The sequence below is a fragment of the Spiroplasma endosymbiont of Tricholauxania praeusta genome, from assembly GCF_964019535.1.
GTDB classification, from domain to species: Bacteria; Bacillota_I; Bacilli_A; order Mycoplasmatales; family VBWQ01; genus Spiroplasma_E; species Spiroplasma_E ixodetis_A.
Window position 1 is genome coordinate 173,015 of the sequence record NZ_OZ026450.1, and the last position, 115,343, is coordinate 288,357.

Below are 115,343 nucleotides of genomic sequence, written 5' to 3' on the forward strand. Positions count from 1 at the left end.
AGATACATATATTAGTTTAAATGCTTATGGTATATCAAATCTTATTAGTGGATTAACTGAGTTAATACCTAATAAATTTGAAACAATAAGAAAGATTTGTAATATGGCAACTGGTGGATGTTTAATATCAAGTGGTGTTGCTATGGGTATTAATAATGATTTTAATAATGCTTATGCAGTACCTACCATAATTGCTGGTGCAAGTGAAATAATCCATAATTTACTACCAATGGAAACAACTAATCATATTGAAGAAATGCAAGAAACATCATTTAATAATGAAACTGCAAGATTAATTAATGATAATAGATTCACAATTAATAGTGAAACAACTAGTCAATATGGTAGTGATAATCTAAGCGAAGTACCATTAAATACTGATAATGCTTCATTAAATTGAGATTACAATCACATGAGTTTATAAAGGAGGTGAAAAGTATGAATAAAGAAAAATTAATTCAATATTATGATGATAAATTAAAACAACATGAAAAAGATTTAGAAGACATACGACTGAATGAACGTTTAATTGCAAATCTTTTAATGGATGCAAAATGTATGATTGAAAGAATTATTAAAGGTGAATTTGATGAATAATCAAAAATAAAAAAATAAATAGTTGAAAGGAAAATATTGAAATGAAAGAATTTTTACATGAATTAATAATTATTGGAACAAGTGTTGGAATATTAATTTGCAGAGAAATTATTGTTTTATTAAAAAGATTTATCACAACTCCAAAACATGTTAGAGCAAATAATAAAATTATAAAACATCAAAAAAAATTAGCAAAATTAAATGAAAAGATTAATAAAGAAAATAAATAAAAAAGTGGTGATGTAAATGTTAGAAAATGAAAATAATGTTCAACAAACAACTGAACCTTTAACTGAAAATAATGCTTCTTCACAAGAAATAGAAAATAAAGTTAATGAAGCAGAAAATAAGTTAAATAAACTTAATCAAGAAATTAAAGAAAAAGAAATGATTAATATATTTAAAAAATATCAAGTTAAAACGGAATTTTATGAGTTTTTAAAATTTAAAACAAGTAATATAGAAAATTCAAAAATTGAAGAAAGTATTAAAAAAATGATTAAAGAACAACCAGTATTTAAAGAAACAATTAATACAGGTGGCAAACCACAAACAATAATAACAAATCAACAAAATTCAATAAAAAGTACATTATTGGATTATAAAAAAAATAATAATTTATAACAGAAAGGAAATCAAAAAATGGCAATACAATTCAATAAAAATTTAGATAATACCGAAAAATTAGTAGAAGCACCAGAGTTTATAGAATTTTATAAACAATCAAATTCACCATGAGCAAGTTTTTTTCCTATCGAAATGGTTAATTCAACCAAAATTGAATTTATAGTTAAAAAACCAAAAAATTCAGAAATTAAAGTATTAAAATGAAATGATAAAAGTAAAGGATTAGATGTTAGTTATGCTGAAACTATTAAAATTTTAAAAGAAATTAAAGAAGAAGCAGTTGCAGGTGAAATAATTGCTAATGTTGATTTAAATGCTGAAAATGGACAAAATTTATTAAATACAATGCAATATGAAGTTGCTAATGACTTAGCAGATTATTTAGCAAATAATGATACAAATGTAATTGCAAAATATGCAACTAAAGTAGATATTACTGATAAATCACCAGTAGGATACTTAAAATCAATGTTAGATGCTTGAAATACTTTATTTCAATTAAGAAATAGTAATAATTGTCGTTTTTTTATTACTAATAATCTTTATGATAATATTGTTTATTTAGCTAATAATAAAGGTTTAATTACTGATAATCAGATTGCACAACAATTAAGATTAAATGGAAATGATTTATATATTAAAGGTGTACTATGTCAAATTGTAATGGATGATTATATGACATTTACTGATAATAATGAAACTAAAATTATGTCTTTTGTTTTAGCAACACCAAGAGCAATGAAAAGATATATGTTACAAAATACAGTTGTATATGTTCAAGATATTGCTGATGGTAAAGTTGGAAGAAGATATTTAGTTGGTGGAGAAGTAACTGGTGAATCAATACCCTATATAACAGATGAAGAAACAACTTCACGCTGAATGTTATGTGCAATTGTTAATAATGATAAAAATGATTTAAAAACTAAGATTACAAGTTTAACAACTGATATTACTGCAAATGTTAATAACAATAATAGTGAATTAAATACACAAATAAAAAGTACTAATGAACTTAAATCATTAAATCCAAATTTAACAAATCCAACTATTAAATATTTTAGTGATGCACAAGGAAAAACTAATGTAAGTAATCAAAAACAAAAAGCGGGTGACTTATATATAACTATTACTGCAAATGTTAATGATTTAAATTATAAAGGAACAACAAATCCAATTAAAATAACTCTTAAATAAAGGAAATTAATATCATGCCAATTGGTACAACTAGTACAGCAATACTTTTAAACATAAATAAACCAAAACATACTAGAACAAGTAACCAACAAGAAAATAAAAGTTTTTGATGAGAAATTTTAGAAATGATTGGTGTACAAGTTATAGCAGTAGCACTTGCTCCTTTTACTGGTGGATTAAGTGAAAGTGTAGCCCTTGGATTAGGTGCAAGTGATTTAGTTGCTAGTATTAGTGCTGTTGGTGTAGAGTTTTTAACTGATTTTACTATTAATCAAGTTTATGATTATTTAAAAGGAAATGTAACAAAATTAAATACTTTCTTTAATATACTTCCTGCATTTGCTGGACTTAATAAAATTAGTCGTGGTTATCGTACAAGTAAATTTATTAAACTAGCACAAAAAACTAAAACATTAGAACAAGTGGGAATTAAAGAAGCAAAAAATTTACAAGAAATTATTAGTCAAGTAAGTGGAAAAGAAATTTTAACAGATAAAATTATTGGTAATAAACGTTATTTAATGAATTATAGTTTTACTCCTAATCGTGAAACAGTATTACGAGATTTAGGTTATGTTGCTGAAAGACAATATAAAAATAATTTTCAAAAATTAGAAGCACAAGAGTTAAAAGATTACTTATTATTACAAAATACATTAATAAAACTAAGTCCACAATTAACTCCTAAATTTAAAATTAAAGATATTGAAAAAGCAAATAACTTTTTAAAAAAATTTAATACTGATTTAAAAAAAGTATTATCTATGAATCAGCATGATTGATTAAATTTAGTTCATACAATACATACAGAAAATAGATATGGAAAAACTTTAATTTTAGATTTACAAAAAATTCGTGCTAATTCTATTAAATTTAATTTTAAAAATAATATTATTCATCAACTTGTTTTAAAAGCAAATCAAACTTTTAAATATTTTGATATTAGATTTTATTTAAAAAAAGGTTTAAATAAATTTTGAAAAGATACACCATATTTTGAAAAAATAAGAGAAAGTATATATAAATTACAAGAAAAATTTGAAAAGTTAGAAAAACAAGCATTTGAAAAAATTAATAAATTAAAAGAAAAAGCAACTGATTTATTTACTAGTGCAGAAAAAAGAGCAATTAAACATGCACAATTAATTCCATTAAATTCACCAGTATTTATGGGTTGTAAAATTCAACCTTTGTCATTAGATAAATGTGCAATTACTATTTATCATCGTAATCCTAAATATAAACCAATTACAGTTGTTGATAGTATTCTTAAAGCAAAAACTTTTGTTACTCAAATACATCCATTTCATTGATATCGTTGATATAGTGGTTGATACATTGGTTATGGTGTTAATCGTAATAAATGATTAAAAGCAATAGCATTTGCTCCACCAGTGGTGCAACAAGTAATTAGAGATAGTTTTAAAGTATATAGAGAAATATTTAGAACTATTAGAACTTATCATAAAGTAGTGAATGTTATTAATAATCCTATTGAAAATATTAATAAATCATTTAAAAGTGTTGGTTTAAAATTTTCAGTTAATACTTTATTTGGTACTGGACTATTACATCATTTAGAAAAATTTGCATATAGTCAAATTGTAGAAAAAGGGAAAAAGAAATTACAAAAAGAAGTTATTCATATTGCACATAGAAAAACTAAAACAAAAACTAAACATTATAAAAAAGCATTTTTTAAGGAATGATAAATTATGATTAATAAACTTTGAACTGATGTCAGTTTAGAAAATTATAATAACTGATATCCATTAACTGGAAAAATTACAGAAACGCCACAGCAATACATACAAACATGACCTAATGTTAATGATTGATTTATAACTTTTGCTATTCGTGCTCAAAATGATATTAATGCTTATCTTGATTTTATTTTATCTAAATTTCCTTTTGATAGTTTTAAAGATGAATTAATTAAAGAAACATTAAGAGATATGGTTTATGTAATGGTTGAACATTGAGTATTTAATCGTACACCAATTGAATTTAATGTTGATGCTACTATTCAATTTAATAATGGTACTCAATTTAGTGCAAATAGTACTCCTACAATTAATGTTTGAGATTTAGCACCTAGTAGAATGAAAATATGAGCAAGATTAACAGAATTAAAACAAATATTTTCAAGTTATAATGATGATGAAATAGATATTGAAAAAATTGACTTAAAAGCATTTTATACTAGAAATCAAATTGATAAATTAATTAAAGAACAAAAAGAATTTACATTATCAAAACAAATGAAATTGTATGATGATTTAGTTGATGATAATGAAAATGAAATATATAGAGGTCCTGTTACAAAATTTATAAATAAAGGTTATGTTGCAACAGATTATGATAAAGAATCTGAAACAATGATTTTAGATTGACCTGATGAAATTGGTACATTACCACCCGAAGCATTACAAAATAATCCACAAATTGGTGATTATACACATGCACCAACTTGTGATTTTTCTGCTAAACAACAAAAACGAATTACTACTAATGAAAATGAAATTACAAAATTAAATACTGAATTAATTAAAGCAAACGAAAATATTAATGATGTTAAAAATAATTGATTTAATATCGAAACTAGTCCCCTATGAAAAAAAGTTGAAAATAATAATATAGAAACATTTAAATGATATTTTATTAAAATCAGTTATCAATATTCAACAGAAAATGACTTTATGAAATTTTATAAAGTAATTAAAATTTATTTAAATAATGTTTTTAATGAATTTGAATTGTTAAATGTTGATTCCATGACTTATAATGAACAAATCTCAAATAAAAATATTTTAAATATTGGAACTATTTACTATGACAATAGAAATAAAAAATTTAGGGGTGGAGGTAATTCTTATCCTGAACGTGGAAAAATTAATTTAATTGGTGATATAAAAGAAATATATCAATATCAAGGAATAGATACGCCAACTGAATTTATAGCAGAAGAAAGTACTGAACGTGATTATTATACAAAAATAGAAACTAATAATTTATTAGATAAAAAGCAAAATAAATTAACTACTGGCGAAAATATTAAAATTGATGAAGTAACTAATACTATTAGTGCTATTGGTGGTAAAACTGATTTATCTGATTATTATAAAAAAGAAGAAGTAGATAAAAAAATAGAAGATAAAATGGATAAAGACCATTTTAAATATGTTTTTTCTATCAATACTATTAGTACTGAAATTCCTAATTTAGAAACTACTGATAAAACTATTGCCGGTGCTATTAATGAATTAAAAGATATTCCTCCAACACCAAGTCCAAGTCGTTCAAATTGAAAAGAAGTAGGAACAAGAGAAAAAAATAAATGAGATAATTGACAAATTACTTATGATTTTATAGTTAATAAACATTATAGAGTTTATTATTCTTGAAGTATATATAATCCAGTTTATACTATACAAGAATTTATTATAACTGATAAAAAAATTGATGGTGTACAAATACAAACCTTTAATGATAGTGCTAATATAGTAATTTTATCAGTTCAACATGCAAAATTGATTACTATTTATAGCGGAAAAGGTAATTTAAAAGGTAATGTATGAAAATTAGAAGAATTACAGGAATAATATTATGTTTTTTAAAATTATAAAAATTATTTTAGGTTTAATTGGAGTACTATTATCTTCTGCAACTGCTGGTTTAATTATATTTATTATTGTAAAAATTGTATTAAAAATTAATCAAATATTTTAGAAAGGTGGTGAATATTATGTTAAGTTTATTTAAAAGAAAAGATAAAACAAATACTAGTGATAATCAAAATGAAAAAGTAAAATTTTTAACTAATAAAAATAAAAGTACACATGCTTCTATTTTAAATTATTTTGGTTTTAATGATTTTAACCATGAAACTTATTTTACTGATTTTGTAGCAGAAAATAATGCTAATTTATATAATGCTCCATTAGATATTAATAATGAAACTATTAAAAAATACTTAATTCAGCAAGAATTTTATAGAAAAAATTGAAATTCTATTTTTAAATTAAGCAAATTAGGAATTAGTGGTTATTTAATTTTTATTGCTAATGATGATTTATATTTTCAAGTAATAGATATTCAACAAAGAGTTTATGATATTACCGGTAAATTAATTCAATGTACTATTTTTTATGATAGTTATCAACAAAATGCACAAAATGTAAGATTATTTGAAATTTATACATTAAATAATGAACAAGTAACTATTAATCGTGCAATTTATAGTATTAGTGATAATAAAAAACAATTTCCATTAGATTTTAAATCATTCATTAATAATCCAAATTTAGAGCAAGAACAAACACTAAATATTAATTATATACCAATAGCAATTATGCGAAATAAAGCAAATGAATTAGCAGATTGTGATAAAGTAATGGATAAAATTAAAGCATTAGATGTTATTTATGAACAAATTGTTTTAGATACTATTTTAAACTCACCTAAATTTATTTTTAATCAAACTTATGGGAATGTTCAATCAGCATTAGAACAAACAGTAAGAACTTTGGTTACTAAAAACTACATATTTAAAAGTGGTGGAGATAATAACGAACAAAATGAAAATATTAATATGACAAATAGTAATTTTAAAGGTAAAAATTTAACTGATATATACGATTGAAATGTTAATGAAATATTTAAACGTTGTGGTATTCATATACCAAGTCAAAAGAAATCTGCACAACAATCAGTTCCCGAAAGTACAGCTGTAAATATTTCAACTATTAATTATATTGAACAAAAATTATGACAATTTAATATTGATATTCTTAAATTTATTCAAATATTAGTAAGCATAGATAAAGATTTATTAAATAGTAAAACATTTAATATTAATGATGAACAAGAAATTAATAATTTAACAGTTAAACTACAATTATTTAATCCCGAAAATAACCAATTAATAGGAGAGAACAATGGAAAACAACAACAAACCACAAACGAAGTTTCCACAGAAACAAACTAAACTTAATCAAGCAGAAGTTGAAAATGATTATTTAATAGATAATATTCCTTATGATTTTACTAATATGATGAGAGCAACTAGTGACCCAGATATTAATAGAGCATACGATGAATTTAAAAAAAGAACGATTTATATTTATGAAATTGAACGTTTATTTAAAAATAATGAAAATAATAGTTTAAAATTTTCAGCAAATACTATTAAAATTGGTTTTATTGATATTGATAAAGTATTAAAAACTACTGCTGTTGAAACATCTGATTTTACTATGCAATTAAATCAAAGAGCAAGTACCAATATTAATGATAATACAATTGAATATAGTATGACTGATATTAAAAATTTAATATTTCAAGAAATAAATTTATTAAATCAATTTAAATTATATGCAGTATCAATTAATGAACCATTAACTGAAAATAATATTGATAATTTATATATCATTAATAATTATTCACAACCTTATCAAAATCCGAAAACAAGAAGTACTAAAAGTATTACTATTATTAAAATTAAAGATTTTAAAACAAGAGATGGCTATCCAATTATTATTAAATTACAAAAACCATTAGATAAAGATACCAAAGTTATTGGTTTAAAAATTAAAGCCCCTAGAAGCATGATTTTTGGCAATATAAAAGTACTTGGTGAAGTTGACAATATGGAAGTATACCCAAAGTTATTTATTAAAGATAAGATAGCATTTCCGTTGTTATCAATGCCTATTGAAACTCAACCAAAAGTTAGAATATTACAACAATGATTTAGTGAACAAATATTACCTTGAAATTTAGCAAAACAATTTATTGGACAAGAAAAATCAGTTTTAGATTTAATTGCTATTGGTGGTGGAACTGAAACAAGAAAAGAAATTATTAAAAACGCAAGAGTTACACATGCTTGATTAGGATATTTTTTAAGTTCCTATTCTTTTGCAGAATGACCATTAAAAGAAAAGAAAGAACTTAAAGATAAAGAAGTATGAAAAATTCAGAGTGGTCCAATTGGAAAAGAATATACAAGTATTGCTACATATGATAAATTTGATGATATTGAAGTTGAAATAAGTGATAAACCACCAATTGATAGTTTACAGAAACTATTACTAGATATGCTAAGTTATACATATAACTACAATAGAAATTTTGAAGGTGCTACATATAATGATAAAAATGGAAAACCATTAAATGATATAGCAATTTTACGTGCAAAATTTGAAGGACAAAAACCCGATGAAGTAATTACTAATTTATTTAAACAATGAGAATTAGATTATCCAAATTATGTAAATTTACCACAAATGCAAATATTTAAACAAGTATTTATTATGTTATCAAAATATATTTATTCATCTTTATCGATAAATAAAGGATTAAATGATGATAATAAAATTTTATTACCATATTACTTTGAATTAAAATCAAGTCCAATACATCCAACCAAAGATAAAATTTGACAGTATAAGGATGTAAAAGTAATATTAAAATCTGCATATTTTGATTTGACAAATGTTAATAACATTAAATTAAAAAATAATGATATTAGTCAAAATGAATTATTTAAATTAGATGATAATCAATTTAACTGATTATCCATAACAAATGAATTAGAAAGTAATAATATACCATCATTAATTCCTGCTGATTGAACATTAGGAAATGGTGAATATGGAAAATATTTTACAAAATTAATCATTAGTAATAATAAAATTGAAAATGCTTTAAATTTATATGGTTCAAATAAATCTCAATTATTTTCTAAATTGGAATTTTATAAAGAAATATCACAAATTGATAATAATAGTGAATTTGAATTACAAATCGAAAATCCGATTAATAATCTAAATCGGATTGAAATTAGTGGAATATTTGGTGCTGAAAATTATGATTTTATTTTAATAACAGATAAACAAGAAATTGATTTAAAAAATATTAATTTATTCGATAAATATAATGAAAATATTTCTTATATAAATTTAGAGATTTAATTATCAAAATATCCATCTGGATAAATTCCATCTCATTTTATGTCATCACTATTTTTTTCTGGTTTAATAGAAAAATATAACTCTATTTTGTGTTTATCATCATTCGTATATTTATGAGACCATATAGTTGTCCCAGCCCCCCCCCAGTAGACTGTATAGTCATGTCCTAAATATGACTTATAATTATAAGTTTTATAATATGACATTATACTTAATAATAATGCGGTTATAACAGCACTTCATAATATTATTTTTTTATAATTTGTTTTAATTCATTTTTTAAAATTTTTTATTTCTTTTCTTTTTTCTTCTTTTTTATTTTCTACATTTTTTATTATTTCTTTGCTATCTTGCATTTTAATTCTCCTTTTTTCCTTGATTTTACTTATAAATTGTACTATTTTTGATTATTTTTACAAGTATGCTTTTAAATGCAAAATAACGCCTAAATTAAAGGCGTTTATTTTATGAGACCTATACTATTAATTATATTGAAATTGTTTATTATATAGCAAATGTGAAGATACTTTTTTTCACAGTAGCATTATTTTTACCCCTAATTACATTTTTATATGGATACAGTGCATAAAACAGAGCATCATAAGGGTCTTGATACATATTTTTGTCAGGAATATTAGTTTTTGTTTCATCATAACGTAATTCTTCTAAACATTGAGTTGTTTTTGGTAAATCATCTTTATTTGCGTAAAAGTTTCCATAACTCATAATATTTCTCATTCAAACTACTCTATTAGTTAATCCGGCTTCTTGATTTAAATTTGAAGCATGTTTAATAGCAGTTTGTGTTATTAAAATAGTATTGTGTTCATCAATTAATTTTTGATTTAATCAATCCATTGCTGTTCTTGCTTTATCATCATAAAAATAAATTGCTTGTTCAAAATTTTCAAAATTATCCATTAATCCTAAAATTTCATTAACATAAGCATTAATTTTTTCATTTTCATTAATAAAATCATTTGGAGTAACTACTAATTCACAAATAATATAAGCATCATAATAACCAGTATTATTATATTCTTTAAAACCAACTACCATAAATACAGTATGGTCTTTTGGTCCCGTAGCTCAATCAATACCAACACTATAAAAATCAAATTTATACATTTCTTTTTCTTGATTATAAAATTGTTTTAAATCATATGATTGTCAATATTTTACTGTTTTTTGAAATGGGAAAATTGTTGCATCGCTATCTAAAAATTCAAAACCATAATAAACAGTATTATATTCATCTGGATTACTTTTTTCCATTTCTAATAATGTTCTTTGTTGAATGTCAGGTAATTTATTTCAAAATGGTTGAATAGTAAATCTTAAAACAAATAAACCTAAACCACTAAACATATCTTTATTTTCATAATAAACTTTACCAACTTTTTTAAGATTTTTCATGACTTCATCATTTAATGGTAAAAATGGTGTACAGTATTTTAAATAAAATGGATGATATTTATCATAAGGATTACATGTAAAAGTAATGAAAAAACTTTTATAAAAATAACGAGTAATCAATTTTCCAAAAGTAGAACTATATATATTATTATCAATAAATGTTCAACTTCACTCTTTAATAGGTTCTTTTGATACTTTAATACGATTACTTCTAAACATAGAGTTTTGTAATCTTTCATATCGATATGTTAATTGCTTTTCTGTCAAAGTTTCTTTTTCTTCTGCCATTATTATTTCATCTGTTCTTGAACCTAAAAAACTTGACCCACCTGCTTCTTTTCCAAAAATTTTATTACCATTAGCATAACCAATAAAGTCAATTTGTTGATTACTTGGAAATATAATACATCCCCCATCCTTAGTAATTTTTCATTTAATGCCATGTGGATTATTAGGTAATAAATTAATATTATATGTATCTAATAAAACTTGACAAACATTCATTAAAGCACCAATTGTAGTTTCACTATGAGTATTTTCATATCTTCTTACTTCTTGAACACTACTATCACTAAAATTACAACATATAAATAAATCAAATGCTAAACAATTTCAAGTTTTTCTTGTTCCACGTGCAGTTGGTACAAAACGATAAAAACAATTAGTTGTAAAAAATTCTGCTCATTCATCACCAACAAATGCTTTAAAAATATCTCAGTTAAAACCATAATTATTATCACTAAAATTAAGATTATATTTTTTATTTAATTGTCCATAACTACTAATAAAAGCCATATTTACTCCTTATTTTTTAAAAAAAATTAAACTTAAATTATTAACAAACAAAAATTAGAAAGGAACATTAAAAATGTTTATATTACCATTCGCAAATCATTTTGATTGAGACAAACATGATTTTAATCAAGATAAATTAAGTTTAAAACAAACAGAAGAATTATTTGCAAAAATAGATGATTATTTATGAAGTATATGTGATAAATCTGAATATAAATCATATAGATTTAGACAACGAAAATTAAAAGCAAAAAAAGGTTTATTAACTTATAAACGACGTATTTGTACACATTATAACACAAAAACACAAAAAATGGAGTACGTATCATTATTAGATAATTATCTTGGTGTTAAAAAATATAGTAAACTTGCACCTAACGTTATTAAACAAATTTTAAAATATTTTGCTGATGGTAAAAAGTATCGTGATGTTTGTGATACTTTTATTGAAGATTTAATAAGTAATAGTACAGTTTGTAGAACATATCAAAAATTTGAATTACCAAAAGCAAATATTCCCAAAATACCATTACAACCAAATCAAAATTTATATGTAAATATTGATGATGGTCATCGAAAATTTAAGTTTAATGAAAAACACAATACTAAAAATTGTAAAAAATGTTCGATGAGATTAATAGTATTTTGTACTGGTAAAAAGAAAAATGGAAAATTAATTAATAAAAGAGCTGTATGTAAAATAAGAGTTTCAAAAACAGAAATTGGTGCTGAAAAAACCGCAAAATTAATAGAAAAATATGGTAATTTATTTTTTGAAAACTTTGACCAAGCAAATTTAATAGTTTGTGGAGATAGTGCAAAATGAATTAGAAAAACTGCTACAATTTTAAATGCTAAATTTATTTTAGATAAATTTCATGCTTTTCATGTTTTATTTCTTGGTATAATGGCAGGAAGAAGAAAAAATCAAATTGCTAAATTACACTATCAAAATGCAATAAATTTATTTGCCAAAGGTGAATATTATGAATTAATTGATTTTTTACAATCATTAACTTTACAATATAAAAAATTAAAAGTTCGTTATTTTATTAATGCCAAAGATGGTTTATTAAACCAAGCATTAGTTGAAAATATTGGTTGCTTTACTGAAACTAATATTAAACAAATTTTAAAACATATGATTGGTGATAGAACTTATAATATTGATATGTATACAAAAATGGTTAATTTTAAATGCTATCAAATAAATACAGCCATCCAGTTATTATAAAATAAAATTAAAGATTTTAAAAAAACAAAAATAAAATAAAACTTATTAAAGATGCTTTAATAAGAATTTTTGAATTATAAAAGTAAGTATTATTGTTGACTAATATTTTTCAAGTGTTAAGATTAACATACAATTGCATATTGAAGTCAAAATTATTCTCGTCTAACTTTATAATTTTAAGACAAATTTGAATATTATTGACAACATCGGTATGCTCCCAATTTTTTCTTTATTTTCTAAAGCATATTTTTCATTTTCTTCTTGCTTTTTTATTAGATTATCTGATTTTTTAGTTAATTTTAATGTTGGTAAAATATATTTTTGATTAATTATAGTTTGTTCAGGAAGAAAAAATTTTGTTTTGCTCTTTAATTTTTGTTTCATTATTTTCTAATTTTTAATTATTAATTTTGTTATTTTCTTGTAATAATTCCTTATTGGTTTCTATATCAAAGTTTATTTTTTCGTTTTTTACTTTATTGTTTGCTAAATTTTCTTTTGTAAATTGTTTAGTTTCTAATTTAGATTGCTTATTATTGTTTTTTGCTTGTTGTTTATTTATTTTTAGTTCTTTTTTTAGATTATTGATTTTGATAGTATTATTTTGTGCCAAAGTAAGTTTTTTTTGTTTTTCTTTTGCTTTTTCTAATTTATTAATTTTTTGATCTTTTCGCTTAACTTTAAAATCTAAAATTGTTTCTTTGATATGATTTGAAATAGTGATAAATAAAATTAAGGGACGGTTAAAAAATAATCAACTAAAACAAATAATAATCATTAATATATTTAATATAAAATTAACAAAAAAAGTTGTGTAACCTAAAAATTCTAGTATGGTATTACCAATTAATCCACCAACAAGATAAGAAGGAAAGAAACTATCAATAGTTCAATTATTAAAGGAAATAGGTGATTTGAAAAATCCGTGATAGTTATTAAAAATAGTTGAATTTCATCAAGATTGATAATAATCATTAATTAAATTAATATGAAATTTATTGTTAAATCAAATATTATCATAACGACTAATAATAGTAATAGTTTCAATTGTTCAAACGCAGCATATAATAGTAGTAATTATTGCTCAAACAAATGAAGCTTTAAATTTAAAATAATAATTAAAACAAAGTGGAATTAAAGATATATATAGCTAACGAAAGTAATGTTTACTCATAAATAATGTAAAATAATAATATGTAATTTAAACAATTCTTGCACTTACAAGTATAATTCAGCAATAATTAAAATAGATTAGGAAGATTAAATTATGCCAAAACCATACAGTGAGGACTTACGAAGAAAAGTAATAGAAGTTTATGAAAGTAAAAACATGAAAATTAAAGAAATTTGTAAAGTGTTCAATATCACTAGAAAGACTTTATTTTTATGAAGAAAAAGAAAGCAAAAAACCGGAAATATAAAACCAATTTTGAATTATCAAAAAGGACATAGCCACAAAATAAAGGATTTAGATGAATTAAAAAATTATTTAGCAGAAAATAAAGATGTTACAGTTCAAAAAGTAATTGAAAAATTTGGTGATATGACAAAAGAAACAGTTTATAACTATTTCAAAAAACTAAATTATACATATAAAAAAAACTTTTCTATATGAACAAAGAGATAAAAATAAACAAGAAGATTTTTTAAAAGAAATAGCGAAAATAATGAATGAAGATTTGGTATATATTGATGAATCTGGAATTGATGATAATGAATTTTATAAATATGGTTGGTCTGAAAAAGGTAAAAGATTATTTGATAATAAACCTGCATATAAAATAAAGAGAATGAGTATAATTGGTGCACTAAATAAAGGTAAATTAAAAGCTCTATGAGCATTTGAAGGACATTGCAATAGTAAAATTTTTGAATCATATGTTAAAAATATACTAATTCCAGTATTAAAGTGTGGACAAATTATAGTTTTAGATAATGCGACGTTTCATAAATCTAAAGCAACAAAACAATTAATTGAAAATGTTGGATGCAAACTATTATTTCTTCCACCATATTCTCCTAATTTAAATCCAATTGAACATTTTTGATTTGCTATAAAACATAATATAAGAAAAATATTACCAAATTATTGACCAAATATTAAAAACGCGATTGATTTTGTTTTTCAAGATATGAGTAAACATTACTTTCGTTAGCTATATAATAATATATAAATTAAATATTTGCTTCATCCAAATAAAAAAGAAAATATAAAGTCGTCTAAAAATTTACCAATTGGTAGTAGTCGTAATAAACTAAAAGTTATTAATAACAATAAAATTAGAGTACCTAATAAGATACCAATTTTATTATTACTATTTTTAATTTGTTTAATTTTAATATTTTTAAAATCTTTCATAATTTTAAACTCCTAACTTTTCTATTTTAAATTTATTGGTTGAGTGATTGTATAAAAATAATATCATATATAGGGGTGTTTGTTACTACTTACTAACCATTTTAATAAATATTATTATGATGTGAACTATTAGTAATTTTTAATTATTTTTTTAAAAAATATACAATATATATAAATTAAAATATTATTAATATAAGGAGTAAAAAATGATATTTGAGTAATTTTATTTTGTATGTGTTTAGTAGTGATAATTATATTGACAATTTTTTAAATATTATTAGTACTTTAATTGATTATATGGAACAATATCCATAGTTTAAATCTTGAAAAAGAATAAAAAATAAATTAAAAGAGAAAAGTAAAAATTAAAGATTGAAAGTGAATTAAAAAATGTATAATACTGAAATGAATAATAATGATTTAATGTTTATGATTATAGGTTTGCCTATAATAGTTATTATTATAGGAGTTATTATAGTTTGTGTAGTTACTTCAATTGATAGTAGTTCTAGAGTAGATGCAGTTAATAATGCAATTGAAAAAGAAATAAAATATTTTATTATTGAATTCATTTTAATTATTATTGTGCTTGGATTTTATATAGCATATTTTATTATATAAGACATTTTAATATGACTGTTTAATGAAAAATTATCTATTTAAATTAGCAGTTATATTAATTTTTATTCAGTGTCGACTTTAATAATTTCAGTTTTTGTTTTTTGTTTAAATAGTGTATTATTAATTTTTATAAAATAGATTTTAATATTATTTCAGAAAGTAAAAATTAAAGTAAATAATAAAACAGTAATAGCTCCTAGCGTCAAGCCAATAGTTAGAAATATAAAAGGATTACTAATTATATTATTAATTAATTGATATAAAGCAAAGACCAAGTTAATTAAAATAATTGTTGGAATAAGGATTAAACATAAATATTTGAAACCTTTATTTCATTTAACTCATGAATATTGATTATTAAATTCTTTTAAACTATCATAACATTTTCAAATAAGGATAACACCAATTAATTCACAAATACCAATAATCATTTGTCAAATACCAGTAACTCATATTGCGAGCCCATCAATTAAAGGACTACTATTATTAAAGCAGAATATTAAACCAAGCATAAAACTACTAATAATCATTATTAATAATGCTTGATAACGTTTAATACCATAACAACTAATTAGAGGATTAACAACGGCTTCAGCTATTGCTATTAATGAAGATATACCAGCAAAAAATACTGATAAAAAGAAAAGGAAAGCTAAAGTGTGACTTAAAAATGGAAGATGTGTTTGCTCAGTAATGATTGCAAAAACTTGTGGAAAAACTTGAAAAATTAAAGTTGGACCCGAAATAAATACTTCATCAATAGTTTTATGCTGATTATATGCAATTGCACCAATTCCTCCAAAAACAGTACATGTTGTTAATAAAGCAACAATAACAGTACCAACCATAATAATTAAACCTTTATTAGTATTACTAGTACCAATTGGCGCATGACTTGAAAAAATAATAATGACACCTATACAAGTTGAAAGCATAAAGAAGGCTTGTCCAAAAGCATCAGTTCAAATGCTACTAGTTAATATTTTTTCACTATTAAAACTAAACATTGTTTTTAAACCATCTAGAGCACCAGGCAAAGTTAAAACGTAAATCATCATCATTAAAATCATGATAAATAGACTAGGAATAAAAATTTTATTTGCTAAATCAATCCCTTTAACAACGCCACCCAACAAAATAACACCAGTAATAATTCAAACCATAATTAAACTAATTAAAACTCAAATACTAATATTACCCAATTGACTAAAACTTTGTGGTACATCGTTGGAAGTTTGACCAATTAATTTATTTAAGAAAAATCCTTGTTGATTTAAACTAGGAAGAAAAGACATAACTATTGCCAATAATGATCAAGCGACAAGAACACTATAAAATACACCCATTATTCAAACAACTGCAGTTTGTAAAAATCCAAAGAAAGTCCTGGGAGTTTTTGCTAAATCTTTAAAAATTTCAACATGATTTTTACGATATTTATTACCTAAATTGATTTCAATTAATAAAATTGGTAAAGCACAGACAATTAGTGCAATAAAGAATGGAATTAAAAAGATACCACCATGTTTATTCATTTGATTTGGAAATCCCCAAATACTTCCTAATCCTACAGCAGCACCTAGTACTGACATAATAAATCCTCATGTAGTTATGTTTTTTTTCTTTTTGCCTTTCATATAATCAGTCCCTTTATTTTTAGATAGTATTATGAATTTTACACAATAGTTATCAAAGTTACAATATATATTAGTAATATATTTTTAATCTTTAGTTAAAAGTTATATTTTTTTAAAACCATTAAAATTCAAATTTAAAAATATCAATGTATAATATTCTTAGTTATGTATATTTGATTTTTGTTTATTAGGAGGAAAATAGATGATAAAGATATTACTTACGTGTTCAGCTGGTATGAGCACTTTAAGACTAGAAGCAAATATGAAAGAGTATATTAAAGAGTTAAATTTAGATTATGAAGTGAAAGCATTAGGTGCTACTGAAGCAAAAGCATCTTTTGCTAAAGGTGAAAAATGGGATGTTGTTTTATTAGGACCACAAGTAAGTTATATGAAAAATGATTTTACTAATATTATTGGAAATGCTGCTCTTAATGTTATTCCAGCAGCAGTTTATGCGATGGTTCAAGGTAAAGAAACGTTAGAATTAGCAATGAGTTTATTAGAAATTAAAAAATAATACTATGAGCATTAAAGAAAAAGAGAAAAGTAGTAATATTGATTTTGAAAAAATTTCAATTGAAATAATTTCTTCTGCTGGAAAAGCAAAATCTTTAGCAATAGAAGCAATTACTCTCGCTAAGGAAGCACAATTTGAAACAGCATTAAAAATGATTGATGAAGCAAATGATAATATTACTAAAGCTTTGCAATCACATATGAGCGTCATTGTTGAAGAAGGTAAAGGTTATCAATTACCTTTTTCAGTATTGTTTATGCATTCTGAAGATCATTTGTTAACAACACAAATGATGATTGAAATTAGTAAAGAATTTATTAATTTATATCAATTTATAAACAGAAAAAAATAAAAATAGGCATTTGCCTATTTTTATTTAAAGTATAAAATTAATCTTTTGGTTTTTTTTCAAAATCTTCTCCATCTTTTTCTAATCCTTTGATTGGACAAAGTAGAGGATAATTTTCTTTACAATAATCACAATGTCATTTTTTCTTTTTGAAAATTTCTTTAAATTTTTTAAACATTATATTTTTTCTCTCTTTCTTTTCATTATTTTTTTGTAAGTATATTTTATTCTTGTTCAAGTTCTGTTCATGAGCCAGTAGTGTTAGTGACTACTTTTCATCCTGTATTACTATTTTCGAATTTAGTTTTTAATTGATTAAAATTCTCAATAAGTTTTTCAGATAAAGTATATAAATCTTCGTTTGAAATATAACCTTTTCAACCACTTGCATCTCATTCGGGAAATCTAGAAATAATATTAAAAATTTCAGTTTTATTTTTATTAGTATTTAAAATTTTTTGTCATTCATATCGACTTATTGCAATTTTTAAAGTATCATGTCATAAAAATTTATAATATTTTTCTATTATATTTTTATCGTGAGTATTTGGTGAAAATTGTGGTGCTAGAAAAAATAATTCCTTAGGTGCTTCATGATAAGTTACTATAATTCCATACGTATTATATCCACGTATATTAATTAAAGACGAAAAATTATTTATTAACTTTTCAGTTAATTCATATATGCTAATCTTTTCTCATCCATTACCTTGATAAGGAAAAGATGAAGTATCATAGTATATTTTTTCTCTTAATTTTTCAAGGTCATTTAAAGAAAAAAGTTTAAATCAACTATCTAAAGTACTACTATTAATGTATATATACGATATAGCAAGTTCATATTGAAATTCATAGTTAGTAATAATTTTATCTTCACCATCATATTTTATTGGTTCATTATTTAAAATATTTGTAGTTTTAATTTCGGTGCTTAAAATAGAATTTAAGTTTCCTGTGGTTGTTGCAAATGTTAAAAGACTTACTGTTGTTAATAGTTTTTTCATAATCATCCCCCCTTATTTAGTTTCTTTACTTTATATAAAAATTATTTTAATTATCTGGCTAAAATTTTACTATATTTTAAGTAAAATAAAATATAAAAGATAATAACTCAATTTTAAACATTGGATTTATTTGATACTAAACTTTAAATTTTTTAAGAAATTTATTATAATTTTTTATACTTATAAAAATCAAAAAATAAGTATAGTATTTATATTGTTTTATAATAATTTTAATTATATAAAAGTTTTATTATTATTTTAAATAAAATAATATGGTATTGTATATAGAAGTTTTAAAGGAATATAAAGTTATGTTTAAATTAAAAGCACCTTATAAACCAACAGGTGATCAACCCGAAGCAATTAGTAAATTAGTAGTAGCTATTAAAAATAATATTAAATACCAAGTATTATTGGGAGCCACTGGCACGGGTAAAACTTTTACAATGGCCAATGTTATTGCGCAAGTGCAAAAACCAACTTTAATTTTAGTACATAATAAAACATTAGCTATGCAATTATATGGAGAATTGAAAACTTTTTTTCCTGAAAATCGCGTTGAATATTTTGTCTCATATTTTGATTTTTATCAACCTGAGGCATATTTACCAAAAACCGATACTTATATTGATAAAAATTCTAAACAAAATCAAGAAATTGAAATGTTAAGATTAAGTGCTTTAAATGGTTTATCTATTAGTAAAGATGTTATTGTTGTGGCATCGGTAGCAGCAATTTATGGTGAACAAGAACCAACAGCATATAAAGATAACTTTTTTGAATTGAGAAAAGGACAAAAAATTAATAGAAAAGATTTATTATTAAGACTAATTAAAAATGGATATGTACGTAATGATATTACATTAGAACCGGGTAGTTTTAGTGCAAAAGGTGATTTAATAAAGTTAGCTCCATCTTGAAATGATCAATTTTATTTAAGAATTAGTTTATTTGGTGATGAAATTGAAGAAATAGCACGTATTGATACATTAGGCGCTAATGTTTTAGAGCGTTTTCCCTTTATTACAATTTTTCCTGCGCAAAATTATATTACTAGTAAAAATCGTGTTGATCAGGCAATTATTAAAATTACTGAAGAGTTAAAAATAACATTAGCACAACTAAGAAAAAATAATATGTTAGTAGAAGCGCAAAGATTAGAACAAAGAACAGAACATGATCTAGAATCCTTAAAAGAATTTGGTATTTGTAGTGGTATTGAAAATTATTCTCGTCATTTAGAAAATAGAGAAGTGGGTTCAGCACCATATACTTTAATTGATTTTTTTCCAGATGATTTTTTAACAATTATTGATGAATCTCATATGACATTACCGCAAATTAGAGGAATGTATAATACTGATCGTAGCAGAAAAAAAACATTAGTAAAATATGGCTTTCGTTTACCTAGTGCTTTGGATAATCGTCCTTTAAATTTTAATGAATTTTCTAATAAGTTAAAGCAAGTTATTTATACTTCAGCAACTCCTGCTGATTATGAATTAGCATTAATTAAAAATGAAGTTGAGCCTTTTAATGTACCAGTTCAACAAATTATTCGTCCCACAGGTTTATTAGATCCAACAATTGAAATTAAACCAACTAAAAATCAAATGGAAGATATTATTAATCAAATAAAATTACGAACAAAAAATAATGAAAGAGTATTTATTACTACTTTAACAATTAGAATGGCAGAAGAATTATCAAATTTTTTACAAGAACAAAAAATTAAAGTTGCTTATATTCATAATGAATTAAAAACATTAGAACGTACTAAAGTTTTGTTAGATTTAAGAAAAGGTGTTTTTGATGTTATTGTTGGTATTAATTTATTACGTGAAGGATTAGACGTACCAGAAGTGTCATTAATCTGTATTTTGGATGCTGATAAATCTGGTTTTTTACGTAATACTAAATCATTAATCCAAACTATTGGTCGCGCAGCACGAAATGTTAATGGTCATGTTATACTATATGGAGATATTAAGACAGAGGCAATGACACAAGCAATTGAAGAAACGCAAAGAAGAAGAGAAATTCAACTTGCTTATAATAAAAAACATAATATAGTACCAGTTACTGTTAAAAAACCGTTGAGTGAAATCGTAAGTACTAGAGAATTAGATGTTGATTTAAAAATTTTAAATTCAAGTAAAGGTAAAACAAAAATAGCTGCTAAAACAAAGATAATTGCTGATTTAAGAGTTGAAATGTTACAAGCAGCTAAAGATTTAAATTTTGAAAAGGCAGCTTCACTTCGTGATTTAATTTTGAGTATTGAAAGTGAAAAATAAAGGAGTAAAATAAGTTGACCGATAAAGCACAAAAAGGTATTTTGATAAGTCCAAATACTAAAATTAATCCTCATATACCAATAATATTTTTAATAAAAAATTATATTACTAAACCTAAAATTTTTATTGGTGATTATACTTATTATCATGATTTTAATGGTGAGCAAGCAGCTATTGATTTTGAAAATAAAAATATAATTTATCATTTTCCAAATATGATAAATGATGAATTAATTATTGGTAAATTTTGTTCAATTGCACAAGGTGTTTTATTTATAATGAATGGTGGCAATCATAATTATTGTGTAGTTTCAACATTTCCTTTACCATTATTTTATAAATCATTAAATTTATCAGAAGTTACAGAAAAAGATAAATTAGATAAATTTCCGATTAAATCACCAACAGCGATAGAAAATGATGTTTGAATTGGTCATGATGTGGCAATCTTAAGAGGGCTAACTATTGGTAATGGGGCAGTAATTGCAGCTAAAAGTGTAGTTACAAAAAATGTGCCTCCTTATGCTATTGTTGGTGGTAATCCTGCTAAAATTATAAAATATCGTTTTTCTAAAAAAATAGTTCAAAAATTACAAAATATAAAGTGATGAGATTGATCTATTGAAAAGATTATTGAAAATTCAGATTTGTTAAAACAAAATTTTGATAATAAAATATTACAAAAAGTTGTAAAAGAAAGTAATAGTTTAAATAAAATAAAGGGGTAATAAAAAATATGAAAAAATATGGTTATTTAACTACTAAAATAGGTTTAATTGAAATCATAGTAGTTGCAGAACAAGTAGTAAAAGTTAGTTTCGTTAATACTCGTCAAGTTGCTAAGGATAGTAGTAATATAGTGGTAGTTAATTGTTTAAAACAACTAGCAATGTATTTTGATAAAAAATTAAGTGATTTTAACTTACCAATAGCTTTAAAAGGAACTCCTTTTCAAGAATTAGTATGGAGTAAAACTTGTACTATTCAATTTGGGACAACTTTAACTTATCAAGAATTAGCGCAAAAAATAGGTTATCCAAAAGCAAGTAGGGCAGTAGGTTCGGCTTTAAGTAAAAATCCATTAGCAATTATTGTTCCTTGTCATCGTGTTGTTAATAAAAATAAGAATATTGTTAATTATCTTTATGGTGCCCATATTAAAAATTTTTTATTAGCACAAGAAAGTAAATAAGGTATAAGATTATTTTTTTATGATTGATTATCTTTTTTTTGATTTTTAAAATTGTTAACAATTTTAACTACATAATTTTTAATATAGTAAACAGGATATCCTGCTAACATAACAGCAATTAAAATTAGTGAATTTCATAATGCTCACATATTATTATTTTGTGTACCATAATAATACATTGCTAAAAATGATCCAACAATAGCAATTATTGCTCCTAAATAACCAATAATAATGAAAAAATAAAATCAAAAATTATTAAAAATCTTTTGATAGTCTGGATGTTTGCGCCTTAAAAAGATAATGACTGAATTAACAATTAATTTTAAAAAACTAATAGCAATAATAAAGTAATTAGTTACTTCATACAATTGATTTCATAAAATATAAATTAAAGCAGCAAATATTAATAGTAGCATAGCAGCTCATGGCATATTAGTTCTTTTAGTTGTTTTTTGAAAAAATTTAAACAAATCTTTTTCTTCACTCATTTTAAAAATTAAACGTGATTGATAAAGCAGAAATGCATTTAGTGAACCAACAAATAATAAAATTGCTAGTCCTGAAAAAATATAAGCTAAAACGCGAGGAATATTAGGATTATTGATAATAGCATAATATCAAACGTTACTAAATCCTTTATTTTCATCTAATCATAAAAGTGGTTCATTAATAGTTAACAAAGCAATTAATAGTATTAAATATAAAAAAATAATTAGTCCTGTTGCAACAATTAAAGCTCAAAGTACATTTTTTCTTGGATTTTCTACTTCTTCAGTAACATAAGTTATTGCTTCAATTCCTGAATAGGCAAATAGTGTCATTGTTGTAGCTGGTAATAAAACATAAGTTGCAAGAAAAATTTTTGATAAATCTTTTTGAACTATTTCACTATTAAAACTATCTGTATTTCCATAAATCATAGCAATAAATAAAACAAAAGTAATTGGTAATCCTTTTAAAATTGTAAAAATAATTTGTGTTTTTCCAGAACTATTTTTAATAAATATTTGGACTATAGCTAATGCAAATAAAATTAAAATTCCAAATAATTTTATCAACCATTGGTTAGTAATATGAGCTAAAGTACCGATAATATTACCTAATGCTAAAGTAGCAGAAGCAACGGCAGTAGCACTAACCATTAAAACTAAAATCCATCCCAATCAAAACGAACAAGCCATTCAATTTGCTTTTTTTAATCAATAATAAGCACTTCCATTTCCCGGAAAAGAAATAGCAGTTTCTGCTAGTAATAACATTTCTGGCAAAATTAAAATACCGCCTAAAATTCAGGCACATATCATTAAAATCGGATTAAATCCACTTTGAAATGCTACTTGTCCAAATGAAATTAGTACTGATGATCCAATTGTGGCAGAAATTGCCATCATTAATATTACTCAAAACGAATACTTCTTTTTTAATTTCATGTCTTTTTCCTATCTCTATTTTTTTATTTCGTATGTATTGATAAAACTTTTTATTTTATTAATATAAGTTTGATAAGCATTTGGTAAGGTTTCAATATGACCAATATTTTCCAAAAATAAATAATCATAATTTTTATAATGGAGTTTAACTTGATAATTATGAATGACATTAGCCATGAAAAATGGGACAAAATTATCTTTTTTACCGTGAATTAATAAAGTAGGAACTTGAAAACCTGTTTTGCTTTTTTTTAATAAATCATATTCTAAAATATTTGTATTTGTAAATTTTTGATATCTTTTTGTTAAACCATTACTAATTAATCATCAAGGTTTTTTATAGCGATATTGCATGACGTAACGAAATTGAACAAGTAGATTAGAGAATCCACAATCAGTAATTGCCCAGTTAATTAAATTGGTTACTTTATAATTAAATAAATAATAATTAATTGTTGATGTACCCATACTATTACCAATTAAACCAATACTGCTAACTTGATAATTATCTTTTATTCAATTAATTAAACAGTTAATATTTTCAGCACAAGTAAGACCAATGTCACTATATTGGCCATCAGTTTTACCGTGAGCAACACTATCAAAAGTTAAAATATTGTATCCTTCTTCATAAAATCATGAGACTAATCTTAATGCTAAATATTTATTTTCTGTTCAACCATGAAAACCAATAACTCATTTATCACTTTTCTTTTTTTGAATGACAGTTAGACAACTAATGTTTTGATTATTATCATTTTTAATGGTAAATTCTTGATAATTTTCTTTTTTTCAATCAATTGGATAGCCATATTTATTAAGATTTTTAATTTGACAATCATATTGATGATAATTAAAACTATTAATATCAACTGTTTGTTCGTTATTTATTTTAAATTTACCTTCTTTTTGATAAGAAAAGCAAAATTCTAAAAATTGTTTTTGATATTTTTTTGAATAAAAATAAACAAAAGGAAATAATAGAATAACTAATAAAATTTTGCTAAAAGAATAACAAAATTTTTTATAACCAGTTAATAAAATTTTTTGATTCACAGATGTGTTGATTACTGTCATTTTTTAAGCCTTTTCTAAACTACTAAACTACTAATTATTTTACACTATCTTATCAAATGTTTAAAATATTAATGTATGTTAATTTAATTATTTTAAAATAATTAAATTAATAATTTTTTATAACTTAATTGTTTTTCAATTTTAATAATAATTTTTAATATTTAATTTTATTAATAATTGCTTTCTAGGAAAGTTTATTGTATAGTAATTTTTTCAGTTGTAAACTTTAAGTGATATTTATTTAAAATTATCTTTAAATAAATCTTATTTAAAATTGAAACAAAATAATATTTTCAATAATTTTCATTATTAATAAAAATAGTATACGAGAATTTTAATAAAAAGGAGGATACTTAAAAATGATAAATGAAAAAAATAAGACAGTAGAAGAAGATAGTTGAGAAAGTGTTACTACTGTTAATGTTGATGATAGCGACTGTCAAGCAAAAATGGAAAAATTAAATAAAAAATTACAAGAAACAGCTAATGAATTAGAAGAAATAAGTAGTCTTTATGCAAAATCAGTAAAAGAATCATTAGATAAATCAAAAAAAATTAAAGAACTAGAAGATAAAATTGATGAATTAGAAGAACAATTAAAAGCATGTAGAGAAAAAAATAAAAAATTAGAAGGTCTTGAAGATAAAGTTAAAAAATTAGAAGAAGATTTAAAAGAATGTAAAGAAAAAAGAGAAGAACTAGAAGCACAGTTAAAAGAATGTAAAGCAAAAAGAGAAGAACTAGAAGAACAATTAAAAGATTGTCAAGAAAAAAATAAAAAATCAGATGAAAGTAAAGGACAATGAATTCCTGGTGAATATAAATGAATGCTTGTTGGATCAAAAATGCCAGAAGGTTGAGTAAAAGTAGATCTTGCTAAAGGTTTAACAATAGTTCAGAGTGATAAAGAAGGACAAACATCAGGAAGTGTTGGAAAGCATAATCATACATTTTTAAATAATGGTCAGGTATGAACCACTCCTGCTTCAGCAAAACTAGCTTTTATTAATGAAAGAACTTCAGGATCATTAGGTTCTAAATATGTACCATTCTTAGGTAGTTATAATGATCTTTTGCGAACTAAAACAACTGCTGATACTGGAAAAGGCATCTCTAATACCGAGAATAATTTAGCTGCTGGAATATTTGCTGAACTTTGACAATATCAAGGAGAAAATAGTAGTAGTTAAAGTTAATAAAAAAGAAAGAAAAAAATAATATAAATAAAGTTAATGGATAAATTTATATAATTTAAGTAAATAAAATTATTCCAATTATTTTTTATTAGAAAAAATATTGGAATATAACATTTTTTAGTAATAATTAATTCTAATTTTTAAATTTTATTATAAAATGAGCAATTGCTGTATTTCATTTTTGAATATATATTGTTCATTTTTTTTGTAATTTAAGTTTTTATATACTTTTTTTGCAATAAATAATTTTAAAATTTTAAATATTGATTTAGATAATATTTTAAACTAATTATAATTGATATTCTTTAATATTAATTAGCAATAATACTATTAAAGTTAACTATATATAGTATATAATTAATTAGAAAGAGCATATAAGTGGAGGAATAAATGACAGATAATCAAAAATATATTACTGTTAAAGGTGCACGTGAACATAATTTAAAAAATGTTAATATTAAAATTCCAAAGTATAAGTTAGTAGTTATTACTGGTGTCTCAGGAAGTGGTAAATCATCATTAGCTTTTAATACAATTTATGCAGAAGGAAGACGAAGATATGTTGAATCACTTTCAGCCTATGCTCGTCAATTTTTAGGAAACAGCGAAAAACCTGATGTTGATGCTATTGATGGTTTAGCACCAGCAATTTCTATTGATCAAAAAACTACAAGTAATAATCCTCGCAGTACTGTTGGTACTGTTACTGAAATTTATGATTATTTGCGTTTACTTTATGCACGAATTGGAACTCCTTATTGTAATAAGGGTCATGGTCCAATTAGCACGCAAACTTTAAAAGAAATGGTTAATAAAATTAAAACGTTAGAAGATAATACTAATATTGAAATTTTAGCACCAGTTATTAATGCTAAAAAAGGTAGTCATCAAGATTTATTAGCAAAATTAAAACAAGAAAATTTTTTGCGAGTTAAAATTAATAATAAAATATATAGTTTAGATGAACCAATTGAATTGAATAAATCATTACGTCATGATATTGATATTGTTATTGATCGTATTAAATTTACCAATGATGATAATACTGTTTCACGAATTCATGATGCTTTAGAAGTTGCTTTAAATCATAGTAATGGTTTAGCAAAGGTTATTTTATCGCAAACAAATGAAACGTGATTATTTTCTCAAAAATATGCTTGTAAAATTTGTGGATTTTCAATTCCCAGTTTAGAACCGCGTTTATTTTCTTTTAATGCACCAAGTGGAGCGTGTTTTGATTGTAAAGGCTTGGGAGTAAAATTAGAAGTTGACGAAGAATTATTAATGCCAGATTTAAAACTATCAATTAATGATGGTGGCATTGAGTATTATAAAAACTTAGTTGGTACTAGTAATTTAGAATGACAAAAATTAAAAGTTCTTTGTTATCATTATTTAATTGATTTGAATCAGCCATTAAAAAATTTAACAAAAACACAACTTAATTATATTATGCGTGGTAGTGATGAAGCCATTACTTTCAGTATTACTTCGGCAAATGGTCGTAAATATCCTAATCATGATTATATTGAAGGCATTGCCACTTTAATTGAAAGACGTTTTTTAGAAACAACTAGTGATTTTGCCCGTGATTATTATCGTAAATTTATGAGTGAACGCACTTGTTTAACTTGTCAAGGAACAAGATTAAATGAATTTGCATTGGCAGTTAAAATTAAAGATGAAAATAATAAAGAAATGAATATTAGTCATTATACTAATTTAGACATCGAAGAAAGTTTAACATTTATGTTAAATATTAAATTATTAGCTTATCAACAAGAAATTGCTAAATTAATATTAGTAGAAATCATTAATCGTTTAAGTTTTTTAACTAATGTTGGTTTAGGTTATTTAAACTTATCACGAATGGCACAAACTTTATCTGGTGGTGAATCACAACGAATTCGATTAGCAACTCAAATTGGTTCACAATTAACGGGAGTATTGTATGTTCTTGATGAACCTTCAATTGGTTTACATCAACGTGATAATGTTAAGTTAATTGAAACTTTAAAACAAATGCGAGATCTTGATAATACATTATTAGTAGTAGAACACGATGAAGATACAATGTGAGCAGCAGATTGGTTAATTGATATTGGTCCAAAAGCCGGAATTTATGGTGGTGAAGTAATTGCTGAAGGTACACCACAGCAAGTTGCTAATAATCCTAATTCAATTACTGGAAAATATTTAAATGGTGAAAAATTTATTGCGTTACCTAAATCAAGAAGAAGTGGTAATGGTAAAGTTATTGAAATTCAAGAAGCACAAGCTAATAATTTACGTAAAATAAATGTTAAATTACCTTTAGGTAAATTTATTTGTGTTACTGGTGTTTCAGGAAGTGGTAAATCAACGCTTGTTAATGATATTTTATATACTAGTATTCAAAAGTATTTGGGTTTAAAGGGACAACGACCAGGAAAACATAAAGCAATAAAAGGGATTGAATTTATTGATAAAATTGTTGCTATTTCGCAAGAACCAATTGGCAGAACACCAAGGAGTAATCCGGCTACTTATACTTCAGTTTTTGATGATATTCGTGATTTATTTACACAAACACCAGAAGCAAAAATTAGAGGATATGCTAAAGGTAGATTTTCATTTAATGTACCAGGAGGAAGATGTGAACGTTGTTCTGGCGATGGTGTTATTAAAATTGCGATGCATTTTTTACCAGATGTTTATGTAACTTGCGAAATTTGTGAAGGAAAACGTTATAATAGTGAAACATTACAAGTTAAATATAAAGGTAAAAATATTTATGATGTACTAGAACTGCCTGTTGATTTAGCATTAACTTTTTTTTCTAATCATCCAAAAATCCATAAAAAATTAGCAATGATACAAGAAGTGGGATTAGGATACGTAAAATTAGGGCAACCTGCTACTGAATTATCTGGTGGTGAAGCACAAAGAGTGAAACTAGCTAAAGAATTACAAAAACGTGCTACTGGCAAAACTATGTATATTTTAGATGAACCAACTACTGGTTTACACGTTGATGATATTAAAAGGTTAATTGAAGTTTTAAATAAAATCGTTAATCATGGTGATACTGTTGTTGTAATTGAACATAACTTAGAAGTTATTAAAGTTGCTGATTACATTATTGATCTAGGACCTGAGGGTGGTAAATTTGGTGGTGAAATCATTGCTACAGGAACACCAGAACAAGTAATAACAAATCCTAAGTCTTATACTGGACAATATTTAAAAGCAGTTATTAATCGCGATTTGAATAGAAAATAATTAAAATATTTTCTGTAGTATTCTTGAATTTTAACAAAAGAAGTGGAGAAATAAAATGTCTTTAGAAGTAGTACCAAATTTAAAAGAAATACTTATAAATTCAACTATACAAAATGTTAAAAGTAATATAATAAAGTTAAAAGAAGTTTTTAGTACTTCTTCTAATATACAATACTTAGAATATTGATTTATTTTTTTTGAAAAAGATTTTTTTTAAAAAAATTTAAAAATAATGGAAAAACAGTATCAATGAATGCAAAAATTTTTAGTGAAAGTAAAAGACGAAGTAATTAATGATGAAAGAAAAGAACTTGAATTTCTTTCTTTTAAGTTTGAAAAAGAAAATTTTTTCCCATGAGATAAAGAACTAGAGTTTGAATTACTTGAATTTACTTTAATATGAGAGGAACAAAAACAGAAGGAAAAGGATAAACTCATTGATAAAATTACAGCATTAAAAATAGAATTAAATTGTAAATTAAGTAGTAAAAAATGAGAATTGAAAGAGAAATTATATAAAATTAATAATCAACAAGAAATTATTTTAAATTTTCATAATAATAGTCTTAAAAAATTAGAAGTTTTTCAAAAACAAAAAACAAGTAAGATTTTTAAATTTAAAAGTAAATTAGTTAAGTTTTTAACTTTTGGTTATTATAATTTTGAAATAAGATTAGTTAATAGAATAGAATGTGAAAAAGTTGTTTTAAATAATCAAAAAGAGCAACTTTATAAAATTGGATTAAAAATTTGTAATATCAAAAAAAGTTTGAATAAAGTTGAAATAAAAATTAGAAAAAAAAGACAAAGACTTAATTTATTTAAAGAAAATATTGTCTCTCTTGTTAAGGAAATAAATTCAATTAATGTACAAAATACTGAAATTTCAACAAACAATAGATTAATAACACAACTATAGTTATTCTTTTTATTTGTAATCTAAAATTGGAGAAAATTATTTCCATTTATATGATAAAATCTTACTTATATATAGACATGAAAGGATTTGTCACTTTGGAAAAAAGAGTATATTTTTTAAAGTTTAATAAAAAAATTCTTAAAATGGATTTAATAAGTTTTGGAACTGGTTTAATAGGTATTTTTTTGGGAATTCTAAGTATTTTAGCATTACAACCTTTTTGAGATAATGATAAAGCATCACTTTGAATAACTGTTGTTGCAATTTTTTTTGATATTACTAGTTTTACTTTAGCTTTTCTACCTTTTTTTTTAATGTTCCGTTTAATTAGATTAAAGAAAACTTTGATAAAACAAAATATGAAATTATATCGAAAAGATCAATTTAGTATTTCGCTTGATTTTATTAGTTTTTGTTTAGGTATTATTGGAACAAGTTGCGAAATTATTAGTGTTATTGTGCTTTTACCTCAATTTAATGATAATAAAGTTTTTTCATATCAAATTACTATTGTTGCTATTGTTTTAAATATTATTAGTTGTATTACTTGTTTAATGGCAACATTAATTACTATTAATATTATTAAAGATTATAAACAAAGAGGAAATTCTATTATTTAAATTAAGATAATTATTTTCAGTAATATCACAAAGTTAAAATAATACAATTATTTATTTATTTTATTTAAATAATTAATTTTTATAAAATTATTAAAATATAATAAATATTAAGATAAATTTTAGTATTAAAATTTTAAAAAAATATGTTAATTTGTTTAAAAGTAATAAACAAGTTTTAAGTCAGGAGTAATTATGAATGTCAAGTAGTATTTGAAAAAAATTAGAAAATAAAGATATTAAAATAAAATCTCAATTAGAAATTGTAAAAGATAATATTACTGAAATTATTACTTGTTATTATGAAAATAATAGAGATCGTTTAAAGTATCAACATTATTATAATATTGAAGATGCATTTAATTTGGCTTCTGATAAAATATTTGATTGTTCAAATTTTAAAATTTTATTAAAACAAAATCCAGAATATGAAAATATATTAGATGTAAATGTAAATTTATTACTAGATTCTAATAAACATAAGCAGTTATTATTACATAGTTTAGAATTTTTTTATAATATTTTTAATACGGTACAATTATTTTTAAATAGTAATGTTGGAAATTATGTTTTAGATTATACAAATGTAACTTATAAATATAAAAAAGTAAATAATGAAATAAATAAATTAATAAAATTATTAGGTTATGCATTTATTGAATTTAAGAATCTAAATCAAGAACATGCTACTTGAAAGATTTATCATATAATTAAAGATAAAACTATTGGTTTGCTAGAAAAAATTTCTATAGAAAAAATATTAAAGATATTTTATTAGACTTAAGCATTGAAAATAATGAAATAGAGCAATTAAAAAGTAATCTGATTAGGATTTATCACGAATATTTAGAAAATAGTAAAGAAGATTTTATAAAATATTTTGGTAATAAATTTACAGATAGAATTTGAATTTTATATAATGATACAGGATTATTAAAGCATAAAAAACCAACTAAAGTTGAAAAAATAAATAAACTTAAAAAAGAAGATATAAAAGATGCATTAATTTGATTGAAGGATATAATAATTTTTTATTTTGTTTGTTGTAATAAAAAAACAGCTGATAAATTATTTGATAATCTTTCAAAAATAAATTTAGAAAAAAATAATTAAAAATTAAAATAAATAAAGGAGAAGTTATGAATAATAATGAAAAAATAAAAGGTAACTTTTATGTTCTGGGAGATAGTTTATCAGACACAGGAGCATTAGTAAGTGGTTTTACAGCTCTTTTTAAGCATTTAAAGATACCTAAAATAGTTAAAATGTTGCCACCATTTTATAAAAATTCTTTTTCTAATGGTCCTGTGGCAGCACAAATTATTGCCGATTATTTGCATATAAATTTAACTTCTGCTTGAAGATTTGACCTTTTTTTATTTGCTGATGAGCAAATTGGTAATAATTATGCAGTTAGTGGAGCTTTAGCTAGTAGAAAAAAAGAATTAACAGTAGAAAGTTTTGTTATTAATCATTTTGATATTATTCATCAAGTAGATGCTTTAATTAGTCAGCATCATATTAATAGTAATGATATAATTTTAGTAGAGTTTGGTGGTAATGATATTTTATATGCTTTTAAACAATCATTATTAAACGACCAAGAAGAAATTATTAATAAAGCAGTTGAGTTAATAAAAAATGCTTTAACTAAATTGATAAATAAGGGTGCTCAACGTATTTTATTATGTAATGTTCCTAATATGAGTATTATCCCTTTATTTAAAAATAAAGAAAAAGATAAGGAACGTATTTTAAATTTAACTACTAATTTTAATAAAATGTTAGATAGTGTTATTGAAGAATTAAATAAAAATAAAAAAAATATTATTAAATATGATATGTTTGCAGCGATAACAAATGCTATTAATAATTTTAAAAGCTTGAATATTAATAACAATATTATTGATGCAGCAGTTACTACTGATTTTAGTGAAATAATTAATAATGGTATTATTGTTCCTCATTTCAATGAAGGTGTTAATGAAGAAAATATTAATAATTATTTCTTTTTTGATAGCATTCATCCTAATAAATGAGCACATAATATTATCGCTCAAGAATTAATTAAATTAATAAATAATAATAAGAATTAATTAGAAATATTTATTTATAAGAGTTATAATTTTATTATAAAGGAAAAAATAAATATGAAAAAAGAATGAGTTAAATTAATTAAAGTAGACTTTATGCATGGTGTTGAAGAACCTTGATGTAATAACAAAGGTGTTGCAATATTACCATTTATAATTAAAGATGATGGTAGTCGTTATTTTATGCAAACATGTGAGAGTAATCCTTTATTTAATAAAAATAAGCTGGGTAAATATAGTTCAATTACTGGTGGAGTGGAAAATAATAATCCTTTGGAAACAGTTTATAATGAAATGAGAGAAGAAACTGGTTTTTTTTAACAAAAGATACACCTATTTACTTTTTAGGTACTCATTATGCTTCAAAAATAAGCACTAAAGTATGATATTATTATGCAATTGATTTAACTGCACTTAATTTGGATATTAATGATAAATATTATGGTGTTGGCGATGGAACAATAGGAGAAAATAGTTTATATAGTAAATTTATTCCTGAAACAGAATTACGGTTTTCAAACGATTCTTTTTCTCTGACAATTTATGGTAAGTTATTCAATTCTATAAGTCACAATTGTTTTAAAAACATTAATTTTAAAACATTATTATTAAACAATTATTGCGATTCAAAAGCAGAAATATTTAATTCTGAAATTAATAATAATTTGAAGAGAAATATTTTTATTTCGGGTATAGCTAATAAATATGAAGAATTTGGTACTATAAAGAAAAGTAAAAAATTTGTATTTGATTTATCAAATTTTTTATGTAAAGAAAATAAGAAAATAATAAATGCATTTGGAATCGGCGTTGGTGATGAAATAGTAAGTGGTGCTGTTAAGTATGCTAAAGAAAATAGTATTGTTTTGGATAAAATTCTTGATGTATGACCATTTCCTCAACAATTTAAAAAAAGTTGACCAGAATATCGTAATCAGTTAATAGATAAAGCAGACATTGTACTATTTATTTTTGGTAATAAAATCGATGAAAATAATAATATTGTTTTATCAAAAGGTGTATTAAATGAATTTGAAATTGCTAGAAATAAAAATAAAATAATAATTCCTATAGCTTCAACTGGTATGCTGCTAAAGAAATATTTATAAAAATAGAAAATGATATAGAAAATTTTAAATATTTAAAAGATTATTTACATGTTCTTAAGAATGAAAAAAATGCTGCAAAGATAGTTAAAACTATTATTCAAATTTTAGATAATATTAACTAGTAATATTTATTTATATTTTATTCCTTGGTGGTAATTGTGGAGGCGTGCCACTTCCATTTGGACTTAGTTGTCCTAAATAATTAATAAAATGGTAATCTCATTTTTCAGAAACTAAATCACCAGTATTTTTTTCATTCTTATTTTTCTCAATAGTTTCATAAATATGATTTAAATTTTGATTGATAGATGATGAGATAATATTTTTTAATACTAATTGAAAAGGAATATAGTTGCTATTCATAAAAAGTTAACACTAATTTCTAATATTTTAATTTTTAACAATTTTTAAAGAATTATATCATAATAATTTTTATTTGATAATGAAATGTTTAGTAATTTTTTATTATATTATTCAATAGTTTTTTTAATGTTTTTAGAAACTTATGTATATTTTTGTTAATAATAAACTTTCTGTTGATATATTATATATAATTATATTATGTTTAAAATTAATCAAAAATTTTAATTATAAAAGGCAGGAAATTAAGTATGGAAAACCTTAGTGTTGGCGAAATAGTAACAAAATTTAATTTAACAATTTTATATATTAATCCCAAAATTCCAATTGAAAAAAGAATTATTACTAATATTGGTACTAATCGTGGTGGTTTAGAGTTAACAGGATTTAAAACTAAACAAATCTCACGTAGTCGTCGTATAATTTTATTAAGCAGTAAAGAAAGCGAATATATTTCCTCTTTACCAAAAACAGAATTTAAGAACCATTTTAGTAATATTTTAGAAGATCATATTCCTGCTATTTTTGTAACACCTAATTTTAAATTTAAAAAAGAATTATGTGACTGTGCTAAATCAATTAATTCAACAGTTCCAATTATTGAAGTATTATTTTTTACTTCTGAATTTGCAGCAACAGTTTCTACGTATATTGTTGAACGTTTATCTGAATCTAAACGTTTACATGGTACTTTAGTAAATATTTTTGGTTATGGTGTCCTAATTACAGGTGAAAGTGGTATTGGTAAATCAGAAACAACATTAGATTTATTACGTAATGGGCACTTATTTGTTGGTGATGATAGTATTGATATTTTAAAAGTCAATAATAAAATTGTAGGAAAAGTTAATCCGATTATTAAAAATTTAATTGAAATTAGAGGAATAGGTATCCTAGATATTACCAAAATGTATGGATATCATGTTATAATGCATGAGAGTCAAGTAAATTTAATTATTAATTTAATTAGAATTGAAAATGATGGTTGAACTAAAGTTGATCGACTTGGTGATCATAATAACTTTGATGTTTTTTTTGAAATTAAAGTGCCTAAAATAATTATTCCTGTTAGTCCAGGAAGAAATTTAGCTGATTTAATTGAAGCAGCAGTTATTAGTTTAAAATTAAAAGATGAAGGTCAAGACGCTACTGCTAGTTTTCAAAAACAAATAATTAGAAATTTAACAAAAAAGAAATAATTTAATAATTAAATTATCAAAAAGGAAAAAAATATGATTAATGATGATGGATACAATAGTTTAATTACCGATATTCTGGGAACGGGAATTCATATTTATTCGGTATTAATGGCAGTAGGGTTTTTAACTGCTGTCATTGCTTCATGAATAAAATTATATCGTCGTAATATTCCAACTAAAACTTTAGAATGAGGAACATTAGTTATTGCATTAGCAGGATTAATAGGAGCAAGAGCATGATATGTTCTTAATAATACTAGCACAATTGAAAATGCACTTGATGTAGTTGCCGTTTGAAGAGGTGGTATGGCAATTGAAGGAGGCGTTACAGTTGGAATGATAGTAGGATTCTTTATTTTTTATCGTACTTCAAAGCAGTTACAAATTTCAATGTGAGTTTTTATTGATTGTATTGTTCCAAATATTTTATTAGGTCAAGCAATTGGTAGATGAGGTAATTTTTTTAATCAAGAATTACTAGGAACTGATGTTGGTCATCCTTTCAGTTGATTACCAACATGAATAAATAATCATTTACATTATGGTTTTAATAGTGATAAACCAGATCCTGTTGCTGTTTATCGTCAACCTTTATTTTTATATGAGTCATTATCTTCATTATTTGGTTGATTCTTTTTAACGTTTTTTGTACCAAAAACAGGACAAATATTTAGTAAAAAACCATGAAAATTAGATTCTTCGCAATTTATTTCGCCTTTAAAAACTAATCCAATTGTTGTAAAAGATTTTTTAAAACCTTGAACAGTTATTAAAAAAATTCATGGATATCGTAAATTTAAATATGAAAGTTGAAAACAAGCATATTTTGATTTTACACCCAATAAGAATAGTGTTAAAAGTGTTGAAAAAATACCTTGAAAAGATGTTAAAAAACATTCAAAAGTTAAATCAAAGATAAAAAAATGATATTTAAAGATTAAATATAATATGCAACCACATTCTAAATCTTTAAATACTATGTATAATCCTAATAATTATCGAGTAACATATGCAGGAGTATCAGGTAGTTTATACTTTGTCTTTTATGGTATTATTAGAATGATTTTAGAACCACTTCGTGATAATAGAGACATTATGAAAATAGCCAATGTTTCAACTTCAATGATAGTTTCTGGAATGTGAATTATTTTAGGTGTTATTTTAGTAATATTTGCACAAATTATTGCACCATCAAGATTTCGTAAAGGAGAATGATTATATGAAAAATCATACTAATAAAGAAAATAAATATGATTATGATTTAGTAGTTATTGGTGGTGGTCCAGCAGGAATGACAGCTGCTATTTATGCACAAAGAGCAAATCTTAAAACTGTGATTATTGAAAAATATATTGTTGGTGGAAAAATGATTAAAACTTCTGAAATTGAAAATTATCCAGGTTATGATTATATTTTAGGGCCTGAATTATCAGAAAAAATGCAAAAGCAAGTTGAGAAACTACAAGTTGAATTTGTTACTGATGAAGTTATTAAAATTACAGATAGTGAAAATCATAAAATTAAAACAGTCCTTTTAAGTAGTGGTGATATTCTTATTGCTAAAGGAGTAATTATAGCTACTGGTTCATTAGAACGTAAAATTGGTGTTCCTGGTGAAGAGGAATATGCTAATCGTGGTGTTTCTTATTGTGCTGTTTGTGATGGTGCTTTATTTAAGAATAAAATTATTAGTGTAGTTGGTGGTGGTTATGCTGCTTGTGAAGAATCTTTATATTTAACAAGATTTACTAATAAAGTTAATCTTATTCATCGTCGTGATCAATTTCGTGCTGATGATAAAACCGTTAATAAAGTTAAAAATAATGAAAATATTAATTTAATAACTGATCATGTTGTATTAAAAGTATTAGGTACTGAGGATAAGAAAAAAGTAGGTAAATTAGAAATTCAAAATATTAAGACTAAGGAAATTAGTGAAATTACTACTGATGCCTTATTTCCTTATATTGGTTCTGATCCTGTTACAAAATTTGTTAAAGATTTAGATATTTGCGATAGCAATGGTTATATTATAGTTAATGATAAGTGTCAAACTAAAATCCCGGGATTATATGCAGCTGGTGATGTAATTGCTAAAAATTTAAGACAAATAGTAACTGCTGTTAACGATGGAGCGATTGCAGCACAATATTTAATAAATTTTATTGATAATTTTAATGAATAAAGTGTACAATTGAGGTGATAGTAATGATATCATTTACAACAAGTGTAAAAGATGAAATCTGTCAAAAAAGTTTTAAAAATTGTTGTCAGAAATCTTTGCTATCAGCATATTCGCTTATTAATGGTAAGATTACAAATTCAGATAAAATAAATAATGAGATTATTATTCATAGTTTTCATAACAAAACCACTAGGTTAATATATAAATTTTTAAAAAATCAATATAAAGACGTAAAATTGATAGTTATGGTGGATGTTTTAAATAAATTTGAGCGTCCAAAGGTGTATAATATTCGTATTAATAATAAAATTGATTTTATTATTAATGATTTAATGCTTCAAGATAAATATCTTTTTATTGAGAAAGAAGCTATGCACCAGCATATAATAAAAGAGCATTGTATAAGAGCGTATATCGCAGGAATCTTCCTTGTAGTTGGCAGTATCAATGCTCCTTCAACACCTAACTACCATTTGGAATTACAATTTCATAATGATATGTTGGCTAAAAAAATTAAAAATATTTTATTACAAACTTTTAAATTAAACTTTAAAACAATAAAACGTCGTAATAAAACGGTGCTTTATCTAAAAAAATCTAATGTAATTTCTGACTTTTTAAAAATAATTGATTGTCCACAAGCAGTTTTCGCTTTTGAAGATAAACGCATTTCACGAGAATTATTTAATAATATTAATCGTTTTAATAATATTGATATTTCTAATCAACAAAAAATTTTAAATGCTGGAGACCAGCAAGTTATAATTATTTCTGTTTTAAAAGATAAAAAACTTTTCAAAGCGTTGTCATTAAAAGCTCAAATTATTTCAAATTTAAGATTAAAAAATCCTGAAGCATCACTTTCAGAATTGGGTGAACTTTACTATCAAGAAACCGGTTTTGTCATTACTAAGTCTGGGGTTAATCATTTAATTCGCGAAATTAAGAAAAAGTATCAAGAAACATTGTAAGTTAATAATAAAAGTATAAGAGGAGGCCATACAATGAAAAAGAAAGAAATTTTAAGCAAAAGTCGTCAAGATTTATTGAATGCTTTTGGAAAACGAATGAAAACTTTACGTAATCAAAAAGGTAGAAAATTTTCACAAGAGAAACTTGGAGAAGCAAGCGGCCTACATCGTAATTATATTTCTGATGCTGAAAGAGGAACAAGAAACGTATCTTTAGTTGCAATCTTAAAAATAATTAATGGGTTGGATTCATCTATTAGTGATTTTTTTGCTGTAGGGTTTGATAATATTGATACTTCAAATTTATATGACACATTTAGTGTTGAATAAAATCAATTTCATACATTTTTAGTAGTACTTTATAAACAAGTACTACTTTTTTATTATTTTATTTTTTATTAAAAATAAATTTGAGAAAAGTTATTAGTACTTTTTATAAAATTAATTGATATTCACTAGTAATTATTTTATCTTAATGAAGATTATGAAATTTATTCACCTTATATTAGGAATAATTAATCATTAAAATGTTATAATTTAATTATTGATTATCATTAAGGAGTTATTATGACAATAGAAAATACAGAAGTTGAAATTGAAAATGTTACTACTAATGTTGATAACGCTAAAAAAGAACCTTATCAATTAAGTAGTATTATTTCACCTATATTTGGTCTTAATCATCAAAAAATAACTACGATTCCAATTAATATTAAAAAAGCCGATAGCAGTTCTAGCACTATTGAGCAATATGTTGATAAAAAAACTAAAGAAAATATTTTTCGTGAAAAAGAAGTAGCGTATAATAATTCTAGTAATCTTGATAATACTAGAATTGCACAAATTAAAAAAAATAGAGAACAACAATAAATATATGATAGTTTACCATCGCGCTATCTAGAATTTCGCGATAAAATATTTAAAGAAACTACATCTATTAATTACAATAATGCAAGTAATAATAACGATACAGTTATTACAACTATTGATTTGTTAGTTGATGATATTTTAGATGAAAATAAATAGGAGATGCTATGAATAATATAATAAAATCCAATATTATTGACGAATTAAAATGACGTAATATCTTAAAAGATATTAGTAGCATAGATAAAGTAATTAATGCAGGAAAATTAGGAAAAGGAATATATTGTGGTTTTGATCCAAGTAATGATTCATTACATTTAGGTAATTTACTACAAATTATTTTATTGCATCGTTTTGCTATATTTGGTTTTCAACCAATTGCTGTTATTGGTGGTACAACGGCAATGATCGGTGATCCAAGTGGTAAAAATAAAGAACGTAATTTATTAGATGAAAATGTGTTACAAACTAATGTTAGAAAAATAAAAGAGCAGTTAGTGACATTATTAAGTTATGAAAATATTGATAATTTAACATCATTAGAATTAATTAAAACATGTAATTTATTAAATGATAAAGAATATGAAACATTAGAAATGATTATTAAAAGTATTAATCCAAATAATCAATATCAACAGACTTTAAGTAGTATTTTAAAAACATTGCCCTTACCTTGAGAAGAATTAGGATTATCAGCATCATTATTAAAAACTTTATATGAAATTTGTAATTTTGATCAAAAGTGAGTTACTATGAAAAGTGATTTAAATAATCTTTCTTTTAAACAATTGTTAAATTATTGTGATAGTTATGTAGAAACTTGAATTACATTTTTAAAATTACCATTGGGAACATTAAACAATAAAATTAAGCCAATTAAAATTATTAATAATCAAACATGATTAGGTCCACTAACAATTACAACTTTTTTGTGTGATATTGGTAAGCATTTTAATGTTAATCAAATGTTAGGCAAAGAAATGATTGCTAATCGTTTAAATTCTGGAATTTCTTATACTGAATTTTCTTATATGGTATTACAAGCGTATGATTTTTATCATTTATATGAAAAAGAGCAATGTTATATTCAATCTGGTGGTAGTGATCAATGAGGAAATATTACTGCCGGTTTAGATTTAATTAGAAAACAAAAAGGTGATGAACATCATGCTGCTGGTATTACTATTAATTTATTAACTAAATCTAATGGTGAAAAATTTGGTAAAAGCGAAAAAGGTGCTATATTTTTAAATAGTGAAAAAACTTCACCTTATGAGTTATATCAATTTTTATTTAATCAAGAAGATAAAGATTTGCCTACTTTTTTTAATTCTTTAACTTTATTTAGTGAAGAACAAATAGCAAAAATTTTAGTAATTCATAATAGTGATGTTAAGCAACATTATGGACAAAAGATTTTAGCAGCTTTATTAACAGTATTTATTCATAAATTAAATGGATATTTTAGTGCTATTAATATTACTAATGCTTTTTTCCACGATCGGATTCATCAAATGAAATCATCTGAGATTTTACAGGTTTTAAAAGATGTACCACATTTTAATCTTAATCATAATGAACAAATAATTGATTTTTTAGTTAATAATCAAATTTGTAATTCAAAAAGAATAGCAAGAGAACTAATTATGCAAGGTTCAATTGTTGTTAATGGTGAAAAAATTACCAATATAAATTTTCTTATTAGTAAAAAAAACGCAATTAATAATCAAGTAACAGTTATAAAAAAAGGTAAGCGTCATTATTTTATAGTTGTTCATAAATAAGGAAGGGTATTTAAATATGATATTTATTAATGTTTCTCCATTATTATGGGATATTATTATTTTTGCTATTATTATTTTTGGTATTGTTACTGGTTTTTTTTATTGGGGGAAGAGCATTAATATTTATTAGTGCTGGTAATTTACTTAGTATTGGTTTAATGTTGGCATTTAAACCAATGTTAATAAATTCTTTTAAAAATATGGTATCACCATGGTTTAGTGACCTTAGCGGTAGTTTTGCTTCATTTAAGAATTTATTAACTGATAATATTGGATTTTTGATATATGCTATTGTTTGAATTATTGGCATTAATATTTTATTTTGAATAATCTATATTATTTTATATTTTGTACTTTTTAATAAAAATAAAATTGAACACAAAGCAATAAATGCTACAGCTGGAATTTTAATTAATTTTATTAGAATGAGTATTTTAGGTAGTATCGTAATTATTATGATGGGTACTAGTGTTTTCGGTAATAAATCATTAAGTTATGGTGTTATTAAAAATGAAATACCGACAACTTCTGTTACTCATAAAATATTTAGTAGTATTGATAATAATCTTCCTTTTTTAAATGTTAATGTAGCAGACATTAACACTGTTATTGATTTATATCAAAATAGTGAAACGTTAAAACAAAGTATAAATGAATTAAAAAATAATACAACTTATGAGGAATGTTACAGTACTGTTGAAAAGTTAAAAATGATAGGTATATTAAGAGTAGATGAAACTGATAAAATTGCTAATGCTCTAAAAGAGATGGAATCAACAGGTGATATCATTGCTAATAAAAAAATAATTATAGATCTCTTGCAACAACATGGAGTTGATAATTTTTTAGATGTTAATTATATGGTATCAGTTTTTAATGCTTATGCTAATATACTTAATTTATATTCGGAAGTAGTACAAATATTCGATGATAATTTAAAAGATATGCCAATAATAGATACTACACTTCCACAAAATATGGGTCGTTATAATCTTTTAAAGCCTAAAATTTCTGCTTTTACTAATTCAATTAAAGATGTAATAGTGAGAGAACATATTATTCAAAATTTAAAAAATATTTATAATCCGTTTTAAAAAAAATAAAAAAATATTTTTTTCTATTTCAATATTTTTATAAAAAAATAGTTGAGGCATTTAATTTTATTTATAACTGGAGTAGTATTTTTTCTTTGTGTTTTAAAAAAAATATGATATTATTACTTAGTAATTTAATAAATATTCTTTCCTAATATAGATATTTTCTATATTAGGATTTTTATTAAGTTAATTTTAATAAGCAAAGGAAGATAAAGAATATGTTAGATGATTTATTAAGAAAAACATTAGAAAACAAACCTAAAGAATATAAGAAAAATATGATTGATAATTTCAGAATAAATATAGGTAAATTAATTAATAATATTAATGACTATATAGAAGTTGAAGAGAAAATTTATAATGCAGAAAGTAAAGCAGGATATTCTGTTTCCTATACTCCTTTTTATATGTCACTTCAACATCGAATTAATATCCAACTATTAAAAGAAAAAGAAATAGTAAATGCTCTTAATAATGTTGATGAATTAGAAAAGTTTAAAAAATTAGAAGAAATATATAAAGAATTAGTTACTAGAAAAGAAGAAATTGAAGCACCAAATTCAAGATGAAAAAACGCTAATAAATATAAAGAACCTAATAATCCTGATTTGCAAACAAGAATTAATCAAATTTTAGAAAATGGTCCAAATGCAAAAGAAGAAAGTATCAACGAAAATATTAATATTATCATTAATTATTTAAAAGTTGAAGAGAAAATTTATAATGCAGAAAAAATGCAGGTTATATTATTGCTGGTACTCCTTTTTATATGTCGACTTATAGTGATATTACTAAGCTAATTTCTGCAGCATCAACGGCTATTAAAGATGAAGATGAAAGTAGAAAAATTATGAAATTAAGAAATATAGAGAAAAGTATATTAGAAATAAGAAATAGAATTGAAGAAAATAATTCTGGCATTTGGAAAAACGCTAATAAATATAAAGAACCTAATAATCCTGATTTGCAAACAAGAATTAATCAAATTTTAGAAAATGGTCCAATAAGACAACAAAATTTTATCGATGCAGCAAATCAAGAACATATTCCTAATAATAGTAGTGGTTCAAATAGTTTTCTTAATGCTATATAATATGAACTTATATTAAGATCATTATTTATAGAGAACATGTAAAAGTTACCCTTTGGGGTAACTTTTACAATATTTTATTTTTTATTAAATCAATAGTATTTTCTACTTGTTTATTATTAATTTCTTTTTTGTCTTTTATCTTAATAAATCGATAAGTACTAACGATTAAAAAACCTATATAAATTAAATAAGATATCGTTAGTACTGATATTAGTAAAATATTGTCATAATAATTTTTAGTAAAAAATGAAAATACGCTACTAAAAATTAAAGGAATTATAGCTATTCATAAAATTAAATATTTCTTTTTATTTTTATTAATTCCTAATCAACCAATAGCTGTTATCATAACAGCTATTACAAAAGTAATACTAACTATTTTTTCAGAAATTTCATTTTTAATCATTTTTATTTTTCCTTTCCTCATCTCTAATTAACATTATATCATTTAATTTAATTGACATAGTAGTAGGAGAAAAATTAATTGTTAGTTTTGTTTTAAGGAAATTGATTGATAGATAATTAATTTATATTTTATTTTTTCAAAAACAAAAAAATGATAAATGCTTTTATTGACATTTACCATCTAAAAAATAAATCTGTTATCAATTGATAACAGATTTTAAATTAATTATTAATTTTAAGCACGTCCATATGATTCAACAACTAATGCTTCATTAATATCAGTATTTAGTTCGTCACGTAGTGGATGACGTACATATGTACCAATAAATGTTTTTTTATTGAATTCAATAAATGGTAATGTTGAAGCATTAGCGCTTAATGCTTCAATAATTTTTGCATTTTTTTGTGCTTTTTCAGTAATAGTAATTTTATCTCCTATTTTAACACGATATGAAGGAATATTAACTTTTTTACCATTAACTAAAACATGACCATGATTTACTAATTGACGAGCACCTTTTCTTGTTAAAGATAAACCTAAACGAAAAACAATATTATCTAATCTTGATTCTAAGAATACCAACAAGTTAGTACCAGTAACACCATGAGTTTTTTTTGATTCATCAAATAAATTTTTCATTTGACGAGCATTTAAACCATAAGTGAAACGAATTTTTTGTTTTTCTTGTAATTGTAATCCATAGTTAGAAAGTTTAATTCTTTTTTGACCGTGTTGTCCAGGAGCGAATGTTCGCTTTTTTCCTTTTGCAAATTCTTTACCAGATTCAAGAATTGAGAAGTTTAATCTTCTTGATTTTCTAAAAACTGGACCAGTATATCTTGACATAATAAAAACCTCCTTGGAATGTATACAAACACAAAGAGACTTTAATAAGTTCTCATTAAGATAGTTTACAATTCGCCAGAACAGCACTGGTTACTATTAAGATTAATAGAAAATTCTACTAATAAAAAGAATAATTTTTGAGGGTAAACTATTTGCAACTTAATAATACTTATTTGCTGCTTTCGTGAATGCTTGTTAATTATAGGATAAGTAATGTTATTTGTCAAATATTATTTTTACAATGATTGAATATTTTTGTTGGTGCATTAAGAGTGATTATAAATTATAACCAATTTAAAAGGCTATAATTATCAGAATTTATTAAATTAACTTACCCTTAATCCGGTTTAAGTTACCTATATTAAATCATAATTTTAAAAAGATAACAATTAAATGCTGTAATTTTAAATCTTTAACAAGACAAAAATTGATATTAATAATATCTAGTAAATATTTTTATTTAATTAATAATTTAAAATTTTCAATGATTATTAATCAAATTATGAAGTTTTAACCATGCTCTTGATGTTTTATCTTTTGAAAATTCAATTTCATGATCTTCTAAAGGTTCTGGTTCTGGGATTTCATCATCTTTGTATTTAATTCAAATGTTCTCAGAATAATATCTCTTTTTAATATCAGCTGTTTCAAAAACTTTATCACAATAAATATCAATTGGACTTAATTGATTAATATGACCTAAGCGTAAATTAATTAAGTTAACAAAGGTTTTTAAATTATATACTTTAGCCCCATAGCCTTTAATTGATTTAACAAGGTGTGAAATCATAGGTTCTGTTTGACAACCAATATAATATGGTTGCTGATAATTCTCAATACCAATTTTATGATTAACAACATATGTAATTAAGTCATTAATTTTACTAATTTTATCTGGTAAAATTTCAATTTCATTAAGTGATTTTAAATATAAAATTAAAGAATTAGCATCACCTTTATTTAAAAATTCACAACAACGTTCATAGATACCTTTATAAAATGCATTTATTTCTTGTGTTTTCTTTTAAATCATTCTCTTGCTTTTTCTTTGGTGTGGGAACACTTTATAAATTAAACTAACAATGTGGTATTTATCTAAAACATAGTCAGCAGATAAGCAATTAGCTAGTTCTTGAATTCAAGTAGCACCATCACCACAAACAATAATCTTTTTTTACTAATATCACCATAAAATACTGTTAGTTGTTTATAAACTTGTTCGGCATATTCAATTGTAGGAATGCCACTTCGTGTTACTGGAATCTTAGCAATTGAGTAGAATGCTCGCTTTTGTAATAATTCTTTACGTTTAGCATATGAATTAGTATGACCTAAATGTACTATCAACGTAAATTGTATTTTGTAGTATTTTATATGTTTTTAATAATGTTCTCATTAATAAAACCCCCCTTTTTATTACTTTTAATATTTTTTAGATAAATATAATTGATAGACTTATTATTTTAAACTTATATTTATGAATTTATATAGTTTTTTATTATTATCTTAAGATTTATTTAAAAATATTTACTTTTAATTTATAATAATATTTTTATTTAAGGTCATAATTATGATATTAAAGATAAGCAATATAGTTTTGATAAATCTTAATTAAAGTTTATATGTGAAAAAATTAATATACAATAAAAAAATTTAATGTTAATTATTATGAGTAAACTTGATTAAAATTTTTTAATTATTTATTTTTAATACCATTTTTTATTTATTGACTAAAAACACCCATACTATCATTTTTATCTCATGAACCAATTCTATTTGTAACAAGCCTTATTCCTTGATCTTCTGGTAGTCTTTTAAAAAAATTATTTATTTCTTGAAAATGATCAATAATAACTTTTATTGTTGTATAAATATCATCTTGACTTATACTACCACCCAATCCAGTATCGTCTTCTTTTGCAAATTTATTGATAATTTTAAAAAATAATTGTTTAAAATTTTCTTGTTTTTCAGTATTATAGATATTTTGGATATGTAAAAAGTTATCATAACTAATTTTTACTTTTATTCAATCATGTGCAGTAGGACGATAATCTACTTTAAATAGATTTTTATTATTAAATTTGTATAAAAATTTGTATAAATCATTAGCAATTTGTTCTTGAACTCATTTTGTTGGATGAAATTGATCTAAAAAAAAATAGTTATCAATATTTTGTGAGTTTGCACCAGAAACATATTGAGGTTGTAATATTCCATTTTTTCCAAGAGTATTTATATCAATTTTAGTAGCATTTGAATCTTGGTATTGACTTCCTCTATTTTTGAATTGTTCAAATAGTTTATTAAATTTTGAAAAAACATCATACTCTTTAATATTTGTTTTTTCAAAGTTTTTATTTGCTTTTTTAATTTCTTCAGTTAATTTTAAGTTAAATTTATTTACAAGATTTGTCATTGGTTGTTGATTAATAGTTTCTTTATAGTTAGGAATTAATCCCATATCAGCAATATTTGTTATAACTATTTTTTTAATATTTTTATTAATTAATTCTGTTAAATCTTCATCAAGTTTATTAATAATTTTATTAATAGCATTATCAATATCAGTAATGTTATGATCAATTATTCACATTAAATCATTAGTTCCAATGTTTATAAAAACTAAATCATCATTATAAAAATCACTATGTTGTTTTATTAATGATTTTATTTGCTCATCAAGTGAAAATTTATTTAAAAATAAACCTTCAAGACCATAAACTTTTTCTATAAATGTTCCACCAACAGCGTAGTTAGTACCTATTTGTGAAAAATGTTGACCATTTAATGCTATAAAGTCTCATCCAGCTGTAACTTTTTGTTTTAATTTTTTACTAATTAATTCGGTTGCAACAGGGCCATTACATCAAGATCGATTTTGATAATAAGGAGGTTTTAATTGTACATCATGAGATTTCATAAGTTCCTCTGGGAGGGGAATATTTTGAAAAAATTGACTTCCTGCACCAACCAATGCTCCTACATCTGATAAACTGTCTCCTAAAGTATAAAAATTATTTTGAAAATTACTTGTATTATGATTTGCATTACTTAATGTTGAGATTATGTTTGTCATTAATAAAGAACATATTGTCATTAGTTTTATTAAATTTTTCATAGTTATTTATTCTCCTTTTAATTTATTTTTAGTTTTTAATTTATTGTTTAAATAATGATATATTTTGGTATATATTTTTTAATTTAAGTTTATAATTGAAAAAAATAATATATAATAAAAAAATGTTTAATGTAATTATTTTTAGAAAATAATACTATATTTTTAAAAAATAAATATTTTTATAAGAGTTAGTTATAACTTTTAATTATTTATTTTGTAATCGATAATTTTGTGTAAAAATAATTATTAAATCTTTGATAATACTTGTTTTTTTAAATAAGTTTCTATATAATTATTAATGCTTTAAGCAATGTAGTCCCGGTAAAAATTACACTGTAAGGAGAAAAAAATGCGTCAAACAACAATGAATTTCAGTAACATTGAAAAAAAGTGATATGTTATTGATGCCAGTGGTTTAATTTTAGGACGTCTTGCAACTAAAGTTGCAATGATATTGCGTGGTAAAAATAAACCTTCATTTACACCACATTTAGATTGTGGAGATTATATCATTATTATTAATGCAAACAAAATTAAATTAACAGGTAATAAATTACAAGATAAGAAGTATTATAACCATTCACAATATCCTGGTGGATTACGTGTACGTAATGCACAAAGTATGATTGCTAAAGATGCTTCTGAATTAGTAGAGATAGCGATTAAAGGTATGCTACCAAATACTACCTTAGGTCGTAAGCAATTTACACATCTTCATGTTTATAACCATGATCAACATCAACATCAAGCCCAAAACCCCGAAGTTTTAATATTAGGCCAAGAGGAGTAGACTTTTATGACAACATCTAATAAACCCGTAACTTATTCAAGTTCAGGCGGACGTAAAACGTCAACTGCCCGTGTTCATTTAAAAAATACTGGTCAATCAAAAATATTAATTAATGGTTTTGAGCCTTTAAAATATTTAGAACAAGAAATCTTAGTTCAAGATATGTTATTACCTTTAAAAGTAACTAATACGTTAGAAAACTTTGAAATTAATATCAAAGTTGAAGGTGGCGGAAGAACTGGTCAAGCTGGTGCAGCACGTTTAGCTTTATCTAATGTTTTAGTTAAGGTGTCAGAAGATTATCGAACATTATTAAGACAATTTGGATTATTAACTCGTGATGCACGTAAGAAAGAACGTAAAAAATATGGTTTAAAAGCAGCCAGAAAAGCACCACAATTTTCAAAACGTTAATATAATAAAAAAAGAGTCTGAGACTCTTTTTTTATTATTTTTATAGTATTACTAGAATTTTATATATTATTTTTGCTTATAATTTATTTTTTTTATTTAAATAACTTTCTTTTTTTTAATTTGTATTTCTTTAGATAAATTGGAGGTGTTTTTATTATAAACACTATATATGTGTAAAATAAGTATATCAATAATTTGTTTTAAGAATAATGTAAAATTAATTTACAAAAATTTAATAAAATTAAGGAGAGATTTTAATTTATGCCAAAAGAAATTAGAAGAAAAAGAAAAGTTATTGTAGGAATGGTTGGTGGGACAGTTTTGGCTGGTGGATTAATCGGGGGTATTATAGCAATTTCTGAAATATTAGTTCAAAATGAGGGGGTATATTAAGAAAAATTAAATATTTTTAATTGACCTGAATCTTATGGTGCAATATCAACTTTATTAAATATAAAAAATGATTTATATGTCGGAACTAGTAATGGTGTATATAAAATTAAAGATAATGCAAGTAATACAAAAGATAAAATAATAACACCAATTACTGGTATTAATGGTTATATTTCTAGTTTAGTTGTTACTAATGATGGAACTGTTTATGTAGCAACTTTTGCTAATGGACTTTTTAGATATTCTCCTGAACAAAATATTTTGACACAAATATCAGAAATAACAGGAGAAGTTTATAGTTTAGTAGTTATGTGCAATAATGTATATGTTGGAACAAGAACTTCTGATTGTTATGGTAAGTTATTTATGATTGAATCTAATAGAAAAGTATCAGAAATTAAGGATTGATTTGAAACATATGGTGAAGTTAGAAGTTTAGCGGTTATTGATAATGATTTGTATATTGGTACTAAAACTGGTACATATACTGGAAATTTATTAATATTTAAACCTAATGGAATATTAGTTGTTAAAAAAATGAAATCAAAATAATGGTGAAGTTTGGAGTTTAATAGTTTTTGGTAATAATTTATATATTGGAAGTAGAAATCAACTATATGAAAGTAGAGTATTTAAACTTTCTCTTAAAGGAGAAAAAATAACAGAAACTATTGGTTGAAAAAATAATAAAAATTATGGTGAGATTTGAAGTTTAGCTGTTGTTAATAATGATTTATATGTTGGAAGTAGAGTTCAAGTTATTGATAATAAATTTTTTAAAGGTGGATTATATAAGTCATCTGATGGTGGTATTACTTTTACTGAAGTATTTGGTTGAAATAAAGATTATGGTGTTGTAGTGAGTTTATTACCTGTAGATAATAATTTATATATTGGAAGCAAAAATTATAATGATAAAACTAATCAAAATTATCAAGGGAAGTTATTTTTTAAAAGAATAAAATAAAATTATTAAAAAAATAAAAAACATTATAATAAAAATATTATAATGTTTATAGAATATTTAGTTAAAACAAACCTTAGCAAAATTAAGTTTCATTTTTAAAATATTAATAAGATAAAGTATATTAATAAAAATTAATGAACATAGTAATTATTAATTATTTCACAATTTTCGATTGCATCTCAAAAATTATTATTTTTTTCTCTTATTTTAAAAACAAAAATAATTACTATGAATAGAAATACTGTATATAGTAAGATTGGAGTGATAATTATACAAAAAATAACTCCAATTTGTAATTGAATTCAAGGATAGTAATTATCAGGAAAATGACTTAAATTACAGAAAGAACTTGCTGAAGTGCTAATAGTATAACTTAAACCAAAATTTTTTAACATTGTATATCCATCTTTAAAATTTGAATGGCATTGTTCATTATTATTGAATTTAAAATAAAAGTTACTAAATCAAATTAAGTATAGACCAGTAATTATAATTAAAACCGTGATTGCAAATAATATTATAGTTGTTAACTGTAATATTTTAACTTTTTTCATTTTGATACCTCTTTAAATATAAAAAAAACATTTTTAGATAATAAAAATAATAAGTTAAAAACTATATTATTTTATGTAAAAATGATAACAAATTTATATTGTTTTTACAATTATTGATTGTATAAGCAAAGTTTTAATTAATTATATAAATGAATAATATTAAGAAAATATTCAAATATTTTCTTAATATTATTTTGATTTATTAATTTGATTCAATATTCTACTTGCATCTAAATTAAATGGTATTACAATAATTTCATAGTGAATAATTTCGCGATTAGGGTATCCAAATTTTGTTACTATTTCTTTAAAACTTAGATGAAATAGTGTTGCTAATTCTAATGTTTCAAATGCTTTATATTTTATGTCATCACTTTGATTTGTTTTATATTTTAATAAATAAATTTCTTTGAGTTTTATTTTCATTTCATTTTTATTGCCATTCATTTTTTTACCTCTCAAACTTATATAATTTAACAAGTAAATTATATATAAATTATATCATTTTACTTAATTCATATTTAGTATTTTTTATTAAAAAATTTTAATAAATATACAATAAAAATATGATTATGAAAACGTAGGTGATTTTGCAATAATATCATCATTAATTTTTTCTATATTCTCATTCTCATTTATATCTTTTATATCATCATCATTTAGTGTTGCTTCTTTTCCTAAATTTTGATTTCATTTTTCAATTTTTAAGATATGTATTTTAATCTTTGTCATTCTCAATCCCCTCTTAATAAAAAACCTTGTATGAATAAATTATACAAAAATTTTTTTTACTTTTAAAAATATAAATTTTTATTATAAGAATATTAAATAAAAATTAAATAAAATATTGTTATTATATATTGCAATCGTGCTTGAACAAATATATAATATCTCTGTTGCTCTTTTTGGGACTATAGCTCAGCTGGTTAGAGCGCACGCTTGATAAGCGTGAGGTCGATGGTTCAAGTCCATTTAGTCCCACCATTATATGTGAAATTATGAAATAAACAGTTTTGTTTATTTTTTTTATTATTTAAATCAAATTGAAATTATAATAAAGATATAAATCAATTGATTTATTAAGAATATAAAAAGTTATATTAAAAACCTATCATTAATCAGATATTTTAATTAGTGATAGGTTTTTAGTAATTGTTATTCTTTTTTAGTATTTTTTATATTATTAATTTTTTTATTTTTGAATTATAAATTAATATATAGCTAACGAAAGTAATGTTTACTCATAAATAATGTAAAATAATAATATGTAATTTAAACAATTCTTGCACTTACAAGTATAATTCAGCAATAATTAAAATAGATTAGGAAGATTAAATTATGCCAAAACCATACAGTGAGGACTTACGAAGAAAAGTAATAGAAGTTTATGAAAGTAAAAACATGAAAATTAAAGAAATTTGTAAAGTGTTCAATATCACTAGAAAGACTTTATTTTTATGAAGAAAAAGAAAGCAAAAAACCGGAAATATAAAACCAATTTTGAATTATCAAAAAGGACATAGCCACAAAATAAAGGATTTAGATGAATTAAAAAATTATTTAGCAGAAAATAAAGATGTTACAGTTCAAAAAGTAATTGAAAAATTTGGTGATATGACAAAAGAAACAGTTTATAACTATTTCAAAAAACTAAATTATACATATAAAAAAAACTTTTCTATATGAACAAAGAGATAAAAATAAACAAGAAGATTTTTTAAAAGAAATAGCGAAAATAATGAATGAAGATTTGGTATATATTGATGAATCTGGAATTGATGATAATGAATTTTATAAATATGGTTGGTCTGAAAAAGGTAAAAGATTATTTGATAATAAACCTGCATATAAAATAAAGAGAATGAGTATAATTGGTGCACTAAATAAAGGTAAATTAAAAGCTCTATGAGCATTTGAAGGACATTGCAATAGTAAAATTTTTGAATCATATGTTAAAAATATACTAATTCCAGTATTAAAGTGTGGACAAATTATAGTTTTAGATAATGCGACGTTTCATAAATCTAAAGCAACAAAACAATTAATTGAAAATGTTGGATGCAAACTATTATTTCTTCCACCATATTCTCCTAATTTAAATCCAATTGAACATTTTTGATTTGCTATAAAACATAATATAAGAAAAATATTACCAAATTATTGACCAAATATTAAAAACGCGATTGATTTTGTTTTTCAAGATATGAGTAAACATTACTTTCGTTAGCTATATAATATATCAGTATTAAGCATATTAATCATATAGTAATTATTATATTTAAGTAGTTAGGAGAATGAGTATGAAAAAACAAGAAATATTAAAACCAGTTATTAATAGTTCTTTAGTTGAAGATGATGTTAATGCTAAATCAAAAGAAAAACATAAATTTCTAAATTTTATTAAATCATATTTTAAAAACTGACGTAATCATTATAACCGTAATGTAATAGTTAATCCTGAAGATGCTCAATATGCAATTTTAATTCGTGATTTTACTAAACAGTTTAAAAAATTTAAAGCTGTTGATAATGCTATTATTAAAGTTAAAAAAGGTACTATTCATGGTTTTATTGGTCCAAATGGATCAGGCAAAACCACTACTATTAAATGTTTAATTAGCGCTATGGTTGAAACACACGGTGATTTAATTATTCATGGTAAGCGTTCATGAACAGTTGAAGCAAAAAAACAAGTTGGTTATATTCCAGAAGCTGCAAGATTTCCTAAACGAATTACTGCTTATGATTATTTAATTTCAATGGGACAAATTAGCGGTTTGAAATATAAAGTTGCTAAGGAAAAGACAGAAATGATTTTAAAGGAATTAGATTTATGAAAGTTTAAAAAACGTAACCCTAATGCTTATTCTTCGGGTATGAAGAAAAAGGTGTTATTAGCACAATCACTATTAAATAATCCAGATGTCTTAATTTTAGATGAACCAGCCGCTAATCTTGATCCAACAGCGAGAACAGAATTGTTTAATGATTTAAGAAAACTTCGTGAGCAAGGTAAAACTGTTTTTATTTCATCACATATTTTATCTGAATTACAAAATTTAGCTGATGAAGTTACTGTTTTAAATTATAGTAAAGTTGTTTATACAGGATTGGTTAATAAAACTGATTCATTATATGAAATAAGTTCTAATAATGATAATAATAAATTAATGAAGTTATTAATAGATAAAAAATTTTCAGTAGATGTTAATGAAAATCGTTTATTGGTAAATATTAAAACTGAGGCACAAGTTGCAGAAGTATTAGCAATTGCTTTAAATGCTAATATTATCATTACTTATTTAAAACCATATACTGTTGATTTACAAACAATGTATGAACGAATTGTTATGGAAGCCAATGATAAAAATAAGAAGGAAGAAAAATAATGCCAATATTTCGTTATACTTTTAAAAAGATGATTGCTACTCCTTCAACTTGAATTATTTTTATTATAACTTTAATTTTTCTTGCTTTATCTTGGTCTTTAATTTCGTTATTTGTGGGTTCTGAAGCAATAAAACAATTAACTTATGATCAAGCATTAAATTTTTATGTACCACAATGAAAAGTATTATCATTCTCGGTACTTTTATCAATTATGATTTTTGTATTTATTTCAGTTAAAGCAACACAAGTTTTTTGTGATGAAATTGATGATGGTACTTTATTGATTTTAGTATCAAAACCAGTTAGTAGAACTAGAATTTGGACTGAAAAGTTATTATCTTTACAAGTGGTAATTATTTTATATTTATTTTTATCTATTTTTATTGCTAGTTTTGTCATTACTATTCCTGGCATTGGTAGTTCAACTATTTATAGTGCGGTATTTCCTTATTTATGAATTTTATTTGGTATTGCTATTATTTTTGATTTAATTATTTCTTCAATTGCTATTTTATTTTCATTAATTTTAAATGCTAAAGCTTTAGTTGCAATTATGATTGGAATGGCTGCTTTATTGAATATTTTTGCGACATTAATTAATGGTTTAGTAACATTTGATCCTACATATTATGTTGTTTCACAGTCATTAGCAGTTTATAATAATGTAAAAGCTAAATTAGATAAAACTGATATTGATTGAATTAATGATGTATATAGAAAAGACCCAACAACTACTATTGAATCTATTAAAAAGGCTATGTCTAGTATTTACGATACATATATTAAAGAAGTTAAGTATCCAAATAATTATGATTATCAAAAAGAACAAACAATAGTATTAGCAATTAAGAATGGTAGTACTATTACTCCACCAACTACTGATGCTCCTAAAGACTTAGTTACTCATATTTACAATATTAGTAATGCTTTTCGTCAATGAAAAGAACAAAGTTTTGAAGAATTAATGACAGGTAAAAAAGTTGGACTTGATAACCTTGGTCCCAAAAGATCAAATGGTGTTGGTAGCAATGATGTTGATTATTCAGTAAATCTTATGATTACAGGTTTAAATACATCTCTTTCTCAATCACAATATGATGCTCTTAATACTAAGACATCACAAGTTAAAGCAATGCGTTATTTAAATATTTTTTATCAATTAAAATATATTTGAGATGGAATATCGACTAAACAAGGTTCAATCTTTTCTTATCCAGGGGAGTATGCTATGACAGCAGATCCTTATTTAGTTAGTTTTAATAAAGTTAACACAAATTATCAAGTTGATACCAATAAAGCAACTAATAGTAAAATTCTTAATTTTCCAGTTTTATTGACTGTCTATGTTTTGATTGGTATTGGTTTATTTTGTTCTTCATGATTAGTATTTAATCGTAGAGATTTTACTTAGTAGTTTAGTATCTTTTATAAAAAATCAACATCAAAGATGTTGATTTTTTATATATTAAATTTCAAACCTCATTATTTAAATGATGTAAAATTATTATTATAATATAGAGCAAATTAATGATAAGGGTGAAATTATGAAAATTAGTGGATTTAAAATTAATAATAGAGCAAATCCACATAAAATTAGTAATTTTTTTGCTACTAAAAAATGATATTTATTAGCATTAATGATTATTATTCCAGCAGTATTGCAACAAATATTATCACCATCAATGAATTTACTAGATAATATTATGGTTGGAGAATTAAAGGATAGTTTTATTAGTGATTTAAAGCCAATGAATAATCATATTAGGGATATTTTTACTTCATTAGGACTTTGAGATAATTGAAGTTGATGAAAAGATAATGGTTTAGAACATTTTTATCATTTGCAATATTCAGCAGGACAAATTGCTGTTTCCGGAGTTACTGCTTCTAATCAAATTTTTGTTATTATTTATGCCGTTATGGGAGGTTTTATCAACGGTGTTAGTATTTTTGGTGCTCAATTTTATGGAGCTGGAAGATATGGTTCTTTAAGACAAACAGTAAGAATGAGAATTATTTTTGGATTTTTAATTGGAGTAATAGTTATTATTTTATCTTATACAGTAGGCGAATATTTAATTTCTTATACTACTAGTCCTAGTAGTGCATTGGATAAATTTAATCAATTATGTGCTGCTAAAGGATTAACTCTTAATGATATTAATGAGTTAAAGGACATTTTAAATTATAATCATCCTTTTAGTGAAAATTCACTTATTGATTTTATGAATATTCATAATATTGATAAAAATGATCCCCAATTTGTACAAATTATTTTACGTTATTATGAATTTCATTCAGCATCTTTAGCAACAGCACAAGGTATTGATTATAATCAATGAATTGTTTTTTCTTATCCATTGTTAGGAATAAACTTTGCTTTTGTTTCAGTATTTCGCGAAACAAAACGTGGTTATATTCCATTAATATTAACTTTTGTTTCAGTATTTATTAACTTTTTATTAAATTTATTATTAATTAATGGTATTGGTGCAGTTACAGGAATTGGAGCACGAGGTTCAGCAGTTGCTACTTTAACAGCGAGAATTGCTCAGTTGGCATTAATTAGTGGTTTTATTATATGAAAGAAATATGAATTTCAACCAAAAGTTTTGAAAATGTTTAAGATTAGGGGTGATTTATTTAAAAAAATTATAATTAAAACATGGCCATTAATGTTAAATGATTTATTATTTGCAGTTGCTACGACAATGATTATTAGATTAATTTCGCAATGAAGCTTTGAAGCATTAAGTGGTTCGGCAATTGCTTCCACGATTAATACCATGTTCTATACTTTATATATTGGATTTGGTATTGCTTCTTCGATGTTAATTGCCAATCGTTTAGGTGCCGATGATTTGATTGGTGCTAAATATAATGCTAAACATTTAATTAGGTTAGGCTTTTTTGTATCATTATTTTTTGCTGGCTTATTAGTTTTATCTTCATTTTTTTTACCACAATTATTATTTAATGCAACAACAGAAGCCTTACGAATTTCTAGTTGAATGATGCGTGTTGATGCTATAGTTTTTAGTGCTTATACTATTTTGTATACTTGTATTTATGCATTTCGTTCTGGTGGCTTAGCAATTACTGTTTTACTTGTTGATAGTTGTTTTACTTGGTGTTTTTCAATATTAATTTTATTTATTGAGGTACATTATAGTCCTTTAGATATTGTTTATATTTATGCTATTATGCGTTCTTGTGATGTTCTTAAGATGATTATTTCTTTATTTATTTATCATCGTGGTAAATGAGTAAGAAATTTAGCAAGTAGTATGAATAAAGTATATCCAGAATCTCCACCAGTAATTGATATACCAAAAGCAAAAGATAAAGTTGATATTGCTAATTTCTAAAGATTGAAAATTTCTTTAATATATAATTTAAATAAACGCCTTTTATGGCGTTTATTTAAATATGTTTAATTTTTAAAATTTTACTATTCTTGAATTACTTGGCTTTATTCTTTGCTTATAATTTTTTGTTGGAATATCATTTTCATATTTACGTAGTGTTTGTTCTCAAGGGATGTCCTTTTCTTTTTGTTTATTAATGGGGTTAGATATTTGTAGTTTTGGTTGCATTTTTAGAGGTACTGAAATATCTGAATTTAAAGAATCTGTTGATGTGGATTTTGAATTAAAACCTTCATCACTACTGTTAGATAATAATTGATTTTCCAAATCACAAATTTTTTCACTAAGTTGAAATATTTCTGATTCAAATTGTTCAACCATTTGTTCATTGACTTCGACAATTGTTTCTTTTTCTTGCTGTTCTTTTTGATTTAATAAATCAATTAATAAATTATTGTTATTATTTAACAAATTATTTTTATCTTCTAATAATTTGTTTTCATGTTCAGTTATTTGATTAATATTAGTTATTAAATTTGCATATTCTGTTTGTTTTTCAATATAATTTGAATTTAAAATATTAATTTTTTGTTGATTATTTAATTTTGTTTTTTTAAATAATTCACAATTTATTTCTTCTGTTTCAATTAAATTATTAATACTTTTATTTTTATTTATTTTTCCAAATGAAAAAAGATTAATAAAAAAATTTTTAATTTTGTTAATTTTTTGTTCCTTTAATTTATAGATTTGAATATTAAATTGAAATACTTTATCTTCTATTTCTTTATTTTGTTTAATTCAAAATTGAATAGTTTTTTGATAATTATTAATTTTTTTTCAATTTTCTCACTTTTTTCAATAAGTTTTATTTTTTCTGCTTTTAAATTTAGTAGTTGTTTTTTAATTTTTTCTATAGTTTCATAATTTATTAAATAAGTTTTGTTAGTAAATAATTGCTCTTTTTTAATTGTTTTCATTTTGTCCCCCTTTTAAAATAAAAACCTATTTGTTAAAAAATAAAACAATAGGTCAAAAACTATATTTTAGTTTACAAGTATTATATCTAATATTTTTTTATAAACGAAAAATTACTTTATTTTTAATATTTATTATAATAAATTATTTTAGTAATAAAATGAAATATTAAATTTTATTAAAATCAATATTTGTGATATTATTATTAATAATTTAATATATGTTCATTACTAATATAAGTATTTTTTATTTATATTAGTTTTTTATTAAATTATATTAATCAGAAGGATATTTTTCATAGATTAGAAAGAGAGAAATAAAAATGGATATTAGTAAATCTTCATTTGCTTCTTCAATGCAAGATGAAAATAATTATGTAGTGGAAATTGTTAAACCTTCACTATCAAGAAAAAAAAGTTTTCGAAAAAAAATTAAAAAAAATTTTGTAAAAAATTTACCTATAATAGCTGCCGGTACTGCTACAGTAGTAACATTAGCGGCTGGTGGAATTGATGGCTTTCAATGTTCTGATTTAGGAATAGCAGCTAGTGCAGGCACATCTGGTGCTATGATGGGTGCAGTTATTAAAGCTACGATTAAACAAAATAAACAAGAGAAAGTAGAACTAGAAGATGAGAATAATGAAAAATCAAGTATTCTTCAGAGAAAATTAGAAGAATTACAATTAGAAACAGTAAGAGCAAAAATTGTTAAAAAACAATTAGAAAGAACTAAAGTTGAACTTGAATTAGTTAAAGTAAGAGAAGAATTAGCAAAACTTAATAACATAACTAGTTTAAATATTACTTCATCACCGATCCCTCAAGAATTTAATTTAACAAAAGTAGTAAATGTAGAAACAAGTAATAATTGTTCATTATCAATTCATAAAAAAATAAGTACATATATATAAAAATGTAAATAAACAATTGAAAAGGATAAAAGATATGGAAACGCAATTACAAAATTTAAATAATTGTAATAATGAAACTGTTGTTATTGCAAAAAAAACTTTAGATAAAGAAAATAAAAAATTTTATTGAAAAACTGGTATTCAAGCTGTTATAAGTACTGCTGCTATTACTGGCTTGTTTGTAAGTGGTGTTGGGTTAGTACCAATATCTATTTTTTCTGGAAGTGTAATAATTGGTAATACACTTTCAATTTGAGCAGAAAGAAAAAGAAGAAAAAATATCAAAAAATTTTTTCAAGAATGAAATAAAAAATTAAATAAGGAATTAGAAATTAGTAAAATAAGATCAGAAATACAAAAAGAAAGATTAGAAGCAGAAAGATTAGAAGCAGAAAATTTAATTAAGCAAGAAGAACTTGAACAATTAAAGTTAGAAATAAATGAAAAAGAATTAATTATTTTAACTAAACAAATAGAATATAAAAAAATAGAATTAGAAAAAAGGAAGATAGAAGCAGAAAATTTGATTAGGGAAAAAGAACTTGAACAATTAAGTCTAGAAAGAAGTAGGGTACAAAAAGATATTTTAACTAAGCAGTTAGACCTTGCAAAATTAGAAATGACTACCACGTTAGAAGCAGATAAAAGATTAGTACAATCTCAATTAAATAGTACATTAAAAGTAGAAAGTTTATTTGATATTTTAGAAAAAAATAGATTAGCAAAAAAAGAGAGTAGAAGGAAATTTTTTGAAGATGAATCATTAGATGAAAGATTAAATATTGAAGAAATTAATAAATCAGAATCACAAAATCAACAATTTTTAACAAAAAATTATTCGCAAGAACATTGCAAATTTAAAGTTTATTAAAAATATTATGATACATTTTTATTAAGTTAAATCTAAATTTTAATTTTCAAGAAGTATTTTTATAAAGGTTATATTTTCATTTATATTTCATAATTGTCGTTAAACATGTTAATCATCATTTATGATAGAATTTAATATATGAGATTTTAGAGTTGTGAGGTTTTAGTATGGAAGTGTCAGCAGAGAATTATAGAAACATTAATTCTCATAATCGTTGAGGAATTATTGTTAGTTCGGGGTTAATGGCAATAACTTTGATTATAAGTTGAGTATTATGACTTATACTTTATCGTACTAATGTTAACGAAATTTTAACAATTTTAACTGAAGTAATTAATAGTAAAGGCATTACATTTACTCTTACTTTTCAGATTTTAACAATTTTTACTTTAATTTTTTCGGTTATTACTCTAGTGTTTATTACAATTCCATTTATTTTTTTAAATAAATATGGAGTAATAACTTTAGTATGAGCATTAATAGTAGTAGTAATTTCGCTTGTCTTACTTATTGGTTCAGGATTATTAATAAGTTATGGTTATAAAAAAATTTATAGTTATGTTATGGACAAAAAAATTATTAATGTTTTATTTTTTATTTTGCCTTGAGGCTTTGCATTAATTTGTAGTTTCTTTTTAGTACTTTTTTCTTTATGATTAATAATGGCTAATCTAAGAAATAAATCAAAAAAAGCATTATCATTGAGAAATAATAATGCTTTATCAGCAAGAGAAATATCCGCGAGTGTTGAACAAAATTCTCTTTTTGGTGAACAAACTATTGGACCATCATTTACAGATCGATTTTTTAATGAACATGATAAATCAACACAAGGTATAAATATAGTTATTAATAATACTGGTGGAGGTGCACTTCCACAATCAAAATTACTTGATAATCAAGTAACTAGTAATCCAAATCCTGTTCAAACTAATAACAGTAGTAATAACAGTAGTAATGTTGTTAATAGTGAAGTAACTTGAACACCACAACAAATTGAAGAAGTATGAAATAAAGGAGAAATTATTGATGATTATAATCCACAGTTATATCGAAAAGACTATGCGGGTGCGCTAATGTTTAAAAATAACTTTATTAGTAATGTTAAACTTAATGATGATCCTAAAAGTTATAATTGAACTATTATACATCAACGACCTTTATTTCATGGAGGCACTTCTGATATTAGTAATTTACAACCAATGAATAATACTAATGCTATTACTAAAGGTAATAATTATCCACGTTGAAAAACAGCTATTACTTTTAATGGAAAACAAAATTTTTTAAAACAAAAATCATGAAAAGATAAAAAATAGAGTATTAATCATTAATTTAACTGAAGATGATATTAAGCATATTATAAATATAATTGGTATTTTGCTTAGTTGTTAATAATTTAAATTTAATTACACTATTATCTTTTAAAATTTATTTGTTTATGGGAAAATGTATATAATAGTTAAAAGATAGGAGCAATTAATCATGCAATTTATTGTCCATGGAAAAAATATTAATATTACTTATGAAATTAAAAATGCTGTTGATAAAAATTTTAATTATTTACAAGAAAAGTATTCTAAATATATTAAAAAAGATATGATTGCTAAAGTTGGTATTCAAAGAAATAGTAATCATACATATAATATTTCCGTTCATATTCAGTTATTAAATAATAATTTTTTACAGTGTTTAGTAGAAAATCACGATCTTTATGTTGGCATTAATAAAACATTGGTTCCGTTGGAAAAACAATTAAGTCGTTTAAAAACGGTTGCTGATAAAACTGGTGCTGAAAGCGTTGGTCAATTTATAACTAAAGAAATTCTTGATGATAATAGTGAAGTTATTATTGACGTAACAGAAAATAAAGATTAAAGAAAACGTTTATGAAAGTATACAATTATTAGCATTAGTTTTTTTATTTAAATATGATGCATCATATTTTTCATTTTCAGCATCTTGTGCTTTTTTTGTAAATTTTCTTCTGGTGTTATTTTTAAATTTCGCTTATAAATATTTGTATCCATTTTGTTTATTATTAAAATGGCATATTCAAGACTTTTTTTTATTTCTTTAATTAATTGTATATTTAAATTATCTTGATAGTTTTTTGTTGAAATATGTTTCTTTTTTTTGTTATCTCTAATTCTAAAATGTTTGATATAGTTATAGTAATAAAAAATATAATAGAGATTTTTAAAAGTATTAATAATTTTTTTTGTATATTTTTCAATAAAAAAATCACTAATATCACTATTAGTTGCGTTATCTTTTATACAAATTTTATAAAAAATGGATGGGTTACACTTTATTGGACACTAATTACGTAGACAAGTTCACAAATTAGTTAAAAGAAAGGAAAATAATTATGGCCAATATTAACTCATATTCAGATGAATTTAAAAAACAAATAGTAGCTTTATATCAAAGTGGCAAGTCAGTATCTTGTCTTGTTAAAGAATATAACGTTACAAGAGCGGCTACTTATAAATGAATTAAGCAATTTACTAATTCAGGCAGTTTTAAAACCAAAGATAATCTTTCTGATTTAGAAAAACAATTAATTCAAGCAAATAAAGAATTAAAACAATTACGAATGGAAAATGATATTTTAAAGCAAGCAGCACTAATAATAGGCAGAAAATAGAAATTATTGCAAATAATAAATCTAAATATAAAATTCGCACAATGTGTCGTTTTTTAAAACTCTCTAAATCAACATATTATTTTAATTTAAAGAAAAAAAATAAAAATCAAAATAATATTTATGATGAAGCTGTTATTAGTGCTTTTAAAGAAAATAAAGAAGTTTATGGTACTAGAAGATTAAAAGTCATACTAGCAAACCAAGAAATTTATTTATCACGCAGAAAAATTAAACAAATTATGAATAAGCATAATTTAATATCAAAATACACTAAATTATCATTCAAAAATCATCATAATAAAGTCAATGATAGTCAAATTACCAATCTTGTTAATAGAAACTTTAATAATAAAATTAAAAATGAAGTTATTGTTAGTGATTTAACTTATGTTCAAGTTAATGGTAAGTGAAACTATATTTGCTTATTAATAGACCTATTTAACCGCGAAATTATTGGACATAGTGTAGGTACTAAAAAAGATGCATCATTAGTATATCAAGCATTTATGCACTCAAATCGCTGTTTAAAAGATATTGAAATATTTCATAGCGATCGCGGTAACGAATTTAATAATAAAACTATTGATAAACTTTTATTAGCATTCAACATAACTCGATCTTTAAGCAAAAAAGGCTGTCCTTATGACAATGCTGTTGCTGAAGCAACTTTTAAAACTTTCAAAACTGAATTTATTAATGATAAAAATTTTACATCATTAATCAAATTAAAATTAGAATTATTTGATTATATCAATTGATACAACAACATAAGAATTCACAGCACCTTAAACTACCTAACTCCAGTTAATTATCAAAAACAAGTGTCTACCAAAAAACAGTCCTAAAAAGGGTTGCCATTCCAAAATTATAGTTAAAGTAGTTGTATTATTAAATACTTCACTTACTTCTTTTTCAATTTCTTTTGTTAATTTTTTATTTATTGTTATTAGTGGAATTTTAATTTTATGATGTATATCATAAAATTCTTTTATTAATGTTTCTAAATCCATATTTTTTGTTTTATTAAATTCATTAGCAATTTTTTCATTAGTCAAAAATGTAATAAATTTTTGATCTAGAAACCCATTGACTGTTGTATAAAAATATATTATTTTTTCTATTAAAGTTTTGAATATATATTCACAAAAAACTTTAGCATATTCAGTGGGATCTGGTAAATAATTAGTAGATATTTTTAACATATTTATTGTTCCTTTCAAAATTATTAAATTTTATGTATATAAAATTTCAATATTTATTATAGTTAACACTTTTGAATGTTAACAATTCAATATTATTTTATATAATATAAAATTACAATGGTTAATAAGTAGTTGAACGTTAAATTTAGTTATTAAGAAGTTAATATATTTTCATTATCATTAAATTAATTTTTATTTTAAAAAATGATAATCTTTTTATATAAAATAGGAGGTAATTTATTGAAATATGTAATTATTATTATGAAAATTGTATTTGCAATTTTTGCAAAAAATAAGATTACGATTAAAAACGCAAAAATGCCTAAAATTTATATAGTAAATTTTTGAAGTATAGTTTAATTATTAATTATACTTTTGGTTAGATAGTATTTTATATATTTTAAATTTTATTATTTTCTATTATATAATGTTTAAGTATAAAAATAAGACAGTTAAGAATAAGTAATTATTTAATTATTATTGTATTAATATTAATTTTTAAAATTATAGATAGTATTTTATATTTAATAATTAGGTAGTTTAGTTTTTCTTAATTATGTTTTTATATAGAAAAAACCATTATCAATATATAATATCTTTATCTTTAAGATTATTATTGTCTTGATATATTATATTAGGTATAATGTAAGAGACTATAAAAATTATAAGAGATTTTATTTTATATAAATTTAATTTATTATTAATATAATAGGGGTGATTATGTGGAAAAAGATAAAGATATTATGAACATTATTAAAAAAGCATTATCAGAAAGTATTTTATCTGTACCAGGTGTTGCCAATATTTATGAAAAAGATAATAATTATGGAATTAAAGTTAACAAGTCTGATTTAGGTTGAATTATTGATATTAATATAGTTTGTTTTTTTAATAATAATATTTGAAATATTATGAATCAAACTCAGAAAAATTTAAAATATATTGTTGAAAAGATTATTAAACATCAAGACTATATAGTACTTAACATTTTTGTTCATGATTTAATTGAAGAATAAAAGAAAATATAAGGTGAAATTAAATGAAAAAAATTGATATTAAAACCTTAAAAGTTATGCTTATTAGCGGTGCTAATAATCTTTATAATCATCATTTTGAAGTTGATAAATTAAATGTTTTCCCCGTACCTGATGGTGATACTGGAACAAATATGAATTTAACAATGATGAATGGTATAAAAGAATTAAATGGCAAAGAATATGATAGTTTAAAAACATTTGCTACTACTTTTTCTCGTGGTTTAATGATGGGTGCGCGTGGTAATTCTGGAGTTATTTTATCTCAAATTTTTCGTGGTTTTTTTCAAACTATAAAAACAAAAGATTTAAAAAATGATTTCATTAGTAATGAGGATTTATTAAAATCTTGAAAAAGTGCACAAGATTATGCATATCGTGCAGTTATGAAACCAGTAGAAGGTACTATTCTTACTATTATTAAAGATGGTGCTAGTTATATTAATGAATTAGAAATAACAGGCAAAGATTCGCTTTATATTTTTGAAAAATTACTAGAAGGAATGAATGAATCGTTAAAAAGAACACCTGATTTATTGCCAATTTTAAAAAAAGTAGGAGTTGTTGATTCGGGTGGTGCTGGTTTAGTTTATATTGTTGAAGGTATGGTGTATGGTTTAAAGCATGGTAAAGCTATTTCACCAAAGAAAAAATTAGAACAACAAGATACAGCAAAATTAGAAATGGTTTTAAATCAAGAAAACTTTGGTTATTGTTCAGAAGTTATTGTAAAACTAAATAAAGTTAGTAAGTTAGATTTTAATTTAAGCAAAACACGAACTGATTTAGAAACAATGGATGGTCAATCAATAGTTTTAGTAGATGATGAAGATTTAATTAAAGTTCATGTTCATACTTTAAAACCGGGTCAAATTTTAAATTATTTTCAGAAATTTGGTGAAATTTTAAAAGTAAAAATTGAAAATATGACGGAACAGGCAAAAGCACATACACAAACTATTAAACCAATTCGTAAATTAAATAATAAATTTGCTTTAATTGCTGCTGTTCCTGGTAGAGGAATTGAAACCTTTTTTAGAGATGAATTAAAGGTTAATAATATTATTATGTATTCAAAAAGAATTAATCCATCAACAGATGACTTTTTAAAGGCAATTGAAATTGTCGATGCAAAAAATGTTTTTATTTTACCAAATTATAGTAATTTATTTTTAGCAGCAGAACAAGCAAGAAAATTAGAAAAAAAATCAAAAGTTTTTGTATTACCTGCTAAAAATATTGCTCAAGGTATGCGTGCTGCTTTAAATTTTAATCCTGAATTAAGTGTAAAAGAAAATAATAAAAATATGTGAAGTGAAATTAAATATGCTGCTTTTGGTTATATAACAGTTGCTGATCGTGATGTTGAAATAGATGGTATTAAAATTGGAAAAAAACACTTTTTTTGTGCTGTTAGTTTTCGTAATAAAGATGGTAAAGAAAAAATTATTGCTTCAAATGAAAATTTATTTAATGTAATTAAAGTATTGTTTACTAAATTAATTTGAGATGGTGCAGAAATAATTACTATTTTTAAAGGTAAAGGTTATTCAAAAGATCAAATTAATTTTATGAAAAAAATTTTAGATGAAGATTATGATATTGAATATGAAATTGTTGATGGTGATCAAGAAGTTTATAACTTTCTTTTCGTGGTGGAATAATACTATGTTATAATATTGTAGACTCTATTCAAATAGTTAGAAAGGAGAAGATTATGACTAATTTATTATTATCCTCAGTTAATCCAAATGATCCAAAGACTTGATCAACTAGTTTAATTGTTTTAGCAAGCTTAGTGGCTATTGTTGGTATAATTTTGTTTGTTGTTACTATGATTTGATTTTTCACTTGAATTAAGTATTCTTGATTCCATCGTGAAAATAGTGCTAATTTAACTGGTGGCGAGTTATCTCAAAAATATTTAAAAACATACGGTATTAATGCAAAAAGAATAAAATTTAAGGGATTTGGTAATATTAATAGTATTACTGTTGAACCTAGGTTTTTTTATTTAAGGCCATATTTATTTAATAATGGTAATTTTACTTTAAGATTATTACCATGAACTTATCACCGTCGTTCTATTTATACTTTAGCAATGGCAATGGAAAGTACTTGGGCAGTAAGTAGTTCAAATAGTAGTCGTTTTAATACTTTTTGATGAGATTTTTCTCGTAAAATAACATTATTTTTTGTTTTAATTCCTTTTGCACTTGCTATTCTATTTGCTCTTTCACCTGCTAATTCTTGAATTACTTTATCAGCAGCGAGCGCCAATATACTTTCAATTGTTTTATCAATTTTAGGTAGTATTTTATTAATTCTTTTTTCTTCAATGCAAATGATTTTTTATGCTAAATCAAGAAAAGAAATTTGTCAAAATCTTGTTGATATTTTAAATGAAAAAGAAATACGTGCTATTAGTTGAATTTTCCAAATTAAGTTTATTTATTACTTGATTCGTATGATTTATGAAATATTACAACTTATTTTACGTATTGTGATGTATACACAGCAAAATGAGAAATAATAAAAATTTGTACCTATAATTTAGGTACAAATTTTAAATTTAAAATTATATTAAGTTTTATTGATAAAACATTATTTTCAAAACTTTTATAAAATATTCTATTTTAGTAAGTTTTAAAGTTTTGTTTTTTTAATTTTACATTTAATTACTAAACCAATATTTTTCATTTTCATTTATTATTGTATATTTAAAATTTTATTTTGATAGTTTTAAATTTTAAATATACAATAAAATACACTTATTAATTTAATATATATATATATATATATATATATATATATATAGCTAACGAAAGTAATGTTTACTCATATCTTGAAAAACAAAATCAATCGCGTTTTTAATATTTGGTCAATAATTTGGTAATATTTTTCTTATATTATGTTTTATAGCAAATCAAAAATGTTCAATTGGATTTAAATTAGGAGAATATGGTGGAAGAAATAATAGTTTGCATCCAACATTTTCAATTAATTGTTTTGTTGCTTTAGATTTATGAAACGTCGCATTATCTAAAACTATAATTTGTCCACACTTTAATACTGGAATTAGTATATTTTTAACATATGATTCAAAAATTTTACTATTGCAATGTCCTTCAAATGCTCATAGAGCTTTTAATTTACCTTTATTTAGTGCACCAATTATACTCATTCTCTTTATTTTATATGCAGGTTTATTATCAAATAATCTTTTACCTTTTTCAGACCAACCATATTTATAAAATTCATTATCATCAATTCCAGATTCATCAATATATACCAAATCTTCATTCATTATTTTCGCTATTTCTTTTAAAAAATCTTCTTGTTTATTTTTATCTCTTTGTTCATATAGAAAAGTTTTTTTTATATGTATAATTTAGTTTTTTGAAATAGTTATAAACTGTTTCTTTTGTCATATCACCAAATTTTTCAATTACTTTTTGAACTGTAACATCTTTATTTTCTGCTAAATAATTTTTTAATTCATCTAAATCCTTTATTTTGTGGCTATGTCCTTTTTGATAATTCAAAATTGGTTTTATATTTCCGGTTTTTTGCTTTCTTTTTCTTCATAAAAATAAAGTCTTTCTAGTGATATTGAACACTTTACAAATTTCTTTAATTTTCATGTTTTTACTTTCATAAACTTCTATTACTTTTCTTCGTAAGTCCTCACTGTATGGTTTTGGCATAATTTAATCTTCCTAATCTATTTTAATTATTGCTGAATTATACTTGTAAGTGCAAGAATTGTTTAAATTACATATTATTATTTTACATTATTTATGAGTAAACATTACTTTCGTTAGCTATATATATATTCATTAGTAATTTTTTGTATATGTATTGCAAAAATATAAAAAAAGGTTTTAAATGTTAACTATGAGAGAGAAAAAAGAATATTTTAAGTTAAGGAGAATACTGAATGCAAAGTAAGTCTGCTATTAATATATATTCAAAAATTAATAAATTAAAAATAGTTTTATTACTTGCTAAAATTTTTATCAGAAATGGTATTGGAGTATTTTATATTAAAAAGTTTGTTGTAATGAGTATTATCCAAGATAAAAAAATATGTTCTTACTTAATCAATCAAATTTTGAAAGAATGGAATTCTAAAAAAGAATATATTATTTCACTAGAAAAATATTTAAAACAACTTTCAGTTCAACAATTTATTAACAAAATAATTACTTGCTGTTAATAAATTTGAGTTAAAAATTAAATATAATAATACATATCCATGTTTATGAAATTACTAATTCTGAATTGTCATGTGGCCAGAGTGTTGCCCATATTGTATATCAATGTTAAATTAAATAAAGATATTAGGAACTGAAAGGAAGAAAACATATCATGGCTATTAATTTAAAAGGCAGAAATTTTATTTGTTTATTAGATTTTACTTCAGAAGAAATTTATTACTTATTAGAATTAGCTGCTACTTTAAAAATTGCAAAACAAAAAGGAATAGAAAAACAGCCGTTAAAAGGCTATAGTGTTGCTTTATTATATCGAAAAGATTCATTACGAACAAGAAGCGCGTTTGAAGTTGCTGCTTGTGATTTAGGAATGCATTCAACATATTTTGATCCAACTAGTAGTAAATTAGGAATTAAAGAATCAATTGTTGATACCGCTAAATTTCTTGGTAGAATTTATAATGGTATTCAATTTCGTGGATATAAACAAACTGATGTTGAAGAATTAGCTGAAAATGCCGGTGTTCCAATATGAAATGGCTTAACTGATTTATATCATCCAACACAAATGCTAGCCGATATTATGACAATTCAAGAGTGTAAAAAAAATAAAGATGTTAAAGGTATTAAATTTGTTTATTTTGGAGATGCTCGTTTTAATATGGCTAATAGTTATATGATTATTAGTGCAAAATTAGGAATGAATTTAGTAATCTGTGCTAATAAAAATTTATGACCATATCCTCAACTATTAAAACAATGTCAAGAAATTGCTCAAGAAACGGGTGGCTCTATTATTTTAACAGAAGATTATAAAACAGCAAGTAAAGATGCTGACGTAGTTGCTACTGATGTTTGAACATCTGTATCTGAAGATAAAGTTTTATTAAAACAACGAATTAAAGAATTAATGCCATATCAAGTTAATAATGAAAAAATGAAAATTGCAAAATCAGATGTTATATTTTTACATTCTTTACCAAGTTTTCATGATGGTAATACACAAATTACTCAAGATATTGTTAAACAATATGGTGGAACAGGTGAATTAGAAGTTACTGATGAAGTATTTCGATCTTCTGCATCAAAGGTATTTCAACAATCAGAAAATTGTTTACATACTATTAAAGCTGTAATGTTAGCAACTTTGAAAGGATAATATATGAGATTATATTAAAAATGAAAAGAAGTTTTAATTATTTTATTATTTAATAAACTTATTTCCATTAATTAGTTTTTATTATTTTTATTTTAGAATATTAAATATATTAATTAATTGTTTATTAAAATATTAATGTTAGTTTTTATGTTAAGATATTAGTAATTAATTTGGGAGCGTACCGATGTTGTCAATAATATTCAAATTTGTCTTAAAATTATAAAGTTAGACGAGAATAATTTTGACTTCAATATGCAATTGTGAGTTAATCTTAACACTTGAAAAATATTAGTCAACAATAATACTTACTTTTATAATTCAAAAATTCTTATTAAAGCATCTTTAATAAGTTTTATTTTATTTTTGTTTTTTTAAAATCTTTAATTTTATTTTATAATAACTGGATGGCTGTATTTATTTGATAGCATTTAAAATTAACCATTTTTGTATACATATCAATATTATAAGTTCTATCACCAATCATATGTTTTAAAATTTGTTTAATATTAGTTTCAGTAAAGCAACCAATATTTTCAACTAATGCTTGGTTTAATAAACCATCTTTGGCATTAATAAAATAACGAACTTTTAATTTTTTATATTGTAAAGTTAATGATTGTAAAAAATCAATTAATTCATAATATTCACCTTTGGCAAATAAATTTATTGCATTTTGATAGTGTAATTTAGCAATTTGATTTTTTCTTCTTCCTGCCATTATACCAAGAAATAAAACATGAAAAGCATGAAATTTATCTAAAATAAATTTAGCATTTAAAATTGTAGCAGTTTTTCTAATTCATTTTGCACTATCTCCACAAACTATTAAATTTGCTTGGTCAAAGTTTTCAAAAAATAAATTACCATATTTTTCTATTAATTTTGCGGTTTTTTCAGCACCAATTTCTGTTTTTGAAACTCTTATTTTACATACAGCTCTTTTATTAATTAATTTTCCATTTTTCTTTTTACCAGTACACATTACTATTAATCTCATCGAACATTTTTTACAATTTTTAGTATTGTGTTTTTCATTAAACTTAAATTTTCGATGACCATCATCAATATTTACATATAAATTTTGATTTGGTTGTAATGGTATTTTGGGAATATTTGCTTTTGGTAATTCAAATTTTTGATATGTTCTACAAACTGTACTATTACTTATTAAATCTTCAATAAAAGTATCACAAACATCACGATACTTTTTACCATCAGCAAAATATTTTAAAATTTGTTTAATAACGTTAGGTGCAAGTTTACTATATTTTTTAACACCAAGATAATTATCTAATAATGATACGTACTCCATTTTTTGTGTTTTTGTGTTATAATGTGTACAAATACGTCGTTTATAAGTTAATAAACCTTTTTTTGCTTTTAATTTTCGTTGTCTAAATCTATATGATTTATATTCAGATTTATCACATATACTTCATAAATAATCATCTATTTTTGCAAATAATTCTTCTGTTTGTTTTAAACTTAATTTATCTTGATTAAAATCATGTTTGTCTCAATCAAAATGATTTGCGAATGGTAATATAAACATTTTTAATGTTCCTTTCTAATTTTTGTTTGTTAATAATTTAAGTTTAATTTTTTTTAAAAAATAAGGAGTAAATATGGCTTTTATTAGTAGTTATGGACAATTAAATAAAAAATATAATCTTAATTTTAGTGATAATAATTATGGTTTTAACTGAGATATTTTTAAAGCATTTGTTGGTGATGAATGAGCAGAATTTTTTACAACTAATTGTTTTTATCGTTTTGTACCAACTGCACGTGGAACAAGAAAAACTTGAAATTGTTTAGCATTTGATTTATTTATATGTTGTAATTTTAGTGATAGTAGTGTTCAAGAAGTAAGAAGATATGAAAATACTCATAGTGAAACTACAATTGGTGCTTTAATGAATGTTTGTCAAGTTTTATTAGATACATATAATATTAATTTATTACCTAATAATCCACATGGCATTAAATGAAAAATTACTAAGGATGGGGGATGTATTATATTTCCAAGTAATCAACAAATTGACTTTATTGGTTATGCTAATGGTAATAAAATTTTTGGAAAAGAAGCAGGTGGGTCAAGTTTTTTAGGTTCAAGAACAGATGAAATAATAATGGCAGAAGAAAAAGAAACTTTGACAGAAAAGCAATTAACATATCGATATGAAAGATTACAAAACTCTATGTTTAGAAGTAATCGTATTAAAGTATCCAAAGAACCTATTAAAGAATGAAGTTGAACTTTTATTGATAATAATATATATAGTCCTACTTTTGGAAAATTGATTACTCGCTATTTTTATAAAAGTTTTTTTATTACTTTTACATGTAATCCTTATGATAAATATCATCCATTTTATTTAAAATACTGTACTCCCTTTTTACCTTTAAATGATGAAATAATTGAAAATCTTAAAAAAATTGGTAAAGTTTATTATGAAAATAAAGATATGTTTAGTGGTTTAGGTTTATTTGTTTTAAGATTTACTATTCAACCATTTTGAAATAAATTACCTGACATTCAACAAAGAACATTATTAGAAATGGAAAAAAGTAATCCAGATGAATATAATACTGTTTATTATGGTTTTGAATTTTTAGATAGCGATGCAACAATTTTCCCATTTCAAAAAACAGTAAAATATTGACAATCATATGATTTAAAACAATTTTATAATCAAGAAAAAGAAATGTATAAATTTGATTTTTATAGTGTTGGTATTGATTGAGCTACGGGACCAAAAGACCATACTGTATTTATGGTAGTTGGTTTTAAAGAATATAATAATACTGGTTATTATGATGCTTATATTATTTGTGAATTAGTAGTTACTCCAAATGATTTTATTAATGAAAATGAAAAAATTAATGCTTATGTTAATGAAATTTTAGGATTAATGGATAATTTTGAAAATTTTGAACAAGCAATTTATTTTTATGATGATAAAGCAAGAACAGCAATGGATTGATTAAATCAAAAATTAATTGATGAACACAATACTATTTTAATAACACAAACTGCTATTAAACATGCTTCAAATTTAAATCAAGAAGCCGGATTAACTAATAGAGTAGTTTGAATGAGAAATATTATGAGTTATGGAAACTTTTACGCAAATAAAGATGATTTACCAAAAACAACTCAATGTTTAGAAGAATTACGTTATGATGAAACAAAAACTAATATTCCTGACAAAAATATGTATCAAGACCCTTATGATGCTCTGTTTTATGCACTGTATCCATATAAAAATGTAATTAGGGGTAAAAATAATGCTACTGTGAAAAAAAGTATCTTCACATTTGCTATATAATAAACAATTTCAATATAATTAATAGTATAGGTCTCATAAAATAAACGCCTTTAATTTAGGCGTTATTTTGCATTTAAAAGCATACTTGTAAAAATAATCAAAAATAGTACAATTTATAAGTAAAATCAAGGAAAAAAGGAGTAATTTAAGATGAAAACATGAATAAAAACAAATTTAAGTAAAATAACATTAGCATTAGCACTAACTGGTGCAACAACTGGAACAATAGGATTAATCATGGGGGGGGTGCTTACCCATAATCTTAGTGGAGTTAAATATTATTTAACTCCACATAAACAAGTTGAATGAGGTGTTCAAACTATTTGGACAACTAATCCTAATGATACTTTAAAAAAAGATTATAAATTTGTGTTATATTTTGCAGATGAACCATTAAGAAGAAAATTTGATATATCTTTTCAAAATTGATATTATAGTACAGATATAGTATGAAATGGTAAATATCCTAATGGATATTTTAATAAATAATTTATATCTCTAAGTTAATATAAGAAATATTTTCATTATATTTATCAAATAAATTAATATTTTGTAGATTTATTTCTTGTTTATCAGTAATTAAAATTAAATCATAATTACCAGCACCAAAAATACCACTGATTTCAATCCGATTTAAATTATTAATCGGATTTTCAATTTGTAATTCAAATTCATTAACATTATCAATTTGAGAAATTTCTTTATAAAATTCTAATTTAGAAAATAATTGAGATTTATTTGAACCATATAAATTTAAAGCATTAGCAATTTTAATTTTTCCAATAATTGCTCTTGTAAAATATTTACCATATTCACCATTTGATAATGTCCAGTCTGCTGGAATTAATGAAGGTATGTTATTACTTTCTAGTTCATTAGTTATAGATAGTCAGTTAAATTGATTATCATCTAGTTTCAATAATTCATTTTGACTAATATCATTGTTTTTTAATTTAATATTATTTATATCTGTAAAATCAAAATATACAGATTTTAATATTACTTTTATATCTTTATACTGTCAAATATCATTTTCGCTAGGTTGTATTGGACTTGATTGTAATTCAAAATAATATGGCAATAAAATTTTATTATCATCATTTAATCCTTTATTTATTGATAATGATGAATAAATATATTTTGATAACATAGTAAATATTTGTTTAAATATTTTAACTTGTGATAAATTAACATAATTTGGATAATCTAACTCTCATTGCCTAAATAAGTTGGTAATTACTTCATCGGGTTTTTGACCTTCAAATTTTTTTCTTAATTCTGCTATTTTATTTTTTGGTTTACCTTTATCATCATAATCTGCACCTTCGAAATTTCTATTATAGTTATATGTATAACTTAACATATCTAATAATAATTTTTGTAAACTATCAATTGTTGGTGCATCTTTTATTTCAATTTCTATACTTTTAAATCTATTATTGGTTGCAAGATAAACATATCATCCTTCATTACTAAAAGATAAAACTTTTTTATCTTCTAAATGTATTTCTTTTTTTAATGGTCAATTACCATCTCAAACAGCACCCATTTCTCAACCTAGTCAAGTATCAGTTACTCTGGCATTATTAATAACTTCTTTTCTTGTAACAGTTCCAGTACTAATTTTAATTAAATCTAAAACTGATTTTTCTTGTCCTATAAATTGTTTTGCTAAATTTCACGGTAATATTTGTTCACTAAATCATTGTTGTAATATTCTAACTTTTGGTTGAGTTTCAATAGGCATTGATAACAGCGGAAATGCTATCTTATCCTTGACAAATAACTTTGGGTATACTTCCATATTGTCAACTTCACCAAGTACCTTTATATTGCCAAAAATCATGCTTCTAGGGGCTTTAATTTTTAAACCAATAACTTTGGTATCTTTATCTAATGGTTTTTGTAATTTAATAATGATTGGATAACCATCTCTTGTTTTAAAATCTTTAATTTTAATAATAGTTATACTTTTAGTACTTCTTGTTTTTGGATTTTGATAAGGTTGTGAATAGTTATTAATGATATATAAATTATCAATATTATTTTCAGTTAATGGTTCATTAATACTAACTGCATATAACTTAAATTGATTTAATAAATTTATTTCTTGAAATATTAAATTTTTAATATCAGTCATACTATATTCAATTGTATTATCATTAATATTAGTACTTGCTCTTTGATTTAATTGCATAGTAAAATCAGATGTTTCAACAGCAGTAGTTTTTAAAACTTTATCAATATCAATAAAACCTATTTTAATAGTATTTGCTGAAAATCTTAAACTATTATTTTCATTATTTTTAAATAAACGTTCAATTTCATAAATATAAATTGTTCTTTTTTTAAATTCATCGTATGCTCTATTAATATCTGGGTCACTAGTAGCACCCATCATATTAGTAAAATCATAAGGAATATTATCAATTAAATAATCATTTTCTACTTCTGCTTGATTAAGTTTAGTTTGTTTCTGTGGAAACTTCGTTTGTGGTTTGTTGTTGTTTTCCATTGTTCTCTCCTATTAATTGGTTATTTTCGGGATTAAATAATTTTAATTTAACTGTTAAATTATTAATTTCTTGTTCATCATTAATATTAAATGTTTTACTATTTAATAAATCTTTATCTATGCTTACTAATATTTGAATAAATTTAAGAATATCAATATTAAATTGTCATAATTTTTGTTCAATATAATTAATAGTTGAAATATTTACAGCTGTACTTTCGGGAACTGATTGTTGTGCAGATTTCTTTTGACTTGGTATATGAATACCACAACGTTTAAATATTTCATTAACATTTCAATCGTATATATCAGTTAAATTTTTACCTTTAAAATTACTATTTGTCATATTAATATTTTCATTTTGTTCGTTATTATCTCCACCACTTTTAAATATGTAGTTTTTAGTAACCAAAGTTCTTACTGTTTGTTCTAATGCTGATTGAACATTCCCATAAGTTTGATTAAAAATAAATTTAGGTGAGTTTAAAATAGTATCTAAAACAATTTGTTCATAAATAACATCTAATGCTTTAATTTTATCCATTACTTTATCACAATCTGCTAATTCATTTGCTTTATTTCGCATAATTGCTATTGGTATATAATTAATATTTAGTGTTTGTTCTTGCTCTAAATTTGGATTATTAATGAATGATTTAAAATCTAATGGAAATTGTTTTTTATTATCACTAATACTATAAATTGCACGATTAATAGTTACTTGTTCATTATTTAATGTATAAATTTCAAATAATCTTACATTTTGTGCATTTTGTTGATAACTATCATAAAAAATAGTACATTGAATTAATTTACCGGTAATATCATAAACTCTTTGTTGAATATCTATTACTTGAAAATATAAATCATCATTAGCAATAAAAATTAAATAACCACTAATTCCTAATTTGCTTAATTTAAAAATAGAATTTCAATTTTTTCTATAAAATTCTTGCTGAATTAAGTATTTTTTAATAGTTTCATTATTAATATCTAATGGAGCATTATATAAATTAGCATTATTTTCTGCTACAAAATCAGTAAAATAAGTTTCATGGTTAAAATCATTAAAACCAAAATAATTTAAAATAGAAGCATGTGTACTTTTATTTTTATTAGTTAAAAATTTTACTTTTTCATTTTGATTATCACTAGTATTTGTTTTATCTTTTCTTTTAAATAAACTTAACATAATATTCACCACCTTTCTAAAATATTTGATTAATTTTTAATACAATTTTTACAATAATAAATATAATTAAACCAGCAGTTGCAGAAGATAATAGTACTCCAATTAAACCTAAAATAATTTTTATAATTTTAAAAAACATAATATTATTCCTGTAATTCTTCTAATTTTCATACATTACCTTTTAAATTACCTTTTCCGCTATAAATAGTAATCAATTTTGCATGTTGAACTGATAAAATTACTATATTAGCACTATCATTAAAGGTTTGTATTTGTACACCATCAATTTTTTTATCAGTTATAATAAATTCTTGTATAGTATAAACTGGATTATATATACTTCAAGAATAATAAACTCTATAATGTTTATTAACTATAAAATCATAAGTAATTTGTCAATTATCTCATTTATTTTTTTCTCTTGTTCCTACTTCTTTTCAATTTGAACGACTTGGACTTGGTTGTGGTTGTTTTTCTAATATTTCATTAATAGCACCGGCAATAGTTTTATCAGTAGTTTCTAAATTAGGAATTTTAGTACTAATAGTATTGATAGAAAAAGCATATTTAAAATGGTCTTTATCCATTTTATCTTCTATTTTTTTATCTACTTCTTCTTTTTTATAATAATCAGATAAATCAGTTTTACCACCAATAGCACTAATAGTATTAGTTACTTCATCAATTTTAATATTTTCGCCAGTAGTTAATTTATTTTGCTTTTTATCTAATAAATTATTAGTTTCTATTTTTGTATAATAATCACGTTCAGTACTTTCTTCTGCTATAAATTCAGTTGGCGTATCTATTCCTTGATATTGATATATTTCTTTTATATCACCAATTAAATTAATTTTTCCACGTTCAGGATAAGAATTACCTCCACCCCTAAATTTTTTATTTCTATTGTCATAGTAAATAGTTCCAATATTTAAAATATTTTTATTTGAGATTTGTTCATTATAAGTCATGGAATCAACATTTAACAATTCAAATTCATTAAAAACATTATTTAAATAAATTTTAATTACTTTATAAAATTTCATAAAGTCATTTTCTGTTGAATATTGATAACTGATTTTAATAAAATATCATTTAAATGTTTCTATATTATTATTTTCAACTTTTTTTCATAGGGGACTAGTTTCGATATTAAATCAATTATTTTTAACATCATTAATATTTTCGTTTGCTTTAATTAATTCAGTATTTAATTTTGTAATTTCATTTTCATTAGTAGTAATTCGTTTTTGTTGTTTAGCAGAAAAATCACAAGTTGGTGCATGTGTATAATCACCAATTTGTGGATTATTTTGTAATGCTTCGGGTGGTAATGTACCAATTTCATCAGGTCAATCTAAAATCATTGTTTCAGATTCTTTATCATAATCTGTTGCAACATAACCTTTATTTATAAATTTTGTAACAGGACCTCTATATATTTCATTTTCATTATCATCAACTAAATCATCATACAATTTCATTTGTTTTGATAATGTAAATTCTTTTTGTTCTTTAATTAATTTATCAATTTGATTTCTAGTATAAAATGCTTTTAAGTCAATTTTTTCAATATCTATTTCATCATCATTATAACTTGAAAATATTTGTTTTAATTCTGTTAATCTTGCTCATATTTTCATTCTACTAGGTGCTAAATCTCAAACATTAATTGTAGGAGTACTATTTGCACTAAATTGAGTACCATTATTAAATTGAATAGTAGCATCAACATTAAATTCAATTGGTGTACGATTAAATACTCAATGTTCAACCATTACATAAACCATATCTCTTAATGTTTCTTTAATTAATTCATCTTTAAAACTATCAAAAGGAAATTTAGATAAAATAAAATCAAGATAAGCATTAATATCATTTTGAGCACGAATAGCAAAAGTTATAAATCAATCATTAACATTAGGTCATGTTTGTATGTATTGCTGTGGCGTTTCTGTAATTTTTCCAGTTAATGGATATCAGTTATTATAATTTTCTAAACTGACATCAGTTCAAAGTTTATTAATCATAATTTATCATTCCTTAAAAAATGCTTTTTTATAATGTTTAGTTTTTGTTTTAGTTTTTCTATGTGCAATATGAATAACTTCTTTTTGTAATTTCTTTTTCCCTTTTTCTACAATTTGACTATATGCAAATTTTTCTAAATGATGTAATAGTCCAGTACCAAATAAAGTATTAACTGAAAATTTTAAACCAACACTTTTAAATGATTTATTAATATTTTCAATAGGATTATTAATAACATTCACTACTTTATGATAAGTTCTAATAGTTCTAAATATTTCTCTATATACTTTAAAACTATCTCTAATTACTTGTTGCACCACTGGTGGAGCAAATGCTATTGCTTTTAATCATTTATTACGATTAACACCATAACCAATGTATCAACCACTATATCAACGATATCAATGAAATGGATGTATTTGAGTAACAAAAGTTTTTGCTTTAAGAATACTATCAACAACTGTAATTGGTTTATATTTAGGATTACGATGATAAATAGTAATTGCACATTTATCTAATGACAAAGGTTGAATTTTACAACCCATAAATACTGGTGAATTTAATGGAATTAATTGTGCATGTTTAATTGCTCTTTTTTCTGCACTAGTAAATAAATCAGTTGCTTTTTCTTTTAATTTATTAATTTTTTCAAATGCTTGTTTTTCTAACTTTTCAAATTTTTCTTGTAATTTATATATACTTTCTCTTATTTTTTCAAAATATGGTGTATCTTTTCAAAATTTATTTAAACCTTTTTTTAAATAAAATCTAATATCAAAATATTTAAAAGTTTGATTTGCTTTTAAAACAAGTTGATGAATAATATTATTTTTAAAATTAAATTTAATAGAATTAGCACGAATTTTTTGTAAATCTAAAATTAAAGTTTTTCCATATCTATTTTCTGTATGTATTGTATGAACTAAATTTAATCAATCATGCTGATTCATAGATAATACTTTTTTTAAATCAGTATTAAATTTTTTTAAAAAGTTATTTGCTTTTTCAATATCTTTAATTTTAAATTTAGGAGTTAATTGTGGACTTAGTTTTATTAATGTATTTTGTAATAATAAGTAATCTTTTAACTCTTGTGCTTCTAATTTTTGAAAATTATTTTTATATTGTCTTTCAGCAACATAACCTAAATCTCGTAATACTGTTTCACGATTAGGAGTAAAACTATAATTCATTAAATAACGTTTATTACCAATAATTTTATCTGTTAAAATTTCTTTTCCACTTACTTGACTAATAATTTCTTGTAAATTTTTTGCTTCTTTAATTCCCACTTGTTCTAATGTTTTAGTTTTTTGTGCTAGTTTAATAAATTTACTTGTACGATAACCACGACTAATTTTATTAAGTCCAGCAAATGCAGGAAGTATATTAAAGAAAGTATTTAATTTTGTTACATTTCCTTTTAAATAATCATAAACTTGATTAATAGTAAAATCAGTTAAAAACTCTACACCAACAGCACTAATACTAGCAACTAAATCACTTGCACCTAATCCAAGGGCTACACTTTCACTTAATCCACCAGTAAAAGGAGCAAGTGCTACTGCTATAACTTGTACACCAATCATTTCTAAAATTTCTCATCAAAAACTTTTATTTTCTTGTTGGTTACTTGTTCTAGTATGTTTTGGTTTATTTATGTTTAAAAGTATTGCTGTACTAGTTGTACCAATTGGCATGATATTAATTTCCTTTATTTAAGAGTTATTTTAATTGGATTTGTTGTTCCTTTATAATTTAAATCATTAACATTTGCAGTAATAGTTATATATAAGTCACCCGCTTTTTGTTTTTGATTACTTACATTAGTTTTTCCTTGTGCATCACTAAAATATTTAATAGTTGGATTTGTTAAATTTGGATTTAATGATTTAAGTTCATTAGTACTTTTTATTTGTGTATTTAATTCACTATTATTGTTATTAACATTTGCAGTAATATCAGTTGTTAAACTTGTAATCTTAGTTTTTAAATCATTTTTATCATTATTAACAATTGCACATAACATTCAGCGTGAAGTTGTTTCTTCATCTGTTATATAGGGTATTGATTCACCAGTTACTTCTCCACCAACTAAATATCTTCTTCCAACTTTACCATCAGCAATATCTTGAACATATACAACTGTATTTTGTAACATATATCTTTTCATTGCTCTTGGTGTTGCTAAAACAAAAGACATAATTTTAGTTTCATTATTATCAGTAAATGTCATATAATCATCCATTACAATTTGACATAGTACACCTTTAATATATAAATCATTTCCATTTAATCTTAATTGTTGTGCAATCTGATTATCAGTAATTAAACCTTTATTATTAGCTAAATAAACAATATTATCATAAAGATTATTAGTAATAAAAAAACGACAATTATTACTATTTCTTAATTGAAATAAAGTATTTCAAGCATCTAACATTGATTTTAAGTATCCTACTGGTGATTTATCAGTAATATCTACTTTAGTTGCATATTTTGCAATTACATTTGTATCATTATTTGCTAAATAATCTGCTAAGTCATTAGCAACTTCATATTGCATTGTATTTAATAAATTTTGTCCATTTTCAGCATTTAAATCAACATTAGCAATTATTTCACCTGCAACTGCTTCTTCTTTAATTTCTTTTAAAATTTTAATAGTTTCAGCATAACTAACATCTAATCCTTTACTTTTATCATTTCATTTTAATACTTTAATTTCTGAATTTTTTGGTTTTTTAACTATAAATTCAATTTTGGTTGAATTAACCATTTCGATAGGAAAAAAACTTGCTCATGGTGAATTTGATTGTTTATAAAATTCTATAAACTCTGGTGCTTCTACTAATTTTTCGGTATTATCTAAATTTTTATTGAATTGTATTGCCATTTTTTGATTTCCTTTCTGTTATAAATTATTATTTTTTTTATAATCCAATAATGTACTTTTTATTGAATTTTGTTGATTTGTTATTATTGTTTGTGGTTTGCCACCTGTATTAATTGTTTCTTTAAATACTGGTTGTTCTTTAATCATTTTTTTAATACTTTCTTCAATTTTTGAATTTTCTATATTACTTGTTTTAAATTTTAAAAACTCATAAAATTCCGTTTTAACTTGATATTTTTTAAATATATTAATCATTTCTTTTTCTTTAATTTCTTGATTAAGTTTATTTAACTTATTTTCTGCTTCATTAACTTTATTTTCTATTTCTTGTGAAGAAGCATTATTTTCAGTTAAAGGTTCAGTTGTTTGTTGAACATTATTTTCATTTTCTAACATTTACATCACCACTTTTTTATTTATTTTCTTTATTAATCTTTTCATTTAATTTTGCTAATTTTTTTTGATGTTTTATAATTTTATTATTTGCTCTAACATGTTTTGGAGTTGTGATAAATCTTTTTAATAAAACAATAATTTCTCTGCAAATTAATATTCCAACACTTGTTCCAATAATTATTAATTCATGTAAAAATTCTTTCATTTCAATATTTTCCTTTCAACTATTTATTTTTTTATTTTTGATTATTCATCAAATTCACCTTTAATAATTCTTTCAATCATACATTTTGCATCCATTAAAAGATTTGCAATTAAACGTTCATTCAGTCGTATGTCTTCTAAATCTTTTTCATGTTGTTTTAATTTATCATCATAATATTGAATTAATTTTTCTTTATTCATACTTTTCACCTCCTTTATAAACTCATGTGATTGTAATCTCAATTTAATGAAGCATTATCAGTATTTAATGGTACTTCGCTTAGATTATCACTACCATATTGACTAGTTGTTTCACTATTAATTGTGAATCTATTATCATTAATTAATCTTGCAGTTTCATTATTAAATGATGTTTCTTGCATTTCTTCAATATGATTAGTTGTTTCCATTGGTAGTAAATTATGGATTATTTCACTTGCACCAGCAATTATGGTAGGTACTGCATAAGCATTATTAAAATCATTATTAATACCCATAGCAACACCACTTGATATTAAACATCCACCAGTTGCCATATTACAAATCTTTCTTATTGTTTCAAATTTATTAGGTATTAACTCAGTTAATCCACTAATAAGATTTGATATACCATAAGCATTTAAACTAATATATGTATCTCAATCCATTAATGACTGATTTTCTTGTTTATTTAATAGTAATCATGGAGGACCCTCAGTTGTAGTTGTAGTAGTTATTGGCATTGGTGTTGTTGGAATAATTGGAGTAATATTATTCTTTGTTCATTTACTATAATTTGCTAATCCAATTGTTCCTAAACCTAATAAGATTTTTTTAGAACTATTAATTAATTTAGTTTTAGTATTTGGTCTTTGATTTAAATTTCAAATATCTAAACCTAATTTTTTACCAAATAATAAACTATTAATTGAACCTAATATTGGATTTGCAATTACTTGACCATAATAAGCACTTGTACCAATCATTGCACAAATTGGATTTATACCAGTTCTAATTAATTTGGTTAAAGTATAATTATTTGTTTCCATTTTTTTCTCCTTTTATTTGTAATAATTTTTCTAAAACATAATGATTTTTATCAAATTCTCTAATCAATCATTTTTTTGTTTCTGACTGATTATTAGTACAAAGAATTAATCTTTCTATCATATAAATTAATTCTTTTTTATCTGCTCTATCAAAAATTACTTTTAAAATTTCATCTAACATAATTTATTCTCCTTTATTTGCTTTTAACATTTCTCTTACAATATCTAATAAAGTATTTACTTGATAATCATATAATTCAAATTCATGAATTCTAATTTTAATTTTTTCCTTCTGCATTTATTTATTCTCCTTTAATTTCTAATTTTTTAATTGTTACTTTAATTCAACCTTGATAAACATCATTATCACCAACTATTAATGCAACATTACTTTCGGGGTCAGAAACAATTATGTGTTTGGATTTAACATTTGGGTATTGTCTTAAAATAATTGCTCTAATATCATTACTTGTATGAATTGATTTGGGAAATGGTGATAATATTTCAATTTCATCTTTATTTTCAAATAAAGTAGGTAATATTATCATTAGTCAAATTCTCCATTTTCTATTAGTTTATTTAAGATAAATAATGTTACATCCGTTCTCCGTGCTGGCTCTAATTCAATTAAATCATTAATATATTTAATAAATTTTTCTTTATTCATAATTTAACCTTTCTTTCCTAACTCTTTTATTTTGTTTTTGTTTACATAAGTTATTACATTTATGAGCAAAAACTCTACCATAACCACATTTATTATTCTTTTTAATTTTTATTATCATTATTTTTAAAACAATTTTCGCAATTTGGTCAATTATAATTTTCTTTACAATTTTTACAAATTTTCATAATTATTTCTCCTTATTATTTTTTGGATGTTGAAATTGAACAGCTTTACAATTATCACATCTAAATACTAATTCAATACTCACATCTTCATGTTCACATTTATTCATTATCAAAGTAACCTTTTTCTAAATATTCAATTATTAATTCCATATCTAATGTGTCATGTTCAATTAAATATTCAATTATTTTTTCTTTATTAATACAATTTTTATGTCTTGAATTATTAATTTCATCAACTTTATTTCTATGTTCTTTACAATATACTCTTCCATATTCATCAAATTGCTCTTCTGTCATATTTTCACATTGTATTTGTTCAAAATGTTCATCATGTGGTGGTATTAAACTAGTAAATTTAGTAGTTTGTGAAAATGTACATCTATTCATTAATTATTCTCCTTATTTTTAATTTGATTAGCAATTTCAAGTTTTTCTTGTTCCAATTTATCTTTTATTATTTGATTTTTTCTAATTATTTCTTGTTCTAATGAATAAATATGTTCTGACATTTTATTTATTATTAAATTTATATAATGTATTTCTTCTTCAATATTATTAAATGCAAGAGTTCCTATTTTAATTTTTAAATTTTCTAATACTTTTTCCTTCTCTTTTTTTATTACTAAATCAGTCATTTGTTTTGGATTTTGATTAAAATTCATTATATTTTTTCTCCTTTTTGTAAAATATCTTTTATTATTTCTAATTCAGTCATTCTAATTTCATTTGTTTTAATAAAATTTTGCAATCTTTCAATTTCTTTTGTATATTTATTAATATTTTCTTTATGCTGCTTAATTCTGTCATTAATATATTCTAATGGTGTATTTTTAATCATTTTTTTACTCTTTTCATTTTTTAAATCATTTAACATTGATTGAACAAAATGCACGATTTTTAGGAATATTTAAAGTATTAAAAAATTGACCAGTTACAATAATTTCATCGTTTTTGTTTAATAAAATACATCGTCTATAAAATTTTGGGTTATTAAAAATTAAAGTAACATAATTTAATCCATTTCATTGACCACGAACACTATAATATAATTCCTTATTACCTTTTTCGTAATATTTTGCTTCAATAGTGTTACTCAGTTTTACTTTTAATTTGACATAATTTGCTTTATCTTTCATTTTTATAATTCCTTAAATAGTATTGAATATGCTTATAAGCATCTTGTTCATGTTTTGTTAATTTTATATTTCCTTTATAATTTTCTATTTTAGTTTTATTTTTTGGTTCACTTTCTAAATAATCTCAATTCATAACATCTTCTACTAATACCATTAATGCACCAATAATCTTAGGTGTTGCTAATGGATTAGTTAATAATTGTTTTGAGCTTAAAAAGAAATTTTCTACAATAACTAATATTTTTTGATTAATAAATTGTTTTTTAATTAATTTAAAATATTCTTTATATATATTTTTACTTTCTAAAACTGTTTTAGTTTTGAATGTTTCATTAAAAGTAATATTATTAGTTTCACTTGAATATATAACCATTCCATTATTACCAATACCAGCGGGATCAATACCAATAATTAAGTCATATTGCATTATTCAAAGTCACCATTTTGAATTTTTTCTTGTAATTTCATTATTAATTTAAGTTTTCAATTACTAATATTAATTTTAATTACATCACTAATATCATCTTTAAGTAATTCAATAAATTCATTATCAAGATAATAAATTAATTTTTCAATAGCATTTGCAGAAGATATTTGTTTCAATATTTCTGCAATTATTGCTACTTTAATTACTTCTTTTTTAAATTTTTCTCTTAATTTTTCTTTATTAATTCAAAAATCATATTCAGTTTTACATTTACCATCATGATTAATAAAAAGTTTACAATCATCTATTGTACAGTTTGTTTTATCCATATTTATACCTCCTACTTAACTTATTTTTAAAATACAGTCATAACAAATTGCTTTACCATTTTTGTCTCTTAAAAATTTTTTTCTTGTTTTAATATCACTAGTAGTAAAGAATAAATAATATAATTGTTTTTGTTTACATGTTCAGCAAAAATAATTTTTCATTTAATATTCCTTTTCTAATATGTTCTTTTTTAAATTCTATTTGCATAATTAATCACTTCTACATCAATCACAAACATATCCAAATGGTTTTGTATAATCCAAATGTTCATCAATATCATAATCATCTTCAAATTTTCTAATATCATGTTGTTCTGCTTCTAATTCTGTTTTAAAGCGATAAAGCATTTGGATTTTGTCATCTTCATATAATTCATTACATTCAACACATCTTTTTCTTCTTTTTTTATCAATCTTTCTTAGTGCTTCATAATCAAGAATTTCTATTACCATAATAATCCTTTCCTAATATGTTCTGTTGCTTCTAGCATAAAGAACATATATTTTGTTTTTTATATTATTAATAATACTACTATTAGTTTTATTCATTCCATGAAAACTGGGCTCAAAAATAAATTGTGAAATTTTAAAAAGAAATCGAGGCATTCGATTCAATATTTATTTAATTTGCGTTTAACAAATTAATACTTTAATTGAACCGGCACCGCTCAATTTTTTTTACAAGTTTGAAATTTATTTTCTCGCCCAAAAAAAATTTTCAAAAAAAAATAAAAAATAAAACCAACACTTGCTCACTGGGGGGTGGCAAGGTTGGTTAAATAAAGAATAGAATTAATACAATAGGTCCCTACAACAGGTCTATATATACTAGTTTCCAATTCGCTCCCACCCCAAGAATTACCATTAATGGTTAGTATATTTTATTAGGTATCACTCCACTTTTTATTTATCCATGCAAGTCCACATGTTCTAGCTACTATTTTTAACAACTGTGTTGTAGTTCACTTTTTTAGTTCCCTAACACGTGTTGATAATAGCGTTAAAGACGGTTATTAAAAATTTTAAAATTTTACAATTACAAAAAAAAGACAAGATTTTTATTCTCGTCTTTTGTCATTTATTTTTAATTCAAGGGTAAAAAAAGAAAGGAGCTATTTTTAAAACTTTTTAGTTATCGACATCTTCGACACGCTCCCATTAATTTTATTAACTCAAATTAAAAAATAGGAGTAAATTATGATAAGACAAGAAGGAATATCAGAAGATAGTAGACAACAATTAATATATAATTATCAAGGATTAAATATATGAAAAAAAGTGAGTATTATTGGTAGTGGGTTTTTGCTTAGTACAATACCAGGAATTGGTATAACATATTTATGTAATGAAAAAATTGTTAAAGCACTTGGTAGTAATGAAAATTTATTTTCATTACCAATTCGAATGCTAATGGGTGCTGTTACTAGTTCATTATTAGTATTATTTACTATGGGACCATTTGTACACAAAAAATTATTTCCTGAATGATATGAGAAGAGAGCAGAAGCAAGGTATATAAATAAAACTATTAGTGAAATTGAAAATTTAAGAAATGATTTTGTAAATATAAATAATAACTGAAATGAAAATAGTACAGTTAGCTTAATAGAAATATTAACAAAATTGAACAATAAAAAAGAAGAATTACAAAATAAAGAAAAACCATTAATGTTTCAATGAGAATTGGAAAGAATGGTAGATAACTTAATTATTGATGTTAATAATCAATTAATTAGATTTGATCCTATTTCAATTAGAGCAATTAATGATATGTTGGATAATTGAGATAATAATTCAGAATTGAATGATAGTAGTCAATCTTTAATTTATTATTAAAAATGTTATTCTTTTCTTAATTTAAAAGAATAACATTAGTTAATTTATTTAAAAGTTTTTATATGTTATATACTACTTTTTGTGCTAGTTTATTTTTTACTATTTGTGAGTTTTCAGAATTAAGAAACTCATATTTTTTTTCATCTTTTATTTCTTCTATTTCTTCAGGACTTTGTTCTTTAGTGTTTGTACTAGTATCAATAATAAAAGAACTTAAATTTTGTTGTGATTGGGTTGGTGTGCTATCATAGTAAATATCAGAAAGTAGCGTGAACGTGTCTGCTTGTTGATCTTCAAATTCTAAAAGACTTGTAGTATCACTTTTTTGATTATTTATTATGAAAAGACTTGTATATATATTTTCGATTTGTTCAGTTAATTTAATTTTTATTAAAACATTATTGTTATTTTTTAATGATACTGTGCTTATTAAGTCTGTTCCTTTTAATAGTGCTTGTTCTTGATTAAGTTGCAAACCATTTAATAATGGTATTGATTTTCCATATTTTTCTTTAGTTTTTGTTATTCGTTGCTCATAGATTTTCTTATATTTTTTCAAAAATATTATTGTTTCATTTTTTGTTTTAAAATAATATTTATTAGAATTATTTTCAAGATTATGTTGTGAGAGATAGTAAGAAGTTAAGTCTATATCTTGTGCATATATTGTAATTTCAATAAAATTAATTTTAAAATTTTCAATTTTTTCTATAAGTAAATTTATTCTATCAATAAAAACTAAATTTTCTTTTATTTTATTTATTTTTTTCTTAGTTTTTCTTTGTTTAATTTCCATAAATAATTTTTTTAACATTATCTTATTTTTCCCTTTCAATTTTTTATTAAAAATATGTTTAGTATCGTAACTACTAATAGATTGTTTCTTATTGCAGTTAAGTTTTGGCTCATAGTCAACAAATGAGTTTTTAGTTGATGTCTATCAATAATATAAATAACTTATTTTTATAATGAAGAGTTGTTATTTATACTTGTTAAAGATTGATTTGAAAAATCTCCTAATTCCATTGAATTAATTTTATCAATATTTAAATTTGATTCGATTTTTTTATCTAAATTTAATTTTCCATAAATAGCTAAACTTAAAACATCATTGCAAATGCCTAAAATAGTTTTATTTACAAACTTGGCAGTAATTGTTTTTTCAGCAATAGAACCATCTCCACTACCTTTGTAGGGCTTATTTAAATCTAAATTCATATTTGTTAAATCAATTCCATACAAATGTCATTCTTTGGTACTAATTTTGTTTGAATAATGTTTACCTAAATAATAAATTTTTGCTTTTGTATTATTAACATTAATATTAGTTTCTTCTTTCATTTCATTTATTACTGTTGTGTTAAGATCTTTTTTTTCTACTCCCCCAGTAATAGTGCTATATTCACTAATTTGTTTATTTTTAAATAACGGATTATTTTCTTTAACTAGTAAATAATAATATTCATTATCTTTTAAAACATAAGGTAATATAGCAACTCCTTTATTATTAGTTCAAGGCTCTTCAACACCACAGTAAAAGTCTTCTTTAATTAATTTTACGAAAGTAGTTCCTTCATTTGTACATGTACCATTAAAAAATGTTGAATTTTTTAAGTTACTATTAATATTTCTTTTTTTATGACGATGTTTATGATTAAAAATTTCGGCTTGTTTTAAATTAATTGGTAGTTGTTGTAAATTGGTTAATGATTCTTGTAAGGTTGTTGGGTTACTTAATGATTTTATTGGCATAGATTGTACTTTTTGTTTTTCATTATGAAATAATGGAATAATTAATATTCATAATTTAAATAAAAAACTTGGATTAAAATATTTCATTTTAACACCCCTTTCAAAATAATAATTAATAAAAATATATCTAAAATTATGTATTTATTTTAACATTTTTTTATTTTTCTTAAGATATTTACTTTTATAATAATAAATATGGTATATAATTTAAAGCAAGATTACTATACTTTTATAAATGAGATTTAAATATATATTATAGTTTTATCGCTATAACTAGGTATTAACCACTAAGTTTATTTTTAATTTGTATTTTAGATAATAGAAATTTATTTAATCATCAATTATTAATAAATTTTAAGTTTAAATTTAATTAAAAATAATAAAAAAAGTATCAAATTTACACTTGTGGTAAAAATTGATACTTAAATAAAATAATTTTATTTTATTTAAAACATTAAATCAGAAAATGGAAAACAAGATTTAAATAGGGTAATATATTTAATAGTTTTTTGTTCATTATAATTTAATTCTGTATTTAATGTCATTAATTGCTTACGAAATTTTTCATAAAACATTGTTCAAAATAATCAACTTATAGTAATAATAAGTAAACTAAGGAAACTAAAAATTGCTAATATTTCCTTGTTAATATTATTATTTTGAGTTGGAATATAATATAATAAAGCACAAATAATAGTAATAATAACACCATTTATAAAAAATAAATTAATAATTGGTAGAGCTAAATTACTTCATTTTTGAGAATTATTTTTTCACTTAATAACAAGTACACTACTTAAAGTTTGATATTTATTTCAAGTAGTGGTTTCATTAAAATCACGACTTTTTAATTTTAAAATATTTTTTTTAAAATTATAGTTAAGATATTTAAAAGTAAATTTACTTTTAACTATTTGACAATTAATATTTTCATTGGATAATGCTTGTTGATAGCTAGGTTTTAATTTAGTATCATTTTTTTTACTTTTTAAAATAATAATTAATCAAAAAATAAATTGGAATAATTGAAATATTAAAACCATCGCAATTAAAAATAAACTAATAAGAATAAAAACACTTGTTGTTTGATCTTGAGTAATCATATATTTTCACTATTTATTTTCTATAGCATTAATACCAGGTAAATCCTTACCTTCTAGGTATTCTAATGAAGCACCTCCACCAGTTGAAATGTGGCTAAATTTATTTTCATATCCAAATTTAACTGCTGCTGCTGCACTATCACCACCGCCAATTAGTGTAAATGCACCTTTTAATTGTGAAATAGTTTTACAAATATTTTTTGTTCCATTAACAAAGTTACTCATTTCAAAAACTCCTAATGGTCCATTTCAAAAAACAGTTTTAGCATTAATTAAAGTATTTTCAAATAATTTAATTGTTTTTGGACCAATATCCATTCCTTCATATCCATCATCAATATTTTCATTAGTAGTAATTTTACCTTTGATATCCTTAAATTCCGGAGCAATTACAAAGTCAATAGGTAGTATTAATTTTTCTTTTCCTAATTCAATAATTTCTTTAGCAATATCAATTTTATCTTTTTCTAATAATGAATCACCAATTTTATAATTCAATGCTTTCATAAAAGTATAAGCCATACCACCACCAACAAGAACTTTATCAGCTTTTGTTAATAATTGTTTGATAACATCAATTTTATCTGATACTTTAGCACCACCAAGTACTGCTATAAAAGGATGTTCTGGATTAACGGTGATTTTATTAAGCATTGTTAATTCTTTTTCAATTAATAAACCAACACAACTATTTTTGATATTAGTAGCAATACCAACATTAGATGCATGAGCACGGTGTGCAGTACCAAAAGCATCATTAACAAATACATCACCTAAATGTGCTCAATATTTACCTAATTCGGGATTATTAGTAGATTCTTTATTACCATTTAAATCTTCAAAACGAGTATTTTCTATTAAAAGTAATTCTTTGTTTTTAAGATTATTAATAGCTGTTTCAAGATTTGTACCACGAGTTTCATTAATGAATATTACATTTTCTTTTAAGATTTCACTTAGTCTTTTTGCAACAGGCGCTAAAGTATTCTTCGCTTTATCAGCTTCAGATTTAATTCTTCCAAGATGTGATAACATGATTATTTTTGCATCTTGATTTTGTAAATACTTAATAGTTTCGATGCTTGCTTTTATTCTTGTATCATCGGTAATTTTATTATTTTCTAATGGTACATTGAAGTCAAAACGAACAATAACTTTTTTATTTTTAAAATCAAGATCCTTTAATGTTTTTTTATTCATATAATTTTCATCTCCTTTTTTCATATTATAATTTTAATATATTTTTAAAACGATTAATAAAAATGCATCTTGTAATTGGTAAGATGCATTTTTGTAGTTTAATATTTTAATTAAACTATTTAAAAATTATTTTAGCTTTGCTAAGTGTATTACTGTTCTTACTAATTGTGATACATATGACATTTCATTATCATATCAAGCAAAAACTTTAACAATTTGTTTGCCTTCAACTTCAATAACTTTTGTTAATGTTGCATCAAAAATTGAACCAAAACTTGAACCAATAATATCAGTTGAAACAATTGGATCTTCATTATAAGCAAATGATTCGCTACTATGTTTTTTCATTGCTGCATTAACTTGTTCAACAGTAACATTTTTCTTTAATTCAATTGTTAAATCAACAATTGAACCAGTAATGATTGGAACACGTATTGCTGAACCATCTAGTTTTCCTTTAACAGAAGGGATAACTAAACCAATAGCTGCAGCAGCACCTGTAGCTGCAGGAACAATATTAGACATAGCACTACGTCCTCTTCTGAAATCTGAATGTTCTAAGTCTAGTAAACGTTGGTCATTGGTTGCAGCATGAACTGTTGTCATTCATCCTTTAATAATTCCAAATTCTGATTCTAGAGCATGAACAACAGGAGCAAGACAATTAGTAGTACATGAAGCACCAGAAATAATATTATCAGTACTTTTTAGAATATCATGGTTAACATTATAAACAATAGTTTTTAAGTCTCCCTTAGCTGGTGCTGAAATCACAACTTTTTTAGCTCCAGCATCAATATGTGCTTGTGCTAATTCTTTTGTTGTAAAACGTCCAGTTGCTTCAATTACGATATCAACAGCATTGGCTTTTCATGGTAATGCTTTTGGGTCTTTTTCTTGACAAACTTTAATTATTTTACCATCAACATTAATAGTATTTTTTGATTTGTCTGCTTTGATTTTTCCGTGTTTTCAAGTTCTATGTGCTGAATCATATTGTAATAGATATGCTAGGGCTTCTACATTTCCTAAATCATTGATAGCAACAATATCAATTTCTTTTTTGTCAAATAATTGACGGAAGGCAAGGCGGCCAATGCGCCCAAATCCATTAATTGCAATTTTAATTGCCATTATTAAGTCACTCCTTTTGTGTGTTTGTTTTTTATATTGATTAATGACTAGGTATATTATAAACAAATATTGTTAATATTTGTCATAAAATATGGATTTATTTATAAAACATTTATTTTATTAGTAAATTATTTCCTTTATTTTAATTATAGTTTTCATTATTTTATTTTTTTATGAAAAATACTATATTTTATATTGGTATATATTCTATTTCATTATTAATATTGTCAATATTATTATTTTCAATTGTAGTTTGTGATTCTTCAACAGTTAATTCAATTGGTATAGTTAAAGTTTGAATACGTTCTAATAAGCGTTTAACTTTAATTTCTTCTGATTTACTATTTTTTAAATAATAATGTTGATATAGTTCACTAATGCTATAGTTAGAATTAATAAATGTAGTTTTTAATGGTAAAATTCGTGCATTAAGAATACTAAATAATAATTCATCACGCTCTCAAGCGCTAACGGTTTCACCGCCTAAATCATCAATAAATAATAAGTCACATGATTTTAATTGTTCAATTTGCTGATTAGTATCAGTATCATTTTTAAAACTTTTTTTAATGTCCATAACAAATTCAGGTCATACAATAAAACAAACAGTTTGATTTTTTTGAATTAATTTATTTGCAAATAAGATAAAAATAAAAGTTTTGCCACTACCTGTGTCACCATATAAGTATAAACCTTGATAACTTTTGTGTTTTAAAGATTGATGTAAATACTGGATGATTTCTTTTCTTGCATTAGTTGAGGCATTAAAATTTTTACTTCATGAAAGTGATAAAAGTTTATCATCATAGTATTTAATTAAAAAATTATTATGTACTTGTTGTTGGACAGATCTATTAATAGAATGAAGACAATCGGTTAGTACTAAACTTATTTTTTGATTAGGTAACATTACTAGTTTATAACGATATCCTTTAACATTTTGTAGACATTTGCTAAGATTTTCTCGTTTTTTACATAAATTGTAGCTATCAATATAAGTTTTTAATAATTCAACATATGGTTCTAGTTTGCTGTTAGTTAAGTTGTTTTTTTTAATAAAGTCATGAAGTTCAGCATTGTTAATGTTTTCTTTTAAGATAGTTGTCGCTTTAAGTTTCATGATAATCATTTCCTTACTTAATAATAGTGTCTTTTAATAATTAAATTAATGGGCATCAAATTCCTTTAAAATATTCTTTATTTCTTCTTGAGTTAATGTTATATCTTTTTTATTAATATTATCAACCTTATATTTTTTAATTAATTTTTTATTGAAATTATTTGTTGTTGATTGTTCTGTAGTAGATCATAATGATTCTTGTTGAAATTGTTGCTGTGGATTTTTTTTGCTACGAGCATAAGCAAGTTTTAAATGAGATAAAGCATCATCAATAGTATTAATTTGATTTTCTTGAAAGGTTTCAGCAATTTTAATAATATAGTTTGGTTCTAAACGTTTATTATTTTTAAATCAAACATATTCAATTAAGCAGTTAATTACAGCATTATTTAATTGAAAGTTATTAGTTAATATTTCTAATGTTGTTTTTAATTTATCAGTTGGTATTTTACCAGTTAAATTTTTTAAATATTCTTCAGGTAATTTTTGTTGCATTAAATTTAATGTGGTATTAATAACATTAGAATTATCTTTAGATATAATTGTATTACCATTAGAATTTAAATTAACTTTCATAGTGTTAATTTTATTTTTATTTTGAAATGAATAAATTGGTCTAGAGATTGATGTTTGTTCTTGTTTAGCATAAATATTATTAAGTGCTGTTTTTAATTTTAAAGATTGAGGGATAGTATTTTCCTGTTGAGTAATATTAACATAATTTTCTGTAATTTCAATATCATTTTTCAAAAAATAAAATTTTTGTCTTTCGTAATTTAAAGTTCCTAATTGTTTAAGTAGTTCTGAGTTTAAATGGGTATTAGCAAAAAAATCATCAGCAGATAAGGGAGAACACAATTGATAAATGTAAGTAGATTTTAAAGAATAGTAATAAGTATTAATAAGGTTAACAGATTCAAGTTGTTGGAAAGCAACAAGTAATTGAGTGGAAGTTATTTTTAATAAAGATTTAATTCGTCCGTGATTGAAATCAAGATTAATACGTTTTGTTAATAACTTTTCTTGAACTAAAGTTAAATATAAATTTATTGCTTCAATACCAATTATTGGTTGATATAACATAAATAAAATTTGGTAATCTTCGTTACTAATATATTCTGATTGGTTCAACTTAAAAATATCAATATCATTTATTGTTCTGTTCATATTCATTCCCTAACTTTCTTTTTACTATCCATTTCTTTCATGGTATGATAATTATATGCACATAAAGAATATAAATAAAGTGAAATGATTAAAACACATACTTATCCACATTTATTCCACTTTTTTTATTAAAAATATTCTTTATTAATATATACTTTTGAGTTTTCCACAGTTAATATTTAATTTGACAGTGATTACAAAAGTAAGTTCCGCGAAGGTTTATTTTTATTTTTTTGATAATAGTATGGCATTTAAAACAAGGCATTTTTGCTCTAGTATGAACTTGTAATTCTTGTTGATAGTAACCTGTTACACCAAGGCTTGAAGTATAACTACTAATTGTTGATCCGCCAAGTTTTATTGATTTATTAAGCACAAATTTTGCTTTATTAATGATTTCTTGTAATTGTTTAAGTGTTAAGTTTTTAGTAATACTTTGCGGATGGATACTAGCATAAAATAATACTTCATCTGCATAAATATTTCCTAAACCACTCATAACATTTTGTTCTAATAATGTTGCTTTAATACTTTGACTTTTATTTTTTCATTTATTTTTTAAATATTCAGCAGTAACATTTTTATTAAAAGGTTCTGGACCAATATTAATATAAGGTTTTATTTTTTGATATTCATTTTTAGTTTGTAAATGAAAGGTTCCAAACTGTCTTGTGTCATGATATCTTAATTCGTATTTATTGTCTAATTCTAATATTAATAAGACATGTTTTCAATTTATTGATTGATTATTTTGTTGAAAATAATATTTTCCTTCCATTCGTAAATGACTTAATAATACATAATCATCTAATATAAATATTAATAATTTACCAACTCTTTGAACATCATTTATTGTTTGTCCAATAATTTGTTTTGTGAATTGTTCAATACTTGGTGTTTTGATAATTTTATTTAAAAGAATTCTAACACCAATAATTTTATGATTAGTTAAAAGTGGTTGTAAAGTTTTGCGAACAGTTTCAACTTCGGGTAATTCTGGCATTTTTATTTTCCTTCCAATAAAATATAATAAACTAATTTATTTTAAATATTAATAAATTTTTAAAAATTTATTTTAATTCAAATCAGTTATCACCAATACTAGTATTAATTAATAAGGGAACTTTTAATTTAGTAACATTAGACATAATTTTAGTAATTTTAGTAATAACATCATTAACTTTATTATCTTCAACTTCAAAAATTAATTCATCATGAATTTGTGCAATTAATATTGCATCAATATTTTGTTTTTTTATTTCTTCATAAATTTTATTCATTGCTAATTTTAAAATATCAGCAGCACTACCTTGAATTGGCATGTTCATTGCTATTCGTTTACCAAAATTTTGAATCACCTTATTTTTATTTGTAATTTCCATTACTTCTCTTCTACGATTAAAAATTGTTTGAACGTATCCATTTTTTTCACAAAAATCAATTATATTATTAATATAACTTTTAATTTTTGGAAAAACCGAAAAATATTTATTAATAAATATTTTAGCATCTTCAACTTTAATTCCTATTTGTTGTGATAAACCAAAACTAGAAATGCCATAAACAATGCCAAAATTAATAGCTTTTGCATTTTGTCTTTGTTCGTTAGTAACTTCTGCTAAAGGTATATTTAATATTTTACTTGCAGTTTCGCGATGAATATCATGCTTTTGCTGAAAAGCTTTAATTAAATTTTCATCTTCACTAATATGAGCTAATATTCTTAATTCAATTTGCGAATAATCACAGGATAGTATTTTAGTATGTGGTTTGCTTGGAATAAAGATTTTGCGAACTTCTCTTTGCTCTTTATCGCGAATACTAATATTTTGCATATTAGGATCTAATGAAGATAACCTGCCAGTACTGGTTTGCACTTGATTATAAATGCTATGAATTTTACCATCATCAAAAATATATTTTTGTAAACCAAGTAAGTAAGTGGAATATAATTTTTGTAATTTACGATATTCTAAAAGAATATCGATGATTGGATGTTGATTTTTTAAACTAATTAAAACTTCAAAAGCAGTACTACCTTTTTTATAATTAGGTAATTTTAATTCTTTAAATAAGTATTCACTAATTTGTTTTGGTGAATTTGGATTTAAATTACTATTACTTTCTTTTTTAATTTGTAATTCTAAATCTTGGATTTTTAGTAAAGTTTTATCAGTTAGTAGTTTTAATTTTTTTTGATCAATGTTAACACCATTACACTCCATATTTACTAATACAAAAGCAGCAGGTAGTTCAATCTCTTGATATAAATTTCAGTTATTAGTATCTTTTAATTTTTTTATAAGAATGAGATGAGAATCTGTTAAAAAATTTAATTTTTTTTCTAAAAAAATAGCTATTTCTTTTTCATCATTGGGAATATTTTTTTTAATACCTTTGCCATAGAAATCATCAGCGCTTAAATTATCTTTAACATTGACATTGAGCATAACAGCAATGTTTTCTGGTAATATTTTTTCATTAGCATAAAGAAGGTAAGCAGCTAACATATGGTCAAAAATAATATTATTTATTATTAATTTTAAACGTAGTCCTGCGATAATAACCTTTTTTAAATCTCAAGTTATTTTTTGTAGTTTTTTATTTTGTAAGAAATGTTGAAAATTAGAACAATTAATTGCATTGATTTTATTAATATAAAATGTTCCTTTTTTATTTTTAATACCAAAACCAATAATATTATCACGATTATAATTATCACCAAAAATTTCTAATCATAAGTAATTTGAATCACAATTTCATTCTTGACTTCACTTATTTATAATTTGAACGTGAGATGTACTATTTTTATTACTTTTAGGATTAGTGTCTTGTGTTAATAAAGAGTTCATATTATATTGTTTGTAAAAGTCTTGTAACTTTTCATTATTTAAATTTTCAACATTATAATTAAACGTTTCTAAATTACCAGTAATTGGTGTATTTAAATTAAGTTGTGCTAGTTGTTTACAAATAATACCATTATTAAAGTTAAGTTTAATTAGTTTACTAACATTTGGTTTTAATTGTTCTACATTTTCAATAATATTTTCTAATGTGTCATATTCTTTTAATAAACTAATAGCAGTTTTTTGACCAATTCCTTTAATACCAGGTAAATTATCAGAACTATCACCCATTAATCCCTTTAAATCGGTAACTTGATAAGGTAATAATTCATATTCTGATTGAAATGTAGAAATAGTAATAACCTTTAAATCACTCATCCCTTTTTGTGGATTAAGAATTTTAATATTGTTATCTAATAGTTGTAATAAATCTTTATCACTACTCATAATATCAATTTGATAATTACTAGCAACTTTATTTTTAACAATGCTGCCAATAATATCATCAGCTTCATAATTATTTATTTGTCCCCAAGGAATTTGTGCTAAGTTTAAAAATATTTTAACTAAATTAAATTGTTCAATTAACTCAACCGGAGTTTCACTTCTTTTTCCTTTATATGTTGCTAAAGTTTCATGACGAAATGTTTTACGACCAGCATCAAATGCAACAAAAACACTAGAATAGTTGTTAGATTTTAAGTACTTAGTCAACATTCTAATAAAAGCATAGACGGCATTAGTTGGAATACCCTGTAGCGAATGTAGATTAACTCCTTGATATGCAGTAGCATAATATGCTTTAAATAATAAATTGTTACCATCAATAATTAATGCTTTTTTCATTTACTCACCTAATTTCATAAAATTATTATAACAATAAGTAAGTATAACTTCATATAAAATTAAAAAATTAGCATATAAAAAAAACAAGATTTTTTTCTTGCTATCGAACAATAATTAAGTTACAGATTTAATTGTGTAGAAAACATTATAAATATAAGGTTTTAGGGTTAATTTTAAGAGAATTATTATATTTATAGTGATTAGAGTTCTGTAACTTAATTATTTAAATATTAAGGATATTTATAAATAGATCCTTAAGTTTTATTATAACATTCAATTTTTAATTTTTAAATTTATTTTTTCTTTTTTATATATAAAAAACAAGAGCTTTTCAGCTCTTGTCTACACAAGAATTATTGCTAAGGTAATATGTCATTTATAAAAAAAAAGGGGGGGTTATTTATAAATAAAAATTAAGGTTATTGGGGTTATAGAGTTTAAATTAGGGGTTTTAGATTAATTTTAAATTTTTATATTTAAAAATATTATAATTGAATAATGTTTTGACATATTACCTTAATTTTAAAGGACCTAGGCTATCTAAATCCTTATAAGAATAATAACAAATAATATTTAAATTGCAAGGAAATTTGTTATTATTTTTAGAAATAATTTATATTTTCAGTTTTTTTTCAAAAATATATTCATACTCTATATAAGTTTTTGATTTTTTGATAAATATTTTTGGAAAAATTGCAATAATTTTACCCTACTTATCTTAATTTTATAAAAAATCTTAGTGCATTAATGGAGTGTTTATTTTTAGTAAAAATTTTTACGTATTATGAAATTTTTAAACACTAATAAAAGTAATAAAATAAAAATATGTGGTTAAACTTATAGTTTTAATTTTAGTTATAAAAATTTGTAAAAAATTATTTAAAAAAAATAAAAAAGATATATAGCTAACGAAAGTAATGTTTACTCATAAATAATGTAAAATAATAATATGTAATTTAAACAATTCTTGCACTTACAAGTATAATTCAGCAATAATTAAAATAGATTAGGAAGATTAAATTATGCCAAAACCATACAGTGAGGACTTACGAAGAAAAGTAATAGAAGTTTATGAAAGTAAAAACATGAAAATTAAAGAAATTTGTAAAGTGTTCAATATCACTAGAAAGACTTTATTTTTATGAAGAAAAAGAAAGCAAAAAACCGGAAATATAAAACCAATTTTGAATTATCAAAAAGGACATAGCCACAAAATAAAGGATTTAGATGAATTAAAAAATTATTTAGCAGAAAATAAAGATGTTACAGTTCAAAAAGTAATTGAAAAATTTGGTGATATGACAAAAGAAACAGTTTATAACTATTTCAAAAAACTAAATTATACATATAAAAAAAACTTTTCTATATGAACAAAGAGATAAAAATAAACAAGAAGATTTTTTAAAAGAAATAGCGAAAATAATGAATGAAGATTTGGTATATATTGATGAATCTGGAATTGATGATAATGAATTTTATAAATATGGTTGGTCTGAAAAAGGTAAAAGATTATTTGATAATAAACCTGCATATAAAATAAAGAGAATGAGTATAATTGGTGCACTAAATAAAGGTAAATTAAAAGCTCTATGAGCATTTGAAGGACATTGCAATAGTAAAATTTTTGAATCATATGTTAAAAATATACTAATTCCAGTATTAAAGTGTGGACAAATTATAGTTTTAGATAATGCGACGTTTCATAAATCTAAAGCAACAAAACAATTAATTGAAAATGTTGGATGCAAACTATTATTTCTTCCACCATATTCTCCTAATTTAAATCCAATTGAACATTTTTGATTTGCTATAAAACATAATATAAGAAAAATATTACCAAATTATTGACCAAATATTAAAAACGCGATTGATTTTGTTTTTCAAGATATGAGTAAACATTACTTTCGTTAGCTATATAATGATGTCGGATATTTAATATTTAAAATGGAGAAAAAATATTCAAGTTTAAAGTAAGGAGAAAATTAAAAAATGCCAAACCCATGAAAAACAGAACCTAATGGCCCAACAGATTTAAGCAAAGTTGCTAAATGGGAAATTAATGATGTGAATGAAACTAGAGAAAGATGAAAAAGAGAAAAAGAAGAAGAAGAAAAAAAACAACAAAAACAAAACAAAGCGGGATCTAGTTTGAAAAAATAAATTTGTTTTAAAAATTATATAAAATATAACAAGATATTTGGTGTGTATATGAGTTTTTATTTAAACCTATTACTTTATTATTTTAAAGTAAATGGGTTTTTTTATTTTTTAATCAAATAAGGAGAAAGAAATGAAACCGATATTATCAAAAGCTATAAGTAATATTGTAAAACAAGGTCCATGAATTACTAGAGATGAACCTTTACATCAAAATAAAGAGAAAATACAGAGAGAATTAATAACATATAAAATAAAATCAGAAAATGATTTTGTATATAAAACAGAAATTAATAAGGATATTATAATTTATGAATATTTTTTTGAGAAAATAAAAGATAAAGATAATGGTTCTTGCATTGTGACTAGAATTTATTTTAGTAATGATGAGATATGAGAAAAGATAGTATATATTAATAATAAAGAAACTGATGTTGAACAAAAAATAATAGAACAATATAGAGTTTATTCTTGTAAAAAAGAACTTTTAGAAGAAAGTCAATTCATAAAAAATGAAAATGATAAGCAAATAGTTATTAGAAAAAAATCTATTTTAGATTTTAAAAATAAAGAAAATATTAATGGTGTCAATAATAATGATGAAAAGATTAAAGAAAGTAAAAATACTTTAGGTAAACGATTAGGTAGGTGAGTTGGAAAATTTTTTATTTTTGCCCTTGAAACTTATCTTTTTGGTGTTGTTTCGGGAATTATTTCTGTTCTTGCTCTTAAAATTCCCCTTGTAATGGCGCTTTGTTGATGAACTCCTGCAGCTTTAGGAATAGCAACACTTACACTGCTTTGCCTATAGGTTGATGTGTAGTTTTAGCAATTGTAGCAGTATTAGGCGTTCAGTTACTAAAAGAATATGGAATTAAACCTTTATTAAAAAAAATGTGAAAGATAGTAGAATCAAAAAAAGCAAAAAAACTAGAAATGGAAGACTTAAAAGAAATAGATTTTCATAATATCAATTCTAGAGTTTTAAAAAACTATTTAAGTTCTCAAAAAAACATACCTTTTGATGAAATTAGACCAAGTTTTGAACAAAATATTAATATAATTAAAAATAGAAAATTGTCTCATCAAACTCAAGAAAAATTTGATGCAAAGAGTATTAATAATATTCCAATTTCAGCTAATACTTGAAATAAAGTAAAATGTTTATTTCAACATAATTAATAAGTTAACAATTTTGTTGAAAATAATAAAATTTTAATCTATAAAATTAATACTATTTTCTCTTTTCTCTTATTTTATGGCTAATATTCATGTTATTATTACTAAGTAATTAAAAAAATATTAATGAGGTATAAGATGAGTATTGTCACAATTGAGAATTTAACACATGCTAATGGTGGAAAAGTTTTATATAAAAACGCCACTTTACAAATTAATAAAGGTGAACATGTGGCATTAATTGGTATGAATGGTGTTGGTAAAACAACATTATTAAATATTATTAATGGAACAGTATCTGCAGATCATATTAATTTAAATATTCATCCTAAAATTTAAATTGGGTATTTGGATCAACATCAAGAGGTTAATTTAGAATTAACAGTTTTACAATATTTGCGTGAAAGTTATCAAAAACTTTTTGAACGCGAACAACAAATGGAAAACTTATATGCAGAAATGGCTAATAATTATAGTGAAGAGTTATTAACGAAAGCAATGAAAATTCAAGATGAATTGACACACCAAGGATTTGATACTATTAGTAAAAAATTGGTCGTTTAGTTGATGGATTGGGTATTAATTTACAACTTTTAGAACAAACTTTAGGTAGTTTAAGTGGTGGTCAAAGAGCAAAAGTGTTATTAGCAAAATTATTATTAAATGAAGATGATTTTTTATTACTTGATGAACCAACTAATTTTTTGGATATTGAACAAATTAATTGATTAGCTAAGTTTTTACAAAATTACCCTAGTGCATTTTTATTGGTGTCACATGATCGTAATTTTATTAATACAACATGTAATATTATTTTTGATATTGATAATTATATGATTACTCGTTATGTTGGTAATTTTGAAAGTTTTTTAGAACAAAAAAGTTTACATCATCGTCAATATGAATCAGCATATTCAAATCAAAAGAAATTAATTGAAAAATTAGAAACTTATATTAGTAAAAATGCAGCACGTGCTTCGACTGCTAAAAGTGCTGAATCAAGAAGAAAACAATTATCCAAAATTAATGTTTTAGAAAAACAAAAAACAGCAAATCCAGTCTCCTCCAAAGTTTTATTTTAAGTATTATAAAACAACAACTTCAATTGCTGTCCAAGCTAAAAACCTTGAAATAGGTTATCATAAACCATTAATTAAGCCGCTTACTTTTGTTATTAAGACTGGTAGTAAGTGAGTTGTTAAAGGGTATAATGGAATTGGTAAAACTACTTTCTTGCAAACATTAGCTGGTAATATTCCAGCAAGTGCTGGAAATATTAATTTAGATGATCGAATGCAAGTAGCATATTTTCATCAGACTGAAGTAATGACTAGTACTACTCCATTTAATTATTTAAAAGAGTTAGATATTAAATTAAATGATGTTGAGATTAGAAGAATTTTAGCAAGTTTTGGTTTGCGTAGTAATTTAGTAATGAAACCAATGAACTTACTTTCTGGTGGTGAACAAACTAAGGTTAGATTAGCAGCATTGGCATTAAAACCTTACAACTTATTAATTTTAGATGAACCAACTAATCATATTGATGTTTTAGCTAAAGAGTCTTTATTAAAAGCATTGCAAGAATTTGAAGGCACTGTATTATTGACAACTCATGATACTAATTTTAATAATAGTTGAGTTGATGGGGTTTTAGATTTTGAAAAATTAACAAATTAGTGAAATTAAAATAGTTATTTTTAATATTTAATTTATATATTTAAACAAATAAAAAAACTTATAACTAAGATTTAGTTATAAGTTTTTTTATTTGTTTAAATTATCCTTTACGATTACGGTCGTCACGGTTTCGTCTGCTAAATCCACCACTGTTTCCTCAACTAGAATCATCACGGTCAGAACGTGGTCTAAAGTTTCCACGATCAGAAGAATTTCTATCCCCTTGTGTTCTTGCTCCACGTTCAGCAAAACGTTTTTCACGTTCTTCTGTGATTTTTACAAGTGTTGTTAAACTTGCATTAATAGTAATTACTGTTTCTTTTAAAACTTTAATTTCTTCTAATAATGCTTCTATTGTTTGATTGTTTTCCATTAACAATGCCTCTTCTTTCTGGCGCCTAATTGATAAATCTGATAATAATATCTGATATAATGAGATTAATAAGCACTTAATTAAGTATAGCATTAAAATTAAAATTGTATAGTATATAGTCATATATTTTATAGTTAAAAATAATTATTATTATGATAACTATTATTTTTTTATTAAATATCTAGTAAATAATATATTAAAAATTAGTTTTTTATTTTACTAAAGTAATACTTTTAAATTTAAAAGTACGTATACCTTGAAAATCAATTAAATTTTCAATATCAATAGCAGTGATAATAAAATGATATGTAGTGTTTTTAATTTTATATGTAAAATCATATTTTAAATTAATTGTTTCAATATTATTGATGGTAGTTTTAGTCATAGTAATATTAGAAGTATTACCTATTTTTTTATTAATGCCGGTTGTGTTATCAGCATCAAAATAAACTTCATAGTTATCTTTAATTCATTGATTATTATTAGCAGTAATAATATTTTTAATTCCTAATTTATGACTTTCATCAGTAGTACCAAGTAATAAATTTAAGATATTATTTAGTTGACTGTTTGGTTCAAGCATAGTTTTTTGTAAAATATCAAGTATTGAACCCTGAGTAAAAGTTGGATATTCTGGATCATCTTTATTAATGTGTCCACCTAATGATTTATATAATTCTTCGACATCGGTTGCTGTTACATCACTTTTATTAATTATGTTTTTTAGAGTAACAATAGTATCATTTTTAAAAATTATTAAGAGACCAGTAGTATTATTAAATAAAAAATTCTTTAAATCTTTTAAATTAATATTAATACCTTCATTACCTGGATATTGTTCTGAAATTTTGGTAATTAGATCAGTAATGCTAGTAATAATTTTTTTAACACTATCTGTATTAATTGCTTTGATAATAGTATCAATTAAGTCATCAGGTTTATACATTTCATCACCAATCAGTCCTCCTAAAGTTAAATTTACTGGGAAAGAGATTGGTTTTGGTATTGTTAAATTAAGTTTAAGATCATAAAGGAATGTATCAAAACCACGAGTTTCTGCTGTAGTTTTACCAAATACGGTTAGAAGTATTTGTTTTAATTTTTCTGGTTGGTTAATTAAAGAATTTATAGTATTAATAATATCAAGTAAATTATAGCTACCAGCACTTGGCTTTGATGGATAACCATTACCAATTGTTAAGTTTTTAACACCTTCAGTAATATCTGGCATATCTAATATTCATTTTTTAATAACCGGAATAATTGCTTCAATAATTGTTAAGATATAAAGTGGGTTAGTTAAAAGATAGGGAAGGTATCTTTCAACATCAGTAAAAAAACCTTTATAATCAAAATCAACTTTTATGTTATTTGGATGCAGTAAACTTCCATCAAGTGTTATATGTTCTGAAAGAATGCCACCTAAATATCGTGGAGTTTTACCATCTTTACCAAAGATTTTATTGTCTTCACTCATTTTTCAAAACAAGTAATTAATTAAAGTGCCACTATGATATAAATCATAATCTTGTTTTGATTTTCAATCACTTACTTTGTGACCAGGAAATTTATCTAAAGTTGGACTTATTTTTCATCTTTTTCCATTATTCCAATCACTATAAGGTTGACCATTATCATCTTTTCAATTATTCATAAACTTAATTAATGTTTCTTCATCAGTGGGTGTAGAAGTTTGTTGATCAGATCAACTGCCATTGACTAAATTACCAAATATTCTAGTTAGCGGATTTAAAAAATTAGGACCATAGTTATTAATTAAATTAGCAACTAATTGTAATCCAGCTGGTAAACTGCTTAAGTCACCTTGTAATGATTTTAAAAAACTAGAAATGGGGTCCATACCAGCACCTACAACTATATTTTCTAATTGTGGGTTAGCCATAATTGATATAGTTCTAATATAATCAAGTGATGAAAAAACATCATTAACTTGCTTTTTACTATTGATGGTTTTAGTTAATTCACCTGTTCCAGAAGCTTTAAAAAAATTATCAGGATCAAAGTTATTTACATCAATTTTTCCATTTTCCCCTCAACGTGTTTGTAAATCACCTCAATTATCTAAACTAGTATTTTTAGTTAAATTATTAATACTATTATTTTTAATTTTTCCCATAATATCATCATTAGTACTACTAGTATCAGCATCTAACTCTTTTGACATAACCATACTTTTAATTAAAGCAGAAGTTTGGTCAGCAAAACTTTTAGCGATACTATTAGTTACACGGTTAACATAAAAATTAAAGGTACAAGCCGATAGAGGTAAAATAGTGGCACTTGCTATTAAGATAATTCCTAACTTGGTAAATACTTTTTTCATAGCAGTTCTCCTTAAATAAAGTGTTATTTTTGTCAATTTTATTTTACTAAAATTTAATATATTTAACTCTGAAAATAATTAAATTCATTTCTTACAAATTGTATCATTAGTTATTTTAATTTTAAAATTTATTTAAATAAACAATTTAAATATGGTAATATATCAAACAGAGAAAAATTAAACATTATAAAAACTATCTATTATTTATTTTAAAATTATCCTATATATTAATTTTGTATAAGTGTGATATTATTAATCCATATGTGAACTTAATAATTAAAATTAAATGCAAAATTTTAATTTCAGGAATTAGGGAGAACTGTAATGGCAAGGTTAAATAAACGCGAAAAAGCGAATAATAAAAAAATGGTATCTACTAATAAGAAATCAAAAAAAAGTTTATTTAAGAATGCGTTACTATTAAAGCAGACTTTAGTTGCTACATGAAAAAGTAAATTACAGTTAGTTATTTTACTATTACTTACTGCTTTTGCAACTTCGTTGGTTACTGGAAGTTGAATATCATACGTTAGAATGATTGAAGGAAGTAATCAATTAGGATTAAATGATCTTAAGTTTGATGCTGTTTTACCTTATTCACCAGTGTCACAAGGTATTAAACAAATTGCTAATCAAGCTTTTAGTTTAAAGTTAGGTCGATTTTATGTTCAAGATGGAACTAATAGTAAAAGTATTAAAGCGCTTTATTTTGATGATACAAAAATAGGGACAGATCAAGAAATCCTACCAATCACTAAAGATAACTTAACTATTGATTATACTCGTGATAATGGTAATATTACTGGGTTTAATGATATAAGATGAACAAATCCGGATAATCCTTTAGTTTTTAATTTGAATAATAATAATGTTAAAGCAAGCATCTATGGTCAATTATTGTTAAAATCAAAAAATGCTGCTAATGAAAATTTAAAAAACCATTTTAAAACAGCAGCAGATGATTTATATCGCGATGTTTTCTTAAAAAAAACAGCACCCAATATTCTTCAATCTATTAATACTTTTATTAAGGAATGGATTACAAAACATTCAACAGACCCAATATTAAATGCGACTGATAATGATAAAGTTACCACTTGAATTTTAAAAAATAAAATAAATTTTAGATCTTCTTCTAATGATGCTACTATTCCTGATAGTGTTAATTTGCAAGATCCAACAGAAAGAAATGAACTTTTTATTAAAGTAGTTAAGGAAACTGAACCCGATCCAAGATTAGATAATGATTATGGTATGAATGGTCAATGAATGAGAATTTATCGTAATTTTTCTGCAACAGAATCAGATAGTAACATTTATACTAATTTTACTAATACTTCTATTGGTTATCATTCACCTTTTAACTATAATGTGATTAGTGATGGCACTGAAAGAGATGCATTTTCTACATATTTAATTCGTGCGGTTGCAGCATTACAAATGCGTGATTTATATGTTCGTAATCAATTTACTGCCAGTGCTGGAGTAATTAATAATACTCAAATTAATACTAAAATTATTGATATTGGTTTACCTAATGCTTTAAATCATACTAATCTAAAAGTATTTGAAGGTGTTGCAGCAACAAGTAAAAATGAAATAGTTATTACGCCACAATATGCAAGAAAAAATAAAAGTAATAAAGCGTATAAACCAGGCGATCATATTAATATTAATGGTACTGACTTTATTGTTAGTGGTATTGGTGGTGATGCTTATGATATTTATCCAACGATTAGTGACTTAGATCCAATTCCCAATACAAGAACTGAATTTATTGCTTATGTTACACCTTCAGCATGAAATGATGGAAATTGATATAAGACAGCAGATAAAACCGATAATACTTTAATGTATTTTACAAAATGAAATAATATTCCTAAAAATAGTATTCATGAATTTGATGTTGATTTATTTAATGATTTTTTTCAAAAAACAATATTTAGTGATAATGGTGTTAGTGATTTAAATCAATATGATTATAATAAGTATTTAGTTGAGAAATATGGTAATACAGATTCAACACCACAATCATCTTCTACATACCTTATTAATCCAAATCCTGTAGTTACAAGTAGCAATAGTCAGTTTTCGCTTTATAATAGTAAAGAAAAGATATTTAATTCAGCAATAATTGGGTTTTTATTTGCAGCAATAGCAGGAGTATTATTTTTACTAGCGGTTGTTATTTTTATCACCACTTTAATTGTTAAAAAGGCAATCCAACATGGACAAGTTTCAATGGGTATTTTAAAATCAATAGGTTATAAAACATGACAAATTACGATTTCTTATTTGGCATATCCATTATTAACGCTATTAATTGCAATTCCAATTGGCTGAATTGTTGGTCTTGTAATTCAGGTATATTTAACTGAGATTTTTAATACTTTATTTGTTTTACCATATAATGTTTTTAACTTTGATGTTGTTCCATTATTTATTTCAATTGTTTTAATTATTGGTTTTATTAAAATTGTTACTTTATTAACTGCCTTTCGTCTTTTAAAACGTGATCCTTTATTTTTAATTAAAAAAGATAGTGATTTAGCTTTAGGTGTTCCTAAAAGTAGAGCTAGCAAGTTTTTACAAAATAATTTTCGTCTTCGTTTTTTATTATCATTATCAAAAACTAGTTGAAAAAAAATTTTAGTTACTTCGGGAGTTATTACTTTAGCTTCACTTTCAATTGTAGCAACAACACTAGTTCCTGCCACTATTAATAGTTTAAAAGTTAATTATTTCAAAACTCAAAAATATAAAAATTATTATGAGTATCAAACACCAATGCCGAATATGCCGATGAGTAAATATGGATTATATTCATGAGATTTTTTTAATCGACCAAGTGGTGAGAAATATTATCCAACTTATGGTGCTATGCCTTGACCTGAAGATAAAATTGTTTATGATGAGAAAAAGGCACGTGTTGGATGATATAATCCATTATTGTTTAAAAAAGAAAAATTAACTAATAATTTTGCTGATATTTTTACTTTTGATTCATCTTTTCCTGAATCTGAAAGAGCAGAGTTTATAAAAAAAATGTCCTCTTATTATCAAAAACAATCAACAGGGACATTAGATCTTAATGATTTAGTTTGATCATATAGTTGATTAGGTGGCAAAGCTTTTAGTAATCAGTTAATAACTGATTTAAGTAAAGAAGATAATACACCATCAAAAATATTTTCATATGATATTGTTAATTTTGCAAGTGGCCAATTACCTAATATTTTGCAGGTTCCCAATCCTGGAGTGCCCCCTGGTCCAGAGGCAATTAAAGAAATTTTAAAGCAAGTATTACCGGGCTTTGTTCGTCAGAGTATTGATAGTTTGCCAAGACCTAATATTAAAGAAGATCCTTATGATTATTTTAGTATTGGTCATAATACTATTGCTTTTAATCCAAAAACTACTAATAATGGTGATATTAATGGACCAGATGAAGAATTAGTAACACAGTTTAAAGTTGGTGTTGATGAAAGTACAAAAATTGCTAAAAAAGAACTAATGGATGTTATTGGGATTAATCCCAATACTGCAATGTTAGTATTAAAAAATGATGAAGTTAAAGCTTTAAAATATAATGCTAATGCTAATGCTATTCCAATGGTTATCAATCGTGCTTTTCAATCTAAATTTGGATTAGATGTTGGTTCACAATTTAGTGGTGTACCACAAGTTAATACTTTATGTTATAAAAATATTGATGGTAAAAGTATTCCTTTACCAAAAGAAAATTGATATTACGGTGAAACACCACCAACAGATTCTTATACTACAAATGGTGGCATCTGATCAAAAAGTGGAACAAAATGAAATTATCGTGGTGATCAAAAAATAAAATTATCTGATAATAGTAAAGAATATAGTGATATCCATGGCACTAGGTATAATGGTATGTATGATGAAAAAGGACAACCAATTATAAATAATGAACCTAGTACTTGAAATAATGTTAATGATATTTGATTAAAATTGCCTTCTGATATTAGTGGTAGTGCTAAAAGTGGTAAAATTCCAACAGCTGATAATGCTAAAACTATTGATTTTGATTTATCACGTATTTCTGATTCAACAGGTAAATGAATTAGACCTTTTTCATATGATTTGGTAAAGTGATATAATGGATTTGATCCTAAAGATCCATTAAGTATTTTATTAAACCGCCCAGCAGAATGATTTATGGGAATGGTTAATAATAATATTTTAACTAAAGAAAATAATATTAATGCTGATAGTTTACAAGCAGATATTAAAAATAACATGCCAACATGATGAAAAAATATTACGGGTAATGATAATCCACTTCATACATATCAAGTTGTGGGAATTCAAGATTCTTATGATACTCCTAAAGCCTATGTTGATCAAAAATGAGCTAATGAAATTATGGGTTATAGTTATATTGATGATAATCCTTATTATTCAGGAACGGATGTATTTCAATGATTTAATGGTAAGTTAAGTGCTAATGCTAATGTTTTTGATTTAATTGGAAGAATGAGTTTTAAATCAAATTTAGATGATTATACTATTTATGCAACCACTAGTTTAAGTGGTAATCAAAATATACCAATGGTCAAAAAAAATTATTTATTATCAAGACAACAAGCAATGCTTACTAAAATGTCAGATATTGCTTTCAGTGCTAGTGCTTTATTTATTGTGACAACGATTATTTGTTCAATATTAATTGTTATTATGATTACTGATTTATTTACCGATCAATTTCGTCGTTTTATGGCTCATATGAAAGCAGAAGGATATACTAATTGAGAAATTAATTCTTTTACTTTAGGTATTTTTACACCTTGAGCATTACTTGGTTATATTGTAGGGTTTGCCCTAGGTTACCTTGCTATTTATGGTTTAATTAATATTCTTATTAGTTTTGTTGGTGTGGCTTTACCATTTACAATAACATGATGAATATTACCAGTAAGTTTTATCATAATTAGTGGTATATATATTTCAACATTTATTATTAATAATCATGAATTAAATAAAATGAATTTAATTGAATTATTAAAATCTGATGAATAAAATAAAGTTCACTAAAGAATGTTTGGTAAATTTAAATATTTAAATTTACCAAATTAATAGTCAAATATGTATACTTTATTTGAAAACTAAATATTGTTTTTAACTCATTACTTTATTTTAAAGTAAATGGGTTTTTTATTTTGAAAGGAGAAAAAAAGAATTTTGAAAGATAAATCATTAATTTCTAATTATTATGATATATTAAATGTATTACCAACAGCATCAGTAGCAGAAATTAAAAAAAAATTCAAACAGACTGCTCTAAAAACTCACCCAGATAAAAATAATAATCCTCAATCAAAACTTAAAATGCAAGAATTGAATGAAGCAAAAAGAATATTAACAGATGAAAACTTAAGAAAAGTTTTTGATCAAAAACTTTTTATTTACTTTTTACAAAATGGTAATAATAAGGAAGTTATTTATTTTCTTACTAATAAAATAAATAATTTAAATATAAATGAAAAAGATAATTCTGGTAATACTCCTTTACATTATGCATGTTTTCATAATTTTTTAGAAACTGCAGATCTATTAATTAAATATGGCGCTAATATAAATGTCAAAAATAATAGAGATAATACTCCTTTACATTATGCTATAATGGGTAATGCTGATTTAAAATTTATTAATTTATTAGTTGAAAAAGGTGCTAATTTTATTGAGAAAGATAAAATGGGTAATGATAGTTTATCTTTTGCCAAAGATTTTTCAAAAGATAAGAAAGTTTCTGAATTTTTTTTTAAAAAAATGAAAAAATTAAGAATAAAAAAAAATCAACAAATTTTATTAAATATAACTAAAAGAATTACCAATATTGAAAGAGAAATTACCAATATTGAAAGAGATATTGCACGTTTTGAACAGAAAAAAATAAATTCAGTGTTAAATTATATTATTATTATTTTTACTTTTGGTTGTGTTAATAAGAACAAAGATATAAATAAGGATATTTTAATTAAAACTGATCAACTTAAAAATTTATTATTAGAAAAAGAAATTGCTAATAATGAGAAACATGTATTTGAAGAAAAAATCAACCGATTAAGTTTTAATAAAACTAAAAAAATAAATGCAATGGATTTACAAAATCAACCTTCAACAAGTGGATATAAACCATCAAATTCATCATGTATTTAATAAAATAAGTTAAAAAGATTGCAAAAGCAATCTTTTATTTTTAGTTAAAATCAAGAAAAATTGATTGATATTTTTTGGATTTATTATTAAATTAAAATATAATAAATTACTTATTAAATAAAACTTTTAAATCGTACTATTAATATTTTAATAAAATTAAAGGGGAGCGTGTCGAAGATGTCGATAACTAAAAAGTTTTAAAAATAGCTCCTTTCTTTTTTTACCCTTAAATTAAAAATAAATGACAAAAGACGAGAATAAAAATTTTGTCTTTTTTTGTGTAATTATAAAATTTTAAAATTTTTAATAACCCTCTTTAACGCTATTATCAACACGTGTTAGGGAATTAAAACAGTGAACTACAACACAGTTGTTAAAAATAGTAGCTAGAGCATGTGGACTTGCATGGATAAATAAAAAGTGGAGTGATACCTAATAAAATATACTAACCATTAATGGTAATTCTTGGGGTGGGAGCGAATTGGAAACTAGTATATATAGACCTGTTGTAGGGACCTATTATATTAATTCTATTCTTTATTTAACCAACCTTGCCACTCCCAAGTGAGCAAGTGTTGGTTTTATTTTTTATTTTTTTTGAAAAAATTTTTTTTGTGCGAGAAAATAAATTTCAAACTTGTAAAAAAAATTGAGCGGTGCCGGTTCAATTAAATAAATATTGAATCGAATGCCTCGATTTCTTTTTAAAATTTCACAATTTATTTT

General features: G+C 23.3%; 124 protein-coding genes and 1 tRNA gene (1 of these 125 cut by a window edge). 70 read left to right on the forward strand and 55 right to left on the reverse strand.

What is annotated here, in order from left to right:
• The 10 genes in view from AACK96_RS00960 to AACK96_RS01005 are tightly spaced (at most 41 nt apart) and all read left to right on the forward strand, a layout consistent with a single transcriptional unit that may run on beyond the window.
• Window positions 1-424, forward strand: partial view of a hypothetical protein gene (locus tag AACK96_RS00960; RefSeq protein WP_338974061.1) — the 3' portion only. It extends 389 nt beyond the left edge of the window; only the last 424 of its 813 coding nucleotides appear in the window; its start codon lies off the left edge, out of view; it ends in the stop codon at window positions 422-424.
• Between the two features lie 14 nt (window positions 425-438).
• Complete coding sequence (locus tag AACK96_RS00965; RefSeq protein WP_281748859.1) at window positions 439-597, forward strand: hypothetical protein; 159 nt, start codon at window positions 439-441, stop codon at window positions 595-597.
• Window positions 598-638: 41 nt separating this feature from the next.
• Window positions 639-827 (forward strand): hypothetical protein, encoded by a 189-nt coding sequence (locus AACK96_RS00970; RefSeq protein WP_338973407.1) that lies wholly within the window; start codon window positions 639-641, stop codon window positions 825-827.
• Window positions 828-843: 16 nt separating this feature from the next.
• Window positions 844-1,221, forward strand: a complete 378-nt coding sequence (locus AACK96_RS00975; protein WP_338973404.1) for a hypothetical protein — start codon at window positions 844-846, stop codon at window positions 1,219-1,221.
• 18 nt (window positions 1,222-1,239) lie between these two features.
• The gene (locus AACK96_RS00980) at window positions 1,240-2,421 is read left to right on the forward strand and encodes a hypothetical protein (protein ID WP_338973539.1); all 1,182 of its coding nucleotides are present in this window, start codon (window positions 1,240-1,242) and stop codon (window positions 2,419-2,421) included.
• 14 nt (window positions 2,422-2,435) lie between these two features.
• A complete protein-coding gene (locus AACK96_RS00985; protein ID WP_338974062.1) occupies window positions 2,436-4,133 on the forward strand; it encodes a hypothetical protein in 1,698 nt (565 codons plus the stop codon).
• 3 nt (window positions 4,134-4,136) lie between these two features.
• The gene (locus AACK96_RS00990; RefSeq protein ID WP_338974544.1) at window positions 4,137-6,023 is read left to right on the forward strand and encodes a hypothetical protein; all 1,887 of its coding nucleotides are present in this window, start codon (window positions 4,137-4,139) and stop codon (window positions 6,021-6,023) included.
• A 4-nt stretch (window positions 6,024-6,027) separates the two neighbouring features.
• The gene (locus AACK96_RS00995) at window positions 6,028-6,150 is read left to right on the forward strand and encodes a hypothetical protein (protein WP_338973392.1); all 123 of its coding nucleotides are present in this window, start codon (window positions 6,028-6,030) and stop codon (window positions 6,148-6,150) included.
• Between the two features lie 16 nt (window positions 6,151-6,166).
• A complete protein-coding gene (locus AACK96_RS01000; protein ID WP_338974546.1) occupies window positions 6,167-7,408 on the forward strand; it encodes a hypothetical protein in 1,242 nt (413 codons plus the stop codon).
• Entirely contained in the window at window positions 7,359-9,395 is a 2,037-nt protein-coding gene (locus AACK96_RS01005) for a hypothetical protein (protein WP_338974548.1), read from the forward strand. Before AACK96_RS01000 ends, AACK96_RS01005 begins: the two co-directional genes overlap by 50 nt.
• Here AACK96_RS01005 and AACK96_RS01010 read toward each other — a convergent pair.
• Both AACK96_RS01010 and AACK96_RS01015 read right to left on the reverse strand, forming a co-directional pair.
• Window positions 9,392-9,751, reverse strand: a complete 360-nt coding sequence (locus AACK96_RS01010; RefSeq protein ID WP_338974550.1) for a hypothetical protein — start codon at window positions 9,749-9,751, stop codon at window positions 9,392-9,394. The genes AACK96_RS01005 and AACK96_RS01010 overlap by 4 nt on opposite strands.
• 148 nt (window positions 9,752-9,899) lie before the next feature.
• On the reverse strand, window positions 9,900-11,606 hold the full coding sequence (locus AACK96_RS01015) for a hypothetical protein (protein ID WP_338974552.1): 1,707 nt from the start codon (window positions 11,604-11,606) through the stop codon (window positions 9,900-9,902).
• A gap of 73 nt (window positions 11,607-11,679) precedes the next feature.
• On the opposite strand from AACK96_RS01015, the gene AACK96_RS01020 reads away from it, so the two are divergent.
• Complete coding sequence (locus tag AACK96_RS01020) at window positions 11,680-12,840, forward strand: Mbov_0401 family ICE element transposase-like protein (protein ID WP_338974554.1); 1,161 nt, start codon at window positions 11,680-11,682, stop codon at window positions 12,838-12,840.
• A 168-nt stretch (window positions 12,841-13,008) separates the two neighbouring features.
• Here AACK96_RS01020 and AACK96_RS01025 read toward each other — a convergent pair whose 3' ends face one another.
• Both AACK96_RS01025 and AACK96_RS01030 read right to left on the reverse strand, forming a co-directional pair.
• A complete protein-coding gene (locus AACK96_RS01025) occupies window positions 13,009-13,224 on the reverse strand; it encodes a hypothetical protein (RefSeq protein WP_338974556.1) in 216 nt (71 codons plus the stop codon).
• A gap of 13 nt (window positions 13,225-13,237) precedes the next feature.
• A complete protein-coding gene (locus AACK96_RS01030) occupies window positions 13,238-13,618 on the reverse strand; it encodes a hypothetical protein (protein ID WP_338974557.1) in 381 nt (126 codons plus the stop codon).
• 489 nt (window positions 13,619-14,107) lie between these two features.
• Between AACK96_RS01030 and AACK96_RS01035 the strand changes: the two genes are divergently transcribed.
• On the forward strand, window positions 14,108-14,467 hold the full coding sequence (locus AACK96_RS01035; protein ID WP_338973555.1) for a helix-turn-helix domain-containing protein: 360 nt from the start codon (window positions 14,108-14,110) through the stop codon (window positions 14,465-14,467).
• A gap of 28 nt (window positions 14,468-14,495) precedes the next feature.
• A complete protein-coding gene (locus AACK96_RS01040) occupies window positions 14,496-14,996 on the forward strand; it encodes an IS630 family transposase (protein ID WP_338975131.1) in 501 nt (166 codons plus the stop codon).
• On the opposite strand, the gene AACK96_RS01045 is transcribed toward AACK96_RS01040, so the two are convergent.
• A complete protein-coding gene (locus tag AACK96_RS01045) occupies window positions 14,993-15,199 on the reverse strand; it encodes a hypothetical protein (RefSeq protein ID WP_338974558.1) in 207 nt (68 codons plus the stop codon). The genes AACK96_RS01040 and AACK96_RS01045 overlap by 4 nt on opposite strands.
• A 390-nt stretch (window positions 15,200-15,589) precedes the next feature.
• Here AACK96_RS01045 and AACK96_RS01050 point away from each other — a divergent pair, with 390 nt between their 5' ends.
• Window positions 15,590-15,820 carry a hypothetical protein gene (locus AACK96_RS01050; protein WP_338974559.1) on the forward strand — a complete coding sequence of 77 codons (231 nt, stop codon included), beginning with the start codon at window positions 15,590-15,592 and terminating at the stop codon, window positions 15,818-15,820.
• 62 nt (window positions 15,821-15,882) lie between these two features.
• Here AACK96_RS01050 and AACK96_RS01055 read toward each other — a convergent pair whose 3' ends face one another.
• Complete coding sequence (locus tag AACK96_RS01055; protein ID WP_338974560.1) at window positions 15,883-17,457, reverse strand: sodium-dependent transporter; 1,575 nt, start codon at window positions 17,455-17,457, stop codon at window positions 15,883-15,885.
• Between the two features lie 202 nt (window positions 17,458-17,659).
• Between AACK96_RS01055 and AACK96_RS01060 the strand changes: the two genes are divergently transcribed.
• The gene (locus tag AACK96_RS01060) at window positions 17,660-17,977 is read left to right on the forward strand and encodes a PTS sugar transporter subunit IIB (protein WP_252320477.1); all 318 of its coding nucleotides are present in this window, start codon (window positions 17,660-17,662) and stop codon (window positions 17,975-17,977) included.
• Window positions 17,978-17,981: 4 nt separating this feature from the next.
• Window positions 17,982-18,329, forward strand: a complete 348-nt coding sequence (locus AACK96_RS01065) for a PTS lactose/cellobiose transporter subunit IIA (protein WP_338974561.1) — start codon at window positions 17,982-17,984, stop codon at window positions 18,327-18,329.
• A 37-nt stretch (window positions 18,330-18,366) separates the two neighbouring features.
• On the opposite strand, the gene AACK96_RS01070 is transcribed toward AACK96_RS01065, so the two are convergent.
• Together AACK96_RS01070 and AACK96_RS01075 are read right to left on the reverse strand one after the other, a co-directional pair.
• On the reverse strand, window positions 18,367-18,504 hold the full coding sequence (locus AACK96_RS01070) for a hypothetical protein (protein ID WP_252320481.1): 138 nt from the start codon (window positions 18,502-18,504) through the stop codon (window positions 18,367-18,369).
• 46 nt (window positions 18,505-18,550) lie between these two features.
• Window positions 18,551-19,330 (reverse strand): hypothetical protein, encoded by a 780-nt coding sequence (locus tag AACK96_RS01075; RefSeq protein ID WP_338974562.1) that lies wholly within the window; start codon window positions 19,328-19,330, stop codon window positions 18,551-18,553.
• Between the two features lie 311 nt (window positions 19,331-19,641).
• Between AACK96_RS01075 and uvrB the strand changes: the two genes are divergently transcribed.
• Genes uvrB through AACK96_RS01090 form a run of 3 tightly spaced genes read left to right on the forward strand, consistent with a single transcriptional unit; the run spans window position 19,642 to window position 22,819 of the window.
• Window positions 19,642-21,627: an excinuclease ABC subunit UvrB gene (gene uvrB, locus AACK96_RS01080; RefSeq protein ID WP_338974563.1), complete on the forward strand. Its 1,986-nt coding sequence runs from the start codon at window positions 19,642-19,644 to the stop codon at window positions 21,625-21,627.
• Between the two features lie 14 nt (window positions 21,628-21,641).
• The gene (locus AACK96_RS01085; protein ID WP_338974564.1) at window positions 21,642-22,355 is read left to right on the forward strand and encodes a CatB-related O-acetyltransferase; all 714 of its coding nucleotides are present in this window, start codon (window positions 21,642-21,644) and stop codon (window positions 22,353-22,355) included.
• Between the two features lie 8 nt (window positions 22,356-22,363).
• Window positions 22,364-22,819, forward strand: a complete 456-nt coding sequence (locus AACK96_RS01090; RefSeq protein WP_174481403.1) for a methylated-DNA--[protein]-cysteine S-methyltransferase — start codon at window positions 22,364-22,366, stop codon at window positions 22,817-22,819.
• 17 nt (window positions 22,820-22,836) lie between these two features.
• Here the strand turns inward: AACK96_RS01090 and AACK96_RS01095 are convergent, their stop codons facing one another.
• Window positions 22,837-24,249 (reverse strand): APC family permease, encoded by a 1,413-nt coding sequence (locus AACK96_RS01095; protein ID WP_338974566.1) that lies wholly within the window; start codon window positions 24,247-24,249, stop codon window positions 22,837-22,839.
• Between the two features lie 15 nt (window positions 24,250-24,264).
• On the reverse strand, window positions 24,265-25,326 hold the full coding sequence (locus AACK96_RS01100) for an alpha/beta hydrolase (protein WP_338974567.1): 1,062 nt from the start codon (window positions 25,324-25,326) through the stop codon (window positions 24,265-24,267).
• Between the two features lie 359 nt (window positions 25,327-25,685).
• On the opposite strand from AACK96_RS01100, the gene AACK96_RS01105 reads away from it, so the two are divergent.
• From AACK96_RS01105 to AACK96_RS01145, 9 genes are all read left to right on the forward strand, one after another.
• The gene (locus tag AACK96_RS01105; RefSeq protein WP_338974570.1) at window positions 25,686-26,516 is read left to right on the forward strand and encodes a hypothetical protein; all 831 of its coding nucleotides are present in this window, start codon (window positions 25,686-25,688) and stop codon (window positions 26,514-26,516) included.
• 396 nt (window positions 26,517-26,912) lie between these two features.
• Entirely contained in the window at window positions 26,913-29,783 is a 2,871-nt protein-coding gene (gene uvrA, locus AACK96_RS01110) for an excinuclease ABC subunit UvrA (protein WP_338974572.1), read from the forward strand.
• 55 nt (window positions 29,784-29,838) lie between these two features.
• The gene (locus AACK96_RS01115; protein WP_338974573.1) at window positions 29,839-30,000 is read left to right on the forward strand and encodes a hypothetical protein; all 162 of its coding nucleotides are present in this window, start codon (window positions 29,839-29,841) and stop codon (window positions 29,998-30,000) included.
• A gap of 36 nt (window positions 30,001-30,036) precedes the next feature.
• Window positions 30,037-30,702, forward strand: a complete 666-nt coding sequence (locus tag AACK96_RS01120) for a hypothetical protein (protein ID WP_338974575.1) — start codon at window positions 30,037-30,039, stop codon at window positions 30,700-30,702.
• Window positions 30,703-30,845: 143 nt separating this feature from the next.
• A complete protein-coding gene (locus AACK96_RS01125) occupies window positions 30,846-31,322 on the forward strand; it encodes a hypothetical protein (RefSeq protein ID WP_338974576.1) in 477 nt (158 codons plus the stop codon).
• Between the two features lie 196 nt (window positions 31,323-31,518).
• Window positions 31,519-32,097 carry a hypothetical protein gene (locus AACK96_RS01130; RefSeq protein WP_338974577.1) on the forward strand — a complete coding sequence of 193 codons (579 nt, stop codon included), beginning with the start codon at window positions 31,519-31,521 and terminating at the stop codon, window positions 32,095-32,097.
• A 361-nt stretch (window positions 32,098-32,458) separates the two neighbouring features.
• Window positions 32,459-33,415 carry an SGNH/GDSL hydrolase family protein gene (locus AACK96_RS01135; protein WP_338974578.1) on the forward strand — a complete coding sequence of 319 codons (957 nt, stop codon included), beginning with the start codon at window positions 32,459-32,461 and terminating at the stop codon, window positions 33,413-33,415.
• Window positions 33,416-33,469: 54 nt separating this feature from the next.
• Entirely contained in the window at window positions 33,470-33,733 is a 264-nt protein-coding gene (locus tag AACK96_RS01140) for a hypothetical protein (protein ID WP_338958947.1), read from the forward strand.
• Window positions 33,734-33,831: 98 nt separating this feature from the next.
• A complete protein-coding gene (locus AACK96_RS01145; protein ID WP_338974579.1) occupies window positions 33,832-34,521 on the forward strand; it encodes a hypothetical protein in 690 nt (229 codons plus the stop codon).
• Window positions 34,522-34,653: 132 nt separating this feature from the next.
• Here the strand turns inward: AACK96_RS01145 and AACK96_RS01150 are convergent, their stop codons facing one another.
• The gene (locus AACK96_RS01150; RefSeq protein WP_338974581.1) at window positions 34,654-34,884 is read right to left on the reverse strand and encodes a hypothetical protein; all 231 of its coding nucleotides are present in this window, start codon (window positions 34,882-34,884) and stop codon (window positions 34,654-34,656) included.
• 248 nt (window positions 34,885-35,132) lie between these two features.
• On the opposite strand from AACK96_RS01150, the gene hprK reads away from it, so the two are divergent.
• From hprK to AACK96_RS01200, 10 genes are all read left to right on the forward strand, one after another.
• The gene (gene hprK, locus AACK96_RS01155) at window positions 35,133-36,080 is read left to right on the forward strand and encodes an HPr(Ser) kinase/phosphatase (protein WP_338974583.1); all 948 of its coding nucleotides are present in this window, start codon (window positions 35,133-35,135) and stop codon (window positions 36,078-36,080) included.
• A 33-nt stretch (window positions 36,081-36,113) separates the two neighbouring features.
• Window positions 36,114-37,316, forward strand: a complete 1,203-nt coding sequence (locus AACK96_RS01160) for a prolipoprotein diacylglyceryl transferase (protein ID WP_338974585.1) — start codon at window positions 36,114-36,116, stop codon at window positions 37,314-37,316.
• Window positions 37,300-38,265 carry a thioredoxin-disulfide reductase gene (trxB, locus tag AACK96_RS01165; protein WP_338974586.1) on the forward strand — a complete coding sequence of 322 codons (966 nt, stop codon included), beginning with the start codon at window positions 37,300-37,302 and terminating at the stop codon, window positions 38,263-38,265. The genes AACK96_RS01160 and trxB overlap by 17 nt, the downstream gene beginning before the upstream one ends.
• Before the next feature lie 23 nt (window positions 38,266-38,288).
• The gene (gene whiA / locus AACK96_RS01170; protein ID WP_338974588.1) at window positions 38,289-39,236 is read left to right on the forward strand and encodes a DNA-binding protein WhiA; all 948 of its coding nucleotides are present in this window, start codon (window positions 38,289-38,291) and stop codon (window positions 39,234-39,236) included.
• A 33-nt stretch (window positions 39,237-39,269) separates the two neighbouring features.
• On the forward strand, window positions 39,270-39,566 hold the full coding sequence (locus AACK96_RS01175; RefSeq protein ID WP_338974590.1) for a helix-turn-helix transcriptional regulator: 297 nt from the start codon (window positions 39,270-39,272) through the stop codon (window positions 39,564-39,566).
• 237 nt (window positions 39,567-39,803) lie between these two features.
• Window positions 39,804-40,106: a hypothetical protein gene (locus AACK96_RS01180; protein WP_338974591.1), complete on the forward strand. Its 303-nt coding sequence runs from the start codon at window positions 39,804-39,806 to the stop codon at window positions 40,104-40,106.
• A gap of 164 nt (window positions 40,107-40,270) precedes the next feature.
• Window positions 40,271-41,887, forward strand: coding sequence for a tyrosine--tRNA ligase (tyrS, locus tag AACK96_RS01185; protein WP_338974592.1), 1,617 nt, complete (start codon window positions 40,271-40,273; stop codon window positions 41,885-41,887).
• A 62-nt stretch (window positions 41,888-41,949) separates the two neighbouring features.
• On the forward strand, window positions 41,950-42,981 hold the full coding sequence (locus tag AACK96_RS01190; protein ID WP_338974594.1) for a hypothetical protein: 1,032 nt from the start codon (window positions 41,950-41,952) through the stop codon (window positions 42,979-42,981).
• 221 nt (window positions 42,982-43,202) lie between these two features.
• Window positions 43,203-43,784: a hypothetical protein gene (locus AACK96_RS01195; RefSeq protein WP_338974596.1), complete on the forward strand. Its 582-nt coding sequence runs from the start codon at window positions 43,203-43,205 to the stop codon at window positions 43,782-43,784.
• Window positions 43,754-44,077 carry a hypothetical protein gene (locus tag AACK96_RS01200; protein WP_338974597.1) on the forward strand — a complete coding sequence of 108 codons (324 nt, stop codon included), beginning with the start codon at window positions 43,754-43,756 and terminating at the stop codon, window positions 44,075-44,077. Before AACK96_RS01195 ends, AACK96_RS01200 begins: the two co-directional genes overlap by 31 nt.
• 64 nt (window positions 44,078-44,141) lie before the next feature.
• Here the strand turns inward: AACK96_RS01200 and AACK96_RS01205 are convergent, their stop codons facing one another.
• The 4 genes from AACK96_RS01205 to AACK96_RS01220 form a co-directional block, all read right to left on the reverse strand.
• On the reverse strand, window positions 44,142-44,483 hold the full coding sequence (locus AACK96_RS01205; RefSeq protein WP_338974598.1) for a hypothetical protein: 342 nt from the start codon (window positions 44,481-44,483) through the stop codon (window positions 44,142-44,144).
• A 234-nt stretch (window positions 44,484-44,717) separates the two neighbouring features.
• Window positions 44,718-45,329, reverse strand: coding sequence for a 30S ribosomal protein S4 (rpsD, locus tag AACK96_RS01210; protein ID WP_174480874.1), 612 nt, complete (start codon window positions 45,327-45,329; stop codon window positions 44,718-44,720).
• A gap of 472 nt (window positions 45,330-45,801) precedes the next feature.
• On the reverse strand, window positions 45,802-46,119 hold the full coding sequence (locus AACK96_RS01215; protein WP_338974601.1) for a hypothetical protein: 318 nt from the start codon (window positions 46,117-46,119) through the stop codon (window positions 45,802-45,804).
• 933 nt (window positions 46,120-47,052) lie between these two features.
• Entirely contained in the window at window positions 47,053-48,450 is a 1,398-nt protein-coding gene (locus AACK96_RS01220; protein ID WP_338974603.1) for an SGNH/GDSL hydrolase family protein, read from the reverse strand.
• Between the two features lie 349 nt (window positions 48,451-48,799).
• On the opposite strand from AACK96_RS01220, the gene rplM reads away from it, so the two are divergent.
• From rplM to AACK96_RS01245, 5 genes are all read left to right on the forward strand, one after another.
• Complete coding sequence (gene rplM / locus AACK96_RS01225; RefSeq protein ID WP_252319876.1) at window positions 48,800-49,240, forward strand: 50S ribosomal protein L13; 441 nt, start codon at window positions 48,800-48,802, stop codon at window positions 49,238-49,240.
• Window positions 49,241-49,246: 6 nt separating this feature from the next.
• Window positions 49,247-49,654 (forward strand): 30S ribosomal protein S9, encoded by a 408-nt coding sequence (gene rpsI, locus AACK96_RS01230; protein WP_281748548.1) that lies wholly within the window; start codon window positions 49,247-49,249, stop codon window positions 49,652-49,654.
• Between the two features lie 261 nt (window positions 49,655-49,915).
• Window positions 49,916-50,047, forward strand: coding sequence for a hypothetical protein (locus AACK96_RS01235; RefSeq protein ID WP_338974605.1), 132 nt, complete (start codon window positions 49,916-49,918; stop codon window positions 50,045-50,047).
• A gap of 261 nt (window positions 50,048-50,308) precedes the next feature.
• Window positions 50,309-50,599, forward strand: a complete 291-nt coding sequence (locus AACK96_RS01240; protein ID WP_338974607.1) for a hypothetical protein — start codon at window positions 50,309-50,311, stop codon at window positions 50,597-50,599.
• Complete coding sequence (locus AACK96_RS01245) at window positions 50,574-51,014, forward strand: hypothetical protein (RefSeq protein WP_338974608.1); 441 nt, start codon at window positions 50,574-50,576, stop codon at window positions 51,012-51,014. Before AACK96_RS01240 ends, AACK96_RS01245 begins: the two co-directional genes overlap by 26 nt.
• 743 nt (window positions 51,015-51,757) lie before the next feature.
• Here the strand turns inward: AACK96_RS01245 and AACK96_RS01250 are convergent.
• Both AACK96_RS01250 and AACK96_RS01255 read right to left on the reverse strand, forming a co-directional pair.
• On the reverse strand, window positions 51,758-52,015 hold the full coding sequence (locus AACK96_RS01250; protein WP_281748997.1) for a hypothetical protein: 258 nt from the start codon (window positions 52,013-52,015) through the stop codon (window positions 51,758-51,760).
• A gap of 123 nt (window positions 52,016-52,138) precedes the next feature.
• Entirely contained in the window at window positions 52,139-52,300 is a 162-nt protein-coding gene (locus AACK96_RS01255; RefSeq protein WP_252319474.1) for a hypothetical protein, read from the reverse strand.
• A 175-nt stretch (window positions 52,301-52,475) separates the two neighbouring features.
• On the opposite strand from AACK96_RS01255, the gene AACK96_RS01260 reads away from it, so the two are divergent.
• The 6 genes from AACK96_RS01260 to AACK96_RS01285 all read left to right on the forward strand — a co-directional run bounded on the left by AACK96_RS01260 (window position 52,476) and on the right by AACK96_RS01285 (window position 58,326).
• A tRNA-Ile gene (locus AACK96_RS01260) sits at window positions 52,476-52,552 on the forward strand.
• A 354-nt stretch (window positions 52,553-52,906) separates the two neighbouring features.
• Window positions 52,907-53,266, forward strand: coding sequence for a helix-turn-helix domain-containing protein (locus AACK96_RS01265; protein WP_338973555.1), 360 nt, complete (start codon window positions 52,907-52,909; stop codon window positions 53,264-53,266).
• A 28-nt stretch (window positions 53,267-53,294) separates the two neighbouring features.
• A complete protein-coding gene (locus AACK96_RS01270; RefSeq protein ID WP_338975131.1) occupies window positions 53,295-53,795 on the forward strand; it encodes an IS630 family transposase in 501 nt (166 codons plus the stop codon).
• Between the two features lie 73 nt (window positions 53,796-53,868).
• Window positions 53,869-54,957, forward strand: a complete 1,089-nt coding sequence (locus AACK96_RS01275) for an ABC transporter ATP-binding protein (protein WP_338974610.1) — start codon at window positions 53,869-53,871, stop codon at window positions 54,955-54,957.
• A complete protein-coding gene (locus AACK96_RS01280) occupies window positions 54,957-56,369 on the forward strand; it encodes an ABC transporter permease (protein ID WP_338974612.1) in 1,413 nt (470 codons plus the stop codon). The genes AACK96_RS01275 and AACK96_RS01280 overlap by 1 nt, the downstream gene beginning before the upstream one ends.
• Before the next feature lie 133 nt (window positions 56,370-56,502).
• Entirely contained in the window at window positions 56,503-58,326 is a 1,824-nt protein-coding gene (locus AACK96_RS01285) for an MATE family efflux transporter (protein ID WP_338974614.1), read from the forward strand.
• 72 nt (window positions 58,327-58,398) lie between these two features.
• Here the strand turns inward: AACK96_RS01285 and AACK96_RS01290 are convergent, their stop codons facing one another.
• Together AACK96_RS01290 and AACK96_RS01295 are read right to left on the reverse strand one after the other, a co-directional pair.
• Window positions 58,399-58,797 carry a hypothetical protein gene (locus tag AACK96_RS01290; protein ID WP_338974616.1) on the reverse strand — a complete coding sequence of 133 codons (399 nt, stop codon included), beginning with the start codon at window positions 58,795-58,797 and terminating at the stop codon, window positions 58,399-58,401.
• 308 nt (window positions 58,798-59,105) lie between these two features.
• A complete protein-coding gene (locus tag AACK96_RS01295) occupies window positions 59,106-59,306 on the reverse strand; it encodes a hypothetical protein (protein ID WP_281749002.1) in 201 nt (66 codons plus the stop codon).
• Window positions 59,307-59,626: 320 nt separating this feature from the next.
• On the opposite strand from AACK96_RS01295, the gene AACK96_RS01300 reads away from it, so the two are divergent.
• Window positions 59,627-60,217, forward strand: a complete 591-nt coding sequence (locus AACK96_RS01300) for a hypothetical protein (protein ID WP_338974618.1) — start codon at window positions 59,627-59,629, stop codon at window positions 60,215-60,217.
• A gap of 3,242 nt (window positions 60,218-63,459) precedes the next feature.
• Window positions 63,460-64,583 (forward strand): IS3 family transposase gene (locus AACK96_RS01320; protein ID WP_338973306.1). Its coding sequence is split into 2 segments (ribosomal slippage): window positions 63,460-63,703 and window positions 63,703-64,583, totalling 1,125 coding nucleotides; the frame shifts between segments, so codons are not numbered across the junction.
• Here AACK96_RS01320 and AACK96_RS01325 read toward each other — a convergent pair.
• The gene (locus AACK96_RS01325; RefSeq protein ID WP_338974620.1) at window positions 64,533-64,940 is read right to left on the reverse strand and encodes a hypothetical protein; all 408 of its coding nucleotides are present in this window, start codon (window positions 64,938-64,940) and stop codon (window positions 64,533-64,535) included. The genes AACK96_RS01320 and AACK96_RS01325 overlap by 51 nt on opposite strands.
• A gap of 722 nt (window positions 64,941-65,662) precedes the next feature.
• Here AACK96_RS01325 and AACK96_RS01330 point away from each other — a divergent pair.
• The 3 genes from AACK96_RS01330 to AACK96_RS01340 are packed head-to-tail and all read left to right on the forward strand — an operon-like array spanning window position 65,663 to window position 68,507.
• Entirely contained in the window at window positions 65,663-65,956 is a 294-nt protein-coding gene (locus AACK96_RS01330; protein ID WP_174481144.1) for a hypothetical protein, read from the forward strand.
• Window positions 65,957-65,979: 23 nt separating this feature from the next.
• Window positions 65,980-67,638 carry a DAK2 domain-containing protein gene (locus tag AACK96_RS01335; RefSeq protein ID WP_338974622.1) on the forward strand — a complete coding sequence of 553 codons (1,659 nt, stop codon included), beginning with the start codon at window positions 65,980-65,982 and terminating at the stop codon, window positions 67,636-67,638.
• Between the two features lie 53 nt (window positions 67,639-67,691).
• A complete protein-coding gene (locus AACK96_RS01340) occupies window positions 67,692-68,507 on the forward strand; it encodes a hypothetical protein (RefSeq protein ID WP_338974623.1) in 816 nt (271 codons plus the stop codon).
• 285 nt (window positions 68,508-68,792) lie between these two features.
• Here the strand turns inward: AACK96_RS01340 and AACK96_RS01345 are convergent, their stop codons facing one another.
• The gene (locus tag AACK96_RS01345; RefSeq protein WP_338975134.1) at window positions 68,793-69,365 is read right to left on the reverse strand and encodes an IS630 family transposase; all 573 of its coding nucleotides are present in this window, start codon (window positions 69,363-69,365) and stop codon (window positions 68,793-68,795) included.
• Window positions 69,322-69,681, reverse strand: coding sequence for a helix-turn-helix domain-containing protein (locus AACK96_RS01350; RefSeq protein WP_338973555.1), 360 nt, complete (start codon window positions 69,679-69,681; stop codon window positions 69,322-69,324). Before AACK96_RS01350 ends, AACK96_RS01345 begins: the two co-directional genes overlap by 44 nt.
• A gap of 233 nt (window positions 69,682-69,914) precedes the next feature.
• Here AACK96_RS01350 and AACK96_RS01355 point away from each other — a divergent pair, with 233 nt between their 5' ends.
• Window positions 69,915-70,193, forward strand: a complete 279-nt coding sequence (locus tag AACK96_RS01355) for a hypothetical protein (protein WP_338974625.1) — start codon at window positions 69,915-69,917, stop codon at window positions 70,191-70,193.
• Window positions 70,194-70,345: 152 nt separating this feature from the next.
• Window positions 70,346-71,350, forward strand: coding sequence for an ornithine carbamoyltransferase (gene argF, locus AACK96_RS01360; RefSeq protein ID WP_338974627.1), 1,005 nt, complete (start codon window positions 70,346-70,348; stop codon window positions 71,348-71,350).
• Window positions 71,351-71,741: 391 nt separating this feature from the next.
• Here the strand turns inward: argF and AACK96_RS01365 are convergent, their stop codons facing one another.
• Window positions 71,742-72,902, reverse strand: a complete 1,161-nt coding sequence (locus AACK96_RS01365) for an Mbov_0401 family ICE element transposase-like protein (RefSeq protein ID WP_338973625.1) — start codon at window positions 72,900-72,902, stop codon at window positions 71,742-71,744.
• A 73-nt stretch (window positions 72,903-72,975) separates the two neighbouring features.
• Here AACK96_RS01365 and AACK96_RS01370 point away from each other — a divergent pair, with 73 nt between their 5' ends.
• Entirely contained in the window at window positions 72,976-74,682 is a 1,707-nt protein-coding gene (locus AACK96_RS01370) for a hypothetical protein (protein ID WP_338974071.1), read from the forward strand.
• Window positions 74,683-74,832: 150 nt separating this feature from the next.
• A complete protein-coding gene (locus AACK96_RS01375) occupies window positions 74,833-75,171 on the forward strand; it encodes a hypothetical protein (RefSeq protein WP_338974069.1) in 339 nt (112 codons plus the stop codon).
• Between the two features lies 1 nt (window position 75,172).
• On the opposite strand, the gene AACK96_RS01380 is transcribed toward AACK96_RS01375, so the two are convergent.
• From AACK96_RS01380 to AACK96_RS01480, 21 genes are all read right to left on the reverse strand, one after another.
• Complete coding sequence (locus AACK96_RS01380) at window positions 75,173-77,197, reverse strand: hypothetical protein (protein ID WP_338974067.1); 2,025 nt, start codon at window positions 77,195-77,197, stop codon at window positions 75,173-75,175.
• A complete protein-coding gene (locus AACK96_RS01385; RefSeq protein WP_338974065.1) occupies window positions 77,148-78,389 on the reverse strand; it encodes a hypothetical protein in 1,242 nt (413 codons plus the stop codon). The genes AACK96_RS01380 and AACK96_RS01385 overlap by 50 nt, the downstream gene beginning before the upstream one ends.
• 16 nt (window positions 78,390-78,405) lie before the next feature.
• Complete coding sequence (locus AACK96_RS01390) at window positions 78,406-78,528, reverse strand: hypothetical protein (RefSeq protein ID WP_338973392.1); 123 nt, start codon at window positions 78,526-78,528, stop codon at window positions 78,406-78,408.
• A 4-nt stretch (window positions 78,529-78,532) separates the two neighbouring features.
• Complete coding sequence (locus tag AACK96_RS01395) at window positions 78,533-80,419, reverse strand: hypothetical protein (RefSeq protein ID WP_338974063.1); 1,887 nt, start codon at window positions 80,417-80,419, stop codon at window positions 78,533-78,535.
• Between the two features lie 3 nt (window positions 80,420-80,422).
• Entirely contained in the window at window positions 80,423-82,120 is a 1,698-nt protein-coding gene (locus AACK96_RS01400) for a hypothetical protein (protein ID WP_338974062.1), read from the reverse strand.
• A 14-nt stretch (window positions 82,121-82,134) separates the two neighbouring features.
• A complete protein-coding gene (locus AACK96_RS01405; protein WP_338973539.1) occupies window positions 82,135-83,316 on the reverse strand; it encodes a hypothetical protein in 1,182 nt (393 codons plus the stop codon).
• An 18-nt stretch (window positions 83,317-83,334) separates the two neighbouring features.
• A complete protein-coding gene (locus AACK96_RS01410) occupies window positions 83,335-83,712 on the reverse strand; it encodes a hypothetical protein (protein WP_338973404.1) in 378 nt (125 codons plus the stop codon).
• 16 nt (window positions 83,713-83,728) lie between these two features.
• Window positions 83,729-83,917 carry a hypothetical protein gene (locus AACK96_RS01415; RefSeq protein WP_338973407.1) on the reverse strand — a complete coding sequence of 63 codons (189 nt, stop codon included), beginning with the start codon at window positions 83,915-83,917 and terminating at the stop codon, window positions 83,729-83,731.
• A gap of 41 nt (window positions 83,918-83,958) precedes the next feature.
• Entirely contained in the window at window positions 83,959-84,117 is a 159-nt protein-coding gene (locus tag AACK96_RS01420; protein WP_281748859.1) for a hypothetical protein, read from the reverse strand.
• Between the two features lie 14 nt (window positions 84,118-84,131).
• Complete coding sequence (locus AACK96_RS01425) at window positions 84,132-84,944, reverse strand: hypothetical protein (RefSeq protein WP_338974061.1); 813 nt, start codon at window positions 84,942-84,944, stop codon at window positions 84,132-84,134.
• On the reverse strand, window positions 84,931-85,125 hold the full coding sequence (locus AACK96_RS01430) for a hypothetical protein (protein WP_338974059.1): 195 nt from the start codon (window positions 85,123-85,125) through the stop codon (window positions 84,931-84,933). Before AACK96_RS01430 ends, AACK96_RS01425 begins: the two co-directional genes overlap by 14 nt.
• Window positions 85,126-85,246: 121 nt before the next feature.
• A complete protein-coding gene (locus AACK96_RS01435; protein WP_338973530.1) occupies window positions 85,247-85,492 on the reverse strand; it encodes a hypothetical protein in 246 nt (81 codons plus the stop codon).
• A 111-nt stretch (window positions 85,493-85,603) separates the two neighbouring features.
• A complete protein-coding gene (locus tag AACK96_RS01440) occupies window positions 85,604-85,729 on the reverse strand; it encodes a hypothetical protein (RefSeq protein ID WP_338973528.1) in 126 nt (41 codons plus the stop codon).
• 166 nt (window positions 85,730-85,895) lie between these two features.
• On the reverse strand, window positions 85,896-86,183 hold the full coding sequence (locus AACK96_RS01445) for a hypothetical protein (protein WP_338973525.1): 288 nt from the start codon (window positions 86,181-86,183) through the stop codon (window positions 85,896-85,898).
• Complete coding sequence (locus tag AACK96_RS01450; protein WP_338973523.1) at window positions 86,183-86,458, reverse strand: hypothetical protein; 276 nt, start codon at window positions 86,456-86,458, stop codon at window positions 86,183-86,185. Before AACK96_RS01450 ends, AACK96_RS01445 begins: the two co-directional genes overlap by 1 nt.
• Complete coding sequence (locus tag AACK96_RS01455; protein ID WP_338973522.1) at window positions 86,458-86,670, reverse strand: hypothetical protein; 213 nt, start codon at window positions 86,668-86,670, stop codon at window positions 86,458-86,460. Before AACK96_RS01455 ends, AACK96_RS01450 begins: the two co-directional genes overlap by 1 nt.
• Window positions 86,639-86,932 carry a hypothetical protein gene (locus AACK96_RS01460; protein ID WP_338973519.1) on the reverse strand — a complete coding sequence of 98 codons (294 nt, stop codon included), beginning with the start codon at window positions 86,930-86,932 and terminating at the stop codon, window positions 86,639-86,641. The genes AACK96_RS01455 and AACK96_RS01460 overlap by 32 nt, the downstream gene beginning before the upstream one ends.
• On the reverse strand, window positions 86,922-87,359 hold the full coding sequence (locus tag AACK96_RS01465; RefSeq protein ID WP_338973516.1) for a hypothetical protein: 438 nt from the start codon (window positions 87,357-87,359) through the stop codon (window positions 86,922-86,924). Before AACK96_RS01465 ends, AACK96_RS01460 begins: the two co-directional genes overlap by 11 nt.
• Window positions 87,359-87,688, reverse strand: coding sequence for a hypothetical protein (locus AACK96_RS01470; RefSeq protein ID WP_338973513.1), 330 nt, complete (start codon window positions 87,686-87,688; stop codon window positions 87,359-87,361). The genes AACK96_RS01465 and AACK96_RS01470 overlap by 1 nt, the downstream gene beginning before the upstream one ends.
• Window positions 87,689-87,703: 15 nt before the next feature.
• Window positions 87,704-87,850 (reverse strand): hypothetical protein, encoded by a 147-nt coding sequence (locus tag AACK96_RS01475; protein WP_338973430.1) that lies wholly within the window; start codon window positions 87,848-87,850, stop codon window positions 87,704-87,706.
• A gap of 48 nt (window positions 87,851-87,898) precedes the next feature.
• Complete coding sequence (locus AACK96_RS01480; protein WP_338973510.1) at window positions 87,899-88,141, reverse strand: hypothetical protein; 243 nt, start codon at window positions 88,139-88,141, stop codon at window positions 87,899-87,901.
• Between the two features lie 744 nt (window positions 88,142-88,885).
• Between AACK96_RS01480 and AACK96_RS01485 the strand changes: the two genes are divergently transcribed.
• Window positions 88,886-89,524, forward strand: a complete 639-nt coding sequence (locus tag AACK96_RS01485) for a hypothetical protein (RefSeq protein WP_338974630.1) — start codon at window positions 88,886-88,888, stop codon at window positions 89,522-89,524.
• Between the two features lie 58 nt (window positions 89,525-89,582).
• Here AACK96_RS01485 and AACK96_RS01490 read toward each other — a convergent pair whose 3' ends face one another.
• From AACK96_RS01490 to polA, 9 genes are all read right to left on the reverse strand, one after another.
• Entirely contained in the window at window positions 89,583-90,338 is a 756-nt protein-coding gene (locus tag AACK96_RS01490; RefSeq protein WP_338961947.1) for a hypothetical protein, read from the reverse strand.
• Between the two features lie 149 nt (window positions 90,339-90,487).
• A complete protein-coding gene (locus tag AACK96_RS01495; RefSeq protein ID WP_338974632.1) occupies window positions 90,488-91,363 on the reverse strand; it encodes a hypothetical protein in 876 nt (291 codons plus the stop codon).
• Between the two features lie 359 nt (window positions 91,364-91,722).
• Window positions 91,723-92,379: a hypothetical protein gene (locus tag AACK96_RS01500; RefSeq protein WP_338974634.1), complete on the reverse strand. Its 657-nt coding sequence runs from the start codon at window positions 92,377-92,379 to the stop codon at window positions 91,723-91,725.
• A gap of 9 nt (window positions 92,380-92,388) precedes the next feature.
• A complete protein-coding gene (locus AACK96_RS01505; protein WP_338974635.1) occupies window positions 92,389-93,579 on the reverse strand; it encodes a phosphoglycerate kinase in 1,191 nt (396 codons plus the stop codon).
• 126 nt (window positions 93,580-93,705) lie between these two features.
• Window positions 93,706-94,713, reverse strand: coding sequence for a type I glyceraldehyde-3-phosphate dehydrogenase (gene gap, locus AACK96_RS01510; protein WP_338974636.1), 1,008 nt, complete (start codon window positions 94,711-94,713; stop codon window positions 93,706-93,708).
• Window positions 94,714-94,903: 190 nt separating this feature from the next.
• Window positions 94,904-95,833, reverse strand: coding sequence for an ATP-binding protein (locus AACK96_RS01515; RefSeq protein WP_281748610.1), 930 nt, complete (start codon window positions 95,831-95,833; stop codon window positions 94,904-94,906).
• 45 nt (window positions 95,834-95,878) lie between these two features.
• Entirely contained in the window at window positions 95,879-97,000 is a 1,122-nt protein-coding gene (locus AACK96_RS01520; RefSeq protein ID WP_338974638.1) for a DnaD domain protein, read from the reverse strand.
• 172 nt (window positions 97,001-97,172) lie between these two features.
• Entirely contained in the window at window positions 97,173-98,003 is an 831-nt protein-coding gene (gene mutM, locus AACK96_RS01525) for a DNA-formamidopyrimidine glycosylase (RefSeq protein WP_338962004.1), read from the reverse strand.
• Window positions 98,004-98,070: 67 nt separating this feature from the next.
• Complete coding sequence (polA, locus tag AACK96_RS01530) at window positions 98,071-100,695, reverse strand: DNA polymerase I (protein ID WP_338974640.1); 2,625 nt, start codon at window positions 100,693-100,695, stop codon at window positions 98,071-98,073.
• A 1,022-nt stretch (window positions 100,696-101,717) separates the two neighbouring features.
• On the opposite strand from polA, the gene AACK96_RS01535 reads away from it, so the two are divergent.
• The 9 genes from AACK96_RS01535 to AACK96_RS01575 all read left to right on the forward strand — a co-directional run bounded on the left by AACK96_RS01535 (window position 101,718) and on the right by AACK96_RS01575 (window position 105,711).
• Window positions 101,718-102,077: a helix-turn-helix domain-containing protein gene (locus AACK96_RS01535; protein ID WP_338973555.1), complete on the forward strand. Its 360-nt coding sequence runs from the start codon at window positions 101,718-101,720 to the stop codon at window positions 102,075-102,077.
• Between the two features lie 28 nt (window positions 102,078-102,105).
• The gene (locus tag AACK96_RS01540) at window positions 102,106-102,606 is read left to right on the forward strand and encodes an IS630 family transposase (protein WP_338975131.1); all 501 of its coding nucleotides are present in this window, start codon (window positions 102,106-102,108) and stop codon (window positions 102,604-102,606) included.
• Between the two features lie 78 nt (window positions 102,607-102,684).
• Window positions 102,685-102,855, forward strand: a complete 171-nt coding sequence (locus tag AACK96_RS01545; RefSeq protein ID WP_338974642.1) for a hypothetical protein — start codon at window positions 102,685-102,687, stop codon at window positions 102,853-102,855.
• Between the two features lie 130 nt (window positions 102,856-102,985).
• Window positions 102,986-103,663 (forward strand): hypothetical protein, encoded by a 678-nt coding sequence (locus tag AACK96_RS01550; protein ID WP_338974644.1) that lies wholly within the window; start codon window positions 102,986-102,988, stop codon window positions 103,661-103,663.
• A complete protein-coding gene (locus tag AACK96_RS01555) occupies window positions 103,654-104,034 on the forward strand; it encodes a hypothetical protein (RefSeq protein WP_338974646.1) in 381 nt (126 codons plus the stop codon). Before AACK96_RS01550 ends, AACK96_RS01555 begins: the two co-directional genes overlap by 10 nt.
• A gap of 123 nt (window positions 104,035-104,157) precedes the next feature.
• Window positions 104,158-104,370 carry an ATP-binding cassette domain-containing protein gene (locus tag AACK96_RS01560; protein WP_338974647.1) on the forward strand — a complete coding sequence of 71 codons (213 nt, stop codon included), beginning with the start codon at window positions 104,158-104,160 and terminating at the stop codon, window positions 104,368-104,370.
• A 9-nt stretch (window positions 104,371-104,379) separates the two neighbouring features.
• A complete protein-coding gene (locus AACK96_RS01565) occupies window positions 104,380-104,595 on the forward strand; it encodes a hypothetical protein (protein ID WP_338974648.1) in 216 nt (71 codons plus the stop codon).
• Between the two features lie 8 nt (window positions 104,596-104,603).
• Window positions 104,604-105,113: an ATP-binding cassette domain-containing protein gene (locus tag AACK96_RS01570; RefSeq protein ID WP_338974649.1), complete on the forward strand. Its 510-nt coding sequence runs from the start codon at window positions 104,604-104,606 to the stop codon at window positions 105,111-105,113.
• A 133-nt stretch (window positions 105,114-105,246) separates the two neighbouring features.
• Entirely contained in the window at window positions 105,247-105,711 is a 465-nt protein-coding gene (locus AACK96_RS01575; RefSeq protein ID WP_422397330.1) for an ATP-binding cassette domain-containing protein, read from the forward strand.
• Between the two features lie 100 nt (window positions 105,712-105,811).
• Here AACK96_RS01575 and AACK96_RS01580 read toward each other — a convergent pair whose 3' ends face one another.
• Window positions 105,812-106,084 carry a hypothetical protein gene (locus AACK96_RS01580; protein WP_338974651.1) on the reverse strand — a complete coding sequence of 91 codons (273 nt, stop codon included), beginning with the start codon at window positions 106,082-106,084 and terminating at the stop codon, window positions 105,812-105,814.
• A 211-nt stretch (window positions 106,085-106,295) separates the two neighbouring features.
• The gene (locus tag AACK96_RS01585; RefSeq protein WP_338974652.1) at window positions 106,296-108,428 is read right to left on the reverse strand and encodes a hypothetical protein; all 2,133 of its coding nucleotides are present in this window, start codon (window positions 108,426-108,428) and stop codon (window positions 106,296-106,298) included.
• 324 nt (window positions 108,429-108,752) lie between these two features.
• Here AACK96_RS01585 and AACK96_RS01590 point away from each other — a divergent pair, with 324 nt between their 5' ends.
• Together AACK96_RS01590 and AACK96_RS01595 are read left to right on the forward strand one after the other, a co-directional pair.
• Window positions 108,753-113,477 (forward strand): ABC transporter permease, encoded by a 4,725-nt coding sequence (locus AACK96_RS01590; protein ID WP_338974654.1) that lies wholly within the window; start codon window positions 108,753-108,755, stop codon window positions 113,475-113,477.
• A gap of 162 nt (window positions 113,478-113,639) precedes the next feature.
• Entirely contained in the window at window positions 113,640-114,617 is a 978-nt protein-coding gene (locus AACK96_RS01595) for an ankyrin repeat domain-containing protein (RefSeq protein WP_338974656.1), read from the forward strand.
• Window positions 114,618-115,343 lie beyond the last annotated feature (726 nt).